The sequence below is a fragment of the Halosimplex amylolyticum genome (genome assembly GCF_051414035.1).
Classification (GTDB): Archaea; Halobacteriota; Halobacteria; order Halobacteriales; family Haloarculaceae; genus Halosimplex; species Halosimplex amylolyticum.
This window is the reverse complement of the sequence record NZ_JBLKNW010000002.1, coordinates 674,252-786,944: the sequence shown is the minus strand read 5'-3', so window position 1 is coordinate 786,944 and position 112,693 is coordinate 674,252. Positions and strand designations below refer to the sequence as shown.

Annotated in this window: 109 protein-coding genes (2 of these 109 cut by a window edge); 61 read left to right on the top strand and 48 right to left on the bottom strand. The window is 69.4% G+C overall.

The annotated features are described in order from the left end of the window. From ACMGFE_RS14255 to ACMGFE_RS14230, 6 genes are all read right to left on the bottom strand, one after another. Positions 1-371, bottom strand: partial view of a cupin domain-containing protein gene (locus ACMGFE_RS14255; RefSeq protein WP_436925881.1) — the 5' portion only. Its footprint begins 97 nt before the window's first position; only the first 371 of its 468 coding nucleotides appear in the window; the start codon lies at positions 369-371; the stop codon falls past the left edge of the window. A 65-nt stretch (positions 372-436) separates the two neighbouring features. Then, positions 437-601 carry a DUF6757 family protein gene (locus tag ACMGFE_RS14250; RefSeq protein ID WP_006882760.1) on the bottom strand — a complete coding sequence of 55 codons (165 nt, stop codon included), beginning with the start codon at positions 599-601 and terminating at the stop codon, positions 437-439. Between the two features lie 108 nt (positions 602-709). Continuing rightward, positions 710-1,522: a PHP domain-containing protein gene (locus ACMGFE_RS14245; RefSeq protein ID WP_436925880.1), complete on the bottom strand. Its 813-nt coding sequence runs from the start codon at positions 1,520-1,522 to the stop codon at positions 710-712. A gap of 132 nt (positions 1,523-1,654) precedes the next feature. Beyond that, entirely contained in the window at positions 1,655-2,065 is a 411-nt protein-coding gene (locus ACMGFE_RS14240) for a DUF8057 family protein (RefSeq protein ID WP_436925879.1), read from the bottom strand. 3 nt (positions 2,066-2,068) lie between these two features. Next, the gene (locus ACMGFE_RS14235; RefSeq protein WP_436925878.1) at positions 2,069-2,755 is read right to left on the bottom strand and encodes an RAD55 family ATPase; all 687 of its coding nucleotides are present in this window, start codon (positions 2,753-2,755) and stop codon (positions 2,069-2,071) included. Positions 2,756-2,883: 128 nt separating this feature from the next. Beyond that, entirely contained in the window at positions 2,884-3,189 is a 306-nt protein-coding gene (locus ACMGFE_RS14230; RefSeq protein ID WP_436925877.1) for a DUF7577 domain-containing protein, read from the bottom strand. A gap of 112 nt (positions 3,190-3,301) precedes the next feature. On the opposite strand from ACMGFE_RS14230, the gene ACMGFE_RS14225 reads away from it, so the two are divergent. Then, positions 3,302-4,186: a DUF4097 family beta strand repeat-containing protein gene (locus tag ACMGFE_RS14225; protein WP_436925876.1), complete on the top strand. Its 885-nt coding sequence runs from the start codon at positions 3,302-3,304 to the stop codon at positions 4,184-4,186. Between the two features lie 30 nt (positions 4,187-4,216). On the opposite strand, the gene ACMGFE_RS14220 is transcribed toward ACMGFE_RS14225, so the two are convergent. Then, complete coding sequence (locus ACMGFE_RS14220; RefSeq protein ID WP_436925875.1) at positions 4,217-5,128, bottom strand: acyltransferase; 912 nt, start codon at positions 5,126-5,128, stop codon at positions 4,217-4,219. A gap of 132 nt (positions 5,129-5,260) precedes the next feature. Between ACMGFE_RS14220 and ACMGFE_RS14215 the strand changes: the two genes are divergently transcribed. From ACMGFE_RS14215 to ACMGFE_RS14195, 5 genes are all read left to right on the top strand, one after another. Continuing rightward, positions 5,261-6,325 (top strand): CPBP family intramembrane glutamic endopeptidase, encoded by a 1,065-nt coding sequence (locus tag ACMGFE_RS14215; protein WP_436925874.1) that lies wholly within the window; start codon positions 5,261-5,263, stop codon positions 6,323-6,325. A 145-nt stretch (positions 6,326-6,470) separates the two neighbouring features. Further along, on the top strand, positions 6,471-8,768 hold the full coding sequence (locus tag ACMGFE_RS14210) for a CocE/NonD family hydrolase (RefSeq protein ID WP_436925873.1): 2,298 nt from the start codon (positions 6,471-6,473) through the stop codon (positions 8,766-8,768). Positions 8,769-8,862: 94 nt separating this feature from the next. Then, the gene (locus ACMGFE_RS14205) at positions 8,863-9,831 is read left to right on the top strand and encodes a phosphotransferase family protein (RefSeq protein ID WP_436925872.1); all 969 of its coding nucleotides are present in this window, start codon (positions 8,863-8,865) and stop codon (positions 9,829-9,831) included. 79 nt (positions 9,832-9,910) lie between these two features. Next, positions 9,911-10,165 (top strand): hypothetical protein, encoded by a 255-nt coding sequence (locus ACMGFE_RS14200; protein WP_436925871.1) that lies wholly within the window; start codon positions 9,911-9,913, stop codon positions 10,163-10,165. 110 nt (positions 10,166-10,275) lie between these two features. Beyond that, positions 10,276-11,340 (top strand): aldo/keto reductase, encoded by a 1,065-nt coding sequence (locus ACMGFE_RS14195; RefSeq protein WP_436925870.1) that lies wholly within the window; start codon positions 10,276-10,278, stop codon positions 11,338-11,340. Between the two features lie 377 nt (positions 11,341-11,717). Here the strand turns inward: ACMGFE_RS14195 and ACMGFE_RS14190 are convergent, their stop codons facing one another. After that, a complete protein-coding gene (locus ACMGFE_RS14190) occupies positions 11,718-12,551 on the bottom strand; it encodes a DUF7089 family protein (RefSeq protein WP_436925869.1) in 834 nt (277 codons plus the stop codon). Positions 12,552-12,936: 385 nt separating this feature from the next. Between ACMGFE_RS14190 and ACMGFE_RS14185 the strand changes: the two genes are divergently transcribed. Then, positions 12,937-14,463: a PGF-CTERM sorting domain-containing protein gene (locus ACMGFE_RS14185; protein ID WP_436925868.1), complete on the top strand. Its 1,527-nt coding sequence runs from the start codon at positions 12,937-12,939 to the stop codon at positions 14,461-14,463. A gap of 77 nt (positions 14,464-14,540) precedes the next feature. Beyond that, positions 14,541-16,091, top strand: coding sequence for a PGF-CTERM sorting domain-containing protein (locus ACMGFE_RS14180; RefSeq protein ID WP_436925867.1), 1,551 nt, complete (start codon positions 14,541-14,543; stop codon positions 16,089-16,091). 219 nt (positions 16,092-16,310) lie between these two features. Here the strand turns inward: ACMGFE_RS14180 and ACMGFE_RS14175 are convergent, their stop codons facing one another. The 5 genes from ACMGFE_RS14175 to ACMGFE_RS14155 all read right to left on the bottom strand — a co-directional run bounded on the left by ACMGFE_RS14175 (position 16,311) and on the right by ACMGFE_RS14155 (position 22,834). Beyond that, positions 16,311-18,539 carry a fibronectin type III domain-containing protein gene (locus ACMGFE_RS14175; protein ID WP_436925866.1) on the bottom strand — a complete coding sequence of 743 codons (2,229 nt, stop codon included), beginning with the start codon at positions 18,537-18,539 and terminating at the stop codon, positions 16,311-16,313. 159 nt (positions 18,540-18,698) lie between these two features. After that, the gene (locus tag ACMGFE_RS14170) at positions 18,699-20,324 is read right to left on the bottom strand and encodes an amidohydrolase (RefSeq protein WP_436925865.1); all 1,626 of its coding nucleotides are present in this window, start codon (positions 20,322-20,324) and stop codon (positions 18,699-18,701) included. An 81-nt stretch (positions 20,325-20,405) separates the two neighbouring features. Further along, a complete protein-coding gene (locus ACMGFE_RS14165; RefSeq protein WP_436925864.1) occupies positions 20,406-21,179 on the bottom strand; it encodes an ABC transporter permease in 774 nt (257 codons plus the stop codon). Beyond that, positions 21,176-21,982, bottom strand: coding sequence for an ABC transporter permease (locus tag ACMGFE_RS14160; protein ID WP_436925863.1), 807 nt, complete (start codon positions 21,980-21,982; stop codon positions 21,176-21,178). Before ACMGFE_RS14160 ends, ACMGFE_RS14165 begins: the two co-directional genes overlap by 4 nt. Next, positions 21,983-22,834, bottom strand: a complete 852-nt coding sequence (locus ACMGFE_RS14155) for an ABC transporter ATP-binding protein (protein ID WP_436925862.1) — start codon at positions 22,832-22,834, stop codon at positions 21,983-21,985. Positions 22,835-22,933: 99 nt separating this feature from the next. Between ACMGFE_RS14155 and ACMGFE_RS14150 the strand changes: the two genes are divergently transcribed. The 4 genes from ACMGFE_RS14150 to ACMGFE_RS14135 all read left to right on the top strand — a co-directional run bounded on the left by ACMGFE_RS14150 (position 22,934) and on the right by ACMGFE_RS14135 (position 25,618). Next, on the top strand, positions 22,934-23,479 hold the full coding sequence (locus tag ACMGFE_RS14150) for a GbsR/MarR family transcriptional regulator (RefSeq protein ID WP_436925861.1): 546 nt from the start codon (positions 22,934-22,936) through the stop codon (positions 23,477-23,479). Positions 23,480-23,559: 80 nt separating this feature from the next. After that, positions 23,560-24,819 (top strand): hydroxymethylglutaryl-CoA reductase (NADPH), encoded by a 1,260-nt coding sequence (hmgA, locus tag ACMGFE_RS14145; RefSeq protein ID WP_436925860.1) that lies wholly within the window; start codon positions 23,560-23,562, stop codon positions 24,817-24,819. Between the two features lie 155 nt (positions 24,820-24,974). Next, positions 24,975-25,142, top strand: a complete 168-nt coding sequence (locus tag ACMGFE_RS14140; protein WP_436925859.1) for a hypothetical protein — start codon at positions 24,975-24,977, stop codon at positions 25,140-25,142. Positions 25,143-25,234: 92 nt separating this feature from the next. Then, positions 25,235-25,618: a hypothetical protein gene (locus ACMGFE_RS14135; protein WP_436925858.1), complete on the top strand. Its 384-nt coding sequence runs from the start codon at positions 25,235-25,237 to the stop codon at positions 25,616-25,618. 29 nt (positions 25,619-25,647) lie between these two features. On the opposite strand, the gene ACMGFE_RS14130 is transcribed toward ACMGFE_RS14135, so the two are convergent. After that, positions 25,648-26,022 (bottom strand): hypothetical protein, encoded by a 375-nt coding sequence (locus tag ACMGFE_RS14130; protein ID WP_436925857.1) that lies wholly within the window; start codon positions 26,020-26,022, stop codon positions 25,648-25,650. A gap of 70 nt (positions 26,023-26,092) precedes the next feature. After that, positions 26,093-26,614, bottom strand: coding sequence for a DUF5817 domain-containing protein (locus tag ACMGFE_RS14125; protein ID WP_436925856.1), 522 nt, complete (start codon positions 26,612-26,614; stop codon positions 26,093-26,095). A gap of 117 nt (positions 26,615-26,731) precedes the next feature. Between ACMGFE_RS14125 and ACMGFE_RS14120 the strand changes: the two genes are divergently transcribed. Further along, positions 26,732-28,354: a sensor histidine kinase gene (locus ACMGFE_RS14120; RefSeq protein WP_436925855.1), complete on the top strand. Its 1,623-nt coding sequence runs from the start codon at positions 26,732-26,734 to the stop codon at positions 28,352-28,354. Here ACMGFE_RS14120 and ACMGFE_RS14115 read toward each other — a convergent pair. Together ACMGFE_RS14115 and ACMGFE_RS14110 are read right to left on the bottom strand one after the other, a co-directional pair. Further along, on the bottom strand, positions 28,334-29,008 hold the full coding sequence (locus ACMGFE_RS14115; protein WP_436925854.1) for a uracil-DNA glycosylase: 675 nt from the start codon (positions 29,006-29,008) through the stop codon (positions 28,334-28,336). The genes ACMGFE_RS14120 and ACMGFE_RS14115 overlap by 21 nt on opposite strands. A 6-nt stretch (positions 29,009-29,014) precedes the next feature. Continuing rightward, positions 29,015-29,584 (bottom strand): metal-dependent hydrolase, encoded by a 570-nt coding sequence (locus ACMGFE_RS14110; RefSeq protein ID WP_436925853.1) that lies wholly within the window; start codon positions 29,582-29,584, stop codon positions 29,015-29,017. A 160-nt stretch (positions 29,585-29,744) separates the two neighbouring features. Between ACMGFE_RS14110 and ACMGFE_RS14105 the strand changes: the two genes are divergently transcribed. The 9 genes from ACMGFE_RS14105 (at position 29,745) to ACMGFE_RS14065 (ending at position 37,871) form a co-directional block, all read left to right on the top strand. Next, positions 29,745-30,323 (top strand): DUF5810 domain-containing protein, encoded by a 579-nt coding sequence (locus ACMGFE_RS14105; RefSeq protein WP_436925852.1) that lies wholly within the window; start codon positions 29,745-29,747, stop codon positions 30,321-30,323. Positions 30,324-30,347: 24 nt separating this feature from the next. Next, positions 30,348-30,812, top strand: coding sequence for a DUF5809 family protein (locus tag ACMGFE_RS14100; RefSeq protein WP_436925851.1), 465 nt, complete (start codon positions 30,348-30,350; stop codon positions 30,810-30,812). An 87-nt stretch (positions 30,813-30,899) separates the two neighbouring features. After that, positions 30,900-31,355: a hypothetical protein gene (locus ACMGFE_RS14095; protein ID WP_436925850.1), complete on the top strand. Its 456-nt coding sequence runs from the start codon at positions 30,900-30,902 to the stop codon at positions 31,353-31,355. Next, a complete protein-coding gene (locus ACMGFE_RS14090) occupies positions 31,352-31,915 on the top strand; it encodes an NUDIX hydrolase (RefSeq protein WP_436925849.1) in 564 nt (187 codons plus the stop codon). Before ACMGFE_RS14095 ends, ACMGFE_RS14090 begins: the two co-directional genes overlap by 4 nt. Then, complete coding sequence (locus ACMGFE_RS14085; RefSeq protein WP_436925848.1) at positions 31,912-32,478, top strand: NUDIX hydrolase; 567 nt, start codon at positions 31,912-31,914, stop codon at positions 32,476-32,478. The genes ACMGFE_RS14090 and ACMGFE_RS14085 overlap by 4 nt, the downstream gene beginning before the upstream one ends. Continuing rightward, positions 32,475-33,008, top strand: coding sequence for an NUDIX hydrolase (locus ACMGFE_RS14080; protein ID WP_436925847.1), 534 nt, complete (start codon positions 32,475-32,477; stop codon positions 33,006-33,008). The genes ACMGFE_RS14085 and ACMGFE_RS14080 overlap by 4 nt, the downstream gene beginning before the upstream one ends. 61 nt (positions 33,009-33,069) lie before the next feature. Continuing rightward, positions 33,070-33,435 (top strand): rhodanese-like domain-containing protein, encoded by a 366-nt coding sequence (locus ACMGFE_RS14075; protein ID WP_436925846.1) that lies wholly within the window; start codon positions 33,070-33,072, stop codon positions 33,433-33,435. Between the two features lie 416 nt (positions 33,436-33,851). Beyond that, positions 33,852-36,989 carry a beta-galactosidase, LacZ type gene (lacZ, locus tag ACMGFE_RS14070; RefSeq protein WP_436925845.1) on the top strand — a complete coding sequence of 1,046 codons (3,138 nt, stop codon included), beginning with the start codon at positions 33,852-33,854 and terminating at the stop codon, positions 36,987-36,989. A gap of 135 nt (positions 36,990-37,124) precedes the next feature. Further along, positions 37,125-37,871, top strand: a complete 747-nt coding sequence (locus ACMGFE_RS14065; RefSeq protein ID WP_436925844.1) for an MBL fold metallo-hydrolase — start codon at positions 37,125-37,127, stop codon at positions 37,869-37,871. Positions 37,872-37,891: 20 nt separating this feature from the next. On the opposite strand, the gene ACMGFE_RS14060 is transcribed toward ACMGFE_RS14065, so the two are convergent. Beyond that, positions 37,892-38,236: a DUF7968 family protein gene (locus ACMGFE_RS14060; protein ID WP_436925843.1), complete on the bottom strand. Its 345-nt coding sequence runs from the start codon at positions 38,234-38,236 to the stop codon at positions 37,892-37,894. A 139-nt stretch (positions 38,237-38,375) separates the two neighbouring features. Next, positions 38,376-39,770 carry an eIF2B alpha/beta/delta subunit family protein gene (locus ACMGFE_RS14055; RefSeq protein WP_436925842.1) on the bottom strand — a complete coding sequence of 465 codons (1,395 nt, stop codon included), beginning with the start codon at positions 39,768-39,770 and terminating at the stop codon, positions 38,376-38,378. 131 nt (positions 39,771-39,901) lie between these two features. Between ACMGFE_RS14055 and ACMGFE_RS14050 the strand changes: the two genes are divergently transcribed. Further along, on the top strand, positions 39,902-40,390 hold the full coding sequence (locus ACMGFE_RS14050) for a metallophosphoesterase family protein (RefSeq protein WP_436925841.1): 489 nt from the start codon (positions 39,902-39,904) through the stop codon (positions 40,388-40,390). A 57-nt stretch (positions 40,391-40,447) separates the two neighbouring features. Here the strand turns inward: ACMGFE_RS14050 and ACMGFE_RS14045 are convergent, their stop codons facing one another. The 3 genes from ACMGFE_RS14045 to ACMGFE_RS14035 all read right to left on the bottom strand — a co-directional run bounded on the left by ACMGFE_RS14045 (position 40,448) and on the right by ACMGFE_RS14035 (position 42,509). After that, the gene (locus tag ACMGFE_RS14045) at positions 40,448-40,783 is read right to left on the bottom strand and encodes a DUF7344 domain-containing protein (RefSeq protein ID WP_436925840.1); all 336 of its coding nucleotides are present in this window, start codon (positions 40,781-40,783) and stop codon (positions 40,448-40,450) included. A 63-nt stretch (positions 40,784-40,846) separates the two neighbouring features. Then, positions 40,847-41,512, bottom strand: coding sequence for a helix-turn-helix domain-containing protein (locus tag ACMGFE_RS14040; protein WP_436925839.1), 666 nt, complete (start codon positions 41,510-41,512; stop codon positions 40,847-40,849). 169 nt (positions 41,513-41,681) lie between these two features. Further along, positions 41,682-42,509, bottom strand: coding sequence for an inositol monophosphatase family protein (locus ACMGFE_RS14035; RefSeq protein ID WP_436925838.1), 828 nt, complete (start codon positions 42,507-42,509; stop codon positions 41,682-41,684). A 158-nt stretch (positions 42,510-42,667) separates the two neighbouring features. Here ACMGFE_RS14035 and ACMGFE_RS14030 point away from each other — a divergent pair, with 158 nt between their 5' ends. Both ACMGFE_RS14030 and ACMGFE_RS14025 read left to right on the top strand, forming a co-directional pair. Then, positions 42,668-43,510 carry a coenzyme F420-0:L-glutamate ligase gene (locus tag ACMGFE_RS14030; protein ID WP_436925837.1) on the top strand — a complete coding sequence of 281 codons (843 nt, stop codon included), beginning with the start codon at positions 42,668-42,670 and terminating at the stop codon, positions 43,508-43,510. Next, positions 43,507-44,475 (top strand): 5,10-methylenetetrahydromethanopterin reductase, encoded by a 969-nt coding sequence (locus tag ACMGFE_RS14025; protein WP_436925836.1) that lies wholly within the window; start codon positions 43,507-43,509, stop codon positions 44,473-44,475. The genes ACMGFE_RS14030 and ACMGFE_RS14025 overlap by 4 nt, the downstream gene beginning before the upstream one ends. Here the strand turns inward: ACMGFE_RS14025 and ACMGFE_RS14020 are convergent. The 4 genes from ACMGFE_RS14020 to ACMGFE_RS14005 all read right to left on the bottom strand — a co-directional run bounded on the left by ACMGFE_RS14020 (position 44,472) and on the right by ACMGFE_RS14005 (position 47,225). Next, positions 44,472-44,693, bottom strand: a complete 222-nt coding sequence (locus ACMGFE_RS14020; RefSeq protein ID WP_436925835.1) for a DUF8024 family protein — start codon at positions 44,691-44,693, stop codon at positions 44,472-44,474. The two genes, ACMGFE_RS14025 and ACMGFE_RS14020, sit on opposite strands and share 4 nt — an antisense overlap. An 87-nt stretch (positions 44,694-44,780) precedes the next feature. Then, a complete protein-coding gene (locus ACMGFE_RS14015; RefSeq protein ID WP_436925834.1) occupies positions 44,781-45,350 on the bottom strand; it encodes a magnesium transporter in 570 nt (189 codons plus the stop codon). A gap of 43 nt (positions 45,351-45,393) precedes the next feature. Next, complete coding sequence (locus ACMGFE_RS14010) at positions 45,394-45,954, bottom strand: magnesium transporter (RefSeq protein ID WP_436925833.1); 561 nt, start codon at positions 45,952-45,954, stop codon at positions 45,394-45,396. A 2-nt stretch (positions 45,955-45,956) separates the two neighbouring features. Beyond that, positions 45,957-47,225, bottom strand: coding sequence for a potassium channel family protein (locus ACMGFE_RS14005; protein WP_436926098.1), 1,269 nt, complete (start codon positions 47,223-47,225; stop codon positions 45,957-45,959). Positions 47,226-47,505: 280 nt separating this feature from the next. Here ACMGFE_RS14005 and ACMGFE_RS14000 point away from each other — a divergent pair, with 280 nt between their 5' ends. Further along, positions 47,506-48,909: a signal recognition particle protein Srp54 gene (locus ACMGFE_RS14000; protein WP_436925832.1), complete on the top strand. Its 1,404-nt coding sequence runs from the start codon at positions 47,506-47,508 to the stop codon at positions 48,907-48,909. A gap of 114 nt (positions 48,910-49,023) precedes the next feature. After that, positions 49,024-51,144: a CheF family chemotaxis protein gene (locus ACMGFE_RS13995; RefSeq protein ID WP_436925831.1), complete on the top strand. Its 2,121-nt coding sequence runs from the start codon at positions 49,024-49,026 to the stop codon at positions 51,142-51,144. An 11-nt stretch (positions 51,145-51,155) separates the two neighbouring features. Here the strand turns inward: ACMGFE_RS13995 and ACMGFE_RS13990 are convergent, their stop codons facing one another. After that, on the bottom strand, positions 51,156-51,515 hold the full coding sequence (locus ACMGFE_RS13990) for an SdpI family protein (protein WP_436925830.1): 360 nt from the start codon (positions 51,513-51,515) through the stop codon (positions 51,156-51,158). A 202-nt stretch (positions 51,516-51,717) separates the two neighbouring features. On the opposite strand from ACMGFE_RS13990, the gene ACMGFE_RS13985 reads away from it, so the two are divergent. The 6 genes from ACMGFE_RS13985 to ACMGFE_RS13960 all read left to right on the top strand — a co-directional run bounded on the left by ACMGFE_RS13985 (position 51,718) and on the right by ACMGFE_RS13960 (position 56,923). Further along, positions 51,718-52,062: a helix-turn-helix domain-containing protein gene (locus ACMGFE_RS13985; RefSeq protein ID WP_436925829.1), complete on the top strand. Its 345-nt coding sequence runs from the start codon at positions 51,718-51,720 to the stop codon at positions 52,060-52,062. Between the two features lies 1 nt (position 52,063). Further along, a complete protein-coding gene (locus ACMGFE_RS13980) occupies positions 52,064-52,453 on the top strand; it encodes a DUF7521 family protein (RefSeq protein ID WP_436925828.1) in 390 nt (129 codons plus the stop codon). A gap of 106 nt (positions 52,454-52,559) precedes the next feature. Beyond that, positions 52,560-53,342 carry an MBL fold metallo-hydrolase gene (locus ACMGFE_RS13975; RefSeq protein ID WP_436925827.1) on the top strand — a complete coding sequence of 261 codons (783 nt, stop codon included), beginning with the start codon at positions 52,560-52,562 and terminating at the stop codon, positions 53,340-53,342. A gap of 123 nt (positions 53,343-53,465) precedes the next feature. Beyond that, complete coding sequence (gene sppA, locus ACMGFE_RS13970) at positions 53,466-54,455, top strand: signal peptide peptidase SppA (protein WP_436926097.1); 990 nt, start codon at positions 53,466-53,468, stop codon at positions 54,453-54,455. A 143-nt stretch (positions 54,456-54,598) separates the two neighbouring features. Beyond that, the gene (locus ACMGFE_RS13965; RefSeq protein ID WP_436925826.1) at positions 54,599-55,681 is read left to right on the top strand and encodes a mannonate dehydratase; all 1,083 of its coding nucleotides are present in this window, start codon (positions 54,599-54,601) and stop codon (positions 55,679-55,681) included. Positions 55,682-55,774: 93 nt separating this feature from the next. Continuing rightward, the gene (locus tag ACMGFE_RS13960) at positions 55,775-56,923 is read left to right on the top strand and encodes a DUF373 family protein (RefSeq protein ID WP_436925825.1); all 1,149 of its coding nucleotides are present in this window, start codon (positions 55,775-55,777) and stop codon (positions 56,921-56,923) included. Positions 56,924-57,099: 176 nt separating this feature from the next. On the opposite strand, the gene ACMGFE_RS13955 is transcribed toward ACMGFE_RS13960, so the two are convergent. Together ACMGFE_RS13955 and ACMGFE_RS13950 are read right to left on the bottom strand one after the other, a co-directional pair. Further along, complete coding sequence (locus tag ACMGFE_RS13955) at positions 57,100-57,366, bottom strand: hypothetical protein (RefSeq protein ID WP_436925824.1); 267 nt, start codon at positions 57,364-57,366, stop codon at positions 57,100-57,102. 12 nt (positions 57,367-57,378) lie between these two features. Beyond that, a complete protein-coding gene (locus ACMGFE_RS13950) occupies positions 57,379-57,912 on the bottom strand; it encodes a DoxX family protein (protein WP_436925823.1) in 534 nt (177 codons plus the stop codon). A gap of 278 nt (positions 57,913-58,190) precedes the next feature. On the opposite strand from ACMGFE_RS13950, the gene ACMGFE_RS13945 reads away from it, so the two are divergent. From ACMGFE_RS13945 to ACMGFE_RS13935, 3 genes are all read left to right on the top strand, one after another. Beyond that, positions 58,191-58,925, top strand: coding sequence for a diphthine--ammonia ligase (locus ACMGFE_RS13945; protein ID WP_436925822.1), 735 nt, complete (start codon positions 58,191-58,193; stop codon positions 58,923-58,925). 237 nt (positions 58,926-59,162) lie between these two features. Continuing rightward, positions 59,163-59,429 carry a WNWW family protein gene (locus ACMGFE_RS13940; RefSeq protein ID WP_436925821.1) on the top strand — a complete coding sequence of 89 codons (267 nt, stop codon included), beginning with the start codon at positions 59,163-59,165 and terminating at the stop codon, positions 59,427-59,429. Between the two features lie 332 nt (positions 59,430-59,761). Then, a complete protein-coding gene (locus tag ACMGFE_RS13935; protein WP_436925820.1) occupies positions 59,762-60,403 on the top strand; it encodes a ThuA domain-containing protein in 642 nt (213 codons plus the stop codon). Between the two features lie 74 nt (positions 60,404-60,477). Here the strand turns inward: ACMGFE_RS13935 and ACMGFE_RS13930 are convergent, their stop codons facing one another. Both ACMGFE_RS13930 and ACMGFE_RS13925 read right to left on the bottom strand, forming a co-directional pair. Next, positions 60,478-61,440, bottom strand: coding sequence for a hypothetical protein (locus ACMGFE_RS13930; protein WP_436925819.1), 963 nt, complete (start codon positions 61,438-61,440; stop codon positions 60,478-60,480). Between the two features lie 88 nt (positions 61,441-61,528). Continuing rightward, positions 61,529-62,971 carry an MATE family efflux transporter gene (locus ACMGFE_RS13925; RefSeq protein WP_436925818.1) on the bottom strand — a complete coding sequence of 481 codons (1,443 nt, stop codon included), beginning with the start codon at positions 62,969-62,971 and terminating at the stop codon, positions 61,529-61,531. A gap of 218 nt (positions 62,972-63,189) precedes the next feature. Here ACMGFE_RS13925 and ACMGFE_RS13920 point away from each other — a divergent pair, with 218 nt between their 5' ends. After that, positions 63,190-64,167 carry an AEC family transporter gene (locus tag ACMGFE_RS13920; protein ID WP_436925817.1) on the top strand — a complete coding sequence of 326 codons (978 nt, stop codon included), beginning with the start codon at positions 63,190-63,192 and terminating at the stop codon, positions 64,165-64,167. 13 nt (positions 64,168-64,180) lie between these two features. Here ACMGFE_RS13920 and ACMGFE_RS13915 read toward each other — a convergent pair whose 3' ends face one another. Continuing rightward, positions 64,181-65,413 carry an MBL fold metallo-hydrolase gene (locus tag ACMGFE_RS13915; RefSeq protein WP_436925816.1) on the bottom strand — a complete coding sequence of 411 codons (1,233 nt, stop codon included), beginning with the start codon at positions 65,411-65,413 and terminating at the stop codon, positions 64,181-64,183. Positions 65,414-65,536: 123 nt separating this feature from the next. Between ACMGFE_RS13915 and ACMGFE_RS13910 the strand changes: the two genes are divergently transcribed. Both ACMGFE_RS13910 and ACMGFE_RS13905 read left to right on the top strand, forming a co-directional pair. Continuing rightward, complete coding sequence (locus tag ACMGFE_RS13910; RefSeq protein WP_436925815.1) at positions 65,537-67,384, top strand: sensor histidine kinase; 1,848 nt, start codon at positions 65,537-65,539, stop codon at positions 67,382-67,384. A gap of 97 nt (positions 67,385-67,481) precedes the next feature. Further along, on the top strand, positions 67,482-67,877 hold the full coding sequence (locus ACMGFE_RS13905; RefSeq protein WP_436925814.1) for a hypothetical protein: 396 nt from the start codon (positions 67,482-67,484) through the stop codon (positions 67,875-67,877). A 29-nt stretch (positions 67,878-67,906) separates the two neighbouring features. Here the strand turns inward: ACMGFE_RS13905 and ACMGFE_RS13900 are convergent, their stop codons facing one another. The 3 genes from ACMGFE_RS13900 to ACMGFE_RS13890 all read right to left on the bottom strand — a co-directional run bounded on the left by ACMGFE_RS13900 (position 67,907) and on the right by ACMGFE_RS13890 (position 73,429). Next, the gene (locus ACMGFE_RS13900; RefSeq protein ID WP_436925813.1) at positions 67,907-69,856 is read right to left on the bottom strand and encodes an ABC transporter ATP-binding protein; all 1,950 of its coding nucleotides are present in this window, start codon (positions 69,854-69,856) and stop codon (positions 67,907-67,909) included. 98 nt (positions 69,857-69,954) lie between these two features. Further along, positions 69,955-71,124, bottom strand: a complete 1,170-nt coding sequence (locus ACMGFE_RS13895) for an MFS transporter (RefSeq protein ID WP_436925812.1) — start codon at positions 71,122-71,124, stop codon at positions 69,955-69,957. Positions 71,125-71,482: 358 nt separating this feature from the next. Continuing rightward, the gene (locus ACMGFE_RS13890) at positions 71,483-73,429 is read right to left on the bottom strand and encodes an ABC transporter ATP-binding protein (protein ID WP_436925811.1); all 1,947 of its coding nucleotides are present in this window, start codon (positions 73,427-73,429) and stop codon (positions 71,483-71,485) included. A gap of 143 nt (positions 73,430-73,572) precedes the next feature. Between ACMGFE_RS13890 and ACMGFE_RS13885 the strand changes: the two genes are divergently transcribed. Together ACMGFE_RS13885 and ACMGFE_RS13880 are read left to right on the top strand one after the other, a co-directional pair. Next, positions 73,573-74,214: a TetR/AcrR family transcriptional regulator gene (locus ACMGFE_RS13885; RefSeq protein ID WP_436925810.1), complete on the top strand. Its 642-nt coding sequence runs from the start codon at positions 73,573-73,575 to the stop codon at positions 74,212-74,214. A 29-nt stretch (positions 74,215-74,243) separates the two neighbouring features. After that, the gene (locus tag ACMGFE_RS13880) at positions 74,244-74,549 is read left to right on the top strand and encodes a cupin domain-containing protein (protein ID WP_436925809.1); all 306 of its coding nucleotides are present in this window, start codon (positions 74,244-74,246) and stop codon (positions 74,547-74,549) included. A gap of 434 nt (positions 74,550-74,983) precedes the next feature. On the opposite strand, the gene ACMGFE_RS13875 is transcribed toward ACMGFE_RS13880, so the two are convergent. Together ACMGFE_RS13875 and ACMGFE_RS13870 are read right to left on the bottom strand one after the other, a co-directional pair. Beyond that, positions 74,984-75,985, bottom strand: a complete 1,002-nt coding sequence (locus tag ACMGFE_RS13875; protein ID WP_436925808.1) for an ornithine cyclodeaminase family protein — start codon at positions 75,983-75,985, stop codon at positions 74,984-74,986. Positions 75,986-76,110: 125 nt separating this feature from the next. After that, positions 76,111-76,326, bottom strand: a complete 216-nt coding sequence (locus ACMGFE_RS13870) for a DUF8015 family protein (protein ID WP_436925807.1) — start codon at positions 76,324-76,326, stop codon at positions 76,111-76,113. A 518-nt stretch (positions 76,327-76,844) separates the two neighbouring features. Here ACMGFE_RS13870 and ACMGFE_RS13865 point away from each other — a divergent pair. Next, positions 76,845-77,015 (top strand): DUF7331 family protein, encoded by a 171-nt coding sequence (locus tag ACMGFE_RS13865; RefSeq protein ID WP_436925806.1) that lies wholly within the window; start codon positions 76,845-76,847, stop codon positions 77,013-77,015. Positions 77,016-77,308: 293 nt separating this feature from the next. Here ACMGFE_RS13865 and ACMGFE_RS13860 read toward each other — a convergent pair whose 3' ends face one another. Further along, on the bottom strand, positions 77,309-77,740 hold the full coding sequence (locus ACMGFE_RS13860) for a DUF3054 family protein (RefSeq protein WP_436925805.1): 432 nt from the start codon (positions 77,738-77,740) through the stop codon (positions 77,309-77,311). 136 nt (positions 77,741-77,876) lie between these two features. Beyond that, entirely contained in the window at positions 77,877-78,449 is a 573-nt protein-coding gene (locus tag ACMGFE_RS13855; RefSeq protein ID WP_436925804.1) for a class I SAM-dependent methyltransferase, read from the bottom strand. A 204-nt stretch (positions 78,450-78,653) separates the two neighbouring features. Here ACMGFE_RS13855 and ACMGFE_RS13850 point away from each other — a divergent pair, with 204 nt between their 5' ends. Beyond that, entirely contained in the window at positions 78,654-79,328 is a 675-nt protein-coding gene (locus ACMGFE_RS13850) for a GNAT family N-acetyltransferase (RefSeq protein WP_436925803.1), read from the top strand. 30 nt (positions 79,329-79,358) lie between these two features. On the opposite strand, the gene ACMGFE_RS13845 is transcribed toward ACMGFE_RS13850, so the two are convergent. Beyond that, positions 79,359-80,285 carry a DUF8054 domain-containing protein gene (locus ACMGFE_RS13845; RefSeq protein WP_436925802.1) on the bottom strand — a complete coding sequence of 309 codons (927 nt, stop codon included), beginning with the start codon at positions 80,283-80,285 and terminating at the stop codon, positions 79,359-79,361. Positions 80,286-80,400: 115 nt separating this feature from the next. Between ACMGFE_RS13845 and ACMGFE_RS13840 the strand changes: the two genes are divergently transcribed. Further along, positions 80,401-81,915 (top strand): glutamate-cysteine ligase family protein, encoded by a 1,515-nt coding sequence (locus tag ACMGFE_RS13840; RefSeq protein WP_436925801.1) that lies wholly within the window; start codon positions 80,401-80,403, stop codon positions 81,913-81,915. A 575-nt stretch (positions 81,916-82,490) separates the two neighbouring features. Here ACMGFE_RS13840 and ACMGFE_RS13835 read toward each other — a convergent pair. From ACMGFE_RS13835 to ACMGFE_RS13820, 4 genes are all read right to left on the bottom strand, one after another. After that, positions 82,491-82,772, bottom strand: a complete 282-nt coding sequence (locus tag ACMGFE_RS13835) for a hypothetical protein (RefSeq protein ID WP_436925800.1) — start codon at positions 82,770-82,772, stop codon at positions 82,491-82,493. A 90-nt stretch (positions 82,773-82,862) separates the two neighbouring features. Then, the gene (locus ACMGFE_RS13830; RefSeq protein WP_436925799.1) at positions 82,863-83,954 is read right to left on the bottom strand and encodes a class I SAM-dependent methyltransferase; all 1,092 of its coding nucleotides are present in this window, start codon (positions 83,952-83,954) and stop codon (positions 82,863-82,865) included. Further along, on the bottom strand, positions 83,947-85,089 hold the full coding sequence (locus ACMGFE_RS13825) for a 60S ribosomal export protein NMD3 (protein WP_436925798.1): 1,143 nt from the start codon (positions 85,087-85,089) through the stop codon (positions 83,947-83,949). The genes ACMGFE_RS13830 and ACMGFE_RS13825 overlap by 8 nt, the downstream gene beginning before the upstream one ends. 71 nt (positions 85,090-85,160) lie before the next feature. After that, positions 85,161-85,592: a DUF7979 domain-containing protein gene (locus ACMGFE_RS13820; RefSeq protein WP_436925797.1), complete on the bottom strand. Its 432-nt coding sequence runs from the start codon at positions 85,590-85,592 to the stop codon at positions 85,161-85,163. 154 nt (positions 85,593-85,746) lie between these two features. Here ACMGFE_RS13820 and htpX point away from each other — a divergent pair, with 154 nt between their 5' ends. From htpX to ACMGFE_RS13780, 8 genes are all read left to right on the top strand, one after another. Beyond that, positions 85,747-86,628, top strand: a complete 882-nt coding sequence (gene htpX, locus ACMGFE_RS13815; protein ID WP_436925796.1) for a zinc metalloprotease HtpX — start codon at positions 85,747-85,749, stop codon at positions 86,626-86,628. 67 nt (positions 86,629-86,695) lie between these two features. Next, positions 86,696-87,571 carry a M48 family metalloprotease gene (locus ACMGFE_RS13810; protein ID WP_436925795.1) on the top strand — a complete coding sequence of 292 codons (876 nt, stop codon included), beginning with the start codon at positions 86,696-86,698 and terminating at the stop codon, positions 87,569-87,571. A 61-nt stretch (positions 87,572-87,632) separates the two neighbouring features. Beyond that, entirely contained in the window at positions 87,633-88,439 is an 807-nt protein-coding gene (locus ACMGFE_RS13805; RefSeq protein ID WP_436925794.1) for an aldo/keto reductase, read from the top strand. Between the two features lie 61 nt (positions 88,440-88,500). Further along, positions 88,501-89,151, top strand: coding sequence for a PspA-associated protein PspAB (pspAB, locus tag ACMGFE_RS13800; protein ID WP_436925793.1), 651 nt, complete (start codon positions 88,501-88,503; stop codon positions 89,149-89,151). A 31-nt stretch (positions 89,152-89,182) separates the two neighbouring features. Then, complete coding sequence (locus ACMGFE_RS13795) at positions 89,183-89,635, top strand: hypothetical protein (RefSeq protein ID WP_436925792.1); 453 nt, start codon at positions 89,183-89,185, stop codon at positions 89,633-89,635. A gap of 294 nt (positions 89,636-89,929) precedes the next feature. Next, a complete protein-coding gene (gene radA, locus ACMGFE_RS13790; RefSeq protein ID WP_436925791.1) occupies positions 89,930-90,976 on the top strand; it encodes a DNA repair and recombination protein RadA in 1,047 nt (348 codons plus the stop codon). Positions 90,977-91,077: 101 nt separating this feature from the next. Then, on the top strand, positions 91,078-92,169 hold the full coding sequence (locus ACMGFE_RS13785; protein ID WP_436925790.1) for a PAS domain-containing sensor histidine kinase: 1,092 nt from the start codon (positions 91,078-91,080) through the stop codon (positions 92,167-92,169). Between the two features lie 42 nt (positions 92,170-92,211). Beyond that, positions 92,212-92,451 (top strand): glutaredoxin family protein, encoded by a 240-nt coding sequence (locus ACMGFE_RS13780; protein ID WP_436925789.1) that lies wholly within the window; start codon positions 92,212-92,214, stop codon positions 92,449-92,451. Positions 92,452-92,458: 7 nt separating this feature from the next. Here the strand turns inward: ACMGFE_RS13780 and ACMGFE_RS13775 are convergent, their stop codons facing one another. Together ACMGFE_RS13775 and msrB are read right to left on the bottom strand one after the other, a co-directional pair. Beyond that, positions 92,459-93,241, bottom strand: a complete 783-nt coding sequence (locus tag ACMGFE_RS13775) for a DUF7978 family protein (RefSeq protein ID WP_436925788.1) — start codon at positions 93,239-93,241, stop codon at positions 92,459-92,461. Between the two features lie 340 nt (positions 93,242-93,581). Further along, positions 93,582-93,989 (bottom strand): peptide-methionine (R)-S-oxide reductase MsrB, encoded by a 408-nt coding sequence (gene msrB, locus ACMGFE_RS13770; protein ID WP_436925787.1) that lies wholly within the window; start codon positions 93,987-93,989, stop codon positions 93,582-93,584. A gap of 120 nt (positions 93,990-94,109) precedes the next feature. Between msrB and ACMGFE_RS13765 the strand changes: the two genes are divergently transcribed. Then, entirely contained in the window at positions 94,110-94,664 is a 555-nt protein-coding gene (locus ACMGFE_RS13765; RefSeq protein ID WP_436925786.1) for a CBS domain-containing protein, read from the top strand. A gap of 90 nt (positions 94,665-94,754) precedes the next feature. Here ACMGFE_RS13765 and ACMGFE_RS13760 read toward each other — a convergent pair whose 3' ends face one another. Both ACMGFE_RS13760 and ACMGFE_RS13755 read right to left on the bottom strand, forming a co-directional pair. Then, the gene (locus ACMGFE_RS13760) at positions 94,755-95,417 is read right to left on the bottom strand and encodes a DUF502 domain-containing protein (RefSeq protein ID WP_436925785.1); all 663 of its coding nucleotides are present in this window, start codon (positions 95,415-95,417) and stop codon (positions 94,755-94,757) included. 275 nt (positions 95,418-95,692) lie between these two features. Continuing rightward, positions 95,693-96,661 carry a proline dehydrogenase family protein gene (locus ACMGFE_RS13755; RefSeq protein WP_436925784.1) on the bottom strand — a complete coding sequence of 323 codons (969 nt, stop codon included), beginning with the start codon at positions 96,659-96,661 and terminating at the stop codon, positions 95,693-95,695. Positions 96,662-96,839: 178 nt separating this feature from the next. On the opposite strand from ACMGFE_RS13755, the gene ACMGFE_RS13750 reads away from it, so the two are divergent. The 8 genes from ACMGFE_RS13750 to ACMGFE_RS13715 form a co-directional block, all read left to right on the top strand. Continuing rightward, positions 96,840-97,385 (top strand): CDP-2,3-bis-(O-geranylgeranyl)-sn-glycerol synthase, encoded by a 546-nt coding sequence (locus ACMGFE_RS13750; protein WP_436925783.1) that lies wholly within the window; start codon positions 96,840-96,842, stop codon positions 97,383-97,385. A gap of 604 nt (positions 97,386-97,989) precedes the next feature. Beyond that, on the top strand, positions 97,990-99,321 hold the full coding sequence (hemC, locus tag ACMGFE_RS13745; protein ID WP_436925782.1) for a hydroxymethylbilane synthase: 1,332 nt from the start codon (positions 97,990-97,992) through the stop codon (positions 99,319-99,321). Then, positions 99,318-100,112 carry a uroporphyrinogen-III C-methyltransferase gene (cobA, locus tag ACMGFE_RS13740; RefSeq protein WP_436925781.1) on the top strand — a complete coding sequence of 265 codons (795 nt, stop codon included), beginning with the start codon at positions 99,318-99,320 and terminating at the stop codon, positions 100,110-100,112. Before hemC ends, cobA begins: the two co-directional genes overlap by 4 nt. Then, positions 100,109-100,882 carry a uroporphyrinogen-III synthase gene (locus ACMGFE_RS13735; RefSeq protein WP_436925780.1) on the top strand — a complete coding sequence of 258 codons (774 nt, stop codon included), beginning with the start codon at positions 100,109-100,111 and terminating at the stop codon, positions 100,880-100,882. The genes cobA and ACMGFE_RS13735 overlap by 4 nt, the downstream gene beginning before the upstream one ends. 694 nt (positions 100,883-101,576) lie before the next feature. Next, positions 101,577-109,646, top strand: coding sequence for a PKD domain-containing protein (locus ACMGFE_RS13730; protein WP_436925779.1), 8,070 nt, complete (start codon positions 101,577-101,579; stop codon positions 109,644-109,646). A 4-nt stretch (positions 109,647-109,650) separates the two neighbouring features. Continuing rightward, complete coding sequence (locus ACMGFE_RS13725) at positions 109,651-110,688, top strand: hypothetical protein (RefSeq protein WP_436925778.1); 1,038 nt, start codon at positions 109,651-109,653, stop codon at positions 110,686-110,688. Positions 110,689-110,791: 103 nt separating this feature from the next. Continuing rightward, entirely contained in the window at positions 110,792-111,709 is a 918-nt protein-coding gene (locus ACMGFE_RS13720; protein ID WP_436925777.1) for a hypothetical protein, read from the top strand. A 4-nt stretch (positions 111,710-111,713) separates the two neighbouring features. Next, positions 111,714-112,693, top strand: the 5' portion of a protein-coding gene (locus ACMGFE_RS13715; protein WP_436925776.1) for a hypothetical protein. The gene runs 199 nt beyond the window's last position; only the first 980 of its 1,179 coding nucleotides appear in the window; the start codon lies at positions 111,714-111,716; the stop codon falls past the right edge of the window.

Here is a 112,693-nt window from a genome sequence, read left to right as displayed (position 1 = left end):
CCGCAGTCGGGACACTCCCGGAGCATCTCGGTCCGGCGGGCGTCCAGTGGCGCGCCCATCGCGAGCGCGACGCAGCGCTCGTCGCCGGCGTTGCGCCCGAGTTGCCACTCGCCGGGGGCGAAGCGGACGGCCTCGCCCGCCGAGACCTCCACGTCGCCGTCCTCGGTCTCGAACGTGGCGGTTCCCTCGACGACGTAGAAGACCTCCTCCTGCTCGGGGTGGCGGTGGTAGCCGAACCCGAAGCTATCGCCCGGTTCGAGTTCGTAGTAGTTGAGGGCCAGTTCCTCGGCGTCGAGGGCTGCCGAGAGGGCACGCTTGTCCGCGGCCGGTCCCATTCGCCGTTCGCAGTCCTCGCGGGAGACGCGTTTCATACGGAGAGGTAGCGCAGCGAGTCAGTAAAGTCTCGCGGGGACACTGGGCGGGCCGAACGAGGGCGTCACTCGGCGCGGTCGATGTCCAGATCCTCTTCGATGCCGTCGAGCCAGTCCGAGTCCGCGATCTCTTCCATCTGCTCGCGGAAGTGCGTCTTGCAGACCCCGACCTTGACGCCGTCTTTCTCGACCGCGATCTCGGCCTCGCGGTCGCAGTAGTGACACTGCATACCCGACCTTGGACCCGAGGGGCATTGAACCCTGCGACACCGGACGCCGCGCGTCTGACGCCGCGGTCCAGATCGTTGTTCCCACGAAGGCACGAACAGGACGGGTACTCACGGAGCGGCGTCCAGCGCGGCGGCGACGCGCTCGTACTCCGGGGCGGAGAGACCGGCCTCCCCGAGAGAACGGTCGTGGGCGTCGCTTCCGCCGGTGACCAGACAGTCGTGGCGCTCGGCGACCTCCCGGACGTGCGCCTCGTCGAGCGACCCGGTCGAACCGGTGTGGCCGCGGGCGCCGTAGGGGTAGACGGCCTCGAGCGCGTCGAGCCGCGGCGCCAGTTCGAGCGCCGCTTCGGGTTCGGGGTAGCGCAGGGGGTGAGCGAGTCCGACGAACTCGCAGGCCTCGGCGAGCAACTCGCGGCCGCGCTCGAACGAGGGGACGTCCCGGGCGACGTAACAGGGGTCGCCGTCGCCGATGAGGCCGTCGAAGACCTCCGGGATCGCGTCGTAGTCGGCGTCGCTGGCGACGACGGCGCGCGCGATGTCTGGCCGGCCGAGGCCCGGGCCGGGATCGATCCCGAGGTCGACGCCGAGGCGGTCCTCGACGCACTCGACGATGGCGCGGCCGCGCGTGACGCGGTCGCGCTGGAGGCGGTCGATCTCGGCGATGAGTGCGTCGGTCGGCCGGGCGCCGTAGCCCAGCAGGTCGACCCGCTGGTCGTCGGCTTCGACGCGGAGTTCGATCCCGTGGATCAGCGTGACGCCGTCGCAGTCGACGACGGGTGCGTCGATATCGGGATGGAGGCGGTCGTGGTCGGTGACCGCGACGGCGGCGAGGCCTGCGGCTCGCGCCGCCGGGGCGACCTCACGACAGCGGAAGGTTCCGTCGGAGTTCGTCGTGTGGACGTGGAGATCCGCGGCGACCATACCACCGTATGTCACCGAGACGGCAAGCCGGTTGCGGTCCGCGGGCACCTGGTCCCGAGGGACGCGGCATGGGAGCACCTCGTCCCGGGGGGCGCGACACGCGGGCCACGTCGCGCGGGCGCGCCCGCTTCCCTACTTGTCGAGGAAGTCGGGGCGGTCGGTGGCGTCGATATCGTCGGGGTTGGGCTTCTCGATGCCGCCGAACTTGTCGACGGCCTCGGGCAGGCCGTCGCGGCCGCCGGTCGGGACGTCGTCCTCGTCGACCGTGACGGGGTCGCCCTCGACGAGCTCCTCCCACACACGCTGGTCGTCGCCGTCGCCCGCGGGGGCGGCCTCCCGGCCTTCGTTTTTCCCCTCGCGGAAGGCCAGTTCGACGATGCTCTTGGCGTAGGCGGTGTCCATCTCGTCGTGGACGGCCTCGAACTCCTCGCGGTCGTACTCCCCGAGGGACTCGGCGACCCCCAGCGCGTAGGCCCGCTCGGTCGCCTCGTCCTGGTCGAGCGTCGACCACGACGTGCCGTACTTCTCGTCGTACAGTCCCATGGGTCAGGCCTCAACCTTCTTGTCCGGCATCACCCGCAGCCCTCTATCCGAGAAGTCGATCGCGCGAATGTCGCAGTCGATGGCGGTCCCGCGCATCTTGATCACCTGGACGCCCCGGGTCATCCCGCCGGACTCCAGGTAGTTGTGGAAGAAGATGACCCCGTGGGCGAGGTAGTGCTCGTCGGCGTACGAGGAGGGGTCGGTCATCTCCGAGATGAGGACGACCGTCGTCCCGGTCTGTTTCAGCGCCGAGAGGAAGCCGGTGATCTCGTCGGAGACGTCGTTGAAGAAGTGCTGGAGGAGCATCGTCGAGTCGATGACCGCCCGGTCGATGTCCTGCTGTTCGAGGAAGGCGACGATCCGGTTCGTCAGCCCGCCCTCCGTACCGAACTGGGTGATGGTCCGCTTGCCGCTGTCGGTCATCAGGTTGAGGAACTGGATCTTCCCCGAGGCCATCACCTGGTCGAACCCGAAGTCGTAGCCAGACATGTCCTGCATCAGTTCCTCCTTGGTCTCGTGCATCGTCACGTAGAGGCAGTTCTCCCCCGCTTTGGCGCCCTGCGTGATGAACTGCGAGGAGAAGGTCGTCTTCCCGCTGCCTGGAGGGCCGCTCACCACGTAGAGTCTGTCTTTCAGGAGGCCGCCCTGGACGATCTCGTCGAATCCAGGAACGCCGCTTGAGACGCGCATACAGAGCAATGCCCGTTCCGGGTATAGACCTTTATGCCCTATTTTTCAGGGCTGATAATCGTTCGAATATTGCCGCGTCGTCGGGGAGACCATCCCCACGAGTCCCCGCCGACGGTGACCGGCGCAGGTCAGCGGAGCTGTGCGAGGCACTTCCGGCAGTAGGTGAACGTCGGTTCGTCGGCGTTCGGCGCTCCGCAGTGCGGACAGTGGACGCCGTCGCCCCCGTCGTCCCCCTCGTCGGCGTCGTCGCCCGCCACCGGCCGGTTCGGATCCCCGACGGAGCGACCGGGCTCCCCCGACTGCGGCGGCGAGGCCTCGTTCGACTCCAGCGAGACGCCCCCCAGCGTCCGGTCGTCCGAGAAGTACCGCACCAGCAGCAGCTGGAAGAGGGTGAACCCGACGAGGTAGACGAGTATCCAGCCCCAGGGTTCCATGTCGTGGTATACGTTGTCACGACACTTGGGTGTTTGGCCGGCAAAGCGCCAACCGGCCGAACGACGGCCCGACCGCCACGTTTTTGCGCACCGATCGTGTCACCCCGTGTGAATGGGATCCCCTCCAACGCCCCAGACGTCTCGTCGCCGGCTCCTCCGCGCGGGCGGCGGCCTCGTGGCCGCGCTCGGACTGGCCGGCTGCGTCGTCTCGACCGAGCCGTACACGGAAACCACCGACCGCGACTTCGACCCCGAGGACGCGGAGGAACTGGTCGTCCGAACCGACTCCGGTGACGTCACCGTCGCGGCCGGCGACGGCGGCGCCGTCTCGGGGACGGTCCGCAAGGAGTCCCGATCCGGCGAGGACGCCCTCGACGACGTGACGGTCGCGGGCCGCGTCGAAGACGGAACGCTGACCATCGCACCGCAGTACCCCGATCGTCAGGTGAACGTCACCGTCTCGCTCGACCTCACCGTCCCCGATGGGCTGTCCGTCGTCGAGGTCGCCTCGGAGAACGGCGACGTGAGCGCCGACGACGTCACCGGCGACGGAACCTACCGGTCAGAGAACGGCGACGTAAGCGCCGACGGCGTCGACGGTTTCGTCACGGTCGGGTCGACGAACGGCGACGTGTCCGCGAGCGACGTCGCCGGCCTCGACGGCGCGCGAACCACCAACGGCGACGTGACGGTGGACGTGCCCGACATTCGCGGCGACGTGACCTGCCAGTCCAGCAACGGCGACGTGACGGCGGCCGTCGCCGACGACGTGCGCGCGGCCGTCATCCTGCGGACGAGCAACGGCGACGCCGAGGTGTCGGGCGTCTCGCTGACGGTCGAGCGGTCGAGCGACCGCCGGATCGAGGGGCGACTCGACGGCGCCGGTGACGAGAACGGCGGGAACGAGAACGGCGGTAGTGACGAAAACAGCGACGGGTCCGAGCACACTCTGGAGGTCCGGTCGACGAACGGCGACGTGACGCTGCTCGGTCTGTGACGGACGGTCCGTCCGGTCGGCGGCGGCCGTTCAGTGTCCCGGCGGCTGGCGGTCCCGTTCGAACTCGTCGAAGACGTTCAGGGTCTCCGGGAGCTCGTAGTCGAGTTTTCGCTGTCCGCGACGGTCGACGTTGGCGTCTTCGAGCGGGTCGGCGACGGGTTCCCAGCCGTCCTTGACGGCGATGCTCTTGGCGGGCGTCCCGGCGGCGATGTGGTGGGCGGGCACGTCCTTCCCGGCGATCGACTTGGCGGCGAGGACGCTGTTTTCCCCCAGACGGACGCCCGCGCGGACCATCGAGTCGTAGGTGACGCGGGCGTCGTCCTCGACGATCGTGTGGTAGTTGTCAACGGCCGTCTGGTCGTTGACGTCGTGGTCGTGGCTGTAGAGGTGGGCGTCGTCGGAGATGGAGACGCGGTCGCCGATGGTCAGCATGCCCCGGTCGTCGAGGTGGACGTCGTCGTGGACGACGACGTTGTCGCCGACGGAGATGTTGTGCCCGTAGGTGAACGTGATGCCCTTGAAGAAGCGACAGTCCGCTCCCACGTCGGCGAAGAGGTGGTCGGCGAGCATGCGGCGAAAGCGGAGCGCGAACTCGACGTTGTCGGCCATCGGCGTGGCGTCGAACTGGCGCCAGAGCCACTGGAGGTACTTCGTGTGCTCGAACTCGCCGTCGTCCATGGCTTCGACTTCGGCGTAGTACTCGCTCTCCAGCGTGACGTTGCACGGGTCGTACCCCTGGAGCCGCACCCGTTCGGCGGGCGAGACCGACTCGCCGGACTGCCAGCGCTCGTAGGCCTCGCGGTCGCCGAACAGGTCGACGAGCACGTCCTCGACCACGTCGCAGGTGTCCTCCTCGCCGCGGAGGCGCTCGTCGACCTCCTCGATGAACGCGTGGATGCCTTCCTCGCCGCCCGGAGGGAGCGAGACGTGGCGCTTTGTCATACCTGCCGATCGGTCCCGCCGACAATAGGGGTTTCCTTACCGGCGCGTTACGGGGTGACACGAACGTCACCACCCCCTATCGGGCCCGGCGGCGTCGGTTGATTTATCCCGCCCTGCGCCGACCTACCGTCGATGGCGCGACCCGAGCGGACGCTCCGCGGCCTCCTCTGGAACGACGACGAGGACCGACCGCGTGCGTTCTGGCGGCTCGGTCTCGCGACGCTGCTGGTGCTCGTCGGCGGGATCGGCGGGCTCGTCGCCGCGTCGGGACTGGCGGCGTTCGCCCCGAGCACGGCCCCGGCGACGCTCGCCGCGCTCGTCACCGTCGCGGCGCGGACGCTCCCGATCGCCGGATTCGTCGCCGGGATCCTCGCCGCCGCGTGGCTGATCGATCGCCGCCGCCTCGTCGATCTGGGACTGGGCCGTTCGCGGGCCTGGTGGGCGGATCTGGCGTTCGGCCTCGCGCTCGGCGTCGTCCTCCCGGGGCTCGTGTTCGCGCTCGAACTCGCCGCCGGCTTCCTGCGCGTGACCGGTGCGCTCGTCACCCGCGCCGACCCCTCGCTGGCGGTCGGCCCCGGGGTCCCCGTCGTGGTCGCGGTCGCGCTCACGTTCGCGTACTTCGTCGGCGTCGGCGTCTTCGAGGAACTCCTCTTTCGCGGCTACCTCCTGACGAACGTCGCCGAGGGGCTCGACGGCTGGTTCGGCGTCGGCCACCGCGGCGCGCTCGCCGGCGCGGCCGCGGTCTCCAGCCTCGCGTTCGCCGTCGGACACGGCTCGAACCCGAACGTGACGCCGCTGGCGATCGCGAACATCCTGCTGTTCGGCGGCTTCTTCGCCGCGAGCTACCTCCTGACCGAGCGGATCGCCGTCGCCATCGGGTTCCACGTCACGTGGAACTTCTCCCTCGCGTCGGTGTTCGGCTTCCCCGTCAGCGGCGTCAGGACCCCCGCGACGGTCCTCGCCGTCGAGCAATCAGGCCCCGAACTGGTGACCGGCGGCTCGTTCGGCCCCGAGGGCGGCCTCGTCGCGCTCGTCGCGTTCGCCGCCGGCGTCGCGGCGCTCGGCTGGTGGGTGCGACTGCGAGAGGGGACGCTCCGGTGGCGGGCCGCCGTCGCGCGACCGACGCTGCGCCGTTCTGCGAGCGCGGAGACCGCCGAGACCGCCGAATCAACGGCTGACGAGTCGCCCGACGGGTGACTTCAGTCGGCGGCGGACGAGCGCTCGACTCGCACGCCACGTCGGTGGATCGCGACGGCCGCGGTATCCGGATCATCGTCCGTTACGTTCAGGCGAATTTGACGTTTCGAAAGTCCGAACTGTTCCCCCTCGGTATCGCCGGACGATGTCGAACTCCGCGACCGATGGAGACGAGGGGGAACGCGCCGCAACGACGTCAACAGGCTCGCTGTCCAGGCGACGGCTGCTCGCGGCGGTGTCCGCGACGGGGATCGGCGGCGGTGCGCTTGCAAGCCGGGCGGTCGCCGGTTCGAGCGGGACGGAGCGCGGCGCCGACCGAGACGGGCCCGCGCCGATCCGGGAAGAAGCGTGGGTCGAGACCGAGGTCGACACGGACGGCGACGGCGACCTCGACCGGGTGTACGTCAGAGTGTCGCGACCGGAGTCGACCGACGGGGGCGAACCGGTGCCCGTCATCGCGCGGGCGAGCCCGTACTACGCCGAGCAGACGCACGGCGATACGACGCCGGAGATGCTCTACGACCGGGCGATCGAGCTCTCCGCGGACGGCGCATCGAATGCGGCGGCGACCGACAGCGGTGCGGCCGCTTCGAGCGACGGCGTCGGGTCGACCGGCGGAGGGCCGGGTGGGTCGCCGAGCCACAGGCCGCCCCTCGCCGGCCGAGCGGGCTCCAGTGGGGCGGCCGCCAGCGGGGCGGCTCCGCTCGCTGCCCTCGAGCGGCGCTACCTCCGGCAGGGGTACGCCGTCGCGCTGATATCCACGCTCGGGACCCACGAGTCGACGGGCTGTTACACGGCCGCCGGGCCCGAGACGGCGCGGGCGATCGCATCGGTCGTCGACTGGTTCAACGGCCGCGTGAGCGCCTACGACGCGAAGTCGGGTGGTGAGACCGTCACCGCCGACTGGGCGACCGGCAAGACGGGGATGATCGGGACGTCCGCGAACGGCGAACTCGCCAACGCCGCGGCGACGACCGGCGTCGACGGCCTCGAAGCGATCGTCCCCAACTCCGCGAACAACGGCCAGTACTCGCTCTTTCGGTCGAACGGGACGCCCATCTCGGTCGTGAAGAACCGGAGCGACCGGATCGCCGACCTGAGTTCCTGGGTCGCCGCCACGAACGTGAACCGTTCGGACTGCGAGGCGTGGGCCGAGCGCACCGAACGGAAGGAGGACCACGAGACCGGCGACTACAACGATTTCTGGCACGAGCGGGAGTTCCTCCCCGACGCCGAGGACGTCGAGGCGGCCGTCCTCGTGACCCACGGCGTCGACGACCCGATCGTCAAACCGAACAACGGCGCCGACTGGTACGAGATGCTCGACCGGGCGGACGTACCGCTGAAACTCTGGTTGCACGGCGGGCGCCATGCCCCACCCCGCGGGGACACCTGGGAGTCGCTCCTCGACCGGTGGTGGGCCCACTGGCTCAAGGGCGAGGACAACGGCGTCATGGACGAGGACCCGGTGACCGTCGTCCACGGCGCCCGCTCGGTCGAGGGCGGGTCCGCGGAGACCTACGAGACGTGGCCGGTGCCCGGAACCGAACCTGCCACGGTCCGATTGACACCGGGGGGCGCGTCAGCCGGTGGCGTCGGCGTCGAGGGGAACGAAACCGCCGCGGGCGAGGAGTCGTTCGTCGACGACTCGTCGACGCTCGCGAGCGACCTCGTCGCCGTCGAGGAATCGGCCCACCGACTGCGTTACGAGACGCCGCCGCTGACCGAGTCGGTCCACGTCAGCGGCAAGGTCGTCCCCTCGCTCGCCCTGTCGTTCGACGACCCGACGGTCGTGAGCGCCGCGCTCGTCGAGTTCGCGGACGAGGGGGCCGAGATCGTGACTCGCGGGTGGGCCGACCCGCTGAATCGCCCCTCCTACGGCGAGTACGACTCGCCGGTCGCCTACAAGCAGTCCCTGCGGGAGTCGAGCCCGGTCGAGTCGGGCGAGCGCGTCGAGGCGGAGTTCCCGCTGCAGGCGACCGACCACGTCTTCGAAGCGGGCTCGCGGATCGGGCTGGTCGTCTACGCCAGCGACCGCCTGTTTACCCTCCACCCGCCGGGGGATTCCGAGGTGCGGCTCTCGCTCGCCGAGACCACCGTCGACCTGCCGGTGGTCGGCGGCGCGTCCGCACTCGCCGGGGCGTTCGCGAGTGAAGCGACCGCGACCGGCACCGGATCCGCCGACGCGGCGACGGCGACCGACGGAGCCGCGACCGATCCCGGTGCCGGCGAGGCCGCGACCGGGACGGCACCGTCGGCCGTCGCCGACGGGGCCGCGACGGAGGATGGGACTGACGACGGTGCCACGACGGAGGACGGAACCGACGACGCCACGGACGCGCAGACCGTTGCGGACGGCCCAGGGTTCGGCGTCGCGAGCGCCGTCGCTGCCCTCGGCGGGGCCGGACGGCTGCTGCAAGGGCGACTCGACGGCGAGGAGTGACCGGCGGAGACGATCCGCTCCCGACCCCGTACGTCACGCCGTCCCACGCTACGGCAACGCTCAAACGGGGAGGGCGAAAACGGGGAGACAGACGATGGACGACGGAGACGAGCCGTTCGAGTCGGTCCTCGACGACGCGTTCCCGGGCCGCGCGGTCGAAGCGATATCGGAGTCGGGCCCCTCCTGGAACGACGCGAACCGGTCGGTGCGCGTCGCGTTCGCCGACGGCGACGCGGCCTTCGCGAAGGTCGCGACCGACGGGGACGGCGCCCGGATCGCGACGGAACTGGCGGCGATCGACTACGTCGACCGGCACTGCGGCGTGGCGGTCCCGACGGTGCTCGCGAGCGCGAGCGCCGGCTCGACGCCGTATCTCGTCACCGCGCCGATGGCCGGCGAGAACTTCCACCGGCCCTGGGCGGAATGGTCGACCGACGAGCGCGAACGCGAGATCGAACGCGTCGGCGCGGCGCTCGCCGAGATTCACGCTCGCGAGTTCGACCGCCACGGTCGGATCGTCGCCGGCGGTGCCGGCGGGCTCACCGTCGAGACCGACTCGTGGACCGAGACCCTGGTCGCCGATATCGAGCAGAAACGGACGCTCGGCTCGACCGACCGGTACGACCACTACTACGACGCGGTGATCGAGGCCGTCCGGGCGAACGCCCGGACGCTCGATCGCGCGCCGGCGACGCTCGTCCACGGCGACCCCGCGATGCCGAACGTCTTCCGCACCGATACGGAGGTCGGGTTCATCGACTGGGAGATCGCCCACGTCGGTGACCCCGCCCGTGAACTCCACCGAGTCGAGGATCGGTTGCGCGACTGGGGCGACGACGCCGTCGGTGACCGACTGGTCGGCGCGTTCCGCGAGGGGTACCGCGAACGGGCCGGATCGCTCCCCGGCGGTCGCGAGGAGCGCGAACCGGTGTACGACGCGGTCCAGTTGCTCGGGACGGCCGGCTTCTTCGACAAACACGTCGAGCACGTCGACGCGCCGCCAGCGCAAGCGGCCGAGCGATTCGAACGCGACATGGAGCGACGGCTCGACGCGATCCAGTGACGGGACGAGCGCGTTTCTATTCTTTACTCGAACCCGACTCAGAGGGGGCTTATATGCCCGACCGTCCACGTACCCGTCAATGGCACACCTCTACGCGATCCAGCGGGAGATCCTCGAGTTCCTCGACGATCGGCCCAGCGCGGACACGACAGTGATCCGTCGACAGCTCGCGTACACGGCCGACGTGACCGTCACGTACGACGCGCTGGAGCCACACCTCGACCGGCTCGAAGACGCCGGCCACATCGATTCGGCGGGCGCGGACGAGCCCGGTGCGACCTACTACCGGCGCGACGACTCGGCGGCCGTCCAGCCCCAGACCGCGAGCGACTGATCCGGCTCCGAGCGACAGGGCGCTGGCGCCACGGGCGGCCCGCAACCGCGGTCGGGCCCGACGGCGCGCAACCGCGGCGGCTAAGTGCGACCACCACCAAGCCTTCGGGCATGGACCACCGCGAACTCGGATCCTCCGGCGTCGAGGTCAGCGAAGTCGGCTTCGGCGCGTGGGTCGTCGGCACCGACTGGTGGGGCGACCGCACGCGCGAGCAGGCAGTCGACATGCTCCACCACGCGGTCGACCGCGGCATCACGTACTTCGACACGGGCGACGTGTACGGCCACGGCGACAGCGAGGAACTCGTCGGCGAGGCCCTCGGCGAGTACCGCGACGAGGTCACGATCTCGACGAAGGTCGGCTACGACTTCTACAACAACCCCCAGGCCGGCCACGGCGAACTCCCCAAGCGCGTCGACGCCGAGTGGATCGAGACGGCGCTCGACCGCTCGCTCGATCGGCTAGGGATGGAGTACGTCGACCACCTGATGCTCCACAACGCCAACGTCGACGAGGTCGACGAAGACGTGCTCGACGCGCTCGACGCGCTCCAGGAGTCGGGCCGCGTCGACTCGGTCGGCTGGGCGCTCGGCCCCTCGATCGGCTGGCTCGCCGAGGCCACCAAGGCCGTCGAGGAGGGCTTCGACGCCGTCCAGCTCGTCTTCAACGTCTTCGAGCAGACGCCCGGTCGCCACGCCATCGAGACGATCCGCGACCTCGACGCCGACACGAGCGTCGTCCCCCGAGTCCCCCACTCCTCCGGACTCCTGAACGAGCAGGTCACGCCCGACACCGAACTCGGCGAGGGCGACCACCGCGCCCACCGCCCCGACGAGTGGTACGAGACGGGCTGGGAGAAGGTCGAGGCGCTTCGGTTCCTCGAGGATCCGGACCACGCCGAAGGCACGCGAACGATGGGCCAGGCGTCGATCCAGTGGCTGCTTGGCCACGACGAGGTGGCGTCGGTCACGCCGACGTTCCGCACTACCGACGACATCGACGAGTGGGCCGCGGCCGCCGACACGCCCGCGCTCTCCGACACCGAGATGGAGCGGGTGGAGGAACTCTACCAGGACAACTTCGGCGTCGACCGCGACGACGGCATGGACGCCCTGCGCTCGTCGGTCGGCGGCGCGGACCTCGAAGACACCGGCATGAAGTCCGCCGGAGACTGAGGTCGCTCCCGCACTGCTCCCCCACCGCCGTCTCCGAACGGTCCGGTACTCGCCCCTGGGCTCTCCGGCCTATCGGCGCGTCGCGGCGAACCCCGTTCGCGGCCGGTACGTGCGACTCGACCTCCGTTTCGACACCAGTTCGGAACCCCTTGGTTTCCACTGAACGGGCCGCTACGGCCCGTTCTCGGACGAACCCCTCTGTTTCGACTCGAACCCCGCCCACGTCATGGAATTTCTGCTGTATTATTTCACTTTCACTCGCGGCGTCAGACGCTCGTCATACGCGCCGCGTACCGCGATCGGCCGCTCGCGGGAATCGGGCGGTCGTTCCAGTCGAAACGAGGGTCGTGTGAACGGTCCGCACGGGGGTCGGCCGGTCACTCGAGTCGGTCGAACGTCTTCTCGGCCCACTCGACGGCGTAGTCGGCGCCGTACTCGCGGTAGGCCTCGGTGCCGAGCGCGCCGAACGGCGTGGGTAGTTCGGGGCCGGCCTCGCGCGCTTGCGAGTGAGAGGTCTCGGAGCTTCGCTCCCCGGTGTGTTTGACGGCGGCGCAGGCCAACTCCGCCGCGTCGCCGAAGCCGGTCGCGCCCGTGGCGAGGTCCGTCGAGAGGGCCGAGAGCCTGGGTTCGAGCCGTTCGCCGGCGTCGACCCAGGCGTCGAACAGATCGGGGTGCTCGCCCGTCCAGTCGGCGAACACCTGGCGAGTGTGGATTCCCAGGTAGGCGTCGTAGAGCGCGGCGGCGAGCTGGTACGTGCCGGTGGGATCGAGGTGGCCCTCGGCGGCCGCCGCGAGGTCGCGGTAGCGCTCGCCGAAAAAGCCCAGGAAGTGTTCGGGCAGGTCGAGGCCGACCTGGACGAGCGCCTCGGCGACGAGGAAGTCGACGAACGGGTCGGGCGACCCCCCTAACCGCGGCTTGACGAGCACCACGGGCGGGTCGGTCTGGTGCGTCCAGGCGACGCCGCCGTCCCCGGGTGCGCCGATCGTCAGATCGTCGCTCGCGTACCGCCGGAGTATCTCCGGTGCGTCCGCCGGAAGCCACTCGTCCGGGTACGACCGGGGTTCGAACGAGTCGGTGAGCAGCGCGAGGTCCTCGGCCTGCGCGGCGGGGAGCGTCTCGAAATCCCTGGCGCAGTCGAGGACGACCGCGCCGGGGGCGTGCTCGTCTCGAACGGCCACGAGATCGGCCGACAGGTCGCGTTCGCTGAACATCAGTCGGCCCCTGCGAGCGTTGTGACCGCGCGTCCGTCGCGCTCGACCGCGGCGAGGTCGCTGTTCGGCGAGGTGTTCACGTCCGTCGACAGGGGCCGTCCGGAGTAAACGCCACCGGTCCGGACCGCGCAGACGCGCCGACTGTCGTCGACCGCCGCGTCTACGCCAGGAAGACGAGGACGAGCGCGATTGCGAGCAGTGCAGCGGTGCCGATCGTGCCGAGAGTGAACTTCGTCGCGTAGCTCATAGACGCCGATTCGGTGGCGGCCGACCTAAAGCCCCCGCTCCCGGGCGGACCCGAAACCAGGGGGCCGCCGCCGGGTAGACGGTCCGACCGGCCTCGAACAGCGCCGTTTATCTATCGTCCGCCGCAACTGGAGTTTATATGACACGAGAGCTATCGCGGCGCAGTCTGCTCGCATCGGGGGCCGCGCTGTTCGGAGGGGGTGCCGTCGCGTCCACAGTCGCGGCCGCCACCGGCGACGGGTCCGCCGCCGACCCGCCCCCGCTCCGCTGGTCGGAGACCTACGACGGCGCCACGACTGACACCGTCCAGGACGCCCTCCGGACGGCCGACGGGAACTACGTCGTCGTCGGCCAGTCGGGCGAGGACCCCGAGTCGGTCCGGCCGTGGGCGTTCTCGATCGACGAGCGCGGCGGCCGCCGGTGGCAGCGTTCGATCGACGCCGAGCAACGCGCCGGCGTCAACGCGGTCGTCGCGACCGACGACGGCGGCTTCCTCCTCGGGGGATACCGCGGTCAGCCGACGGAGGGCCAGGAACCGCTGTTTTTGAAGCTGAACGCCGACCGCGAGGTGCAGTGGCGACGGACCGTCGAATCGCCGCGACAGGGCGGTAACGTCGCCTCGCTCGTGTCCGCGGGCGAAGGACAGTACGTCGCCATCGGACTCGCTCGCGGCGAGACGGTCCTCGACGTCTCGGCGTGGGCGTTCGGGATCGACGGGGAGGCCGAGCGGCAGTGGAGTCAGACGTACGGGCCGCGCCACACCAACTACGTCGCGAGTCTCGCGGCGACGGGCGACGGGGGGTACGTCGTCGGCGGCGGGACGCGCGCGGAGTCGACCGAGGAGGATCAGGAACCGCCCTTCATCGGGTGGCTGTTCGAAGTCGACGACGAGGGCAACCAACAGTGGTCCGAGACCTACCGCGAGGCGACCGACGAGACCGACCACCAGCTCAACTTCTTCTACGACGTGTACGCCACCGATTCCGGCTACCTGGCCGCCGGCGCCACGTCGCCGGAGCTACTCGCTGGCCAGCGCGGGTGGGTCCTGTCGGTCGACGGGAGCGGCGAGCGGACCGGGCAGTTGCAGACGCGACCGGCCGACATGGAGATCGGGCAGTTCCAGGGGATCAGACCCTTCGAAGACGGGTACGCGCTGGTCGGCGTCGGACAGGCGACCACGACCGATCCCGCCAGCGTCTGGGCGACGGGCGTCGACAGCGACCTGTCCCGCCAGTGGTCGGCGACCCAGCAGTTCGCGAACGGCAGCCAGGCGATCACCGCGCTGGGGACCGAAGACGACGGGTTGCTCGTGTTCGGGAACGCCAACGTCGAGGGAGGGCAGACGGCGACCGACGCCCTCGCCGTGAAACTCGGGGGCGACCCCGCCCCGACGGCGACGCCGGGCGCGACGACGACGGAGACGCAGGCAGCGACGACCACGCCGTCCCCGACCCCCTCCCCGACACCCTCGCCGACGCCGTCGCCGACGTCGACACCGAGCGCCGTCGGGACCACGACCGACGCGTCGGGCCCGGAGACCGATGCGGGGACGACGGCGGACGACGGTCCCGGCTTCGGTGTCGGCGCCGCGCTGGCGGCGCTCGGCGGCAGCGCGCTCCGCAAACGATCCCGCCCGTCGTCCGGTGACGACCCGGACGACGCGTAGGGACGGCCAGGCGATGGATCGCGTTCTTGGCAGGAGATAGTGTCGTTTATCTGTTGCCTCTCCGAACTCGCCCTCGTATGGACAGCGATCTGACGCGACGCCGCCTGCTGGCGTCGGCCGGGCTCGCCGTCTCGGTCGGCGCAGCCTCCGTCGCCGGAGCGACCGGGACGGGCCCCGTCGAACAGCCCTCCAACCGCGCACTCGACCCGCCCGAGGTCCGCTGGAACCGGGCGTACGGTCCCCGCAGTTACAACAACGCCAGCGCCCTGCTGGAGAGCGAGGACGGCGACCTGATCGCGCTCGGGAGCGCACAGCAATCGCAGTACGGTTCAGGTTCAGACTGGCTGTTCTCCGTGGACGGCGCGAGCGGCACCGGCCGGTGGAGCCACCTCATCGAGCGAACGGAGGAGTCGTTCCCGCTCAAATCGATCGTCGAGGCCGACGACGGATTCGTCCTGCTGGGCGGACGCCTGGGGAACGAGCAGTTCTCCCTCCGGAAGGTCACGGCCGACGGCGAGCAGTCCTGGCGGGAGACGTACGGTCCGTCGATCGACGGCGAGAACGTGAGCATGGCCGCCCTGGCGCTGCAGGCGGTCGACGACGGCTACGTCGTCGGTGGGTACGTCCTGCAACAAGGGGAGGAGACGAACGCGGACACGGCGACCGCGGTCGCGATAAAAGTCGACGCCGAGGGGACCGAACAGTGGCGCCACCGGTTCCTGGAGGACCGGCTCTCCGGCGTCCAGTCGCTCCTCCGGGACGGCGACGGCTTCGTCGCGAGCGGGATACTCCAGGACCCGCCCGAGAGCGAGGGCGACCAGCCGCCGCTGAAGAGCGTCCTCTTCCGCTTCGACGAGCGCGGGTCGGTCGACTGGCGAACGCAGATCGCCGAGCGGACCGAGGGGGAACCGAACCAGGCGAATCAGATCGTCGACCACGCCGCGACGGAGGACGGCTACCTCCTCGTCGGCGTGACCGGATCGCAGTTCGAGACGTCGCCGTGGGTCGTCGCGGCGGACGGGTCGGGGTCGATCCGGACCTCGCGGACGCTCGAGACAGACGGGTCGAACCAGCGACACACGTTGACGAGCGTCGCCGGCGACGGCGACACCGCCTACGTCACCGGTTCGCTCACGAACCAGGAGACCAACGAGTCCAGCGCCTGGCTGGGTGCGTTCGACGCGAGCACCGAACTGGCGTGGTCGGTCGAACCGGCCCGCAAACAGACCAACGCGTTCCAGGACGTGGTCGTGACGAGCGACGGCGGGATCGCGGTGGCCGGCCGGGCCCTGACCGACGACGAGAACGCCGAGACGCCCGGCGAAGCCTGGCTCGTCAAACTCGGTGGCGACGCCGCCCCGAGGTCAGCGTCGACAGCGGACCCGACGGACACGTCGACGCCGACGGCGACGCCCACCCAGACGCCGACCGCCTCGCCGACCCCGACGGCCGAACCGACGGCGACTTCCACCCAGACGCCGACTGCGACCCCCGAGGACGACGGCGGCGAGACGACCTCCGACGGCGGCCCCGGCTTCGGCGTCGGCGCCGCGCTCGCGGCGCTCGGCGGCAGCGCGCTCCTCCAGAAGCGCGGACCGACGGCCGGAGCGGACGCCGACGAGGACTGACTCCGGAGTCACCGCACCCGGCTGTCGTCCAGCTGGCGACCGCTGATTCACTTCTTTCTGCGGGGCGATCGGTCCGCAAACCGAGTCGCGCGTTCTCCGTCGTCGGCTCCGACGACCGGGAGCGGGTCCGCGAGAGAACGAGGGCAGCGACGCGAACCAGTCCCGACCGCGACCGCCCGGTGGGGTCGCCGTACCCGACGGGTTCTCAGCCCGGTTTCGTCACTCGGAGACCGTCCGAGTGGTGGTCGTGGTCCGGCCGGTCTCGTCGGTGACGGTGACCCGGACCGTGAACTGCTCGTCGTCGACGTGTTTCAGTTTGAACGAGTTCGACCCGGACTCCCGACCGCCGCTGGCGTCCGTCGTGGCGCTATCGACGACGGCCCCGTCGCGGTCGACGACTTCGACGCGCACGCTGTCGAGGTCCCCGTCGTCGTCGGTCACCCGCCAGTGGGCCGTGAACTCCAGGTGAGGATTCGGCGAGTTCGCCTGGCTGATCGACGTCGAGTCGATCTCCGGTGCGTCGGCCGCGTTCTGTGTCGTCAGCGTGCGGACGGCGCCCTCGGCGCGCTCGCCGTCGCTCGTCTCGACGACGGCGCGGTACTCGTAGGTGGTCGACCCGTCGAGACCCGAGACGGCGCTATCGAACGAGCCGGTCACGTTGACGGCGGTAGCCGCCGTGGTCCGCCACTCGTCGGCCCCCTCGACGCGGTACTGGAAGGATACTCGCGCGCGCTCGGCACCGCCGAGGTCGGTCAGATCACCGGTGAGCGTCGCCGAGGAGTCGGTCACGTCGACGGCGTCGGCCGTCGCGACCGCCGGCGGGCTGTCCGTCCGCACGGCCAGCGTCTCGCCGGCGTCGTCGTCGCCGTCGCTGGCGACGCCGGTCACGCGAACCTCGTACGCCGTCCCGGGGTCGAGCCCGGTGACCGTGGCGGTCACAGTCCCCGGGCTCGCGAGTGTCGCCCGGTCGACGACCACCCACTCGGTCGCGCCGGCCCGGCGGAACTCGACGGTCGCGGTAGCGGCGTCGGCACCGCCCAGATCGGCGACTTCGCCCGTCACCGTCACGGCGCTGTCGTTGCGCGCGCTCGCCGACGCGGTGCGGACCGCGAACGCGGTGTCGGTGGTCAGCGTCTCGACGCCGCCGGTCGCGCGGTCGCCGTCACTCGCTTCGATAACGGTCCGGTACTCGTAGGTCGTGTTCGCCTGGAAGTCCAGGAACGTGGCGTTCACGTCCGCGGGCCCCGAGACGTTCCGTGTCTCGAACGTCCACCAGTCGTCGGTCCCGACCCGGCGGAGCTGGAAGTCGACCTCCGCGCTGTCGGCGCCCCCGAGGTCGGTCACGGTCGCCGCCAGCGTCGCCCGGTGCTGGGTGACGTCGGTCGCACCGGTGGTCTCCACCGCGGGCGCCGGTTCGGCGTCGGTCGCGATGGTCATCACCGAACCGGTGTCGGCGTCGCCGTCGCTTGCTTCGCCGGTGACGCGGACGTCGTACATCGTGCCCGCGTCGAGACCGGTGACCGTCGCGGCAACCTCGCCAGTGGACCGGAGTTTCGTCCGGTCGGCGACCGCCCACTCGGTCGTACCGGCGAGGCGATACTCGACGGTCGCGGTGGCCGCGTCGGCGCCGCCCAGGTCCGTGACGTTACCGGTCACCGACAGGCCGGTCTGGTTGACCGGGCCGGCCGACCCGGTGGACACGGCGAACTCGCTGTCGGTCGTGAACTGCACCCACGAACCGGTGGCGTTGTCGCCGTCGCTCGCGCGGACGTGCAGCGCGTACTCGTAGGTCGTGTTCGGCGCCAGCTGTCCGAACGTCCGGTTCACCGGTCCGACGTCGGTGATCGTCTGCGCCGAGGTGGGGATCACCTCGTCGGAGCCCGCCGGACTGACGAGGAAGACCGCCTCCGCCGAGTCGGCGCCGGCGAGCCATTCGACGTAGCCCGTCAGCGTCGCCCCCCGCTCGGTGACCCGCTCCGGCGAGCGGGTGGTAGCCGCCGGCGGCGCGTCCGCGACGGTGAACGTCCGGACCGCTCCCGTCGCCGTGTCGTTGCCAGCCTCCGCGCGGGCCCGGTACTCGTAGGTCTCACCCGCTGTGAGACCGGTGAGGTACTCGCTGAACGAGTCGGCGGACGCGAGGGTCTGGCGCGGCGTCGACTGCCACGAGTCCGCGCCCTCGGCCCGGTACTCGAACCAGACCGTCGCGTTCGCGCCGTCGGCGAGGGACGTGACGTTCCCGCCGACGTAGTACGACGAATCGGTGCCCGTGTCCGCCCACGTGGTCTCGACCGACACCGCGCTCGCGGCGTCGGTCGTCCCGTCGGCGGCGGCCACCCCCTGCGAAATCGGCACCTGTGCTGCCCCGGCCTGGACCGTCAGCCCGAGGAGAACCAGTACGACACCCGCTGTACGGAGCGCTGTGCGCCCCCCTGTTGCGTTCCCGTTCATAGCAGCCCAACCACACTTCGTTCTCCCGGATTCGCCCTCCTCAGAAAATACTTTCCGTTTGACCTATACTCGCTGTGGGTTTCTGCCGGTCCTCGCCCCGAACGCGGCCAAGCAGTCGTTCGCGGCGGCCGAGGGAACGACGCCGATCCGGACCGGCGTCTACGCGCGCCGGTCGAAGACGACTTCGCCGCCGACCAGCGTCGCCCGCACGTCGACGTCGGCGATGTCTCCGGGATCGACCGCCCACGGCGACCGGTCGAGGACGACCAGATCGGCGAGTTTTCCGCGTTCGATCGTCCCCAGTCGGTCCTCGTCGAAGCCGGCGTAGGCGGCGCCGCTGGTGTAGGCCCGCAGCGCGTCGGTGACGGAGAGCCGCTGCCGGTCGTCCGGCGCGGTCACGGCCTGCTGCACCCCGTAGAGGGGGTCGAGCGGCATGCAGTCGCTCCCGAACGCGAGGGCGGCGCCCGACGCCAGCAGGTCGGCGAAGCGGTTGGATGCCAGCCGCCGGTCGTCGCCGATCCGGTCGGCGTACAACCCGTCTTCGCGCGCCCACTTCAGGAAGTTCGGCTGCATCGAGGCGACGACGTCGCTCTCGCCGATGCGGGCGACGAGGTCGTCGGTCAGCACCTCGGCGTGTTCGATCCGGTGGCGCTCCCCGTCGGCCGACTCGAAGGCGTGCAGCGCGGCCCGGATCGCCTCGTCGCCGATGGCGTGGGCGGCGACCTGCAGGCCGGCGTCGTCAGCCCGGGCGACGATATCCCGGAGTTCCTCCGGATCGACGACCCACTGGCCACGGTGCTCGTCGCCGTCGGTCCCGGAGTCGGAGCCGTCGTTGTCGTCGGCATCGGCGCTGCCGCCGTCGGCATCATCGCTGCCGCCGTCGGCGTACGGTTCGGAGAGCTTCGCGGTGCGACCGCCGATGGAGCCGTCGGTGTATGTCTTGATCGCCCCCGTCCGCACGCGCTCGCTCCCGTGGTTCGTCCGGAGGCCCAGTTCCTCGACCGCGTCGAGGTGGTCGGCCCAGTAGTTGATCCGGATCCGCAGGGAGAGTTCGCCGACGCGGTCGAGTTCGCGGTAGACCGCCGGCGCTTCCGAGCGGCGGACCATGTCGTGGACGCCGACGACGCCGAGTTCGTTCGCCCGCTCTGTGGCGGCGTGGACGGCCCGGCGCATCGCCGCGCGGTCCGGCTCGATGGCCTCCCACAGGGGGTCGAGCGCGTCCTCCACGACGACGCCGGTCGGTTCGCCGCCGCGCGTTCGGACGTCTTCGTCCGGCATCTCCCCGCGCAGACGGTCGATCGCGACCGAGTTCAGCGAGGCGAGGTGCATGTCCTCGCGGACGGCCGCGACCGGCCGCTCGTCGCTGACCTCGTTCAGGTCCTCGACGGTCAGGTAGCGGGCGTCGTCCCACGCGCTCTCGTCGTAGCCGAAGCCGAGGACCCACTCGCGCTCGGGGCCCGACGTTTCGGGGTCGGTCTCGGCCGCGTGGGCCACCAGCAGGTCCACCGCGTCGGTCGGCGACGCCGCGGCGGCGAGGTCGGCGTTGACGAGGCGACGGCCGACCATCGGCAGGTGGGTGTGCGCGTCGACGAAGCCTGGAAGGACGACCCGGCCCCCGCAGTCACGGACCGTCGTCTCGACGCCGGCGAGGTGTTCCACGTCGAAAGCCGGCCCGACCGCGACGATACGGCCGTCCCTGACCGCCAGCGCCTCGCTCGTCTCGTCCGGGTCGGTCAGCGCGTGTATCTCCGCGTTCGTGAGGACCAGATCCGCGGCCGCTGTCATGGTGGCAACTGGGAGTCGGGCGGTTGGTAAGCGTTCGGGCGACGGAGCCGCCGGAGGACCGGTCCGGTGGCCGACTCGCCCTCAGGAGACGCGCATCGTCCGGTACAGCGCGAGAGCGGTCGCCACGCCGACCGCGAGGAGATACGCCGCGCCCTCGCCGGCGAGCGACAGCGCCACGTCGGTCGAGAAGCCGGCGTCGACGGCGAGTTCGGTCGGTGCGTGGCCGGGCAGCAGCCGCGCGTACTCGGGCGGGTCCGCCAGCGGGTTCTGGACGAGGAAGAGGTCGAGCATCGTCCCGAACAGGGCGAGGTAGACGCCGGCGAGGCGGTCGACGACCAGGCCGGCGAGCACACCGAGCAGGCCGTAGGTCAGGGCGGCGAGCAGCGCGGCGGCCCCGACGAACAGCGGCCGCTCGGGGACGTAGACGGTCGCCGCGGTGGCCACGGAGACCGCGGTGACCAGCGCGCCGACGACCGCCAGGAGGCCGAAGCGCGCGAGGAGGACCGAGACTGGGCGGGCGCCGGCGACGACGAGTCGAGCGTCGGACTGGCGGGCGGCCTGTATCAGGAACACGCCCGCCAGCGCGCCGACGAGCGCGCCGACGAGGGGAACCATGAGCACGGCGTAGAGGTTCGCCATCTCGACCGCCTGGGTCCCGCCGCCCGGCACGCCGAGCGGGGCCGTCGTCGACGGGACCAGCCGGGTGAACCCGCCGATCAGGTACGCGGGGAGGAAGACGAACAGCGCCAGGAGGACCGGAGTGCGAGCGTATTCGCGGAGGCCCGCGACGAACGCCGCGATCGCGGTCGAGCGCCCGCCGTCGCCGCGTCCCGGCACGGCGTCCCCGGTGCTCACGCGCGCTCACCCCCGCTGGCGAGGCGCACGTACGCCGCGAGGACGACGCCGAACAGGACTGCCAGGTACGCCAATCCCGCCAGGGCGTCCTCCGTCGGGACCGACCCATCGAGCACGGCCGCCCGGAAGAGGGCGTGCGGGTAGTGCAGCGGGAGGAGGTTCACGACGGGCGAATCCACGTCGACGATGCCGCTGGCGAGGAAGTCGTCGAAGTCCGCGACGAACACGAGGACGAGCGAACCCTCGAGTTCCCGCGGGACGAGCGTCCCGACGAGGACGCCGAGGAGGCCGTAGGTCAGCGCCGCGAGGACGAGCGCGCCGAACGCGGCCGCGGGCGCGGCGACGGAGACCCGCCACGAGAGGGCGGCGAAGGTGACGCCGGCGGAGGCGACGCTCACCGCGAGGACCGTCCCGAGTCGGGAGACGAACAGGTCTGCGCGTTCGAACCCGCAGACCGCGAGGCGGCCGTCGGCCTGGACGGCGCTGACGACCTGGAAGAGGCCGATCAGTCCCGCGAGGAAGGCCGCGGCGAAGACCGCGCCGTTGACCCGCCCGAGTGTCGCGGGGACGGCCGACAGGTACGGCAACTCCGGAAACGAGGCCATCGCGCGGCCGTACCCCTCGACGACGAGCGGCGGGAGCGCGAGGAGCAGGACGACGTGGACCGGTTCCCGCAGGAACTCGCGGACGTGCGCGACGACGCCCGTCAGGAGTCGGTCGCGGCGGGCCCGCCGGGCGGTCGGCGGGGTACCGTCCCCACCGGCTACGGGGTCGCCGCCGCTGGTACTCGCGCCGGTGTTCATCTACGCCACCTCCGTCGGATCGGTGGCCGCGCCCTCGTCGGCGTCCGTTCCGTCGGTCGACCGCTCGGCGCCCGTTCCGTCCGGCGGTGCCCCGGTGGCCGTCCCGTCCGGCGACGCCCCCGGACCAGCGCCCTCCCCGGCGGTACCGCTCTCCCCGTCGGACTCGACGAGGTCGCCGTCCCGGAGTTCGTAGATCCGGTCGAACCGCTCGCGCTCGCTGACGAAGTGGGAGATGATCGCGATGGCGGTCCCCCGCTCGGTGAGTTCCTCCGTCAGTTGCCAGAACGCGAGGTACGTCTCCCAGTCGAAGCCGGTGTACGGCTCGTCGAGCAGGAGCACGTCGGGGTCGTGCAGCAGGGCGACGGCGAGGTTGACCTTCTGGCGGTTGCCGCCGCTGAGGTGGCGGACCTGGTAGTCGAGGAACCGCTCGAAGTCGAGGCGGTCCGCGAGGCGGGCGCGCGCGTCGTCGATCACTTCCTCGGAGAGCCCGTAGGCGGCGCCGAACAGGTCGAACGTCTCGGCGACCGTCAGGCGGTCGTAGAGCAGGGTCTCCTGCGGGCACCAGCCCACGCGGCCCGACCGCGCGACCGACCCCGCGTCGGCGTCCCGGGCACCGACGAGGATCTGCATCAGCGTCGACTTGCCGCTGCCGTTCGCGCCGACGATCCCGACGATCTCGCCCGCGCAGACCTCCAGGTCGACGCCGTCGAGCACTTCGACGCCGCGGCGCCACGGGAGCCACGAGTCGTAGGTCTTCTCGATGCCGACCCCGCGCAGGACGACCGCGTCGTCTCCGCCGGTCTCGTCGCCCACGGCGATACTATCGTCACCACCAATCGGAATATTCGGCATATACAAAATATTCTGTAGAGAACGATTTAAACGTTGGGGGTACCGAGGGACAGATATGACGGGAGCGCTCGACGCGGACGGCGACCGTCCCGACGAACCATGAGCGACACAGACACCGAGGACGCGGTCGAATCGGCGCGCGCGGAGATCATCGACGCCCTGGAACGGAGCGCGGAGGTCTACGGCGCGAAGCGCAGCTACGGCCGGCTGTTCGGCATCCTCCTGTTCGAACCGGAGCCCGTCTCGCTGGACGAACTCGCGGCGGAGAGCGGCTACGCGAAGTCGACGGTGAGCACCGCGATGACCACGCTCGAACGGTTCCACCTCGTCCACCGCCGGTCGCTCCCGGGGGAGGGCAAGAAGGCCTTCTTCGAGGCCGAAACGGACCTCTGGTACGTCTTCCAGCAGTTCCTCCGCCAGGAGGTCACTCGCGAGATTCGGATCATGAGCCGCGCGCTCGACGAGGCGGCCGAGACGCTGGAGGCCGCCGACGGCGAGCGCGCCGAGTACCACCTCGAACAGGTCCGGAAGCTCCAGCGGATGTACGACCGGAGCGACCGGCTCGTCTCCCTGCTGACCGGCCAGCCGCTGGACCGGCTGACCGAACTGCTCGGCCGCGTCACCGGCGGCGACGACGGGACCTGAGTGCGCGGCCGAACGGCGACCGCCGCGGCCGCGCGACCGGGACAGCAACTGTTAGGGGCGTCGACCGCGAGCCTCCGGGCATGACCGACGACTCCGACGCCGTGGACGCGCCGGCGGGCGAGGGCGACGCCGCCGAACCCGAAACCCTCGCTACCCGCGTCACTGACGGTGACCTGCGCCTCTACGAACTCGAAGACCACGCCGACGCCGAGACGGCCGCGACCGCCCGCCGACTCGTCGTCGAACGCGACACAGGGGTCGACCTCTCGGCCACCGGCGACTACACCTTCGCCACCGAATCCGCCGACTCGAACGTCGAGAACATGATCGGCGGGGCCCAGCTCCCGGTGGGCGTCGCCGGCCCCGTCACCGTCCACGGCGAGGCCGCCGACGGCGAGTACTACCTCCCCATCGCCACCACCGAGGGCGCGCTCGTCGCGAGCGTCAACCGCGGCTGTTCGGCCATCTCCGCGGCCGGCGGCGCGACGGTCCGCGTGACCAAGCGCGGGATGACCCGCGCCCCCGTCTTCCGCGTCGCCGACGTCTCCGAGGGCGCCGCGGTCGCCGAGTGGGTCCAGGACAACGAGGACCACCTCGCCGAGGCAGCGGAGTCGACGACGAGCCACGGCCGACTCCAGTCGGTCACCCCCTACGTCGTCGGCGACGCCGTCTACCTGCGGTTCTCCTACGACACCGGCGACGCCAACGGGATGAACATGGCGACGATCGCCACCCGTGCAGCGGCCGAGGTCGTCGAGGAGGAGACCCCCGCCTCCCTGGTGGCGCTCTCGGGGAACCTCTGCGTCGACAAGAAACCGGCCGCCATCAACGCCGTCGAGGGCCGCGGCCACACCGTCACCGCCGACGTGACAATCCCCCGGGAGACCGTCGAGGAGCGCTTCGGCACGACGCCCGAGGCCATCGAGGAGGGCAACACGCGCAAGAACCTCGTCGGGAGCGCGAAGGCCGGGAGCCTCGGATTCAACGCCCAGGCCGCCAACGTCGTCGCGGGCGTGTTCATCGCCACCGGCCAGGACGAAGCCCACGTCGTCGAAGGGAGTAACTGCATCACGACCGTCGAGGCCCGCGAAGACGAGCTCTACGCCAGCGTGAACCTGGCCAGCCTCCAGGTGGGGACCGTCGGCGGTGGCACCGACCTGGCCACCCAGTCGGAGATGCTCGACGTGATGGGCTTCGCGGGCGGCGGCGACCCCGTGGGGTCGAACGCCGACGCGCTCGCGGAAGTCATCGCCGCCGGCGCGCTCGCCGGCGAACTCTCCCTCCTCGCCGCGCTCGCCTCCCGGAACCTCTCCAGCGCCCACGAGGAACTCGGTCGATAGCACCGGAATCGCAATTGATGTTATTATGATATCATTTCGGGGTAGAGTGTAGATTTCACTTTCACTTCCGCTCCGGTGACGGCTGGCGTTTACCTTCGGGGCGCCGGTAGTTCGAGTGCGTCCGACCGGGAGCCCCGGCGGGCGCGTCCACACCCATGCCCCGCAACACAGCCACGGACGCTCGCGTCCGCACGAACGAGAGCAGCGAGAGCGACGACGACCTCCCGGTTCGCCGGGCGACGCGGATCATGCGCCTCGCGAAGCTGACGGTGACGACGCTGGCCGCCCTCGTGGGCGTCGCGAAGGCGCTCGGACTGCTCTGAGCGGCCCGCCCCCGGGCGGGGATCGCGAACCGCTACCCGTCGAGTCGTCGCCGGAGAAAGCCCTTTACAGGTCGCTTCCGTCGTCTCCGACCATGGACGACAGGGCCCCGATCTACGCCGCGGCCGCGGGCGTCGTCGCACCGGTGGCGACCGTCCGCCTCGTCGGCGTGGCGATCGATTCCGGATTCCTGCACCCGATCGTCGCGCTCGTCGTCCTGTTTCTCGTCCCCGTCCTGGGGATCGCCTGGGTCGTCTCTGCGGCCTGGAAGCTCGGGCTGACGGGCTGGGACCCGCTGGACCGGTTCCGGGACCGCGCTACCGTCCGCGAGGACATCCCCGCGCAGTTCCACGACGCCATCGACTACGAGACGCTCGATCAGCCCAAACACGAGGGGAAGATCCCGACGAACCTGTTTCTCTACGGGATCGCGTACTTCGTCGGCGTCCCGATTTTCGCGCTCGTCTTCATCCTCTGATTCGGCCCGCTGTCGCCGCTTCGAGCCGATCAACTCCCGAGCGCAGAACGGACGCGCTGGCCGTGGTCGACCCAGAGCCCGATCGTCGACCCGACGAGGGCCAGTCCCAGTCCGCCCCAGAAGAACGCGTCCGAGTAGTCCCGGGCGACGCCGACGGCGACGACTGTGAGTCCGACTGCCGCGATCGCCTGTCCCGCCGCGTCGAGTCGCTCCTCCAGGACCAGCGAGACGACGCCGAACCCCGCGAACAGGACCGAAAGCAGCGCGTAGACCGCGACGAGCCACCCGTTGTCCGGGCCGACGATCGCGAGGCCCGCCGCGACGGCCCCGAGGCTGGCGAGGACCCCTGTCGCCCAGGCGTACCAGAACCGTCGATCGAGCGTTCGGAGCGCCTCAGGGTTCATGGAGTGCGTATTCGGCCGGCCGTCGCAAGTGCTTTTCCCTCCACTCGGGAGACAGGTTCCGGGAGCGAGTTCAGATCGGGCGGTAGACGCCGCGGTTCTCGGTCGCCTCGCCCGCCCGGACGAACTTCTCCAGGGCGTTCCGCGCGTACCCGGCGTCGACCCCGCGTTCGCCGGCGTACTCGACGACCGCGTCCTCGGTCGCCTCGTCGAGTTCGCGCAGGGCCTCGCGGACGATCTCCTTCCGGCTCTTGCTCGTTCGCGTCTCCGTCGCGCGTTCTCCGGCCTCGGTGACGGCGTCCGCGTCCAGCCCCGACCCTTCGAGGTACTCGGCGTCGGAGGGCCCGACCTCGTCGATCTGCGACTCCATCTCGGCGAAGGAGTCGAGTTCCGCGAACGCGTCGCCGTGGCCCTGCCGGTTGGCGAGCATCGACGCCCGAACCTCGCGAGCGTGGTCCCTGTCCTCGGTCGAGACGAACTTCTTGCGCTTGGCGTACTGGCGGGTCGTCCCGCAGCGCGGACACTGACTGGTCTCGGGGCGCCCCTCGACGACCCAGAGCATCGAACAATCGCTACACCCGACGACGGCGTACATCGGCGCTGGGTTCGCCCCGCTCGACAATGAACCCTCGGGCATCGAGACCGGCGGTCGGCTATCAGCCGTGAATCGCCGGGCGACAATATTTACCCGCCGATCGGCTTGGATAGACCAATGGACCGCGTCTCGAACGAGGCGGGAGGCGGCACGCTCGCGCTCGCGGGCGTTGCCCTCACCGTCTTCCACCTCGTGGAGCTCTACGGGTTGCGGGCGTCGCCCGGACAGTTCTCCGTCCAGTTCCTCCCCCCGGCGCTCTCGCTGGCGCTGACGGCGGTCGGCGTCGAACTGGCCCGCGGGCGGCTCGCCTCGGATGGCCTCGCTGGCCGGCTGCTGGCGTGGACCGCCGCCGGTTCGGTCGCGCTCGTCGCGCTCGGCGCCTGGGTGTTCGCCGGCGTCGTCGTCAGAGGCTTCCCGCTGATGGACCCGCTGGACGCGCTGCTCGGCCTCGCCACGTTCGGGGCGCTCGGCGGCGCCCTGGTCGGCGTCTACGACGTCAAGCGGCTGGAGCAGGCGCGGTTCCTCGAACGGCTCAACCGGATCAACGACACGCTCCGGATCGCCACCCAGGCGCTGGTCGACGAGACGGACCGGGAGCGGCTCGAACAGACCGTCTGCGAGCGGCTGACCGACTCGGACCCCTACGACGCAGCGTGGCTCGGTCGCTACGACGAGAGCGGCGCCGAAGTCCGCCCGGTGGCGTGGTCCGAGTTCGACGACGAGTACGTCCAGTCGATCGTCGTCACCGTCGACGACAGTCCGACCGGCAGCGGTCCGGGTGGCCGCGCGATCAAGACCGGCGAGATCCAGAGCGTCCCAGACGTGTTCGCCGACCCCACGATGGAGCCGTGGTGGGACCTCCTGGAGAGCCACGGGATCACGTCGCTCGCGGTCGTGCCGATCCGCCACGACGACACCGTCTACGGCTTCTTCAGCATCTACACCGAGCGGGACGACGTCTTCGACCAGCGCGAGCAGGGGGTGCTCTCTGAACTCGGCGAGACGATCGGCCACGCCATCGCCTCGATCGAGGCCCGCGAACGCCTCGCCAGGCGCGAGCGAGAACTCGCCCGCCAGAACGAGCGCCTGGAGGAGTTCGCCGGCGTCGTCTCCCACGACCTGCGCAACCCGCTGAACGTCGCGGCCGGGCGCGTCGAGATCGTCCGGAACGAAGACGCCAGCGAACACCTCGCCGCCGCGGCCGACGCGCTGGACCGGATGGACGAACTCATCACCGACCTCCTGTCGCTCGCCCGGCAGGGAGCGACCGTCGACGAGCGCGAGCAGGCGGATCTAGACGCCCTCGTCGACCAGGCGTGGGCGACAGTGAACGCTCCCGCAGCGACGCTCCGGACCGACCGGGTCCCCGAGAGCGACGCGACCGACGGTGCCCTCGGCGCCATCGAGTGCGACCCGTCGCGAGTGCGCCAGTTGCTCGAGAACCTCTTTCGCAACGCCGTCGAACACGGCGGCGCGGACGTGACCGTCACCGTCGGTCGGACGGCGGACGGGTTCTTCGTCGCCGACGACGGCCCCGGCGTCCCCGCGGACAGCCGCGAGGAGATATTCGACGTCGGGTTCTCGACCGACGACCGCGGGACGGGCTTCGGGCTGAACATCGTCGAACAGATCGCGCGAGCCCACGGCTGGGACGTCTCCGTCGGCGAGAGCGCCGACGGGGGCGCCCGCTTCGAGTTCACCGGCGTCGGGCCGAACCCGTCAGTCGCCGACCGCGTCTGAGTCCGCGTCCGCCTCCGAGCGCGCCCCAGCGCCGGCGAGCCGCTCCCGGATCGCCTCCACGTACTCCCCGTAGGAGTACCCGAGCCGGCCGATCCAGACCTCCTGATAGGAGGGGTGGACCAGCGGGAGGAGCGTCGTCCCGAGCACCTCGCAGTTGACCGGCTCCAGCACCGCGTCGAGGAAGCCGTCGAGGTCGCGGTCGTCGACCGCCAGCACGGACTCGGTCGCGTGTTTCCCGGTGGCGAGGACGGCTACGGGGTCGACCTGCCGGATCTCTTCGACGAGATAGGGGCGGCAGTTCGCCCGCTCTTCGGGGGTGGGCTCGCGGTTGTCGCCCGGGTCGTCGGGGTCCGGCGGGAAGCACTTCACCGCGTTCGTGTAGTACGCGTCGCCGCCGTATCCGGCGTCGGCGACGAGTTCGCGGATCTTCCGGCCGGAGCGACGCGAGGTGTAGGCCATCCCCGTCAGGTTGCCGCCCCGCCAGCGGTCGGCGTCGGGATCACCCGCCGCGGGCGCCTCGCCGACGACGACCAGGGTCGCGTCAGCGGGGCCGTTGCCCCACGAGATGCACGTCCGGTGCTCGACGAGTGCCGGACAGCGCCGGCAGTCCGCGGCGAGGACGTTCCGGTCGGCGGGGTCGGGAAACGAGGGCATGCGTTCTCAGTCGGCGCCGGTGACGCCGCGCCAGGCGCGGACCGGCCACGACGCGGCGGTCGCGAGACCGGGGTAGCCGTCGGCGCGCCAGACGACGACCGCCAGTCCGACGAGCAAGAGTTCGAAGTAGAACTCCGGCGAGGCCTCGATCAGCGCGAAGTGAGCGAGGAAGCTCTGTTCGACCTCGTACTCGACCGGCGGGATGGCCGGCCAGAGCAGGAAGCCGACGTGGCGGAACTCCAGGTCGACCAGCGAGTAGAGGGCGTCGCCGAACAGGTGAGTGAGCGCGCCGATCCCGAACGCCACCGCGAGCGGTTCCTCGCCTTCGTCCCTGACCCGGGCGAGACTGTAGACGAGGGCGACGACCGGGACGACGACCAGCAGCGAGTGCGCCAGCGACCGGCCGCTCGGGAGGACCGAGAACGTCCACGCGAACGGCTTGTCCACGAGGTCGGGCGCCTGCGAGGCGACCGCGACGACGAGGGCGGTCGCCGCGGTCGGTCGATGACCGCGTCGGAGTCGGGAGTACAGCGAGTAGAGGAGGTAGGCCATCGCGAGGTGTCCCCAGGGCCACATCACCGGGGGAGACGGCCGTGGCGTCCTTACGTGTGTCGACTCGGTAGGACGGTGCGGCGGCGTCCCACCGCCGTCGCCGGGTCAGTGCCGTCGACTGCGTCGCGACGGCGCCCCGACCGCTTCTGAAAGGCATATGCGCCTCGCGGCCGTCGGGGCGGGTATGGGCTACGCGTGTCCCGTCTGCGACGATCCACAGGCCGACGCCGAGCACCTCGCCAACCACCTCGCGTTCACGGCGATGCTCCGCGGGGCCGGCCACGAGACGTGGCTGGACGAGCACGTCGACGACTGGGCGAACCGCTCCCCGGAGGAGCTCGCCGGGCGAGTCAGCGACCACGCCGACGAGGAGGAGTTCCCCCAGGTCTTCGAGGACACGACCGGCGGTCACGAGTCCGGCCACGACCACGGCCCGGGCGGCCACGGACACGATCACGGCGGCAATGGACACGACCACGGCGGCCACGGACACGCCGGACAGTCGGTCGACGCCGTCGAGAACGCGGTACCTGGGGGCGTCGCCGACCTCGACGACGTCGGGGACGACCAGGAGGACATACTCACCGAGGCACGCGAGTTGACGCGCCAACGCCGCGAGAACGCGGCGGGCAACGGCGGTGAGGACGGCGAAGGCGGTGAGGACGGCGAAGGCGGTGAGGACGGCGAGGACGGCGACGGTGACGAGGCCAGTCGATCCGACGACGCCGCTCGCGACGGCGACGAGGAAACCGGGAGTTCCTAAGTCCCCGCGGGCGAACCGGGTGGCATGGACACCGAGGGGACGATCGCGCCGGCGACCGCCGACGAGGCACGTGAGCGCTACGAGGCGCTCGGGTCGACGGCGCAGGTGGTCGTCAAGGAAGTCGCGAAGGCGATGGCGATGGACGCCGACGAGTACCGCGAGCGCGTCACGAGCGACGTGGTCGAGACCGCCCGCGACGCGCTGTTCGCCTCGATGCTCGAAGTGTACGTCGGGACGCGCGAAGAGTTCGACGAGTGGACCGCCGAGAACGACGGCTTCGCGGTCACGGAGGTCGGGAGCGAACACGTCGACAACGTGGTCTGGCACGTCGCGCCGGCGGCGGAGACCGTGGTCGCCGCGACCTTCCAGGACGAGCGCGAAGCCGCCGTCGGGACGCTCCGCCGGCAGGCGTTCGGCCGCGTCTACCGCGAGCTGGTCGCGAGCGACGGCGCCGACGAGTCCGCGGAGACGCCCGACCCCGAGGAGTGAGCGACCGGTGGCTCCGGGGCGGCCGACCGCACCGGAACCGCCGGAGCGTATCCGTGTCGTTTTCACCCGGTCGGCCGTAACGCCGGTATGCGACGGGTCACTCGCAACGTCGTCCTCCTCATTCTGGCCGTCCTGGTCGCGCTCCTCGCGCTGGGTGCCCTCCCCGCGCTCCTCGGGAGCGGCGACCCCTACTACCTGACAGCGGAACCCGTCGACGACGGGAACGCGTCGGCGAACGGATCCGCCGCGGCCAACGGGTCCACAGTGGCGAACGGGTCCGTAGGGGTCGTCAACGCCAGCGCCGCGATCAACGGATCGGCGCTCTCTGAACGCCGGTTCCCGTACACGACCCAGGCGCTGCGCAACGGCACGTCCGATCCCTACCGGAAGGGGCCGTGGGGACTGAAGGAGGCGTTCACGCACTCGCCGTTCGACGAGCGCGACGCGCTGGCGGCGCGTAACGCGACCGCAGTCACCCCGGAGGGCGTGCTCGTCTCCTACAACGGCACGCTTTACCGGGTCGCGGTCGGACAGCGCGTATGAGCGACCCCGACGACGGACCCGCGCGCGAACCGCCGCACGAATGGCGAGTCGTCGACCGCGAGACCGAGTACGAGACCGGCTGGTACGACGGCGGCTACGACCGCGTCGAGCAGCCCGACGGCACCGAGAAGGAGTACTACTGGGCCGAACTACCGGCCGCGGTCGTCGTCGTCGCGCGCACCGGCGACGAACTCGTCCTCGTCGACCAGTACCGCCCCGTGATCCGCGAGCAGTGCCTCGAACTCCCCGCCGGCATCGTCGAGGACGGCGAGTCGTTCACGACCGCGGGCGCCCGCGAACTGCGCGAGGAGACCGGCTTCGACCCCGCCGGCGTCTCCCTGATCGAGGACTTCTGGTGTGCAACCGGCGTCCTCCGTCACCGCCGGGGCATCGTCTTCGCCGAGGGGCTCGAACCGGTCGAACGCGACCTCGACGGCAACGAGTTCCTCTCGGTGACGACCGTCCCCGTGGAGGACGCGCTGGACGTGGCGCGGCGCCAACCCGCCAACGACGCCACCATCGAAGGGGTGTTGCTCGCGAAGGAGGAGGGGCTGTTGTGACGCTGCCGACCCCTCCCTGGGAGGACGACGACCCCGCCTGGCCGGTCCGCGAGGAGGTCGTCGCGTGGGAGACGCCGTTCTGCGAGACCGGATACGACGTGGTCGAGCGACCTGACGGCACCGAGGGCGAGTACTACTGGCTCGCCTCGGCCGATGCCGCGGCCGTGATCGCCCTCACCGAGGCTGACGAACTCGTCCTCGTCGAGCAGTACCGACCCCGATACCGCCAGCGGTCGCTCGGGCTCCCGGGCGGGTTCGTCGAGGACGGGGAGGACCCCGCGGCCGCCGCCGCGCGCGAACTGCGCGAGGAGACCGGATACGTCGCGGAGGACCTCTCCCATCTCGAGACCCACACGCTGTCGCCGTGGACGCGCTACGTCCGCCACGTGTTCGTCGCCGACGGCCTGGACCGGGCCGAACGAGACCTCGACGACGGTGAGTTCGTCGACGTCGAGACCGTCCCGGCCGACGAGGCGATCGACCGCCTGCGGGAGCGCGAAGGCCCGGCAAACGGGATGACGCTCACCGCGCTGCTCCTCGCTCGCGAGGAGGGGGTGCTGTGAGCGGCGAGGACGGCGTGCCGACTCGGGCGAGTGCGGAAGCACTGGCCGATCCGCCGGCGGACGCGGGCGCCGACTGGACGCACCTCGACACCGAGGTCGTCTGGGAGAACCCCTACTTCACCGCCGGCTACGACGAGGTCGAACGGCCCGACGGCGAGGTCGTCCTGCTCGAACAGTACAGCGTCCGACTCGACCAGTCGCTGCTCACCTGTCCCGGCGGCGCGGTGGACGACGGCGAGTCCTTCGTCGACGCCAGCGTTCGGGAACTGCGCGAGGAGACCGGCTTTCGGGCCGGCGAGGCCGAACTCCTGGAGGCGTACCAGCCGACCGCGTGGACCCGGATGACGCAGGCCGTCGTCTACGCGACCGACCTCGAACCGGGAGCACCCGACCTGGAGAGCGGTGAGGACATCGCCGCGTTCGCCGTCCCCGCCGAGGAAGCGGTCGCGGCCGTTCGCGCCCGGGCGTTCCCCTTCGGCGGCGGCCTCGCGCCGCTGCTCGTCGCCCGCGACGAGGGGCTGCTGGACTGAGGGGCTCGTTCGCTCGACTCCGACGAACCTATAGCGTCCGGCCACCGACCGCGATCTAACGATGGACGGCGAGATCTCCGGCGAGGAACTGCAGGCGCTCCTGGACGACGGGGCCGAAGACGGCGACCTCCGGATCGTGGACATCCGCAACCCCGGGTCGTTCGAGCGCGGGCACATCCCCGGCAGCGAGAACATCCCGGCGAACGAACTGACCGACCGCGTCGAGGAACTCGACGGCGCCGGGCGCGTCGTGACGGTCTGCCCGATGGGCAAATCGAGCATCCAGGCCGCCCGTCTGCTCGGGTCCTACGAGGGTGTCGACGGCCCTGTCGAGAGCCTCGCGGACGGGCTGAACGCCTGGGACGGCCCACTAGAAACGCCCGAATCCTCCGGCGGGTCGACCGACGGATCGACCGCGCCGTTCTGAACCGCCCCGTCGTTCTCCGCGCGTGCCTGTTCCGGAGCCACCGCTACGCGGGTACAGAGACGGTGGCTCGGGAAAACTCCTCGTCACAAGGGGCTCAGTGGGGGTAACTGCTCGTCATCGCCACCGGTCCGGTGTAGACGTCCCCCAGTGAAAAGCGCACGTATGTGCGGTCGGCGGCAGCGGCCGAGACTGGCGGCTCCGACGCGGAGGGAGACAGCGACGGCGATACTCCGACAGTCTCTCCACCGGAAGAGACGGCCAGCCACTCGTCGAACGGGCCGTATCGACGGGTGATCGGCCATCCCGGAGCGCATCGAACGGGGGACGTGGGCGACGGGCGGGCGACGCGTCGGCGGCGGTCCCCGAAGCGGGCACCCGGAAGAATAAACCCCGCTCGTTCGCACACCACGCACGACATGGAAGACTGGATCGACCCCGAGACGGTGGGTCGGAACCGACTCGCGCCGCACACGGACGTGCTGCCGTACGCGGACGCCGAGAGCGCCCGAGACGACGATCTCGCGGCATCGCCGTGGACCACGCTGCTGAACGGCCAGTGGGAGTTCGACCTGGCACCGACGCCGTCCGACGCCCCCGAGGGGTTCGCCGACCCCTCGTTCGACGCCGCCGACTGGGACGACGTCGAAGTCCCGCTGAACTGGCAGGCGGCGGGCTACGGACGACCGCACTACACGAACGTCGACTATCCGTTCCCGGTCGACCCGCCGCGGGTCCCGACCGACAACCCGACCGGATCGTACCGGCGAACGTTCCACGTCGACGAGGAGTGGGACGGCCGCCGGGTCCGCCTCCACTTCGAGGGCGTCGACTCGGCGTTTCACCTCTGGGTGAACGGCGAGCGCGTCGGCTACAGCGAGGGCGCCCGCCTCCCGGCGGAGTTCGACGTGACCGAGCACGTCGAACCCGGCGAGAACACGATCGCGGTCCGGGTGTACAAGTGGACCAACGGGAGCTACATCGAAGACCAGGACATGTGGTGGCTGAGCGGTATCTTCCGGGAGGTCTACGCCTACGCCGTCTCCGAAGCTCACGTCGCCGACGTCGACGTGCGCACGGACCTCGACGAGGACTACGAGGACGCGAACCTGCGTGCCGACGTGGAAATCGCAAACGCCGGGGCGAGCGAAGCCACCCGCACCGTCGCAGCGACGCTCCGCGACGAAGACGGCTCGGCCGTCGCTGAACTCGGCGGAACCGCGGAGGTCCCCGCGGACGACACGGCGACCGTCACGCTGGAGACGACAGTGACCGACCCCGAGAAGTGGACGGCGGAGACGCCGACGTGTTACACGCTCGAACTCGCGCTGACCGACGGCGACGGCCGGGACGCGAGCGCTGGCGACTCGACCGAGGTCGTCACGGAGACGGTCGGCTTCCGCGAGGTCGAAATTGCGGACGGGCAGTTCCTCGTCAACGGCGAGGCGGTGACGATCCGCGGCGTCAATCGCCACGACTTCCACCCCGACCGCGGCCGCCACGTGCCGATGGACGCGATGCGCGAGGACGTCGAGCTGATGAAGCGGCACAATATCAACGCCGTTCGGACGGCCCACTACCCGAACGACTCCCGGTTCTACGACCTGTGCGACGAGTACGGGCTGTACGTCCTCGACGAGACGGACATCGAGTGCCACGGGATGGAGAACGCGCCGGAGACGCCCCACGTCAGCGACGCGCCCGAGTGGCGCGACACCTACGTCGACCGCATGGTCCGGATGGTCGAGCGGGACAAGAACCACCCCAGCGTCGTCGTCTGGTCGCTCGGCAACGAGTCGGACTTCGGCGAGAACCACGTCGCGATGGCCGAAGCGACCCGCGAGCGCGACCCGACGCGGCCGATCCACTACGAGCCCGACACCGAGCAGGAAGTCTCGGACATCGTCGGCCCGATGTACCCGCCGTGGGACCAGCTGGAGGAGTGGACCGCCGAAGACGACTACGACCACCCCGTCATCATGTGCGAGTACGCTCACGCGATGGGCAACGGGCCCGGCAGCCTCGGCGAGTACTGGGACATGATCGACGAGCGCGAGCGCCTGCAGGGCGGGTTCGTCTGGGACTGGCTCGACCAGGGACTGCGCCAGCGGACCGACGACGGCGAGGAGTGGTTCGCCTACGGCGGCGACTTCGGCGACGAGCCCAACGACGGGAACTTCAACATCAACGGTCTCGTGTTCCCCGACCGCGAGCCCTCGCCCGGCCTCGTCGAATACAAGAAGGTCATCGAGCCGGTGACGCTCGCCGCGGGGGAGCTCGACCGCGGCGAGGTCGTCGTCGAGAACCGCTACGACTTCCGCTCGCTGGACCACCTGACCGCCTCCTGGCGCGTCGAGGCCGACGGCGAGGTCGTCGAGAGCGGCGCGCTCGACCTCCCGGCGGTCGCTCCCGGCGAACGCGGATCCGCCGCGGTCCCTATCGAGGACGCCGAGCGCGGCGACGCCGAGCACTTGCTGACGATCGAGATCTCACTTGCGGGCGCGACTGCGTGGGCGGACGCCGGCCACACGGTCGCGACCGGGCAGTTCGAACTCCCCGACAGCGGCGAGCCGGCGACGCCGCGCGTCGACACCGGCCCGCTCACCTCCGAGCGGACCGACGACGGCATCGTCGTCTCCGGCCCGGAGTTCGAACTCGTGTTCGACGACACCCACGGGGTCGTCGACTCGCTGACCTACCGCGGGAGCGAACTCGTCGCCGACGGGCCACGGGTCGACCTCTGGCGGGCGCCGACCGACAACGACCGCGGACTGCCCCTCGACGGCCAGCTCCTCTCGCGGCTGACCGACCTGTCAGAGCGGGAAGCGACGCTGGAACCGGGGCAGTTCTGGACGATCGGGTTCGCGCAGATCTGGCGCGAGCACGGTCTCGACAGCCTCCAGTTCCGGACGGACGAGGTCACCCACGAACAGGGCGACGACGCGGTCGAGATCACGGTCGCGGGGCGGCTCGCGCCGCCGGTGTACGACCACGGCTTCGCGACGGAGCAGACGTACACCGTCTCCGGCGACGGGTCGGTCGCGATCGAGACGCGACTCGAACCGGAGGGGGACATGTCCGTGCTACCCTCGTTGCCGCGCGTCGGCCTCGACCTGACGCTGCCCGGCGACTTCGAGACGGTCACGTGGTACGGGCGCGGCCCCGGCGAGTCCTACGCCGACAGCAAGCGGTCGTCGCTGGTCGGCCGCTACGAGCGAGACGTGACCGACCTGCACACGCCCTACGTCAGGCCGCAGGCGAACGGCAACCGGACGGACGTGCGCTGGGCGACGTTCACCGACGGGCGCGGCGTCGGCCTCCGCGTGACCGGCGACTCTCCCCTCGACGTGACCGCCCACCGCTACACGACCGCCGACCTGGAAGCGGCCGACCACGTCCACGAACTGCCCGAGCGCGACGAGATCTCCGTCTCGCTCGACCACGCTCACTGCGGGCTCGGGACGGGGAGTTGCGGCCCGGAGACGCTCGAACAGTACCGCGTCGAACCCGACGCCGTCGCGTTCGCCGTCGAACTCCGGCCGTTCGTCGCGGACTGACCGGTCCTACGTCGGTGGCCGGCCACGGGCCGACCCGACACAGCGCCGGCGCGTATACGACGTAGTACATCGGATGCGCGACGGTTCGGTCGACAAGCACCCGACTTATGTGCGCTCGGACGCGTACACGGAGCAATGACCGTGCGCCACGACGGGATCACCGTCGAGTGGCTAGGGTACGCCACGCTGCGCTTCGCCGGCGACGAGACCGTCGTCTACACCGATCCGGGCCGGTACGGCGTCCTCACCGGCGAGTGGGAGCCCGACACCGACGGGGTCGGCCACCCGCCCGCGAAGGACTACCGGCCGGAGGACGCCGACGTGGTCTGTCTGACCCACGTCCACCACTACGACCCCGATGGCGTCGAACGGGTCGCCGGCGAGGACACGACCATCGTGGCGTTCGAGGGCATCGCGGAGGGCGTCGAAGACCGAGAGCTACCGCCGCTGTCGTCGCTCCCCTACGACGTGGTGACGGTAGGCGACCGCGACAGTATCACCGTCGGCGACGTGCCCGTCTGGACGGTGCCCGCCTACAACGAGCCCGACGGCCCCCACACGCGCCCAGACGGCACTCCCTTCCACCCCGAGGGGTTCGGCTGCGGCTTCCTCGTCGCCGTCGAGGGAAAACGGGTCCTCTACCCCGGCGACACCGACGCGCTCGGACCGCACCAGAACGTCGACGTCTCGGTGTTCTGTCCGCCCATCGGGCCGCGCTTCACGATGAACCGCCACGAGGCCGCCGCCCTCGCCGCCGTGATGGAACCGGAACTGGTCGTCCCAGTCCACTACAACACGTTCTCGACGCTCGAAACCGATTCCAGGGCGTTCGCCGCCGACGTCGCCGAGGCTGGGGTCCCCGTCGCGCTCGACGAGTCGTAACTGCGCCCGGCACAGCCGCCTCAGCCGCCGGCCCTGTCGTCGCGTCCCGCTTCTGAACCGGGACCTGCGCCGCCGTCCCGGCCGCTGGCTTCCTCGGCAGGGACGAACGTGAACTCTGTCCCCTCACCGATTCGCTCGCCGCCGTCGACCGTTTCGACGGTGAGCGTCACGTCCCGAGTCGTCCCGCAGCCGCGGCTGACGAAGTGCTCCCAGGCGTCGCCCGCGGCGACCGGTCCGGCCTCGGCGCTCCGGAGGTAGGCGCTGTACCGCGACTTCGAGAGCTCGTCGGCGACGCGGTCGGTCACGGGCGCGTAGCGGAGGACGACCCGCTCGGCGACCGCGTCGGCCGGCGCACTGGTTGTCACGACACGAACCGACGGGACTCCCGGTGAAAACGGTTGCGCGGACGGACGGTCGGGACGGGACAGCGCGAACAGGTGAAGTCGGGAGCGGAGCCGAAAGCAGGGTGCTGTCCCCGATCCGCCGCTGTCGCTCGACGCGGCGCTACCGGTCCCAGTCCGCCAGTTCGCGGTGTTCGGCGGCGATCTCCGCGATGGCGTCGACGTCGAGGACGCCGCGTTCGGTCGCGACAGCGTCGATCCGGTCCGCCGGCGTCACGTCGAAGGTCGGATTGGCGATCCGGAGGGGCGCGTCGCCGTCGTACACCTCGGCGGGGTCGCGTTCCTCGCGGTCGACGGTGACCGCGGCGTCGCGCGGGTCGCTCTCCGGTGCAATCTTGTCGCTCGCGGCGACGACCACGCAGTCGACCCCCTCGCTCGCGGCGGCGGTCGCCGCGGCCCGCGTTCCGACCTTGTTGACCACCCGTCCGTCCGGCAAGAGCGTGTCGGCGCCGACGACGAGCGCCTCGACGCCGGTCGCCGCCAGTCGGTCCGCCAGCGCGGCGTCGGTCGTCAGCGTCACCGTCGCCTCCGTCGCTTCGGCCAGCCCCTCGGCGGTCCCGACCCCCTCCCGGCCCGGCCGCGACTCCGCGACCAGTATCTCCTCCGGGTCGGCGCGTTCGACCGCCGCCGTCACCGTTCCCGACCGCGAGAGCGTGGCGATACGGTCCGGAAGCCGGTCTGCCGCGAGCGCCGCTGCGCCGTCGTCTGCGGCGCTCGTCCGTTCGATTCCTTCGTGGGCAGCACCTTCGAGGGCATCGGGGGAGCCGTCTTCGGCGGCGGCGTGGACTGCTCTGTTGACCCGGTTGGCGACGACGGCCATCGCCGGCCGGGCGTCGAGCAACTCCCGGGCGACGGAGGTGAGTTGCGACCACGCCCCTCCGGCACCGCCGTCGCGCTCGGCGGCGAGCGCTGTCTCGTCACGCAGGACTTCGAGGGCCCGGACCGAGATGTAGGCCGAGCCGTGCTCGGCGTCCGCGGCGACCGACCCCGGTGTGGGTCGCACCCGGTCGTAGGACGTCCAGAGGTCGGGAACCGTCTCGCGGCGGAGGATCTCGGTCGGCGGCACCCACTCGAAGTCGACCGTCTCCTCGTTGGTGTCGACGGCCCGCGACGCGCACTCGAAGAGGGACGGGTGAACCACCCAGTGCTTGCCGAGGTCCGCGTCGGTCACCTCGAACGGCTCGCCCCGCCGGACAAGCGTCACGTCGGTATCCGGATCCAGGCCCGTCTCCTCGCGGATCTCTTCCAGCGCGGCCGCGTCCGGGTCGCCCTCGGCGTGGCCCGCGACCGTTCCCCAGCGATCGCTGTAGGACCCCACGGCGTCGCTCCGTCGCAACAGGAGCACGTCGCTGTCGTTCCGCAGGAAGACCGTGACCACGTGCGTCTCCGCGAGCGCGTCGCCGACTGGCTCCTCGTCGCCCTCCTCCCCGCTACCCGCGGCTCCGTCCCCGTCGATGTCGCCATCAGTGTCGCGGTCGCCGTCGGTGTCGTCGGACATCGCTCGGTCGTGTCCGACTTCGTCGGCGACCGGTATGAGCCCCGGGGTCGCCACGTGGTCCGACACGGGGGGAAACCGACGGCGCTTCCGCGGGGCAAACCGACTTGGGCGTGCCCGTCGAACCCTCGCGCATGGAACTCGCCCTCGTCAGCGACACGCACATCCCTTCCCGAGCGCGGCGGATCCCCGACGCGTTCCGCGAGCGGATCCGCTCGGCCGACCACACGATCCACGCCGGCGACTTCGACTCCGAAGGCGCGCTCGCCGACGTCCAGGACCTCGCCCGCGAGTTGACCGCGGTCGCCGGAAACACCGACCCCCGCGTGGGACTGCCCCAGCGAGTCGCCGCCGAGTTCGGCGGCGTGACCGTCGTCGTGACTCACGGCACCGGTTCGAAACGCGGCTGGATCGATCGGGTCGCGCGGGCGGTGCGCGAGGAAGCAGACGAACCGCGCGTCGGCGTCGCCGGTCACACCCACCGGGTCGTCGACCGCGAGCACGGCGGGGTGCGGATCCTGAACCCCGGCAGCGCGACCGGCGCGGCCCCTGCCGACCGGCCGACGATGATGACCGCCGAGGTTTCCGACGGGGAGTTCGACGTCACCGTTCACGAGGCGTGAGACCCGGTGTGTGGCGGCAGCTCGGTCCCAGTCTGGACACCGAGCGTCCGCCCGCAGTTACTCCTCGGTAGCGGGCATCGCTCGGCCGAGTTCGGCGCGGTCGTCGGTTCGGTCGACCGTCTCGACGACGTTGGTCTCCGGGTCGTATTCGACCAGTCCGGCGTCGTCGAGCTTCGGGAGATGAACGTGGCGGAGCGTGACGGCGACGTTCTGGCGCTGCTCGCGCTCAGTGGATTCCTCCGCCGCGGCGAGCCGCTCGCTCAGGTCGGACAGGGTCGTGCGACGTCCCGGTTCGAGGTGTTCGAGCAGTTCGAGGAGGCGACGGCGACGAGGGTCGGCGAGCACCGCGAACAGCGCGTCTCGTTCGGCGGGAGTGCTCTGGGAATGTGCCATGAAGTTCTCGCCAGGGCTAGGCGATTTTCCCGGGTAAGCCGACGGGTGAGATAGCGAAGGCGTTTAAGTACCCTGTTCCGGGGTACCCGTGAGCAGTGCGTTTTCGACCAGTCGGGAGACTCCGCGGTCCAGCCGCTGGGAGAACGCCTGCTGGGAGATGTCGAACGCCGCCGCGAGTTCCGTCGCGGTCGCGCCCCGCGGCGTGTCGTAGTAGCCGGCTTCGTAGGCGGCCAGGAGCGCGTCGCGCTGCTTGGCCGTCAGCCCGAACGTGCCGCTGTGGGGCTCCATCGGCGAGAACAGCTGGTGAAGGGCGACCTCCCCGCTGTTCTTGAAGTGCGCGTGGAACTGCCCCAGTTTCTCGCGGTCCCCGAACCGGACTCGTAGCTGCCACTCGCCGGCCCGCCCGGTCGCGTCGAGGACGACCCCCTCGTGGTCGAGAACCAGGTCCAGCACGCGGGCGACCTCGCGGCTCCAGGTCATCTTGTACAGGCGCGCGTCTTCGAACGCGTCTGTCGTCTCGAACGCTTCGACGGACGGGTCCTCGGCCAGGGCCTCCTCGAACGCATCGAACGACTCCTCGGGCGCCGAGACCCAGAGAAACGGCATGATCCACTCGCGACTGTGGGCGACGAGTCGGTCGAACTCGACCGTGAGCCCGGGGGCGGCGTCCAGGGAATCGCCCAGCGCGAAGGCCGCTGCAGAAACGGTGAACTCTCCGACGACACTCATTGCGAGTGGTAATCCGAACGGCGAGATGAGGCTTTCGCCCCGAGCGGTCGCGGTGGAGAGCGAACCGCCCCCGAGCGGTCGCCGCTGAGGGCGGAACTGCCCCCGAACGGTCAGCTTCTCGCCTCGCTCACGAGGACACCGTGACCGCACGGCACCAGGGATCTCCCCCTCAGATCGCGTCCGTGGCCGCGTCCCAGAGCGCGTCGCAGAGCGCCTCGTCTGCGCCGAAGACGGTGAGGGGCCCGTCGGCGCGTTCGACGGCCCCGGCCTCGCGGGCGAGGAGTTCGCCGGCGACCTGCTCGCGCTCGGCCGGGTAGTAACAGACGAACCCGTCGAGTTCGCCGCGGGCGAGCAGTCCCCAGTACACGACCGGTGCCCACGTCTGGATGGCGCGCTTGCAGACCGACTCGACGGCGTCGCTGATCGCCTCCCACTCCCGCCGTTCGTCGCCGCCAGAGACCACGCGGGGGCCGATGATCATCCCGACCGTCGCCTTCTCGGGCGTGAGCGAGGTGCCGTCGGTGACCTCGACGCTCCGTCCGTCGTACCGGACGCCACCGCCGCGCTCGGCGACGTAGGTGTCGTCGAGGACCGGCACGTGGACGGCGGTCGCGACCGGGTCGTCCTCGGGTCCGGCGGGGTCCCGTCGGTCGCAAGCCGTCGCGGCGACGCCGAACGTGGGGATGCCGACGGTGAAGTTGTTGGTGCCGTCGAGGGCGTCGACGACCCAGCGGTACGCGCCGTCGCCGTCGTGCTCGCCCGACTCCTCGGCGGCGATCCGATGGTCGGGATAGGCGTCGGTGATGACGTCGAGCACGCGGCGTTCGGCCTCACGGTCGGCCTCGGCCTTCACGTCCGACGCGGTGTACTCCGCGGGCGTGCCGCCCGTCCGGAAGCTCTCGTGGAGGTACTCGCCGCCGGATTCGACCGCTCGGACCGCCACGTCGGCGAGCGCGGCGGCGCCGGTGGGGCCGGCGCCAGCGGGGTCGTCTGTCATGCTGAATCCTGTCCCGGCGGCGGCCTACCAGCGTTTCGGATCGGCGCGCCGCCAGCCCCATCAGGCGGGCGGGGACGAACCCCAACCCGCCCGTCACCGCTCCGGGCGAAGCCTGCTCGTAGCGGGGTGTTTTTGCCCGGGCGCACCGCAGGGCGGGTATGGAACTGTTCGCGGTCGAGGGCATCCCCGAAGTCCGCCCCGGCGACGACGTCGGCGACCTGATCGCCGAGCGCGCCGACCTCCGGGAGGGCGACGTCGTCTGTGTCTCGCACTCTATCGTCTCGAAGGCGGAAGGCCGCCAGGCCGACCTGCGCGAGTTCGACCCTGGTCCACAGGCCGAGCGCATCGCCGAGCGCATCGGCGACCTCGCCGGCGAGGCGAAAGACCCCCGCTTCGCCCAGGCGGTCATCGACGAGAGCCGGGAGTTGCTCACCGAGGAACCGCTCATGCTCGCGGTCACGCGCTTCGGCCACATCTCCGTCAACGCGGGCATCGACCGCTCGAACGTCCCCGACGCCGACCTGCTCTTGCTCCCCGAGGACCCCACCGCCAGCGCCGAGCGGATCCACGAGACGCTCGGCGTGCCGGTGATCGTCACCGACACCTCGGGCCGGCCCTTCCGGCAGGGCCAGCGCGGCGTCGCCATCGGCTGGGCGGGGATGCCGGCGGCCCGCGACTGGCGCGGTGAACACGACCGCGACGGCCGCGAACTCGGCGTCACCGTCGAGGCGGTCGTCGACGAACTCGCCGCGGCCGCCAACCTCCTCACGGGCGAGGGCGACGACGGCCTCCCCGTGACCGTCGTCCGCAGCTTCGAGTTCGGCGACCACGAGCCCCACGACGGCCTCTTCCGGTCGGCGAACGCCGACTACGTCCGCGACGCGCTCCGCGAGTGGGAGTACGACCGCGAGCGGCTCCGGGGCGAGGAAGGAGACGGCGACGGAGACGACGGGGGGGGAGACCGAGGCGAGTCCGACGCCGTGAGCGGGGGAGCGAAATGAGAGCCGTCGAACTCACGCCGGAGCATCCGGTCTCGACGCTGGCCGCGTTCGGCGCGACGGCGGAGGAGGCGGGCTTCGACGCCGCGTTCGTCAGCCACCACTACAACAACCGCGACCAGTTCGGCGCGCTGACGGCCGTCGCCGCCGCGACCGACGACATCCGCGTCGGGCCGGGCGTCGCCAACCCCTACGAGACCCACCCGGTGACGCTCGCCTCGCGGATGGCCACCCTCGACGAGTACAGCGACGGCCGCGGCGTCTTCGGGATCGGTCCCGGTGACGCCTCCACGCTCGCCAACCTCGGCATCGACCACGATCGCCCGCTCCGCAGAGTCCTGGAGTCGTTCAGGGTCGCCCAGCGGCTCTGGGACGGCGAGCGCGTCGACCACGACGGCACCTTCCGGGCCGACGACGCCGGCCTCAACTACGACGTCGGGTCGATCCCGGTCTACGTCGGCGCGCAGGGCCCGCACATGACCCGGATGGCGGCCAAACACGCCGACGGCGTGCTGTTCAACGGTGCCCATCCGCGCGACTACGAGTGGGCGAGCGAGCGCGTCGCGGAGGGGCTGGCCGAGCGACCCGACGAGCGCGGCGACTTCGACTTCGCCGCCTACGCGTCGGTCAGCGTCGCCGAAGACGGCGCGGCTGCCCGCGAGGCCGCCCGCTTCCCGGTCGCGTTCGTCGCCGGCGGCGCGCCCGATCCGGTGCTCGACCGCCACGACATCGACCGCGAGCGGGCGGCGGCCGTCGGCGAGGCCGTCTCGGCCGGCGAGTTCCGCGACGCCGCCGAGCGGGTCACGGACGCGATGCTCGACGCCTTCTGCATCGCGGGGACGCCGGAAGAAGTAGAGGCGTCGATCGACGCGGTGAGAGAGTACGCGGACAGTTTCGTCGCGGCCGCGCCGCTCGGCCCCGACGTCGAGCGGGCTATCGAACTGCTCGGCGAGGGCGTCTCGGCTTAACGGGCTTCCGGCGGCGGCGTGCTCTCGACGGTGAACAGCGAGAAGAACGCACCCAGCGAGAGGTACCCCAGCGCCGCGACCGGGAGCGTGACGAACAGGGCCCCGAACGCGATCAGCAGTACGTTCAGGGGGTCGTGTGCCGCGACGTCGAGAAAGTGGCCCGGCATCTCGATGATGCTCTCGACGAACTCCGTCGCCGAACTTGCGAGGTCTACCATGTCTGGGACTTTGGACCCCCCGTACTTCGAGGTTTCGTGTGCGATCCGACACTGTACTACGGTGGCCCGTGCCCGATCGCCTGGAGATCAGACGAGCGCGAGCGCGAAGCGGGTCGCGACGTACAGCGCGGCCATCCCGAAGATGTCGCCGGCCGTCGTCACCGCCGGGCCGACGAGGTTGTCGGGGTTCATCCCGCGGCGGTACCCGCCGAAGACGACGACGACGATCACCGCGATCAGCACCACGCCGGCGAGCGCCCCGCCGACCAGCGCGATCAGGGCGAGCGTCCACAGCGGCGCCACCCGCCGCCCGAGCGCGACGAGGATCGCGAACGCGAGCGTCGCGGCGACGAGACTGGCGGCGAGGCCGTTGAGCAGGGCGGCGACGGCCGCGCTGACGAGGCGGTCGGTGGGCGCGAAGCGAGGCTCGATCAGCCCCTGGTGGAGCGCGCTCGACAGCCGCGCCCCGAGCGACCCGTAGACGCTCCCGCGGATCGCCAGGAACGCCGGGACGACGACGAGCAGTCCCGGAACCGCCGCGAGTTCGGCCTCCATCCCGCCGAGGATCCCGCCGGCGAGCAGCCCGCCGAGCGCGCTCACAAGCAGTGTCGGCAGGGCGCCGCGGTACCCCTCGACGATCGTCGCTCTCACCGACACGGCGGCCAGTCACCTCCAGACGCGCTCTGCCGGTCCACCCGGATCACGCGACGATCACCTGGACGACGCCGAACAGGACGACCACGCCGAGCACGTCGCAGACGTTCGTCACCACGGGGATGACAACTTCGTCGGGGTCGGCCTCGAACCGGTAGGCGGTGTACGCCGCCGTGATCGTGACCGCGATGGCGAGGAGAGCGAGGACGAACCCGCTGACCAGCGCCACGATCACGACGGTTTCCACCTGCAGGCCGGCACCACCAGTCAGTTGGGCGATGGCCCACGCGCCGGCGCCGACCACCGGGAAGACCGTCACCGCCAGCAGGACGGTCGTTATCGTGTTCCCGAGGAGTTCTTCGTCGGTCGCGGCGAACGAGAGGACCCCGAGGTGGAAGGCGGTCGACAGCCGCGCCGAGAGGACGCTCCCGAGGTTCCCCGCGGTCCCGATGGTCACGGGGACGAGCACGAGCAGCGACGGGTATCGCCGCAGCGTCGCCTCGAAGGAGCCGAGCGTGAGCCCGCCGACCAGTTCGAGCAGCGTCAGCGCCACGATGATCGGGAACATGCGCCGGGTGATCCCCCCGACCGACCAGTCGTCGGCCATGGTCAGCCGGCCAGGTCCCGCAGCCGCTCGGCACCGGTTCGCGTCCCCTTCGCGATGAGCGTGTCACCGCCGCGGAGCGTCGTCCCCGGGTCGGGTGTGAGGAGCCACTCGGTCTCACCGCCCCCGCCGGGCTCGCCGTCCACGTCGGTCTCGTCGCTCCCGCCGGGCTCGCCGTCCTCGTCGGTCTCACCGCCCCCGCCGGGCTCGCCGTCCACGTCGGTCTCGTCGCTCCCGCCGGGCTCGCCGGCCTGGCCACTCTCCCGCCGGATCGCGATGACGAGCATCCCCGTCGTGGTGCGCAGCGCCTCCTCCCTGATGGTCGTCCCGTCGAGGTCGCTCCCCCGCTCGACTGAGACGCTGACGAGGATCTCGTCGGAGTCCTCGACGGCCGCCTGGACGACCGGGTGGCTGCCCAGCCCGCGGAGCACGCCCTCGCTGATCTCCAGGGCGGCGTCGCTGATCACCTCCGTGCTCGCGGCGATGTGGAGCAGGCCGCGGATCGTCACCGGGTCCGCGACCTCGGCGGCCGCCCGGAGCGCCCACGCCTCGAAGCGCGACTGCAGCGCGTCGACCTCGACTTCGAGTTCGCTCACCTCCCGGGCGAGTTCGGGGTCGTCGAAGAGGACGCTCCCGTACGCCAGGTCGACCGCCAGTTCGCTCATGTTCTTCATCAGCACGACCGTCTCGACGGCCCGGTCGAGGTCCTCGATGGTCGATTCCGGGACGTCGGGCCGTTCGAACGCCTCGCCGGTCGCCGTCTCGTAGACGCCCTGGATCCCGTCGTCGGGGCCGCGCAGGAGCAACGCGTCGCCGCCCCGCAGCGTCGTCTCCCGGTCGGGATTGAAGACCCACTCGTCGCCGCGGCGGATCGCCAGCACGCGGACGCCCGTCTCGGTCTCCAGGTTGATCGCGCCGAGCGTCTGACCGGCGTACGCCGAGTCGGCGGCGAGTTCCGCGCGGGCGAGCGTCTCGACCGGGTCGGGCAGCGAGGCACGGAGCGCCGCCGGCAGCCCCACGTCGTCGAGGACGACCTTCGCGACGTCCCCGGCCGCGTCGCTGATCTTCTCGGCCGCGCCGACGATGCCGAAGATGGGCGCCAGTCGCTCGGCCTCCTCCGGCGACCGACCGGCCATCACGAGGCTCATGCGCGCCCGCAACTGGAGCACGTCCATCTCCGACTCCAGTTCGAGGACCTCCTCGGCGAGCGCCCGGCTGTCGAACAGCACCGACGAGTACGACAGATCGATGAGCAGCTCCGCGATGTCTTTCATCTCGGCGAGCAGTTCCTTGACGCTGACCGGTTCGTACTCGACGCGCGCGTCCGCGCCCTCCCGGCCGTCGCGGCTCACGGCCGACCACGACTCCCGCGGTCCGCCCAGTTCATGTGACCAGATCCGGCCGGGCCCCTCTTAGTTCCACGCCGTCGGCGAGTCAGAGGAGCGGCCGGGCCGCCGCGCTCCCGCGCCCGGGCGGCCACGATCCACGTCCGGGCCGCCACGGCGACCGGGGAGTACAAAGCCTTTAACGGACCGGTCGCGTACTCGCCGGCAAATGGTACTCGACGATCTGGGCACGTCGCTCCGGAGCACCCTCAACGACCTCCGGGGACAGTCCCGCATCTCCGAGGAGGACGTCGAGGAGGTCGTCAAGGACATCCAGCGCTCCCTCCTGCAGGCCGACGTCGACGTCGACCTGGTGATGGAACTGTCGGACAGCATCAAGACCCGCGCCCTGGAAGAGGAGCCGCCCGCCGGCACCTCCGCCCACGACTGGGTCCTCCGCGTCGTCTACGACGAACTCGTCGGCCTCGTCGGCGAGTCGACGGAACTCCCGCTCGAATCGCAGACGATCATGCTCGCCGGCCTGTACGGGTCGGGGAAGACCACCACCGCCGCCAAGATGGCGTGGTGGTTCTCCAAGAAGGGCCTGCGCCCGGCGATCATCCAGACCGACACCGACCGCCCCGGCGCCTACGACCAGTCCAAGGAGATGGCCGAGCGCGCCGAGGTCGACTTCTACGGCGACCCCGACGCCGACGACCCCGTCACGATCGCCCGCGAGGGGCTCGAAGCGGTCTCGGACGCCGACGTCCGCATCGTCGACACCGCCGGCCGCGACGGGCTCAACGAGGAGCTCATCGACCAGATCGAGGACATCGAGGCCGAGGTCCAGCCCGACACCGACCTGCTCGTCCTCGACGCCGCGATGGGCCAGTCCGCCAAGGACCAGGCCCAGGAGTTCGAGGAGTCCATCGGTATCGACGGCGTCGTCATCACGAAGCTCGACGGGACGGCGAAGGGTGGGGGCGCCCTCGCCGCCGTCAACGAGACCGGCTCCTCGATCGCCTTCCTCGGGACCGGCGAGACCGTCCAGGACATCGAGCGCTTCGAGCCGTCGGGGTTCATCTCCCGGCTGCTCGGGATGGGCGACCTCAAGCAGCTGACCGAGCGCGTCGAGCGCGCGATGGAGGAGACGGGCGAGGAAGAGGACGACTGGGACCCCGAGGACATGATGGAGGGGAAGTTCACCCTCTACGACATGCGCAAGCAGATGGAGACGATGAACAAGATGGGGCCCCTGGACCAGGTGATGGACATGATCCCGGGGATGGGCGGCGGGCTCATGGACCAGCTCCCGGACGACGCCATGGACGTCACCCAGGAGCGCCTGCAGGACTTCGAGGTCGTCATGGACTCGATGACCGAGGAGGAACTGGAGAACCCCCGCACCGTCGGCAAGAGCCGCATCGAGCGCATCGCCCGCGGCTCGGGCAAACCCGAGGAACGCGTCCGCGAACTGCTCGAACAGTACAACGCGATGCGCCAGATGCTCGACCAGTTCCAGGGCATGGGCGACGCCGACATGGAGCGGATGATGAAACAGATGCAGGGCGGCGGCGGTGGCGGCATGGGCGGCATGGGTGGCATGGGCGGCGGTGGCGGTCCGTTCGGCTGATCTCGGTCGCCGCTCGACCGCCGGAATCCTCGCTCTCGCGGCGTCGCGTCCCGTTCTCACTCCTGAAACTGCGCCGGTAACAGCTATATGTCAGCGAGGGGCACGAAGGTGCGTATGTCCGACTGGCCGCCGCTCGACCGGACGCTCGATCCGGGCGCCTTCTACTCGCTCTACCGGGGCGCGCTCGCGGCCGAGAGCGTCCAGCGGCGGCTCGGCCGGTGTTACACGGCGTTGCTGGCCGGACGGCTGGGCCTGCGACCCGACGAGATCGTCCACTGCCACGAGGGGTGGATCGACTGGGGTCGCGGCGAACTCCGCGTGCCGGCGCTCGACCCCTGCGCCTGCCCGACGTGCTGGGCCTCGGCCAGGGCCCGCCAGGCGACCGGCGACGAGCGTCCGCTCGAAACCGTGCTCCGCACCGAGCAGTGGTCGCCCCACGCGGAGGCGGGCCCGCGGACGGTCGCGTTCGGCTGGTCCGAGCGGATCACCGCCGTGCTGGCCACCTTCTTCGACTACGTCGACCACCTCGACGGCGACGTGACGACGGTCCGGGAGCTGGTCAGCGAGACCGCCGCGGCCGCCGAGGGGATCGACCCCGACGGGCTGACGCCGCAGGTCCTGCGCGCGACCGGCGGCCGGTTCCTCGCGGAGGTCGGCTTCGACGCGACGACGGTCCGGCAGACGCTGGGCCTGGACGAGCGCGAACCGGCCGAGGCGTTCGTCCGCTACGCCGGCCAGCGGACGAGCGCGGCCGTCTACCGCGCGTTCGACCGGGGGGCCGTCGGCCCGGAGGTCCCGCCGGCGGACCCGGCGCGGACGTTCCCGGTCGTCTGCGACCCCGCGCCGTTCTCGCGGGAGCCGTTCGACGCCGCCGACTACGGCCCCGACGCCCGCTTCGAGCGGGCGAAAAACGAGGCCGGTCGCCGGGTGCGCAACCCGCGGCCGGACCACGTCCCCGACGGACTCTCCTACGACCCGGACGAGCACGTGATGGCCGAGCAGGCCGACCCCGAGGGCGGGCAGTACTCCCGGTCGGCGGGTGCGGACGCGAAGGACATGGCCGCGCTCCGCGACTGGGTCAGGCGGAAGGACGCGTCGCTGCGGCCCGAGAGCGAGGGCAGCGACAGCGACGCCCCCGTCGCACCCGGCGTCGACGGCGACTGGGACGACCCGGGCGACCCCGGCGAGGGCCCGCCCGCCGAGCCGGTACCGCTCGACGCCGCCGCCGACGGAGCGAGCGCCGAATCGGGCGCGCGCGGCGTCGCGAGCGGAGCCGGTACCGGCGAGGACGGCCCGCCGGCCGAGCCCGCGACCGTCGAGGAGGCGGTGACCCAGCCGCTGGTCGCCCGGGTCGGGACCCACTTCGTCACGCCGGGCGTGGCGGACGGCCACCCCGTCGAGGGCCAGGTCGTCCTCGGACAGAACGAACTCCTGCTCGTCTCGCCGGCGACCGGCGGCGATCTGACGCACGACAGCGTCGCCTTCGACCTGCTCTCGCTGGACCACGTCGTCGACGTGATCCCTGACATCGACGAGGCGACCGACGTGCCGTTCGACTCGGCGCTCGGCGTCGTCGTCCGCCGGGGCGACGACCACGAGGTGACGGTGGTCGAACTCGAGCGCGCGCGCAAGTGGGACTTCTGGCTCGCGCTCTTCCGCAACGCCCTGCACGTCTCCCGGATGGCCGTCACTCACCCCGCGCGGGTCGGCGGCCGCGTCACCGAGGAGTCGGCGACGCCCGGCATGCTGTACCTCGACCGCGACCGGGTGCGCTTTACCCCCCTCGGCTCCGACGCGACCATCCTCTCGGTCGACCTCGACGACGTGCTCCACGTCGAGCGCACCCAGCAGTCGGTCGGCGGCGAGCGCCGGCCAGCCCTCGCCGTCCAGCAGTTCGTGGACGGGGAGGCCGTCACGTCGCTGGTCGGCAGCGAGTCGACGCGGACCCTCGCGCTGTTCGAGCGGTTCGTCCGCCGGGACTACCAGGACCGCCTCGACGAGGCGCGCGCGCTGTCGATCCCCGACCGCGAGAAGGAGGTGCTCGTCGCCCTCTACTCCATCGGCGAGGGGGTCGACCTGTCGGCCGCCTTCGCCCGCGACGAGGCGGAACTGCGCTCGCAGCTCGCCTCGCTGCACGAGAAGGGCCTCGTCACCGGGACCGAGCCCGACGACACCGGGCTGACCGCCACGGGGCGGCTCGTCGTCGGCGACCGCCTCGAGGCCGTCAACGACTGAGTTGACAGCCTTCACCCCAGGTTCGCGGCGACGACGGCGACTTGACAGGCACAGAGCGACGCCAGGAGCAGGTGTACCAGCGAGTCGTAGAGTCGTCCGTCGCGGGCGCCGTCGAGTGGGACCAGCGCCCGAACCGTCCGGAGGACGGCGTAGCTGGCGACCGACAGCGTCGGGAGGAGCGTGACACCGAGCGCGCGCGGGCCGATCGTTCGCGAGAGGCGCCCGTCGAGGCCGACGTGCCAGCCGACGACCATCTCCACGGGGAGGCGCGGATACGCCGCCGCAGCGACCGCGACGGTCAGCGCCACGAGTGCCAGCGCGGTCACGTCGGTCCAGCGCGGCCCGGGCCCGCGAGCGACGGAGGCGCTCACGGGCAGCCCACCTCCGCGGCCGGGACGGCACCGCACCGGCGGCGGTCGACGTGTTCGACGGGCGCTGCGAGCGGTCGACGGCGAGCGGGGTTCGTCGTCACAATCGAACGGTCGGCGCGAGCCCACGTCGTTCCACACCCAGCGCTTCAGCGCGTGAAGTCCCGGGCAAGTTTATAAGCGGAGTGGTCGTGTAGCCGCCACCGTGAGTGAGGACCCCGACCTGGAGACCGTGGCCGGCCTCCTCGAAGACGAGACGGCGCGGGCCATCCTCACCGAGACGAGCCAGGAACCCATGTCAGCCAGCACACTCGCCGAGCGGTGCGACGCGTCGGGCCCGACGATCTACCGCCGCCTGGAGCGCCTCCGGGACAGCGGGCTGGTCGTCGAGCGAACCGAACCTGACCCCGCCGGCGGACACCACCGCAAGGTGTATGCGCCGAACCTCCGCCGCGTGACGGTCGAACTCCGCGACGGGTCGTTCGCCATCGACATCGACCGCCGCGAGGACATGGCCGACCGCTTCACCCGGCTCATCGAGGGGATGTAGCGTGTCCGCGCTCGCTTCCATCCCCCTGGTCGCCGCTGCGGTCGTCGTCGACGCAGTCGCCGCAGCGGCCGGGGAAGCGGTCCCGCCCGTCCTCCAGTTGGACCAGTTCGACTCCACCGCCGAGGTCCTCCTGCAGACGGCCGAGTTCTTCGGCGCGCTGCTCGGGTTGTACGTCGCCTACCAGGCCTACCGCGGCTACCGGCGCAACGACAGCCGGCCGATGCTGTTCATCGCCGTCGGGTTCGCCGTCATCATGGGCGTCCCCGCGCTGCTGTTCGTCCCCGTCCTGTTCGTCCCCGGGCTTCCGCTACTGGGCGTCCAGAGCGTGATCCAGGCGTTCGAGATCGTCGGTCTCCTCTGTATCATCTACGCGCTCCGGATGGAGCCGTGAGACCGCGGGACGGCACGGAAAGGTATCAGTTCGGTCGCGCGGGTGGCGAACAGGTTCGGATACTGATACACGAAACGGGTTTCGGGCGGTCGGCCCAAACGTGGGCATGCGCGTCACCCTCATGGGCTCTGGCGACGCTGTCGGTGTCCCCGCGCCCCTCTGTGACTGCGAGTACTGCGCCGAGAGCGACCGCCGCCGGCGCCCCGCCGTCCTCGTCGAGGCCGCGGGGCGGACGGTGGTCCTCGACATCGGCCCCGACATCGCGGAGCAACTCCACCGCGAGGAGATCTACGACGTCGACGGCTTCTTCGCGACGCACGCGCACTTCGACAACTACTGGGGCATCAACGAACTCAATCAGGCGGCCATGGACCGCCACGTCGCCAACGAGGACGACTTCGACCACCCCACGTTCGGCAAGGACATCTCCGTCTACGGCAGCCGCCCCGTCAGGACGTTCACCGAGGACACCTTCCCGCACATCCTCGACCACGTCGAGTACGAACCCATCGACCCCGGCAAGATGGTCCGGACCGCGGACTTCACGGTCCGCGCCTTCGAGATCGACCACGGCGCGCTCGCATTTCCGACCCAGGGGTACGCCCTCTCCGCAGAGGGGACGACAGTCGTCTACGCGCCCGACGTGGACAGCATCGAGTCGGTTCCCGACTACTGCACCGGCGCGGACCTGCTCTTTTTCGACGGGTCCGTGCTGGGCGCGGAGTTCCACGGCGACGCCGAGACGCTGCGCGAGAGCGCCGAGCGCTTCGACGCCGACCGGGTCGTCATGACGAACGTCTCCGAGCACATGCTGGAGCGCCACACCGACGACCTCGCCGACCTGACCGACTACGAGGTGTGGAGTGACTTCGACCACGCGGCGTTCTGAACGGGGCCGGACGCCGGTGGTGCGGACGACCCGCCGACAGACTTTCCACGCGACCGGGCGAGTGCGCCCACGGAGGCACTTTCAGTGAGTAGTACACCGAACGACAGCGAGGCCGTCGGCACGATCGAGGGGACCGTCGTCCCGCTCGTCGTCACCGGACTGGTCGGCGCCGTCGGCTTCGTCGGCGCGTGGTACGCGTTCGTCCGCTATCCCGGATCGATACTCGACCTCGCGGGCGTCCTGGTCGTCACGGCCGTCACCCTCGTCGCGCTGTGGGTCGGCCACCGGCTGTCGGGGTCGCTCGTCACGCCGTACACCGTCGCCGAGGTCGCCGTCGAAGGGCCGATCGCTCGCGAGAGCAAGCGCGGCGTCCCCGGGTCGCCCGTCGGTGCGAACGCCGACGACGTCGTCGAACAGATCGAGCGCGCCGACGCCGACCCGAACGCGCAGGCGCTGCTGGTGAAACTCAACACCCCGGGCGGGGAGATCGTCCCCAGCGAGGACATCCGGCTGGCCGCCGAGTCGTTCGACGGCCCGACCGTCGGCTACGCGACCGACGTGTGCGCCAGCGGCGGCTACGACATCGCCACGGGCTGCGACGAACTCTGGGTCCGCGAGGGGACGCTCGTCGGTTCCATCGGCGTCATCGGCTCGCGAGTCAACGCCAGCGACCTCGCCGACCGCCTCGGGCTCTCCTACGAGCAGTTCACCGCCGGCGAGTTCAAGGACGCCGGCGCGCCGCTGAAGGAACTGCCGCCCCACGAGCGCCGGTACCTCCAGGGCCTCGTCGACGACTACTACGACCAGTTCGTCGAGAGCGTCACCGACCGGCGCGGTCTCGACCGCGAGACCGTCGAGGACACCGAAGCCCGCGTCTTCCTCGGCCCCGACGCGCTCGACCGAAACCTCGTCGACCACCTCGGGACCAGAGACGACGTGGAGGCGAGTCTCGCCGACAGCCTCGACGAGCCCGTCGTCGTCCGCGAGTTCGAGCCCGTCCGCCCGCTGCGCGAGCGCATCCGGTTCGGCGCCGAGCGGGCGACCTACGCGTTCGGCGCCGGCCTCGCGAGCGCGCTCGACGGCGACGCCGAAGGACTGCGCTTTCGACGGTAGCGCCCCCGGCCTCTACCCGCGCAGACCGACGCCGCTCCGAGCGAGTTCGGTTGCGACCGCTCCGAGCGAGTTCGACCGCGACCGTTCCGAGCGAGTTCGACCGCGGCCGGTGGGTATTTTGGCGGGCCCGACCACCTCCGGCTATGAGCGAGACCCGCGAGCGAGCCGACGAGTCCGACGGGGACGCCGCGAACGTCCGCGTGGGCGTCCGCAGCCGGAACCTCTCGGACGAGCGGCTCCGCTATCTCCGCCAGCTCGGCGCCACGGACGTGTTCGTCGACCACGCCGACACCGACGAGGAGCCCGACGAGTTCAACGACCGCGAGGCGAGCCACACCGTGGCCGTCGGCCCCGACTCGATCCCGAGCGTCGACGAACTCGTCGCCGCCCGCGAGCAGGTCGAGTCCCACGGGCTCCGGCTCGCCGGCATCCAGTCGCTCCCCTACTCGCTGTACGGCGACATCATGTTCGACCGCGAGGGGAAGGAAGACGCCCTCGACCAGATCGAACGACTGGTCCGGAACCTCGGCGAGGCGGGCGTCCCCATCCTCGGCTACCAGTGGAACCCCAGGGGCGTGGTCCCGATGCGGACCGACCCGGTCGAGATCCGCGGCGGCGCCGTCGGCACCGCCTTCGACTTGTCGGAGATCGACGACCCCCACGAACTGGCCCCGGGCCTCGACCGCGAGTACACCGAGGCGGAGTTCTGGGACAACTACGAGGTGTTCCTGGAGCGGATCCTCCCCGTCGCCGAGGAAGCGGGCGTCGAACTGGCCCTGCACCCGGTCGACCCGCCCAGCCTCGAATCCCTCGGGGGGATCCCCCGCCTGTTCCGCAACGTCGAGAACTTCGAGAAGGCGATGGATCTGGTCCCGAGCGACAACCACGGCCTGAAACTCTGTCTCGGCTGTTTCTCCCAGATGGGCGAGGACGTGAACCAGGTCCTGCGCACGTTCGGCGAGCGCGACCAGATCGTCTTCGTCCACTTCCGGGACGTCGTCGGCACGGTGCCGCAGTTCCACGAGACGTTCGTCGACGAGGGGAACTTCGACACGGTCGAGGCGGTGCGGACGCTCCACGAGGTCGGCTTCGACGGCGTGGTCGTCCCCGACCACGTCCCGGCGATGGAGGGCGACACTGACTGGCGCCACCGCGCCCGCGGGTTCACCGTCGGCTACCTCCGCGGCGTCGTCGACACCGTCCGCGACGAGCGCGGCGGCGCGTAGCGGGTCGATCGCCCCGACTCGCCGGACTGCCGTCGGCGGATCGACCGCGAACGGTCGCGAGGATTTTTATCCCGTGGTCGCTTCCCTCGAACTGTGACAACGCTGGTCGTCTGTATCGATCGCGCGGGCGACCTCGTGCAGGGAACGGACCCCCCGGTGGTCGGCCGGGACGCCGTCGAGTCCCTCGTCGTCGACGTCGGCGTCGAGGATCCGGAAGACAGCCAGGTCAACTGTCTGCTCGAAGCCCTCCGCGTCGCGCGCGACCTCGATACCGGCGGTGACGAGACGATCGTGGCGGTGCTGGCCGGCACCGACGACACCATCAGTGCCGACAGGGCCATCGCCCGCCAGGTCGAGGACCTCATCGACGACCACGACCCCGACTCGGCGGTCGTCGTCGTCGACAGCGCCGAAGACGAACGCCTCGTCCCCATCGTCGAGTCGCGCCTGACCGTCGACGCCGTCGACCGCGTCGTCGTCCGCCAGGCCCGCGACATCGAGTCGACGTACTACCTCCTCAAGCAGTTCCTCGCCGACGAGGAACTGCGCAAGACCGTCCTCGTCCCGCTCGGCGTCGCCCTCATCGCCTACCCGGTCCTCTGGTCCGTGACCAGCCCGGGCGTCGCCACCGGCGCCATCGTCGCCGTCGTCGGTCTCTTCCTCCTCTACAAGGGCCTCGGCGTCGACGCCTACCTCGCCGCGCTCCCCGGCCAGATACAGGAGGCGCTGTACTCCGGCCAGGTCGCGCTGGTCACCTACGTCGTCGCCGCCGGCCTCTCGCTGGTCGGCATCTTCGCCGGCGCCATCGGCGTCTCCGCCACTGGTTCGGACAGCGCGCTCATCCTCGGGAGCCGCTTCGCCTTCGACGCCATCCCGTGGCTGACCGGCGCCGCCCTCGCGGCCAGTACCGGCCGCCTGCTCGACGAGCTCATCCGCCACGAGGGGGTCCGCAGCGCCTACCTCAACCTCCCATTCGGTGCCGTCGCCGTCGGCCTCGTCGTCCGCGGGTTCTCCGCGTACTTCCTCGAACTCGCGGACGTGTTCGCCCCCTTCGAGATGAGGGCCATCGAACTCGGCCCCCTCTACTTCGAGGGCGCGACGCTGGAACCGCCGGGCGCCAGGCTGGCCCTGTTCATCCTCGCCGGCGTCCTCGTGAGCCTCGCCGGCGTCCGCTTCGCCGCCTACTTCAGCGGCACCACCGTCGAACAGGAATTCGCTCGCCAGCAAGAGAAGAGCGACTGACCGTTTCGTTGCAGGGTCGAACGAGTCTTCCCGAGCGGGTGGTCCGTGAGATCGCGTCCCCGGACTCGACGGCCTCGGGTCCGCCAGCGCGCACGACCGCGACGAGCGGGACCGCCGCAGCGCCGAACCGGAGCGCAGGGACGAACCGTTGGCCGGAGCCGGGGTCCGCCGGGTCGCTACACGCTCCCCGCCGGTTCGGTGGCCGGCGTCGTCGCGACGACCTTGTAGACCGCGTACACGGCCCAGACGAGGAGTCCGAGGACGATGATGTACGACCGGACCTCCAGCGGGACCAGCGCCTCGTGGACGATCTGCCCCTCGCTCGAGACCGGGTGGGGACTGCCCGCGATCATCTCCAGGATGCCTATCACGACGACGCCGAGCACCACGAGCCCGCCGCCGACGTACGCTGCCACCTTGTCTGCCGTAGTGAATTCGCTCATCGTAGTCACCTCTCAGCCGATCAGCCACCGCAGTTTGGGGTGGTCTTCGAACAGGTCCATCCGCGCCAGGAGCGCGTCGACGCCGAGGACGCGTCCGGCCCCGAGCGTGGCGATCATCGCGAAGATGAGCAGACCGAGCAGTTCGCCCGTGACGACGCCGTGGGCCCAGCCGCCGGTCTCGCCGTTGATGAAGTAGAAAAACGACATCAACATCGCGCCGAAGAACGAGGCGAGCCGGGTCAACGCCCCGAGGATCAGGCCCAGTCCGATCAGCGTCTGTCCGAGCGGGACCATGACGTTGACGAACGCCAGCCCCGCGCCCTCCGAGAACAGCGTGACAATCGGGCCGAGGCTCGTCCCCGCGGCCGCGCCGCCGACGAACCAGCTCGCGTCGAACGGCCACGCCAGGAACTTGTCGAGCCCGGCGTGGAGCATCCACCACCCGACTGCGAGCCGCATGATCACGAGCCAGTACGCCAGCCAGGGCTCGGACACGCTGAACGAGACGTTCCGCCCGAGGAGACGCGTTTCTACGTTTGTCACCATCGTTCCAGTTGTCTACGTTATCATGTCACCATTAAAAGTGTATCCTCAAATATGATGAATTGGAGCCGGACAAATCTGGCCGGTATCACGAAGCAGGCGATCAGCGGCCAATGGGCACGTAGCGTGACCGACTGCGTCAGTTCGACCGGAGGCCCGATCGACCCAAGGAAATTTGACAGGAACGGACTGGTCGACGCTCGTGGACTATTTCCGAGCGAGTCCGGCGAAACAGACGGGATCCGGAGCGCGTTTATGCGCGAACGCACCTACCGGGGGGTATGACAGACGACGCCGGCGACGCGGGGAGCTGGGTCTCGCTCTTCTCGGGCGGGAAGGACTCCTCGTGGGCGCTCTACCAGGCGCTCGAACGCGGACTCCCCGTCGAGCGCCTCGTCACGGTTCATCCCGACGGCGACTCGTACATGTACCACGTCCCCGCGACGCGGCTGGCGGCGCTCGCCGCCGAGAGCGTGGGCATCCCGCTCGTCGAGGTCGAACCCGACGACTTCGCGGCGAGCGAGACGGTCGACTCGGGGGCGCAAGGCGACGCGGAACTGGAGCCGCTCGAAGCGGCGCTGGACGAACTCGCCGAGGAACTCCCCGGCGGCCTCGCGGGCGTCACCGCCGGTGCGGTCGAGAGCGAGTACCAGACCTCGCGCATCGAGGCGATGGCCGACCGGCTCGGCGCCGACGTGTTCGCGCCGCTCTGGCAGCAGGAACCCCGCGACCTCGCCGACGCGATGCTCGACGCGGGCTTCGAGATCCGGGTCATCCGCGTCGCCGCGGGCGGGCTCGACGAGTCCTGGCTGGGTCGCCGCCTCGACGCCGACGCGTTCGACGAACTGGAGGCGCTCAACGAGCAGTACGGCGTCCACATCCTCGGGGAAGGCGGCGAGTTCGAGACGCTGGTGACCGACGGGCCCCACATGGAGCGGGCGATCCGGCTGGACTACGAGACCGACTGGGACGGGACCCGTGGAACGTTGCGGATCGAAGACGCCTGGCTGGAGTGAGTGGCCCTTGCTGGAGTGAACATTCGCGCCGCAAAGCGGCGCGATTCACCGGACGCGAGGCGAAGCCGAGCGTCCGGCTTTTTCACCCATGTTTTTGGCTTAGCGAGGGACCGAAGGTCCCTCGGACCATGCGAACGGCGCCAGCGGCGCCGTGAGCAGACGGGGGTCGCCTGCGGCGACCCCCGAGCGAAAAAGATGGAGGGGGTATTAAAGGGAGTCGCCGTCGATCGGTCCAGTGTGAACCGGGATCGGCTGGAGCGTGAGCTCGAACGCTTCGAGAGCGACGCCGACGCGCGCCGCGTCGTCGCCAGGCAGGCCCGCGACCTGGCGGACTCGGGGTTCGTCGAGGAGGACCTCGGGTTCGAACTCGACGTAGAGGCGGTGCTCGACAACCTCGAAGACGCGCCAGCCGACCACAGCCTCGTCGAGCGGTGGAACTGGTGGGTCGGCTCGCTAGAACTCTCTCACGGCGGCTACGAACAGTTCCAGGTCCGAATCTACTGACGCGCCGGCCCAGCCCGAACCGGCGCGCCGATTCAGAATACGCTCAGTCCGTGCGTCTCTCGCGCGTGCTCGAGGAGTTCGTCTGTGGTTTCGAACTGTTTCCCACAGCTGCACGTGTGATATGTCGGAGTCGGGTCCGACGTGGACTGGCGTGTTGCCATACACGAGTGTTCGAGTGCTACCTTAATAATTGTTTATCCGGTATGTGTTGACGCGGCATACGATCAGTGCGAACGCGCCCCATCCGGGGCTATGGGGGCGGTTCGGCGGCGGAACCGTACGCCGCTTCCGGGACCGGTGGAGCTAACCCGGCGAGGGCCAACAGCCAGGATATGACACGCATCCTCGTGCTCGGGGAGAACACCTTCCCGTTCCACGCCATCGACGAGAAGCGCGACGCCTTCGCGGCCGCGCTGGAGGGCTACGACGTGACGATCACGACCGACCGCGACGCGCTCACCGGCGAGTACGACGTGCTCGTCGACTACCTGACCGACTCGTCGCTCACCGACGAACAGCTCGACGCCCTGCTCGGCCACGTCGAGGACGGCGGCGGCTACGTCGGCGTCCACTGCGCCTCGGACCTGACCTCGACGGCCGCCGACGACCCCGACGAACTGCTCGACCACGCGGACGAGCCGTTCCCCGAACTCCGCGAACTGATCGGCGGGCACTTCCTCACCCACCCCGAGGACTCCGAGTTCGGCGTCGACGTCGTCGCCGACCACCCGATCACCGAGGGCGTCGAGGACTTCACCGTCTTCGACGAGCCCTACCAGGTCGAGTGGGACGACGACCTGCAGGTGCTCGCGCGGATGGACCACCCCGACCTCGACGAGTATCCGGTCGTCTGGACCAACGAGTCGGAAGGCCGCGTCGCCTACATCTCGCTGGGTCACACCGACGAGACGCTCGAACACGACTCGTTCGTCGCGCTGCTGCGCAACGCCGTCGAGTGGGCCGACGCGAACTGACCAGAGAGCGAACGCTCGCGACGCGAATCGCCGGGGGCGCCTTCGAACCGCCACCGTTCCGCCCCCGATCGTTCTCAGTCTGCCGGGTTGACGTACAGGCCGTAGCGGTAGTACTCCTCCCCGAGCGCCAGCCGCAGGCCGTTCTCGGCCTCCGGCGCGTCCTCGGCCGGGGCGTCGAGGCGGTCGCCCAGGCCGAGGTCGGTGAGCAACGCCCGGTAGTCATCTGAGAGCGGCGTCGTCTCCTCGTACTGGTCGCGGTAGAGCATCAGTCGCTGGTCGTCCGACAGCGCCTCCGGCTCCAAGCGCGCGTCTACCGTGTCGCCGTCGAGCGCGCGTTCGAACTGCGCTTCGGAGTCGGCCACCGGGATCGCGACGCCCGTGTACGCGGGCTCGGCCAGTTCGCGTCCCTCGACCGAGACGGCGAGGACGGCGCCGCTGAACTCGACGTAGTCGTGGATGGGATCGGGTGCCAGCGCGCTATGGGGCCCCTCGTAGCCCCGACGGTAGACGTAGCCACCCTCCTCGACGACGTCTCCCGGCGCGGTCCCGCCCATCTGGCGGTGGCGGGCGGCGACGTACGCGATCTTCACGGCGCGGCGGTCGATGCGGGTGAGCGCCGGGAGGCGGACACGCTCGGGCGGGTCGTCGAGGTCGTCGAGTTTCCCGACCCACTCCAGCGTCAGCACCGGCCGCTCGATCCGCTTCAGGTCCGTGGTGACGACGGACAGCCGGTAGTACGTGCCGTCGCGCTCGACGTACTCGCCGTCGGGGACCGGCGGGTAGCCGTGCGTCGTCGGCCGCTCGCCCGCGACCGCCGCGTCGACCGTCTCGGCGTAGTCGGCGGTCCACGGTCGCGGCTCCTCTGGAGGTTCCCAGAGCGCGAGTTCGGCGAGCGAGGCGTCGAGCCGGTCGGCGTTCAGCGTGTAGGTGAGCTTCGCGTCGCCCGAGAGCGCGTCGACACCGGCACAGCCGGCGAGGGCGCCGGCGCCGGCGACACCGGCGGCTGCGAGGAAGGCGCGACGAGAGCGGGAGGGCATGTCCGTCAGTGTGCGAGTCTCCGACAAGTGCCTTGGGGTCGGAGCGGGACTGCGGCCGGACGGCCCCGACGTGCGAGCAGAGCCGCCTTCAGTCGGTCGGCGAGGCGTCGGGCCGGTAATCGCGGCTGACGATCTTCCAGGTGCCCGAGCGGTAGCGGTAGTAGGTGATGCAGGCCGGGATCGCCATCTCGGCGAGGACGGCAGCGTACAGCGCGGTCTGGCCGATCCCGGGGACCGCGACGCCGACGTACGCGATGGGGAGCGCGAACACGTACAGCCCCGTGAGCTGGGCGTACAGCGGCCAGCGAGTGTCGCCGCTGGCCCGCAGCGGACCGGTCGACCCGCCGTAGACGCCGCTGAAGAGGACGCCGAAACAGGCGACGCGGATGAACGTGACCACCGTCGGGAGGATGTCGGGTTCGTCGACGAACACGCGGCCGATGGGTCGCGCGAAGACGAACACGCCGACGGCGATGATGGCGTAGACGGCGACGGAGAAGCGGACGATGTCGTGGGCCCACGCGCCGGCGTCGTCCTCGTCGTCCTGTCCGAGCGCCTGGCCGACGAGCGACGACGACGCCATGCTGAAGCCCCAGTTGGGCGTGTCCATCAGCCCGCGGACCCGCATCGCGACGACGTAGGCGGCGACGACGTTCGGGCCGAACAGCCCGACGATGTACAGTTTCGGGAACTGCCCGCCGCTGCGGGCGAGGTTGGTCCCGATGAGCGGCGTCGCCATCTCCACGAGGTCACTCAGCAGCGAGCGGTCGATGTGGGGGCCCGACAGCGGTACCTGCACCGGGAACTCGCCGATGCCGGGGAGGCCGCCGCGGGCGAGGCCGACGGCGAACGCGGCCGTCACGAGCACGTTCGAGAGCGCGGTTCCGATGGCCGCGCCGGCGACCCCCCAGCCGAGACCGAAGATGAGCACCACGTTGAGGACGATGTTGACGACGGCGCCGCCGCCGCGGAGGATCATCGGCGTCCACGCGTCGTCGGCGCCGACGAGCGTGCGGCTGCCGATGAGGTTCAGCGCCGCGAAGGGGACGCCGACCGCGACCACCTGGAGGTACGCCGCGCCGAATCGGACCGCCTCGTCGCCCGAGCCGATGAGGTCGATCAGCGGTTCGGCGTAGAGGCCGTAGACGCCGACGAGCGGGATCGTTATCAGGACTGTGAGGACGGCGCTCGCCTTGACCGAGAGGGCGAGTTCCTCGTAGGCGTCCGCGCCGAACCGCTGGGAGACGAGGCCGATGGTCCCGCCGGCGACGCCGCCGCCCAGCGAGAACGCCAGGCCCCAGAAGGGGCTGGCGAAACCGACCCCCGCGATGGCCGCCGGGCCGAGGGCGATGCCGACCATCGCCACGTCGGCCGTCGAGCGGGACATCCGCGCGAGGCCGGTGACGATGCGCGGCCACGAGAGGTCCGTCGCCCGCTCGACGCGCTCGCGGTCGATGATGCCGAAGCGCGCGACGAGCGCCCCTACTGCGAGGAGGAGCGCTCGAACGGGGTTGTATCGGGACCAGGACACCACGGGCCGGGTTTCGTCCGGACGGTGAAAACGGTTTAGACTCCGGTCGGACGCGCCGCTTGCGGTGTGTCGTCCAGTGACGGGCGGATCGCGCCCGACCGGTGATCACCGCGAAGACGAGCGTCCGCTCGCCCGCGGCGGCGGCCCGCGCACGCAGCCGTCCGTCGACCCGAGTCGTCAGGACTTTCCGGAGCGATCGCGTCCCCGTAGCCGATACCGTGCAGGCACTCGACGCGATCGGCTCGCTCCCGTCGATATTTCTCTCCTCGGTCGCGCCGCCGCTCTCGATCGCGGTCGTCGGTTACCTGCTCGGCCGCGTCCGCGAAGTCGACACCGACGGGCTGAGCGCCGCCGCCATCTACGTGCTCCTGCCGGCGCTGGTCTTCGAGACGCTCGTTACGCTCACGGCCGACCTCGAAACGGTCACCGCCGCCGTCGCCGCGATGGTCGGGTTCACGTTCGCGATGGGCGTGCTCGCGCTCGGCGTGGGCCGGCTCCGGGGGCGAAACGGGCCCGTCGCCTACGGCGCGGCGATGGCGGCCGCCGTCCCGAACGCCGGGAACTTCGGCATCCCCGTCACCTCGTTCGCCTTCGGCGCCGTCGGCCGCTCTACGGCGGTGCTGTTCGTCCTCGTCCAGAACGTCCTCCTGCACACCCTCGGGATCTACCTCCTCTCGACCGGCGGTGACGGGGACGCGTACGTCGACGGACTCAGACGCGTCCTCACGCAACCGGTCGTCTGGGCGCTGGTCGCCGCCGGCCTGGCGACGGCTCTCGGCCTCGTCCCGCCCGAGGACGGGACCGCGATGGAGACGCTCCGACTGCTCGGCAACGCCTCGATCCCCGTCTTCCTCCTGATCCTCGGGCTGCAGGTCGAGTCGATGGACCTGGCGGCGACGGTTCGGGAGACGCTGCCGACGGTCGGGCTGAAACTGTTCGTCGCCCCGGTCGTCGCACTCGCCGTCGCCCTGCTGGTGAACGTCGGCGACCCGACGGTGACCGCCGCGTTCGTCGTCCTCGCGGCCGGTCCCGCCGCGGTGACGCCGCTCGTCCTCTCTGTCGAGTTCGCGGACGACGACGATGCGCCCGTCTCGACCGCCGACTACGTCGGTACCGTCGTGTTTCTCACGATCATCGGCAGCCTCCCGATCGTCACCGGGCTGATCCTGCTCGCCGAACTCGGCGTCCTCGGGTGAGCGACGCGGGCGGTCAGATCTCGACCGCCTCCCCGACCGTCGGGGCCGACGCCTCGAATCCGTCTCCGTCGAGTTCCCCGGCGAACGCCTCGCAGCGGTCGCCGTGGTTGACGAGGACATCGGCGTCGCGGTATGCGTCGAGGAAGTCGAGCAGGCCGTCGCGGTCGGCGTGGGCGGAGAAGTCGTAGGACTCGACCTGCGCGCTGACGGGCATCCGCCGGCCGTCGATCTCGGCGCTCCCCGTCTCCAGGAGGTCGCGGCCGGGCGTCCCCTCCACCTGGTAGCCCGTCATCGCGACCTTGTTGGTCGGACTCGACCGGATCGCGGGGATGTACGTCATCGCCGGCCCGCCCGAGAGCATCCCGCTCGTGGTCACGATCACGGTGTTCTGGTCGGCGATGCGCCGGCGCTGGCCGTCGCGGCCGTCGACGAACCGGGCCGACGAGGTCGCCCGCTGGAGCGCGTCGGCGTCGCGGACGAACTCGGGGTGGCGCCGGAGCATCCGCGTGACCTGCTTGCCCATCCCGTCGACGTAGCAGTCGATATCGTGGGCCTCGCAGACCAGCAGCATCTCCTGAGTGCGACCGATGGCGAACGCGGGGACGACGACGGTTCCCCCCTGCCAGATCGTCGTGCGGACGCTCTCGGCGAAGCGGTCCTCGATGGTCGCGCGGTCCTCGTGCTCGACGTCCGAGTAGGTCGACTCGCAGAGCACCACGTCGGCGTCGGGTCGCGCGGTGGTTCCGGACACCAATCGTTGGTCGTCGGTGTGGAAGTCGGAGGTGTACAGCAGGCGCGTCTCGCCGTCGTCCACGAGGACGTGCGCGCTCCCGGGGATGTGCCCGGCGTTGTAGAACGTGACCTCGTGGCCGGCCGCCTCGAACGACTCGCGGTAGCCGTGGGTCTCGGAGACCTGGGTGACCCGGCGGACCTCGGTCTCGGTGAACGGGCAGTCGTAGGTCCCGCCGTGCAGTTTGAGCGTGTCGCGGGCGAGCGTCAGCGCGAGTTCGCGCGTCGGCGGCGTCCAGTGGATCGGCGGTCGACGGTCGCCCGAGCACAGCGACGGGACGGCGCCGACGTGGTCGAGGTGGCCATGGGAGACCACGACGGCCTCCGGGTCGACGCGCTCGACCGGAAACCGGGGCGGGTTGCCCGTCAGCACCCCGTAGTCGAGGAGGAGCCGGTCGTTGACGAGGACGGCACTCCGGCCGACCTCCCGCGCCCCGCCCAGGAACCGGACGTTCATCGCCCGGGTCTCGGGGGCCCGGCCGCTTGGCTTCGTCGGTCCGTCGCGACGGCGAGCGACGGTCGCGCGTGCGTCGACACCAGCGGGAACGTTTTTATCACGGACTACCGTGTATGAGACATCGTGGTTTCTGAGAGCGTCTACCTCGGGCTCGTCGCCCTCTCGACGGTCGTCGCGGCGACGGTCGCGGTCTGGCTGTGGGACGACGAGGGGAGCGTCCCGGGGCGGCTGTTCGCGGGAATCGCCGCTCTCTACGCGCTGACGGGGGCGCTCGTGATGGGCGAACTGCTGGTGGCGACCCGCGACCTGGCGGTGGTTTTCTTCAGCGCCCACAGCGGGGTGGCGACGCTCGTCCCGCTCGGGTGGTTCCTGTTCACCCTCGCGTACACCGGGAACCTGCGGGAGCTGCCGCGGGCGGCGCTCGTCGGCGTCGTCGGCGTCTACGCCGTCTACGTCGGCCTGCAGGCCACCAACCCCTACCACTACCTCATCTGGAGCGGCTACGAGGTCACCGCCTCGCCGTTCCCGTACGTCGGGGCCGAGCCGACGACGCTCTCGCTCGTCTTCTTCCTGCCGCAGACGCTCGTCTACTACGGCGTCCTCGGGCTGCTCGGCGCGTACCTCCTCTTCGGTTCGGGCGTCCGCCGCACCCAGACCGCCGCGCTGTTCGTCGGCTACCTCTCGTCGTTCGTCGTCCTCAACGCGTGGTTCTTCGGCGTCCTCCCGGGTCCGCTGGACGGCGCACTGGTCGTCGGGTCGACCTGGTCGCTCGCGCTGGCCGCCTGGGCGGTCTTCCGCCACCAGCTGTTCGACCTCGCGCCGCTGGCGCGCGAGACCGCCCTGGAAATCCTCGACGACGCCGTCGTCGTCGTCGACAGCGACCGACGCCTGCTCGACTACAACCAGAGCGCCGCCGACACCTTCCCGGAACTGGCCGCCCACGAGGGCGAACCCGTCGACGCGGTGATCCCGGGACTCGTCGCCACCGGCGACCGGCGCGGTGTCGGCGAGAACGCGACGGCGACTGCCGGCGAGGGAGCGGGCGCGGTCGAGACGGCAAACGCTCCCGACGGGGAGAACGCGACCGAGGCGACAACCGCTCCCGACGGGGCGAACGCGACCGGCGGGGTCGCAGCGGGGACGGCGACCGGGCCGTTCGCCCCGTCGTTCACCCGGTTCGAAGCCGGCGGCGGCGTCCGCGAGTACGACGTCACCGCCTCGCCGCTGACGGTGCGGGAGACGGTCGAGGGGTACACGCTCGTCCTCCGGGACGTGACCGAACGCCGACAGCACGTCCGGGACCTCGAACAGCAGACGACCCAGCTGGAGCAGTTCGCCGGCACGCTCTCGCACGACCTCCGGAACCCGCTCAACGTCGCGCACGGCAGGGTCCAGATCGCGAACGAGACGCACGGCGGCGAGCACCTGGACAAAGCGACCGACGCGCTCGAACGGATGGACCAGATCATCCAGGACACGCTCACCCTGGCACGCGAGGGCGAGACGATCGAGGACCGCGAGCGGGTCGACCTCGCCGCCGTCGCCCGCGACGCCTGGGAGACGACCGAGACCGGCGACGCGACGCTGGAGGTGGCTCCCGGGGCCGAGATCCGGGTCTACGCCGACGCGACGCGCCTGCAGTCCGTCTTCGAGAACCTCTACCGGAACGCGGTGGAGCACGGCGGCCCGTCTGTGAGCGTCACCGTCGGCCGGACCGACGACGGCTTCTTCGTCGCCGACGACGGCCCCGGCGTCTCGCCCGACGAGCGCGAGTGGGTCTTCGAGTACGCGTACAGCACCACCGACGACGGCACCGGCCTCGGCCTCGCCATCGTGGACGCCATCGCCCGTGCACACGGCTGGGACGTGGCGTTGACCGAGAGCGAACCCAGCGGTGCGAAGGTCGTCTTCTCGGGCGTCGACCTGGTCGAAGACCTCGCCGAGGCCGAACGCGAGACCGCCAACGCGTGAGCGGGGCGGGCGCCCCTCCACCCCCGAGAGCCCGGACCGATGGCTGGCCGAGCGCTCCGGAGACAGACCTTTTGCCGTTCAGAACCCACGTCGGCACATGGCCCTCGCGAAAGTGCTGAAGGTCGCCGCCCTGGCGATCGGCGCGTTCATCCTGGTCAGCGTCGTCCTCTCGGTCGTCTCCGCGATCGTCGGCCTGGTGTGGGCGCTGGTGACGACCGCCGTGACGCTTCTGGCCGTCGCCGCCCTCCTCTACGGCGGGTTCAAACTGTTCACGTGGCTCTCGGACGACGGGGCGCCCGAACGCGACGCCGGCCGCGGACGGTCCCGCACGGCGAGGACCGACGGCACGGGCGAGGACGGGGTCGCCCGGATCCGCGAGCGATACGCGAACGGCGAGATATCGGAGGCGGAACTCGAACGGCGCCTGGAACTGGAACTCGACGGCCCGGAAACCGACAGCATCGACCGGGAACTGCGTCGCGAGCGGAGCTGACCGCTCGACGTGGTACGCCCGGAGCGGTGTCAGTCGTCAAGTCCGGCCCGCTCGCGTTCGGCGGTGCGCTCGACGAACTCCTCGGGGAGCGCGTCGACTTCGCCGACCTGGACGCTCCAGAGGTTGGCGTACAGGCCGTCCGCGGCGAGCAGCTCCTCGTGGGTGCCCTTCTCGACGACCCGCCCGTCGTCCATGACGAGGATGGTGTCGGCGTCCCGGACCGTCGACAGGCGGTGGGCGATGGCGAAGGTGGTCCGCTCGGCGGTCAGCCCCTCCAGCGAGCGCTGGATCAGCACCTCGGTCTCGTTGTCGACGTGGCTGGTCGCCTCGTCGAGGACGAGGATCTCGGGGTCTTCGAGGATGGCACGCGCGATCGCGATGCGCTGGCGCTGGCCGCCCGAGAGCTTCACGCCGCGCTCGCCGACGGTCGTCTCGATGCCGTCGGGCAGGTCGGAGACGAACTCCATCGCGCCGGACAGCCGCAGGGCCTCGACGATCTCGTCGTCGTCGGCTTCGAGCCCGTAGGCGACGTTCTCCTCGATCGTCCCGTGGAAGAGGTACGGCTCCTGGCTGACGTAGCCGACGTGGCCGCGCAGGCTCGACAGCGACACGTCGCGGACGTCGTGGCCGTCGACGCGGATGACTCCCTCCCGAGGGTCGTACAGCCGCATCAGGAGTTTGAGCAGCGTCGTCTTGCCCGCGCCCGTCGGGCCGACGAGGCCGACGAAGTCGCCGGGTTCGGCGGCGAAGGTCACGTCCTCGATGGAGCCCTCGTCGGCCTCGGGGTAGCGAAAGCTGACGTCCTCGTACTCGACGAGGCCCTCGACGCCGTCGAGGTCGACGGCGTCTTCATTCTCGCGGATGCGCTGGGGGTCGTCCATGAGGCCGACGACGCGCTCGGCGGCGGCGAAGGCGTAGCGGTAGTTGTTGACGACGTTGCCGAACTGGCGCATCGGCCAGAGGAACCTCCGGGAGTAGAGCAGCATCGGCGTGAGCGTCCCGAGCGTCATCCCGCCGGAGAAGCCGACGGTCGCCCCGGCGACGGCGACCCGCGGCGGGCCGAACAGGAGCCAGTAGCCGCCGACGAGGAAGGTGAACATGTAGCCGAAGCCGGTTATCACCCTGAGCGAGGGGAAGAACTTGATCCGCGTCGTGATCGCGTCCCAGTTGGCGTCGAGGTAGTCCTCGGAGGCGTCCTCGACGCGCTCGCGCTCGAAGGACTCCCGGCCGTAGGACTTGACGACCTCGATGCCGCCGATGTTGTTCTCCAGGCGCGAGTTGAGGGCGCCGACCGACCCGCGGACGCGACCGTACTTCGGCCCGATCTTCTGGACGAAGACGTAACTCGCGACCGCGAGCACGGGGATCGACAGGAGGGCGACGGCGGCCAGTTGCGCGTTGAGCCAGACCATCACGGCGCCGGTCCCGAGGACGAGCACGCCGATGCGGATGCCCGCGTTGAGGTCGTTCGTCAGGAAGCTCTCCAGCTGGTTCACGTCGTTGTTGAGGATGGACATGATCTCCCCCGTCTGTTTCGAGTCGAAGAAGCTCATGTCCAGGCGCTGGACCACGTCGTAGGTGTCGACGCGGACCTCGTGCTGGAGGCGCTGGGCGAAGCGGTTCCACGCCCAGGAGTTCACCCAGTTGAGCGACGCCGTGAGGAGGTAGACCACCGCGACGACGCCGACGGCGAACCAGAACTGCCCCTCCTGGGTGACGGGGACGACGCGCTGGGGGACCAGCGGCAGTGTGAACTGCTCGTCGCCGACGAACAGCGAATCGATGGCGACCCCGAGGACCAGCGCCGGCACCAGTTCGAGAAAGCGCGCGACGACGCTGGCGACCGCGCCGAGCGCGAACTCGGCCGTGTACCCGCGCCCGTAGTCGCTGAATAGCCGCCACATCGGCCGCTCAGCCCCCTCCCGGAGGTCCTCGAACGCGTCCGCGTCGTCGTTGCCACCCGAGAAGCCCCATGACATGCCATCCGGTACCGTGTGTCGTCACAAAAAACTAACTGTCGTGTTAGTCAGATCAGTGCGACCCGCGCCGCCCGAAGTCGGTCCGCCGGGCGGTGAACTCAGGCGTCGATCCCCAGCGCGTGGACAGCGACGAGGGCTGCGAGGAGAGTGGCGAGCACGGCGGCGACGAGGCCGTACGCGGCGGGCCATCCGACGGCGTCGGCGAGCGCACCGGTGACGCCGCTGCCGAGCGAACTGCCCAGGAGCAGGACGCTCCGGACGAGGCCGAACCCGGTGCCGCGCTCGTCGGGCGCGAGATGGTCCATGAAGCGGGAGTTGACGACGCCCGGCCAGAACAGGCCGCCGCCGACGAGGGTCGCGCCGGCGACCAGGGCCGCGGGACCGGTCGCGAACAGGAGGATGGCGTAGCCGGCGACGCCGGAGGCGAACGACCCGGCGATGGCGACGTCGCGGCCGGTCCTGTCGGAGGCCCACCCGAGCGCGGGCGCGCCCACGATGGTGAGCGCGAAGACGCCGCCGAACACCAGGCTCGCGCGCCCCTCTGTGAGGTTGGCGTACTCGACCAGGAACGTGGGGAAAAACGAGGAGAAGGACTGCCAGGTGAAAAAGCCGCCCATGCCGAGGACGGTCGTCAGGAGGACGGACGGGCGGGTGAGCAGCGCGGTCAGACGGGAGACGTTCAGCTGGTCGGCCAGCGACTGGTCGGGGTCGGTCGGCGGCGTCGCGGGCGTGCGCCACCAGAACAGGACGAGCACGACCGCGGCGACCCCCGCGGGGACGAGCATGCCGGCTCGCCAGTCGTACCGCGCGGCGACGGCGGCGCTCGCGACCGGTGCGACCAGCCCCGCGACCGACGCGCCGAGTTCGTGGACGCCGAGGGCGCGGCCGGTCTCGTCGAACTGCGCGGTGAGAAACGACGCCCCGGCGGTGAAGTACAGGCCGGCGCTGCTCCCCAGCGCGACTGCGCCGACGGCGAACAGCGGGAACGTCGGTGCGAACGCCAGGACGACGCTCGCGAGCCCCGTGGAGGCGATGGCCGCGAGGACGACCCGGCGCTCGCCGATCCGGTCGGCGACGACGCCGGCCGGGAACTGGAAGAGGGCGTAGGCGGCCCACATCCCCGTCAGCGCGAGGCCCACTGTGCTCTTCGTGACGCCGAACGTCCCCATCACGTCGGGCACGAGCGGGCTCGGCGCTAATCGAGCGACCATCGTCACGAAGAACGCGCCCGTCGTCACGGCGAGCAGGTCCCACCGGTCGTCGCTCATCGACTGAGAATTGTGTTTGTGGGATTTTTGCGTTGGGTTCTCGGCAAGGGCGGAAAGTGACCCACAGCAGTGAATTCCAACACCGCTTGGAACAGCGTGAAAACCCCTGACTTCTCGACTCCCGGGACTTGCTGTGCGCTTCGCTCCCTCCGTTCGTTCCAGTGTCTGCTCGCGGGCCGAGAGACCGAAGGTCCCTCGCGGCTTACTGCGTCCGGGTTCACCGAAAGACGATCGTAGCGAGTCGTTCGAGCATCCGTTCGCTCCGCTCACGGACACGTCGAGTCGGGACTTTCACGCTGTCCTCACTGAGTGCCGGGTCGAAACTCCGTCGACTGAACGGCGTAAATCCCGAGAGGACTCAGTCCAGGTCGCCGGGCTGTGCCTGCCCGCTCGCCGCGCGGTCGAGGAACTCCTGCGGGAGCGCGTCGATCTCGCCGACCTGCACCCGCCAGAGGGTCGCGTACAGGCCGTCCTCTGAGAGCAGATCCTCGTGTGTCCCCTCCTCGACGAGTTCACCGTCGTCCATGACGAGGATAGTGTCGGCGTGGCGGACCGTCGAGAGGCGGTGGGCGATAGCGAAGGCCGTCCGGTCCTCGATGAGGTCGTCGAGGCTATTCTGGATGACGGCCTCGGTCTCGTTGTCGACGTGGCTCGTCGCCTCGTCGAGGACGAGGATCTCGGGGTCCTTGAGGACCGCCCGCGCGATGGAGACGCGCTGGCGCTGTCCTCCAGAGAGCTTCACGCCGCGCTCGCCGACCTTCGTGTCGTAGCCGTCCTTCAGGTCGGCGACGAACTCGTGGGCGCCGGCGACCGTCGCCGCCGCCTCGATGTCCGCGTCGTCGGCGTCGGGGATGCCGTAGGCGATGTTCTCCCGCACCGTGCCGTAGAACAGATACGGCTCCTGGCTGACGTAGCCGATCGACTGGCGGAGACTGTGGAGCGTCACGTCGCGCACGTCCGTCCCGTCGACGCGGACGGCCCCGTCGTCCACCTCGTAGAGGCGCAGGAGGAGCTTCATCAGCGTCGTCTTGCCCGCGCCCGTCGGGCCGACGAGGCCGACCATCTCGCCGGGTTCGACGTCGAAGGAGACGCCGTCGAGCACCTGCTCCTCGCCCTCGTCGGTGTCGTAGGCGAAGTGGACGTCGTCGTACTCGACTGCGCCCTCCAGTTCGTCGAGTTCGACCGCGTCGGGCCGGTCGGTGATCCCCGAGGGGGTGTCCAGCAGGCCGACGATGCGCTCGCCGGCGGCCTCGGCGTACTGGTAGTCGTTGATGATCTGGCCGAACTGCCGCATCGGGTAGACGAACCGGCGGGAATAGGAGAGAAAGGTCACGAGGAGGCCGGCCGTCAGCGGGCCGTTGAAGAAGGGCAGCGGCTCGGCGACGAGGCCGTTGTTGGCCATCACCCAGTAGCCGCCGACGAGGAACGTCGCGGTGTAGCCGGCGGCGGTCACCAGCCGGAGCGTCGGCCAGAAGGCGATCCGCGTCGTGATGGCGTCCCACTGGGCGTCGAGGTACTCCTGTGAGGACTCCGCGACGCGGCCGGTCTCGAACCGTTCGGTGGTGTAGGACTTGACGACCTCGATGCCGCCGAGGTTGTTCTCCAGCTGGGAGTTGAGCTTCCCGACCGACGAGCGGACCTCCTGGTACTTCGGGTGGATGCGCCTGACGAAGACGAGGCTGGCGTAGCCCAGCGCCGGGATGATGATCGTCGGGACGATGCCGAGCCGCCAGTTCAACAGGAGCATCGCGGCGCCCATCCCGCCGACGCGGAAGACGATGCCGATGCCCTGGTTGAGGCTGTTGGTGAGAAAGCCCTCGAGCTGGTTGACGTCGTTGTTGAGGATCGACATCACCTCGCCGGTCTGCTTGTCGTCGAAGAAGGCCAGCTCCCGCCGTTGCATCGCGTCGTAGGCGTCGACGCGCATCTCGTGCTGGAAGTGCTGGGAGAAGCCGTTCCAGGCCCAGGAGTTGACCCACCCCAGCGCCGCGCCGAGGACGTGCGACGCCCCGAGCAGCCCGATCAGCAGGAGGAACTGGTCGAGCGCGTCGGTCGGGATCCAGGCGTCGGGGACGAACGGAAGCCGCATCGCGCCGAGCGACGGGCCGAAAAAGGAGTCGATGGCGACCCCGAGCAGGAACGCGGGGACGAGCTCCATCAGCGTCGAGAAGACGCTCGCCAGCCCGCCGACGGCGAAGCGCGCCCGCTGGCCGCGGCCGTATTCCCCGAACAGCCGGACCATCGCGTTCGACTCCTCGGCGCGCAACTCCTCGAACTCGTCGTCGTCGGGCCCACCCGGTGGCATGCCACACCATATCGGCCTGCCACACATAATACTGACTCTTCTGTTAGTCGCCGGAGAGCGATAGGGGTGTCCGCGGCCGCACCGGTTCGCGACGAGGTCCGACGGCGCGGAAGATTTTTGCCCCGGCCGGATAACTCGTGGATATGGCTTCGGAGGTGGACGTGCAGGAAGACACGCACGAGGCGATCATGGGCGCGACGTACCACGCGCTGTGTAAACACGGGTACGCCCACCTCACGATGCAGGACATCGCCGACGAGTTCGACAAGAGTCGCTCGCTGCTGCACTATCACTACGACACGAAAGAGGAACTGCTGCTCGCGTTCGTCGACAACATCGTCGGCTGGATCGGCGACCGACTGGCCGAGTCCGAGACCGAGGAACCGCTGGAGCGTCTGGAGGAGTACATCGACCGCTTCGTGATCGAGCCCGGCGAGGAGGACCGCGAGACGTTCGCGCTCGCCCTGCTCGAACTGCGCGTCCAGGCCGTCCACAACGACGAGTTCCGGGAGAAGCTGTCGGTCCACTACGAGAAGAACGTCGAGACGGTCGCCGACATCGTCGCCGACGGCATCGACGCGGGCGTCTTCCGCGAGGTCGACCCAGAGGCCACCGGCGAGGCCATCTACACCGCGCTCGTCGGCGCCCGGATGTACCAGGTGACTCTCGGGGCCGAGCACGCCAGCCGCCGGATGCGCGACCAGCTCGCCGCGTTCGTCGTCGACGACCTCCTCACCGACGGCCGCGAGCCCGCGGCGTACGCCGGCGACGACCCGGAGAACTAACGGGCAGGCCCGCGAATGGACGGGCGACCATGAAACGCACCAGCCTCGACTTCGAGGGATTCTTCGACGTCCGCCTGACGACCGACGACGCCCAGGCCGCCCAGATGACGCTCTCGCCCGGCCAGTCGACCGGCGGCCCGGACAACCTCCACGCCGAGAGCGACCAGTGGTGCTACGTGGTGTCCGGTTCGGGCCGCGCGACCGTCGACGGCGAGGACGTGCGGTTCGACGCCGGCGACCTCCTGGTGATCGAGGCCGGCGAGACCCACGAGATCGAAAACGACGGCGACGAGCCCCTGGAGACGCTTAATATCTACGTCCCACCGGACTACTGAGACGGTCGCTGGCTCGTCCCGAAAGGCACGAACTTGATTTTGGTCGAACAAGCTCGATAGAACTGAGCAGTACAGCCCCCAGCGTGAACGATAGCGGTGGCGCGCGCTGTCGCGGCCTCAGTGCCGCGACAACACCGTGCGAGGGGCGAGGAGCGCAACGCAGTGAGCACCGCAGTCGGTTGGGGAGGTGTGTGGCTGTCTGAGCGGTGTGTGGGTCCTGGCGGACTGAAGGGGCGAGGCGGGCTCGCGTTCAGTTTAGTCGTCTGAGCGACCTCTACCCGAGCGGAGCGAGGGTATGTCGCTCAGCGACCGCGAGCGCGTCGAGGGCTTTCAGCACATGTTATCATCTGCGGTCGTGTCCGTTCGACTTCAGTTCACGACTCCCGCAACAGAAACAGCCGATACATTCGCTGGCTCTCCTGATCGCTCTCGACCTACGAATCGAACGCCTCGCTCGCGGGGAGGAAGTCGATGTCCCGGCCGAGCCCCGCCTCGCGCGCTCGCTCGTAGCACATGTACGCGGCGGCGACCGTCTCGATGGCCGTCCCGCCGCTGTCGAACAGCGTCACCTCGTCGGCGGCCTCGCGGCCGGGTTCGACCCCGGCGACGACCTCGCCCAGTTCGGCGTGGACGTGGTCGTCGCCGATGGCGCCCTCCTCGCGGGCGAGCAGGTAGGCGCCGGCGTCGCGCTCGACGCGCTCGCGGAGGTCGGGGACGTACTTCGCCCGCGCGACGGTCGCCGCGTCGACCTCGCGCTTGTTCGGATCGTACTGGCCCATGCAGGTCACGTGCGCGCCGTCGGCGAGCGCGTCGCCGTCGAAGACCGGCTCCGAGGCGTTCGTCGCGGTGATCACCACGTCCGCTCCGTCGACCGCGCCGTCGCTCGACTCGACCGCGCGGACGGCGGGGTCGAGTTCCGCGTCCATCTCCTCGGCGAACGCCTCCCGGTGCTCGCGTGTGGGCGAGAAGACCCGCACAGTCTCGAAGTCGCGGACGGTGACGGTCGCGCGGAGCTGGCCGCGGGCCTGCGCGCCGCTCCCGACGACGGCGAGGTCGGTCACGTCCTCCCGAGCGAGCGCGTCGACGCCGACCGCGCCGGTCGCGCCGGTCTTGAAGGGGTTCAGGCTCGCGCCGTCGAAGACGGCCAGCGGCGCGCCGGTGTCCGCGTCGAACAGCGGGAGGACGAAGTGGGCGTCGCCGGAGCCGAAACCGCCGGTGTACATGTACCCGCCCATCGCGCCGGTCTCCGGGAGCATCGCGGTGTAGCCGGTGAGCATCCCCGGCGGGTCGCCACCCAGGAGTCGCGTGCGCGGGCGGGCGGGCGCGTCCTCGCCGCGCTGGCGGTATCCCTCGCGGACAGCGTCGACGTACTCCGCCGGCGTCGCGAGGCCCGTCACGTCGTCGCTCGATAGAAACAGCGCCGTTCCGTCTGTCATACCCACCGGTAGGGCGAGCGTGAGTAAAGGCGTGGGGGAATCCCCGAGAGGCGACCGAACGGAAACGAGGAAAGAAACGCACCGCAATATCGAGAAGCGAAGCGCCGCAGACGGATGCAGTCGGCTCAGTCGGCGGGCTGGAAGCCGCCATCGTCGGCCGCGGGGCGCGCGTCGTCGACGGGGCCGTTGACGAACATCGCGTGGCCGATGAGGCCGACGGCGACGACTGACGCGAGCGGGACGGCGGTCGTGAGCGCGAAGCCGAAGACCGTGAGGAGCGCCGCGATTCCACCGAGTGCGAGCGGGATGAGGCCGAGAACGAGGTCGTAGTATCGCGTCATAATCTATCATAAAATACAGGGCAGTAATACATAAGTGTTTCCCGAATCCTTCCCCTATCATTTCTCGTCACCCCTGTATATTTGCTCTGTCGCCACTATAAACTATTTCTATAACTTATGGCGATTATATTTTCCGATTTCTGGCGTGCGCACCCATCTAACGGGCCGAAATCGGCGATATCCGTGCGATAGATCGCGCTGAACGCCCGAGGACTTCGCGGTGCATGGTTCCCGCCGGTGGGGCCATCCCAGGGGGTTCGCTCACCGGGGCTCGCCCGGCGGACGCCGCAACGATCGTGACCGGCCGACGGCAACTGCCAGAATCATCGAGGAGAGGCCGACCGGTCCTGCGATCGGATCGGTCGCCCTCGGTCCGGTAGGATCGGCTGTCCCACCGTGGTAGAGGAGGCATACCATCCATTATACGAAGTGATATTCGAGGAGGTGCGCTTATGGTATCCGACTGGAAAGTGAGGGTCGGAGGGACAGCGAGCCGGCGCAGGTCGACTCGAGATATCATGACGCCAAACGCCACGGACGACAGAGACGGACGGCACGCAACGGACGAGGAGCGGCCGCGGTACGCCGAACTCAACATCGGCGACGAGGAGTTCGTCATCTACGACCGCGAGAACCACGAAGCGTGGATCCAGTCCACGGAAGCCGTCCCGGTAGAGGAGTCGTGTTGACGATGGACCGACGGACAGGCGACGCGAGCGAGTGGTCCCTCCGCTATCGTGGGACAGCCTGAGCGTTTTCCCCACCCCACCCACCCCCTCACCCCCCACTTACCCTCACCTACCCCCACCGCCTTCCCTACCCCAACCACCCACCGTACCCCGACCCACGCTGCGGTCTGACTTTCGGCGCGGCGGCTGCGGCCGTCGCGTCGGTGTTCTCGACCCCTCACAGCGGCGCGGCGGCTCCCACCGGCGCGCCGGTGTTCTCGATCCCCCACAGCGGCGCGCCGGTTCCGCGTCGTTCAGCCGTCCGAGGCCAGGACGCTCACCGCGACGCGCCACGGGACCAGTAGCGCCAGGACGACGCCGACGGAGACGAGGAAGAAGGTGAGCGCGACCCCGCCCGGGAAGACCGCCGTCGACCGGAGTCCCTGGGCGACGAGCGCCGCGCCGATCCAGGCGGGGACCGTCCGCACGATCGCAGCGCGGACCGACGCGCGCGCCGCGACCGTGTAGAGCCCGCCCGCGAGTGACGTGACCGCCCAGCCGACGGCGAACGACAGGAACGTGAGCGCGACGCGGCCCGGCTGTGCCAGCGGGTCGATGGCCTCGTGTCCGACGGTCACGCCGAGGAGGACGAACGCCGCGATGCAGACCAGATCGCCCAGTGCGACCAGCGCCGTGAACGGCGCCGGATCCACGCGGTGTCGGATCGCCCTCGCCACGGATGTCATTGGTCGAACCGAGGGCTCGCCGGCCCTTCACTGGTTCGGTGCCGAGCGTCGCCGAGCGTCGCCGGTCGTGGCCGTGCGATCGCCGCCCGCCGTGGACCGCCCCGACCGTGCGACCGCCTCCGCGTAGAGTGGTCGGTTACGAGGGTTTCACGCCCGCAACCGTGTACCCGAATCCACCGTCGGGGATCGACGCGGTGAACCCGCCCGCCGCCACGCGTCGGCGCAGGTCCCCGGGCGCGTAGAACTGCGAGTCGAACCCCACGACGCGCTCAGCCGCGACGATCCCCCGCCCGCGGAGCGTCGTCGGGTCGAACTCCCGGATCACGAGGACGCCACCGGGACGGAGCGCCCGGTGCGCCGCCGCGACGACGCCCTCGACGTCGGCCATGTGATGGAGCGCGTCGACCACGAGCACCGCGTCGACCGACTCGTCCCCGACCGGGAGCCGCGCGGCGTCCCCCTGGACGGCCTCCAGCCCGTGGCTCTGGGCCTCCCGGAGCATCCCGCGCGCGGCGTCGACGACCACCGGTCGCGGCACGTCCAGCGCGCGCGACGCTCGCCCGCTGCCGCCGCCCACGTCCAGCAGGACCTCGACCGGTCGCTCCGCCAGATCCAGGCCGGCGTGCAGCGTCGCTGGGTCGGCGGCATACATCAGTCGGTCGTACGCCCGCGCGAAGCGGTCGAAGGCGCTCACGTCGCCGAGTGGCATGACCGTCCGTACGGACGCGTTCGGCTTAACGGTGGGCCGCGGAACTGCTCGGGATCGGCCCGAAAACGGCCCGAAAACGATCTTCGGTCGGGAGCCGCTTTCGGCTGGGTCTACGGATCGGTCGGGGTGCGTCAGTCGCTCGAACCACTCGTGTGTCGGCACTCACCGCGTCGTACAAGGGGCCGCGTCCGGTAGGTCCCGGCAATGGAGTACGTGCTGCTGGGGTGGCCCGCGGACGGCCCGACGGTCACGCTGGACTATCGCGAGTTCAGCTACGCCGGCAAGTTCGTGATGTCGAGCACGGGGAAAGCGGTCGTCCGCGACCCCGCGGAGCGAGCGAGCGGCGCGGAGGGCGAGGGGAATCCGGACGAACCCACGGGACCACCCGTCACCGAGGACGGCGACGCCGCCGCCGACGTGGTCGCCGCCGCCGCGTTCAACGAGGACCGCACCGACAGCGGGACCTGCTGGATCCGCTACATCACCGTCAGGCAGGACCGCCGCGGCGAGGGGATCGGCCCCCGACTGGCCGCGTTCGTCGCCGACCGCGCCCGCGACCGCGGCTACGACCGCGCCCGCATCGCCGTCAACAACCCCTTCGCCTACCAGGCGCTGTACCGCGCCGGCTTCCGGTTCACCGGCGAGGAGACCGGCGTCGCCGAACTCGTCCTCGACCGACCGCTCGACGGAACAGACGGGGATAGTGACGCGACCGCCGCCCACCCGGACCGCTCGCGGGCGACCTACCAGGCGGGTCTCGACGTCTACCGCGAGCGCGACGACGACCCCGACGCCCCGGCCCTCTCGGAGGACGAACGGGCGTTTCTGGACGAGAAGCGGGGGACAGATCCGCCAGCGCCGATCGGCTCGCCGACGTGACCGACTCGGATTTCGGATAGCCGGCGCCGGTCAGGCCGCGGCCTGGTCCTCGTCGACGGGCGACTCGAAGACGCGAGCGTCGCAGTCGTCACAGGTGACCGCCGCGACGGTGCGGCTGGAGCAACAGGACTCGACGGTCTCGGTCCCGAACGAGACGGGACCGCCGCAGCCGGGGCAGGTCTCCAGGAAGATCCGCAGGCCGTTGCAGATCTGTCCGCGTGCGTGCGCGGGCAGCGACGCCCACTCCGCGACGCGGTCGGCCAACAGCGAGCCGGCGGCGAGGTCCGCCTCGAAGGCCGGGCGCGACGCCCAGGTGCCGACGCGCCGGCCGTCGACGGTCACGGCGAAGGCGCCGCCGTGGTCTGCCGTCGTCACGTCACCGCCCTCGAGACCGAGCCGCTCCAGCCACGGCGTCAGGTCCTCGGCCGCTCGGACGGCGTCGGTCTCGTCACCCCACGCCCGGGCGAACTCGTCGGTGAGACAGCGGTCGTCCCCCCGGCACGGCTCGATGGCGTCGATTCGTTCGAGCACCGACTCGACGTCCAGGGATTCGGGCGCCTCCCCGGCGGCCGTCGCGTCGGTCGAGTCCTCGCCGGCGGTCGCCGCCGGCCCGGCCGATCCCCCCTCGCCGGCGCCCGCGGCGATGCCGTCGGGCGAGTCCGGCGGCGCCTTCCCGAACGCGGCGAGGACGGACTCGGGCAGGTAGCGCTCGGTCAGCGTCGGCGTCCCGGGGACGAGATACCCGCGCAACCAGATGGCCGCGAGCGAGAGGACGAGGAGGGCCGTCCCGACCCACAGCCCGACCGCCGGATAACCGGCGGCGGTGAGCCACGCGACGAGCAGCGTCGTCGCGACGGAGGCGATGGCGACGTTGAGTATCGTACACGGGAGACAGCGGTTTGCCCCCGTGTACTCCGGTCGACGGAGGCGATCGATGGGCGAGCCAGTCCCGGACATACCCTCGCTTCGCGGAGCGGCGAGTTGAAGCTGACGGCGGGTCGGAGCAACGCGGCCCCGCCGGCGCTCGCGAGGCCCGCGCCTTTCAAGTATCGCGGCGGTCGAACGAGGTGATATGTCCGGCTCCGAACTCGCGGCGCGCGTCCGCAAGGTGCTGTCCGTCGACGCCGAGGACTTCGACCGGCGCGCCGCCGAGGAGGCCGAGCGACTCAAAGAAGAGGTGCGCGACGGCACCTTCGACAACACGGAGGCCATCGTCGGCCTCGAACTCGAACTGTACGCCGTCGACGCGCGCTCGGGGTCGCTCCGGCGCGTCCCCCGGAGCCTGCTCGGGCTCATCGGCTTCGAGAAGGAGCTGGGGCTGCACAACGCCGAGATGCAGACTAGCCCCCAGCCCCTCAACGAGCACGGCCTCGCCGCCCAGGAGGCCGAGCTGAAAGCCAACCTCGCGCCCGCGCTGAAGCGGACCGACCGGGACGACATCCGGCTGGTCAGCGACGGGCTCTGGACGGTGCCGCCGACGGGGGAGACGGCGACCGACTACCTCTGTGACTCGGTCGAACAGGGCGGCGTCCGGATCGCGACCAACATGTCCGACGCCGCCCGCTACCACGCGATGGCCAACACCGACTACCCGACGGGTATGCGCATCGAGGCGCCGCACGTCTCCCTGCGGGCCGACACCGTCATGCCCGAGAGCCTCATCACCTCCATCCAACCGCACTACCAGATCCCCCACGCTCCCGACCTCCCCGAGTACTTCCGCTACGCGTTGCGGGTCGCCGGCCCGCTGCTCGCGCTCGGCGTCAACGCCCCCTTCTTCCCGCCGGATCTGTACGACGACGCCGACGACGAGACCATCGTCGAAGACGCCTGGATGGAACACCGGATCGGTGTCTTCGAGGACGTGCTCAACCCCGCGGGCGACGAGGCGCCCGACAAGGTGCGCTTCCCGCCGGACTTCGAGAGCGTCGAGGAGGCCATCGACGACATCCTCGACGACGAGACCATCGTCCCGATGGAAGTGGAGGAAGGGGGCCGTTTCGACGACGCGTTCGGGCACCTGCGCCACAAACACGGCAGCTACTGGCGGTGGGTCCGCCCCGTCTTCGACGGCGCGAACCGATCGTCGGCGAACGCCCGCATCGAGTTCCGCCCGATCCCGGCCCAGCCCACGGTTCGAGACGCGGTCAGCTTCCAGGCGGTGTTCGCCGGCCTGCTGACCACGCTCACCAGCATCGAACACCCGGTCAGGGGCATGGAGTGGGAGACCGCCCGCGAGAACTTCTACGCCGCCAGTCGCGACGGCCTCGCGGCCGAGATGACCTGGATAACCAACGACGGCGCGGAGACGACCAACCTCGACCGGGTCTACGGCGAACTGTTCGAGGCCGCGCGACAGGGGCTCGAAACGCAGGGTCTCCCGACCGACGCGGCCCGGCGGTACGTCCGGCCGCTGCGCGAGCGCGCCGACCGCCGGCAGACGCCCGCCCGCTGGAAACACGACCACGTCGCCGCCGCCGTCGACGAGAACGTCCCGCTCGCGGAGGCCATCTGGGGGATGCAGTCGACCTACGTCGACAATCAGAAAGAGACGTTGCTGGAGGGGTCGTTCGTCGACTGGCTGTGAGCGGCCGCCCACCGCATCTCGCATCTGTTCTTCGCCTCCTGTATTCGCTCGGTATAGCCTGTAAACTGACCGATTCCGGTGGCGCGCGCTGTCGCGAGTTTCGTCTCGCGACAACACCGCGCGAGGGATGAGGAGCGCAGCGAAGCGAGCACCGCAATCGGTTGGGGAGGTCTGTGGCGCGGTGCTGTTGCGGGGTTCCCTGGTGGACTGAAAGGGCGAGGTGCGCTCGCGTTCAGTTCAGTCGCCTGAGCGGGCACTATCCGAGGGAGCGCAGCGACCGAGGATATCCCGCTCAGCGACCGCGAGCGTGCCGAGGGCTTTCAACGTACGTTGTCCGCTGCGGGCCAGAACACTGCCAGCGAGCGTGCCGAAAGCTTTCAGCGCTTGCAGCCGCCTGCGGCCACAGCCCGACTTCCTTCCACAATAGCCCAACTAGAAACAACTACTCAACAAGCACGACGAACTGAGTAGACGAACCGTCTCCAACGGTACCGAACTCGAACAGCTCGTGACCGTGTCAGCCCACCGGCTCTCGGAAAGTGCGAGTTTCTGGCCGCCCGATACGAGCGACCCGACTACTCCTCGTCGATCTGGGCCTCGACGCGGTCCCTGAGCGCGTCGGCGTGCTCCTTGGCCGTGGCGGCGTGCGTCGAGTCCTCGGTCTCGACGAGGCGATCGACCGCCTCGCGCAACGCGACGTAGTGGTCCGGATCGCTCTCGAAGAACTCCCCCAGTTTCGCGACGAGATCCTCGGCCGCAGTGGCGTTCGTCTCGTTGTAGCCGACCTCCAGCCCTGCCAGTCGGGCGTCCAGGTCTTCGAGCGTCTCCAGCACCCGTTCGTAGGGCCCCCGCGCCATGTTCGGACCTTTCCCGCCCATGGGATAAAAACTACCGTGGTGGCGGCGGCCGTCGGACCGGTCGCGTCGTGCCAATTGATACCGTATCAGTCACTCGACGCGGGCGTCGACGACCACGTGCGCGACGCCCTCGCTGTAGCCCTTGACGCGCCGGGTGTCGAGCACGTCGACCGACCGCCCGCACGCGGCGGCCGCGTCGCGCAGCCGCTCCACAGGGCGATCAGGGACCAGCCCCTCCGGCGTCGCCTCGTGCATGTGGACGATGCCGCCCGGTTCGAGCGCCCCGAGCGCGCTGTCGAGGTACTCGTGGGAAGCGTCGGAGGAGCTCCGACTGTCTTCCGAGCGTGGCTCGGAAGCCTCGTAGTAGCCCATCACGATGCGGTCGGCGGTCACGTCCGTCGCCGGATCGGTCTGGGCCACGACGTCCCGACAGTCCGCACGATACGGCTGGACGCGGTCGGTGACCTCGTTGCGCTGGACGTTCTCCAGCAGGTACCGGAACGAGTCCGGGTTGCGCTCGATGGCCGTCACCTCGGCGCCGCCGCGGGCCATCGGCAACGCGAAGTAGCCGATGCCGGCGAACATGTCGACGACCCGCTCGCCCTCGGTCACGACCTCGCCCATGCGCGCGCGCTCGGCCTTGTTCCCCGGCGAGAACATCACCTCGGCGAGGTCCATCGCGTAGACGGTGCCGTGCTCGCGGTGGACCGTCTCGGTGTCGCCTACACCGGCCAGGACGGTCACGTCGGGTTCGCGGTGGGCGCCCGAGATTCCGCCCCGCGAGAGCACGGTGTCCGCCGCGCCGTGGAGCGCCAGCAGCGCCTCGCCCACCTCGTCGGGTCGGGGCGCGTCGCCCACGTCGACCAGGACGACCGTCCCGAGGACCGCCCACGACGATGGCGCGCGGTCGATCTCGTCGTCGGACCAGCCGCGCTCGCGGAGGTGGTCGGCCAGGTCCCGCAGGCGCGGCTCGCCGACCTGCCGGACGACCTCGCTATACTCGACCGTCTCGGGAATCGCCGTCACCGGGACCGAGACGCTCCCCTCGTCGTACTCGCGGACCGACCGGTCAGCGTCGTAGACGCCTTCCACCTCCAGTTCGGCGATCACCGCCTCGGTCTGCGGCTTGTCCACGACGACCGCGAGTCGCTCTTCGTCCGGGAACTCACCGCCGTCAGCCATCCTGCTCGTCGCCCCCTTCGTCCGGTAACACGTGCAGTCCGGCGCGGCTCTTGATCACGGGCACCTCGTCGGCGGCGGGGTCGAAGTAGTCGGGCCGGGAGATAGTCTTGGCCTCGTAGGTCTCGGGGTCGAGCACCTGCACGGCGTTCTCGTCCTCGACGGCGACGACGGTCGTCCACTGGGCGTCCTCCCTGGTTCCCAGCCGCCGCGCGTCGGGCGCGTCGCCCGCCTCGAAACTCGCCTCGTAGCGCTCGCCGGTCGCGAGTCGGGTCCCCTTGAGGTTCCCGCGGACGCTCCGGACGAGCACCGGCCCGTCGCCGTCCTCGGGGTCGATGACCTCGCCGGGGCGATAGCGGGGGAGGCGCACGGCGAAGGTGACCCGGTAGACCTCGTTGCCGTCGCTGTCCTCGGTGACGAGCGTCTCGTAGTCCTCGAAGGTGCCGCCCTGCTGTTCGACGATGCGTTTCGCGATCCCCTGGCCCAGCTGGTTCGTGGAGATCTTCATGTCCAGCCCCTCGTCGACCTCCGAGACTTCCGTGACGAACGCGTTGCGGTCGCCGGTGGCTTCGCGCTCGGCGACGAACGCCTCCGCCGTCTCCTGGGCGCGCTCTTGCTCCTCCTCGGTCGGCGTCCGCTCCTCGGCGCGGATCTGGACGATCGCGGCGTAGGAGCCGCCGGCGATCCGGCCGCAGCGCTCGCAGGTCTGGCGGGCGATCTTGACGGGCACGACGACTTCCTCGGAGACGAGCGTCCCGCGGACGACGCCCGAGAACTGGCAGTGCATCCGGATGTTGTTCTCGTCGACCTGTTCGGGCGCGACCTCCCAGCTCACGTCGGTGGCGTCGAGGTGGACGCCCAGCGCCTCGGAGACCTCCTCGACGGCGACGTCGGTGTAGTCCTGGGCGCCGACGTCGACCCAGCGGTTGCCGCGGTGGACCGCGCCGCACTGCGAGCAGACGCGCACGTCGATCCGGTCGGGCGCCTCCACGAGGTCGAACTCCTCGAAGTAACAGCCGTCACAGAGCACGCTATCGGGGTTGCGGGTCCCCTCGGCCCCCGGCCGTGCCGGTCGGGCGTCGAGGTCCGCTTCGATGGCGTCCCCGCAGCGCGGGCAGAACTCGCCGGAGCGACTCATTGCCCCGTGGTACTGGCCTGCGGAGTATAAGCGCCGCGTTCCCGTCCGGCGGTCCACTCGGACCGGTCCGCTCAGTCGTAGACGTACGGGACGACCCCGAACAGGGCGGCGAAAAAGCCGACGACCGCGAGTAGCCCGCCGGCGTAGTAGAGCCACGTCTCCGGCTTCGGACACTCGGCGGTGCGGACCTCCGCGACGTAGCGGTCGCCCTCGTGGACGACCACCGCCTCGTCGAGACGCGCGAGCGACTCCCTCGGACCGAACGAGCGGTCTGAACCCGTCCGTCCGGCGTCGAAGGCGCGCTGCTGGTGGTCGGTGAGGTTCGCGTACTCGACGGCCGGTTCGGGCGGGTCCGCCACCTCGTCGGCCGATTCGACGTCGACGACGTAGCTCGTCCCGCAGGTCGAGCTCAGCGAGACGTAGAGCCCCAGTCCCATGAGCGACAGGCCGACCAGCAGGGCGAGGGCGCCGCCGCCGACGAACGCGACCGTTCGAGTCCCCATCGGCGGGAGCGTGAAGCGGTCAGGTAGTGAGCGTTTCGGAGGCCGACCGTTCCTGAGAGCGGTCGGTGAGCGCCGGCGGAACTCGCCGGGAGACGGACCGAGACGCGGCCGTGACGCGAGTCATTGATATGTCGCGCACTCCCTATCATCTGGTATGGAATGGAAAACGGACTGGGGACTCCGCGCGCGGATGTTCTTCACGATGTTCCTCCTCGCCGCGCTGTACATCGTGTTCCTCGGCGTCCTGCTGTGGTCGGGGCAGTCGTACGGAGTCATCGTCATCTTCATGAGCATCTTCCTGTTCGTCCAGTACTTCTTCAGCGACAAACTGGCGCTCAAGAGCATGGGTGCCCGGAAAGTCGACGAGGACGAGTTCCCCGAGTTGCACGGGATGGTGAGCCGGCTCTCCCAGCAGGCCGACCTGCCCAAGCCCACGATCGCCGTCGCCGACACGCGGACGCCAAACGCCTTCGCGACCGGGCGCTCGAAGAAGACGGCGACCGTCGCCGTGACGACCGGGCTGCTCCAGACGCTCGACCAGGAGGAACTGGAGGGCGTCCTCGCCCACGAGCTCGCCCACGTCAAGAACCGCGACGTGATGGTGATGACCATCGCGTCGTTCCTGTCGACCATCGCGATGCTCATCCTCCGCTGGGGCTTCCTCTTCGGCGGCGGCGGCCGCAACCGCCAGGGCGGCGGTGCGCAGGTCATGATCGCCATCGCCGCCTCGCTGGTCGTCTGGATCGTTTCGTTCTTCCTGATCCGGGCGCTCTCGCGGTACCGCGAGTACGCCGCCGACCGCGGCGCCGCCGCGATCACCGGCAAACCCGCCGCGCTCGCCTCGGCCCTGCTGACCATCGACAACCGCATGGACAAGGTCCCGAAAGAAGACATGCGCTCGCAGTCGGAGATGAACGCCTTCTTCATCATCCCCATCGACAAGGGCGTCATCGCGCAGCTGTTCAGCACGCACCCCTCGACCGAGAAACGCGTCGACCGCCTCCGGGACCTCGCCGGCCGCCAGGAGACCGCCTGAGAACGACGGTTTCGTCGCCACCCGCCCCGACCGAAGGCCTATTACTCGTCCGACAGGAACTGTGGCTATGGAGTGGCAGACCGACAGCCGCCTCGCCCGGCGGATGGCGCTCGCGCTGGCCCTCTCGGTCGTCGGGTACGCGGTCCTCCTCGGCCCGGTGTTCCTGCTGTTCCCCCTCTCCGTCGCGCTGGTGATCTGCGGTGTGCTGGTCGCCGTTCTCGGCGTGCTCGTCCTCCAGGCCGACCGGCTGGCGTACCTCGCGACGAAAGCCATCGCCATCGACCGCTCGGACCACCCCGACCTGTTCGACGCCGTCGACCGACTGGCCGCGCAGGCCGACGTCCCGCGGCCGCCGGTCGCCGTGATCCCCAGCGACGAACCGAACGCGCTGTCGGCCGGTACCGGCGATCGAACCGTGATCTGCGTGACGCTCGGTCTGCTGAAGACCCTCGACGACGAGCAGCTCGAAGCCGTGCTCGCGCACGAACTCGCCCACGTCAAGAACGGCGACTCGACGGTGTTGACAGTCGCCGGCTTCCCCGCGACCGTCGCGCTCGCCGCGCTCGGGAGCGCCCTCGACAGCATGACCGGGACGGCCCTCCTCCTCGGCTACTTCGGCGCTGCCGTGCTGGTCGCCGTCCTGAGTCTCCCCCTCTTGCTGGTGAGTCTCCCGGGGACGCTCGCCCTCTCCCGATACCGCGAGTACGCGGCCGATCGGGGGGCCGTCGCGATCACGGGAAACCCCGTCGCGCTCGCGGAAGCGCTGGCCGAACTGTACGGGCTCTCGGCGCCCCCGGACGAGGACCTGCGCTCGATGGCCGGCTTTAACGCCTTCTGCATCGTCCCGACGCGCTATTTCGGCCTGCCCTGGACGCATCCACCCACGCACGAGCGGATCCGGAAACTGCGCGAACTCGCCGCCGAGATGGAACGGCCCGGGTAGTGGGAGACTCTCACCGCTTTCCCAGCGGTTAGGGTCACACAGTCCAACGTCGAGAAGACTCATGAGCGAACTCGATCTGCACCGGCTCGGACTGGGCACGTGGCAGAACACCGACCCGGAGCAGTGCGCCGAGAGCGTCCGTACCGCGCTGGAACTGGGCTACCGAAACGTCGACACCGCACAGGGCTACGAGAACGAGGCGTTCGTCGGCCGCGGCATCGCGGAGTCGAGCGTTCCGCGCGAGGAAGTCTTCCTCGCGACCAAGATCAGCACCGCGAATCTCGCCCACGACGACGTGCTGGCGACCGCGGAGGAGAGCCTCGACAAGCTTGGTACCGAGTACGTCGACCTGCTGTACGTCCACTGGCCGACGAACGCCTACGACCCCGAGGGCACGCTCTCGGCGTTCCAGCAGCTCTACGACGAGGGGAAGATCCGCCACGTCGGCGTCTCCAACTTCGAACCGGAGCATCTGGACGAGGCCCGGGAGATCCTCGACGCCCCCATCTTCGCGAACCAGATAGAGATGCACCCGTACCTCCAGCAGACCGAGTTGCGCGAGTACGCCGCCGAACACGGCCACACCGTCGTCGCCTACTCGCCGCTCGCACGGACGGAAGTACTCGACGACCCCGTGCTCCAGAACATCGCCGAGAAACACGACGCGACCGTCCCGCAGGTGACGCTGGCGTGGTTCCTCGCGCTGGAGAACGTCGCCGCCATCCCGAAGGCCACCAGTGCCGACCACATCGAGGACAACTGGCGAGCGTACGACGTGGATCTGGACGACGACGACCTGGATCGGATCGCGGACCTCGACCGGGGTCAGCGGGAGATCGACCCCGACGGCGCGCCGTGGGATAGCTGAAACGGGCTGGCGGATTCACGGAGGGAAGCGTCTTTTACCCGCCTCGCCCAAACAGACAGACATGGGACTGCTGGACGGCCTGAAGTCCGCGCTGGGGATGAAAGCGGAGGCCGACGCGACCCGGGACGCCGACCCCGAGGATCTGTTCGGAATGAGCACGGCCTACATGACGATGGAGGCCGACCTGGGCTTCGCGCCGGCCGAGGCGGCCGCGCTGTGTTTCGCCGACGTCGACAGCACGGACTTCGAGGACGCCGTCGAGAACGTCGAGGCCATCCTCGAAGCGGGGGAGGTCGAGACGGGGACGAAAGCGAGGTTCACGACCGACGATCACGGTTACGAGTGGGTCGTCCTCGAAGACGACGACCCCGAGGATCTGGTGACGAGCATCCACTTCGCCGCCGACGAGTTCATCGAACGCGGCTACGGGTCGCGACTGCTCGCTGCGCTGTTCGCGTTCGAGAAGAGCGACGCCGGCAGGCATCGAAACAGAGGCGGCGAAGCCGCCGGCGGCGGACAGCGAGCCTACTGGATCTACTCCTTCCGCCGCGGCAAGTACTACCCGTTCGCTCCCGAGGGCGACCACGAGCGCCACAGCCAGACGGAGATCAAGCTCCAGAGCGTGCTCGACGGCGAGCTCACGGTCGAACCGGACAAGGAGTACTGGTACCCCCTCTGGCCGGACCGCCCCGGCGGCCACCCGTGGGAGTAGGTTTATTCCCCGGGGGGTCGACACGCAGCCAATGCCGCAACTGCGCTCCGAAATCGCGGTCTACGACCACGTTCGACCGGAAGACGACGAGTCGGTCGAGCGGGCCGTCTACCGCGTCGTCGGCACGGCCGACGAGAGCGCGACGCTGCTCCGGGTCGGTGACGCCGACGGGCGCCGGGTGAACACCGGGGAACTGGTGACAGTCGACCGCGACGCCCTCGACGGCTTCGAACGGGCGGACAACCCCGACGGGAACCGTCCGGCCGGCGAGACCGTGGCGGGCTTCCTCCGCGACTTCCGCTGGCAGATTCGGATGTTCGCCGCCGGGTTGCGGGCGCGCCCGGTGGCCTCGCTCGCCGCGATCGCGCTCGTCGTCGTCGGCCATCAGGGCCACCGCGTCCTCTCGGTCCCCGAGTCGTGGCTCACCGCCGTCTACTTCCTCGGCGTCTTCGGCGTCGTCTACCTCGGCGCCCGCGGCGGCTGAACGGCACTTCCGCTGCCCGCGCTCGCCGCGATCACGTTCGAGTTTCCACCTCGTTCCGCTCGATCGACACCCGATCTTCGTCTGGCCTCCACTCGGCCTCCACTCGGTATCCACTCGGAATCCACTCGGCCTCCACTCTGATTCCACTCGGATTCTATACGTCACGACCGCTCTCCCCGCTCTTCGCCTATCAATCTCCGGACCGGTCGGATCTGATGGCGTTCCAGTGCCGCGGTTTCACTTTCACTTTGGTGTTAACGAGGGTTTATATGATGGCCGGCGCAATCGATGTCCATGGCGACAGACGACCTCGAAGACCTGTCGGGCGTGGGCCCGGCCACCGCGGAAAAGCTGAAGGACAACGGTTTCGACTCCTACCAGGGCATCGCGGTCGCGAGCCCCGGGGAGCTCTCGAACTCCGCCGACGTCGGGGAATCGAGCGCCGCCGACATCATCAACGCCGCGCGCGAGGCCGCCGACATCGGCGGGTTCGAGTCCGGCGCCGCGGTGCTCGAACGCCGCGAACAGATCGGCAAGCTCACCTGGAACGTCGACGAAGTGGACGACCTCCTCGGCGGGGGCATCGAGACCCAGTCGATCACCGAAGTGTACGGCGAGTTCGGGGCCGGCAAGTCCCAGGTCACCCACCAGATCTCGGTGACCGTCCAGCTCCCCCGCGAACACGGCGGACTGGAGGGCAGCGCGATGTTCATCGACTCCGAGGACACCTTCCGCCCCGAGCGGATCGACCAGATGGTCAAGGGCCTCTCCGAGGGGGTCCTCGAGGACACGATGGTCCTCCACGGCGTCGTCGAAGACGCCGAACAGGCCGACGCCACCGACGAGGGGCTGCTCGACGACCTCGTCGAGACCATGCTCGACAACATCCACGTGGCGAAGGCGTTCAACTCCAACCACCAGATCCTGCTGGCCGAGCAGGCCCAGGAGCTCGCCAGCGAGACCCAGGACGAGGAGTTCCCTATCCGCCTGCTCTGCGTCGACTCGCTGACCGCGCACTTCCGCGCGGAGTACGTCGGCCGCGGCGAACTCGCCGACCGCCAGCAGAAGCTCAACAAACACCTCCACGACCTGATGCGCGTCGGCGACCTCCACAACACCGCCGTCGTCGTCACCAACCAGGTCGCCTCCAACCCCGATTCGTTCTTCGGTGACCCGACCCAGCCCATCGGTGGGAACATCCTCGGTCACACGTCCACGTTCCGTATCTACCTGCGGAAATCCAAGGGCGACAAACGCATCGTCAAGCTCGTCGACGCGCCGAACCTCCCCGACGGCGAAGCCGTCATGCGCGTCGAGGAAGACGGCCTGATGAACGAGTGAGGTGAACCGGGCGGTCCCGCCGCCGTGTGAGGGACCGGCCCAGAATCAACCGTGAGAGTCGAACGCATCGGTTTTATTCACGCGAGTCCTGGGTTCGCGCCATGGTGCCCGACCGGGACGGCGAACCGACTGAACGAGCCCCTCACGGGGTCGATTTCGTCGGGGCGGCGTTCGACGCGTTACCGGCACAGGTCGCGGTCGTCGACGCGGAGGGCGTGATCCGGGAGACGAACCGCGCGTGGCGGCAGTTCGGGACGGACAACGGCTTTCGTGGAGACGTCGAGATGGTCGGCGAGAACTACCTGTCGGTCTGTGACGGGTCCGAAGACGAGGCAGCCACCGAAGCGGCAGCGGGAATCCGATCCGTCCTCGCGGGCGAGCGCACGGAGTTTACCCTCGAATACCCGTGTCACTCGCCGAACGAGCGGCGCTGGTTTCTGATGCGCGCGATCGTACTCCCGGAGTGTGAGGAACCGCACGCGCTCGTCATGCACGTCGACATCACCGACCGGAAAGAGGCCGAACTCCGCGTCGAGGCCAACAACGAGACCCTGTCGACGGTCGCGAGCGTCCTCAGCCACGACCTCCGCAACCCGCTGAACGTCGCGATGGGGCGAGCGGAACAGCTCGCGAGGGACCCGACAGTCGATCCCGAGACCGTCGCCGAACAGACCGAGTCCATCCGTTCGTCGCTCGACCGGATGAACGCCATCGTCCACGACGCGCTCGTGCTCGCGAGCGGATCCGAAGGCATCGACGCCGAGCACGTCAAGCTCGGTGCCGTCACCCGCGACGCGTGGTCGAACGTCGAGACCGACGATCTGACCATCGAGATCAACGACGACGCGACGCTCGTGGCCGACGCCAGCCTCCTCAAACAGCTACTGGAGAACCTCTTCCGCAACGCGATCGAGCACGCCGACGGCGTCGAGACGGTGACCGTCGGCATCACCGACCGCGGATTCTACGTCGCCGACGACGGCCGGGGGGTCGCGCCCGAGGACCGCGAACGCGTCTTCGAGACCGGCTACTCGACCAACAAGGCCGACGGCAACACGGGGATGGGCCTCGCGATCGTCGAGAAGATCGCCGACGCTCACGACTGGAGCGTCCGCCTCGTCGACGCATCCGACCGGAGCGACTCCGACCGGCCGGGGACGCGATTCGAGTTCGACGGCGTCACGCTCGGGTAGCAGGGCACAACGCACTTGCCGGTCGGTTCCGAACGGTGGAGTATGGCGTTCACGCTCTACCAGCTCGACGGGTGCCCGTACTGCGAGAAAGTAGCCGACCGCATGGACGAACTCGATCTGGACTACGACACCGTCTGGGTCGACGCGCTCCACTCCCAGCGCAACGAGGTCAAGCGCGTCTCCGGCCAGCGCGGCGTCCCCGTCATCGTCGACGAGGACCGCGGCGTCACAATGGCCGAGTCCGACCGCATCGTGGAGTATCTCGAAACCAGCTACGCCTGACCCCGGCTCACTTCTCGTTTCGGTCCAGATACACCAGTCCCGCCCCCAGCGTCGCGAAGATCGTCGGGTACGCGAACCCGAAGACGACGAGCAGGTACCGGTCGGGCAGGATCGTGACCGCACCGGCGATGGAACTGTACAGTATCGCGGTGAACAACACCGACCCGACGAGCAGGACGACGAGGTACCCGGCCGCGATGGCGATGCCGAACCGGGCCACCTCCGCCAGCGTCTCCGTGGTCGTCTCCTCCCAGTAACTGTCGGCGAACTCGTAGCCCGCGCCGACCAGCGCGATCGGCGCCAACAGGTAGTAGACGAACGTCGGAACGTCCGTCTCGCCCTGTCCCTCGATGACACTCAGGTGCCCGATCTCCGCGGTCTGCCCCCCGAGAATGCCGCCGGCGTGCGAGAGCGGCGCGGCGTGACCGGTCCCGAACGTGAACAGGCCACGCAGCAGCGGACCGACCCCGGGCAGTCCGGCCACCGGTTCGGCCACCGGAACGAGCAGTTGCGGCACCGCGCCGACCGTCGCCGGAATGTTGTGCGCGTTGAAGACGACGATCCCCAGAAGCGAGACCCGGCGCTGGAGCGTCCCAGAGCCGAATCCCCCGATCGCCGCGACCAGCGCCGTCAGCACGAAGACCGCGACGAACGCGGCCGGCGCCCGCGCCATCCCCGCTCGCCACGGAAACGCCACGAACGCCTCTTCCAGCACCACGTCCGTCCCGAGCACCGAAACCGTCCGGTCGCCGGACTCGTCCGCCGATCCCTCCGCGTGTTCGGACGTCACACCCGTCCAACCGCTCACGAGTTCAAAAAGGCTTCCGGCCGGTTCGATCGATTTGATAGCCGGCCCGGAGTGGCTGGATTCCCGCAGTTTCGACCGACGGATACCGGTTCTCCCTGCGTCTGCTCGCGGGCGGCGTAGTCGCCCCCTCGCATGGTACGAGGGACCGAAGGTCCCTCGTTAGTCGAATCACGCCGCTCACTTCGTTCGGGCTCCGCTGCTCGCGGCTCCCTACGGTCGCCGCTCGCTATGCCGTGGCCCTCACTTCGTTCGGGCCACGCTACTCACGGCTTCCTACGGTCGCCGTTCGTTACGACGTGGTTCTCCCTTCTGTCGAACCACGCTACTCTCCGGCGTCGAAATCGAGCGCCGCCGAGTTGATACAGTAGCGCTTCCCCGTCGGCTCGGGCCCGTCGTCGAAGACGTGCCCCAGGTGGCCTCCGCAGGTCGCACAGACGACTTCCGTCCGGCGCATCCCGTGGCTGGTGTCCAGCCGCGTCTCCACGTTGCCCTCCTCGACGACGTCGAAGAAGCTCGGCCAGCCGTGTCCCGAGTCGAACTGGTTGTCCGTCGAGAACAGCTCCGCCCCGCAGCCCGCACAGGTGAACTCGCCTTCGTCGTCGACGTCGAGATAGTCGCCACTGAACTTCGGCTCCGTCCCCTGCTCGCGCAGGATCTTGTACTCCTCCTCGGTGAGGCGCTCTCGCCACTCCTCCTCGGAGTTCGGGAGCGTCTCCTCGCTGTCTGACATACCACCCGATAGCCACTCCAGGCGTTTATATCGACCGTTGGTGACCGCCGACCGCCCCGCTCTGCCCGACCGCGCGCGCTCGGCGGTGGTTTTTTATATTACCTCTGGTTATTCCGACGCATGGATTTACCGACGCCGGCGGATCTGCGGGAGCGGCGAAACGAACTGGGGTTGACCCAGAGCGACCTTGCCGACCGAGCGGACGTCTCACAGCCGTTGATCGCCCGGATCGAGGGCGGGGACGTCGATCCGCGGCTGTCGACGCTCCGGCGGATCGTCAACGCGCTCCAGGAAGCCGAGGGGGCGATCCTTCGCGCCGAGGACCTGATGAACTCGCCTATCGTGAGCGTCCAGCCCGACGACTCCGTTCACGAGACCCAGGAACTGATGGACGAGCGCGGGTTCTCGCAGGTGCCCGTCATCCGCGACGGGACCCCCCGGGGACTGATCGGGCACTCCGACATCCGCCAGCGCTCCGACGAGTCCGAGACCGAGAACGTCGGCGACTTCCCCGTCGACGAGGTCAAACGCGAGTCCATCGCGACCGTCGAACCCGGCGCGACCATCGACGAGATCAACGACTACCTCAACCACAACGACGCCGTGCTGGTCGTCGAGGGCGGCGAGACGGTCGGCATCATCACCGAGGCCGACATCGCTGCTCACATCAGTTGAACGGCGCGGCTCGCGAACCGTTCGCCCGGAATCCCGCTGACCCCCGACCGCCCGCGTCGGTCCGCGATCACTCGCTGTCCTCGCCCGCCGTCACGCGTCACCGCCGACCGGCGACTCCTCGCTCTCCTCGTCGTCGGTGTCCACTGCCATCGGGATCGACGTCTGTTCGGCCTCCCCGAAGCCGGCGCTGAGGACGCGCGTCAGCGCCTCCTCGACGCGTTCGTTCGTCTCCTCGTAGGAGTCGGGGTCGACCTCGACGACGAAGCCGGTGGTGATGTTCGGTGCGGTCGGGAGAAAGAGCACGTCGCGGCCGTCCTCGGTCGATTTGCCGGTCTTGAACGCCGTCATCCGCATGCCCTGCCAGGTCTCGATCTTGACGGGTTCCTGGAGTTCGTCCGCGCCGGAGACGACGGTTTCGACGGCCATCTTCGAGGCGTTGTAGACGACGCGGAGCCCCGGAAGCTGATTCATCGTGCGGTCGATGGTCCCCTCGATGATGTCGCCGAACGCCGTGCGCATCAGGTACCCGAGCGAGAACACGACGAGCACGAAGATGACGAGGGTCAGCAAGACCCGGAGCGGTTCCGCGACGTCGACCGCCTCGCCGAAGATCTCGATCGTCTGACTCTCGACCGGGAGTGGGACGGCCGTGAGTGCGAAGTACAGCCAGAGGATGATGTAGGTCGTCACGAGCAACGGCACCAGGATGATCAACCCGCTGGCGAAGTCACGCTTCCAGGATGCCGAGGTCATCTGCGCCTATCTGCCCCCCGGAGCGTACTAAGCGTGTTCCTTCCGGACGGAGAACACGAGCGCCTCGCCGTCCGCCGATGCATCTGACTCACACCGCCACCGCTCGCTCTGACGTGATTCTCACTTCGTTCGATTCGCGCCCCGCCCCACGCGGCTCGCGGCGTCGCCGCTCGCTCCGACGTGATTCTCACTTCGTTCGATTCGCGCCCCGCCCCACGCGGCTCGCGGCGTCGCCGCTCGCTCCGACGTGATTCTCACTTCGTTCGAATCACGCGTCACCCGCTCACGACGGCCCGGAGCGCGAACGTGAGGTTCTCCTTGCGTTCGAGCACGCGCCGGTAGAAGTACGACAGCCACTTCGACCCGTAGGGGGCGTACTGCCAGACCTCGCAGTCGTCGGCCAGGTCCGCCTGGGCGTCCTCGCGCACGCCCATCAGCATCTGTACCTCGTAGGGCGTCCCGTACCCGTCGTGCAAGTCCGCAGCCAGGTCGATCATCTCGGGGTCGTGGCTCCCCACCGCCACCCCGCCGTCGAACTCCCGGAACATGAGTTCCAGGAGGTCCCGATACTCCCGGTTCACGCGTGATTTCTCCCGGTAGGCGACCTCGGCGGGCGGGTCGTAGGCCCCCTTGACGAGCCGGACCTTCCCCGGCAGGTCGGCCAGCCGTTCGAGGTCCTCCCGCGTCCGCCGGAGGTTCGCCTGCACGCAGACGCCGACGTTACCGCCCGTCTCGCGGGTCGCTTGACTCCCCGCTCGCTCCGTCGGCGGTGCCTCCCGCTGGTCGGCACCGCCCGTCTCGCGGGTCGCTTGACTCCCCGCTCGCTCCGTCGGCGGTGCCTCCCGCTGGTCGGCACCGCCCGTCTCGCGGGCGTGGTACTCGAACGCGTCGAGCGTCGCGTCCGTCGTCGTGTGGTCTTCCATGTCGATCCAGACGAACTCGCCGTGGTCGTCGGCGCGCTCGACGATGCTGGCGAGGTTCTCCCGGAAGACGTCCTCCCCCACGTCGAGGCCGAGCTGGGACGGTTTGACCGAGACGCAGACCCGCAGATCCGTCTCGGCGATGTCGTCGATCAACTCGCGGTACGTCGCGGCGTCTTCGTCGGCCGGCCCGCGCTCGTGGTAGTGCTCGCCGAGCAAATTGAGGATCATCCCGATCCCGCGCTCGTTCGCCTCGCGAGCGTGTTCGAGCGCCTCCGGAGCCGTCTCGCCGGCGACGAACCGACTCGCGATCGGTGGAATCATACTCGCAAGTATTGCCGCCAGTGTGAAAGTGGTATCGACGGCGAACGGCGGAAACCGAGCTATCGACGGGTACCGGGCTGGAAACGGGGACCGGGCTGGCGGCGGGGACCTGGCCGACCCGCCGTCGCGGACGCGGCGAAACACCGTGATTAAGGGCCACGGGGCAGTCGGCGAGCATATGAGCCTGTTCTCGGCCATCGCGACGGCGCTGTGGGCGATGTTGCCCGCGTACGTCCCGAACAACGCCGCGGTGCTGGCCGGTGGCGGCCGTCCCATCGACGGCGGCCGGACCTGGGGCGGCCGGCGCCTCCTCGGCGACGGCAAGACCTGGCGCGGGACCGCCGCTGGGACCGCCGCCGGCGTCGCGGTCGCCCTGGTACTCAACGCCGGGTCGGACACCATCGCCGACCTGCTCGGCGTTGCCCCCGTGGAGTTCCCGCTCCCGGCCGCGGTCGGCCTCGCGCTCGGCGCGATGTGCGGCGACATCGCCGCCTCGTTCCTGAAACGGCGGACCGGCCGCGAGCGCGGCGCCCCCTTCCCCGGGCTCGATCAGCTCGACTTCGTCGTCGGCGCGCTCGCGCTCGCCGCCCTGCTCGATTTCGACTGGGTCGTCTCGACGTTCACGCCGCCGGTGCTCGCCGTCGTCCTCGTGGCGACCCCGCTGTTACACGTCGTCACCAACGGCATCGCCTACGCCATCGGCGCGAAAGACGAGCCCTGGTGAGACCATCTTTTTCCCGGCCGGGTTTCCTCGCTCGCTTCGCTCGCTCCGGGAACCCGACCGGCAAAAACATGGGTGAAAAAGGCCGAGCGCTCACTCCGTTCGCGCTCGGTTGAACCGCGCTCGCTTCGCTCGCGCGGATGCTCACTACAGCCCACAGAGTGAACGATCGCGGTGGCGCGCGCTGTCGCGGGTTTCATCCCGCGACGTAGCCGTGCGAGGGATGAGCGACCGAAGGGAGCGAATCGGTTGGGGAGGCGTGAGGCGCGGTGCTGTGCGGTGCTGTCCCTGGCGGACTGAAAGGGCGAGGCACGCTCGCGTTTATGTAGTCGTCTGAGCGACCCCTACCCGAGCGAAGCGAGGGTATGTCGCTCAGCGACCGCGAGCGGGCCGAGGGCTTTCAGCGCCTGTTGTCCGCTGCGGACCAGAACACTGCTAGCGAGCGTGCCGAGGGCTTTCGTCGCTTGCTGTCACCTGCGGTCGCTTCAGTCCAACTTCTCTTCACGACCCTTGAGCCTGCAACCACTGTTACACTCGCACGCCATCCAAACGCTAGCCGCGAACGGAAGTGGTGTGCTTTTCACGTCGGCGCGTCCACTGAGAGACAATGAGTACAACGTTGCGGCTGGGGACGCGCGGGTCGACGCTCGCGATGCGGCAGGCCGCCGCCGTCAAGGAGCGCCTGGAGAACCGACGGTTCGACGTGGAACTCGTCGAGGTGGAGACCACGGGCGACCAGATCACCGACGAAGCCATCCACGAACTCGGCAAGACCGGCGCGTTCGTCCGCGCGCTCGACGAGGAAGTCCTCGACGGCGACTGCGACGCCGCCGTCCACTCGATGAAGGACGTGCCGACGGAGATGCCCGAAGACCTGATCGTCGCGGGCGTCCCCGAGCGAGCGGCGCCCCGTGACGTGCTCGTCACCCGCGAGGGCACCTCCCTGATGGGACTCCCCGAGGGCGCGACCGTCGGCACGTCGAGCCTCCGCCGGGGCGCCCAGTTGCTCGCCGAGCGGCCAGATCTGGACGTCCAGCCGCTGCGCGGCAACGTCGACACGCGCGTGGAGAAACTGCTCGCGCCGCCGCTCGTCCGCGAACACGAGCGCCGCGTCGAGGCCGAAGTCGACGAGGAGGCCGAGTCGTTCGCCGTGTACGACGAGGCCGACGGCGGCGACGCGGACGACCAGAGCCGGACCACCGACTACGCCAAGTACAACAAACCCGACGACGCGGACGACGACGAGGCGGGGACCGGCGCGGACGGCAATGCGAACGACGACGGGGACAGCGACGAGGCCGACGACGACTCCGAGTACGACCGCACGGTCGAGGAGTGGTTCGAGGACCTCTCGGAGCTGGAACGGCGGGCGCTCGAACGCGACCCGGACGTCGAGTACGACGCCATCGTCCTCGCCGAAGCGGGATTAGAGCGTGCCGGCCTGCTCCACCACGTCGAACACACGCAGCTCCGCCCCGACCAGTTCGTTCCGGCGCCGGGCCAGGGGACGCTGGCGGTCACCGCTCGAGACGACGACCTGGCCGACGACATCCGGAGCGCGCTCGACCACGCACCGACGCGGGTCGAGGCGACCGCCGAGCGCACGGTACTGGAAGAACTCGGCGGCGGCTGCGTGGCGCCCATCGGCATCTACGCGGTCCTCCAGGGGTCGGTCGTCCGGACGAGCGTCCGCGTGCTCGACCGCGAGGGCGACGAGGAGGTCCGCGAGACGCGCGAACTCCCCGTCGACCGCCACCCGGGGGCCGCCCGCGCGTTCGCCGCGGATCTGGCGAGCGCCGGCGCCGCGGACATCATCGAACGGGCGCGGCGCCGCACCGACGAGGAGTCGGGTGCCGGCGGCGCCTCGCCCGACACGCCGGACGCCATCGAAGACGGTGACGACGGCGACGGAGGCGCCGCGGGAGGATCCGACGCGTGACCGGGACCGTCTCCCTCGTCGGCTCCGGCCCCGGCGACCCGGACCTGCTCACCGTCAAGGCCCGGCGCCTCCTCGACGAGGCCGACGTCGTCCTCCACGACAAGCTCCCGGGCCCGGCGATCATCGACCTGATCCCCGAGGAGCGTCGGGAGGACGTGGGCAAACGCGCCGGCGGCGAGCGGACCTCGCAGTCGACCATCAACGAGCGGCTCGTCGAACTCGCTCGCGAGGGGAAACACGTCGTCCGGCTGAAGGGCGGCGACCCGTTCGTCTTCGGCCGCGGCGGCGAGGAGGCCGCCTATCTGGCCGAGCACGACGTCCCCTTCGAGGTCGTCCCGGGCGTCACGTCGGCCATCGCCGGCCCGGCCGTCGCGGGCATCCCCGCGACCCACCGCGACCACGCCTCCTCGGTGTCGTTCGTCACCGGCCACGAGGACCCCACCAAGGACGAGTCCGCCGTCGACTGGGAGGCGCTGGCCGCCACCGGCGGCACCATCGTCGTCCTCATGGGCGTCGGCAAGCTCCCGGACTACACCGCCGCGCTCCGCGACGCCGGGATGGCCCCCGACACGCCCGTCGCGCTCGTCGAACGCGCGACCTGGCCGGACCAGCGGGTCGCGACCGGCACGCTGGAGACCATCGTCGACGCCCGCGACGAGGTCGGGATCGAACCGCCGGCGATCACTGTCATCGGCCAGGTGGCCGGCGAGCGCGAGCGCGTCGTCGAGTTCCTCCGCGGGTACGGCAGTGACGAATCCGCCGGTGCGGTCGACAGGGTGACCGAGCGATGAGCGCCGCCGACCGCCCGCGGATCGCCGTCTTCCGCCCGCCCGACGACCGCCTCGCTGGTGCGGTCGAGTTGCTCGAATCGCTCGGCGCCGACCCCCTCGCCGACCCGATGCTGACCGTCGACCCGACCGGCGCCGTCCCCCGGAGCGACGCCGACTACGTCGTGTTCACCAGCAAGACCGGCGTCGAACTCGTCGCCGGCGAACGCGCCGACGAGGGCGGGCCCGCCGAGCGGTGGGGCGCCGGCGACGCGACCGTCTGCGCCATCGGCGAGTCGACCGCCGACGCGCTACGCGAGCACGGCTACCCCGTCGATCGGGTGCCCGCGGAGTTCTCGTCGGCTGGCCTCGTCGCGGCGCTCGAAGACGAGGTGGCCGGCGCTCGGGTCGAGATCGCCCGCAGCGACCACGGCTCGGCCGTCCTGCTGACCGGCCTCGAAGACGCCGGCGCGTACCTCCACGAGACGGTCCTCTACCGGCTGGAGCGCCCCGCCGACGCGGGCGAGTCGGCGGAAGTCGCCGCCGCGGGCGGCCTCGACGGCGCCGTGTTCACCTCCTCGCTCACGGTCCGGCACTTCCTCGCCGCGGCCGACGAACGCGGCGTCCGCGAGGAGGCGCTGGACGGACTGGCCGACGCCGTCGTCGGCGTCATCGGCGATCCCACCGCCGAGACCGCCGCCGACGCCGGCGTCGCCGTCGACGTGGTGCCGGAGGCCGCCGACTTCGACGCGCTCGCCGAGGCCGTCGTCGAGGCGGCAGGCGACGCCCAGTGAGAGCGGCATCGCGACGAAGCCGGCCGAATCGGGCGGGACGATTCGAACCAGCGGATTCGGCCGGGGCAGTGTGCCGCTCGTCTGGATCGCACGCGAACCGGCCCTGTGTCGTCTCTCCGTTCGGTTCGACGAACGAGTAAGCCGGGAGCCGTCACATCGCTCCGCTCGACCCCACGTAAGCGAAAATCGACCTCGATCCGGGTGACTCGCTCGCAGGATCGGACGAGGTGACCTACTCCGGGATGCGTCGAGCCTCACCCCGACAGTGTCGTCTTCTCTCCGGAGTTCCCAGGCGTTCCGCCCCGATACCCCATCCCGCGAGAGGTGGCCAGGTTACTGCCGGACCGGTCTGCACTCGTCCGGCAGCCGCCGGCTCGTTCGATCTAGACCGTTGCGGATGCCGCCACGTCTGTATCGAAGCGAACGGCAGTCGATACGTAGCCGGTATACAAGACAATAGAAAATAATATGTGCATAATGTTATTTGGTAGCTATTATGCGCCAGATCAGTAATCGAATACTGGTCCTCGTATTTACGTTTGCGCTGATCACCACACCGGTCATCGGTGGGCTCACCGCGGCCTCTGTCCCCGCTCGCGTCGACGCACACCGTGGCACCGGGCCAGACATCGGCTCACAGTCGGCAGGGAACGGGTCGTTCTGGGGGAGCCAACCGACCGTAGTGGAGGGGCAGGTGGCACCCGACTTCGAACGGTCGGCCGCCGGTCTGGAACCACAGACGATCCAGGACAACGAAACCGGCGTATCGGTAACGTTCTCGCGGTCGGCCATCGACCGCGAGAACGTCTCGATCACGCCCTATCCGGAGCGCGGCGAGCACGATCTCTCCAACGCCGGCCCGGTCGTACGGATCACGTCGACCGAGCGACCGACCGGCACGACAACGGTTTCAGTCCCGCTCTCTGATTCGGTGGCCGCCGCGGAATTCGGAAACCTCTCGATCTACCACTGGGACGGCACCGCCCGGGGGTGGCGACCGGTCGCGACTTCGATCGACGAGAACGAGCGGCGGGCGTCCGCCACTGTTCCGTCGCTCGGTTACTTCGCCGTGTTGAACGAGACTGCCTGGAACGAATCGACCCGAGTTCGTCGGCCCGAACCGATCGCGCCGGCAGATCCGGGCGGCGTCTACGTCGGGACCGAGAACGGGACGCTCCGGAAGGTCGCCGTCGATAGCGGCCAGACCGTCTGGGTCCGTTCGCTCGGAGCCCCCGGGGACACCGCGGTCGCGGCAGATCCGGAGGGCGCGATCTACGCCGCGGTCAACCGCTCGCGGGCCGTCAGGCAACTGGACTGGGTAGACGGCTCGGTCACGTCGAGCGTCCCATTCGAGCGAGGCGCGGTCGAGCTCTCCACGACGCGAGCGGGAACGGTCTTCGCGGCGGCGAACGGCGCGATCGGTGGGAACCTGACCCGTATCGACGCCGAGCGCGGGTTCCGACCCTGGACGCTCATTCACTTCAGCCGGCACGCGTCGGATTACAACGTCGACGACTTCACGCACGGCAGCGACGGGGCGCTCTACGTCGGGCTGTACTTGGAGAGCCGGCGAGAGCCGGCGCGGCTCGTCCGTCTGAACCAGACCGCACTCGAGAACCCGTACGGTGCGAACGGTAGCCAACGGGACTTCACCGTCTGGGAGCGTGACATCGACGCCCGCTTCGTCAACGACGTCACGCAGCTGGGCGCCGGCGTGTACGCCGCCATCTCGAACGGCGTCCGGCGCGTCTCCGCCACGGACGGGAGCGCGGGCTGGACGACGGCCGTCGACGGCGGCGTCTCCGAACTCGCGGTCGGCCAGAACGGAACGATCTACGCCGCGGCGGACACAGACGACGACACAAAGCCGTTCGTCCTGCAACTCGACCCGACGACCGGCCAGGTTCGCGAGAACACGACGGTGCCGCTGCACGAGCGGGCGACGATCACGGATCTCACCGTCGGGCCCAACGGGACGGTCTACGTCGGCTCACGGACGGGCGCCGTGTACGACCCCGGCGCGACGGAACAGACAGCCACTTCCCGGAACAACACGGCGAGCGGCTCGAATACGACTGCACGGAGCGGTCCGAGCGAGCGAGCCGTCGGCGACTTGCGAGCCAGTGATGATCGGGGCGCCGCGACCGCGCTGGAGTCGGACGCGCCGCTGGGGATCGACGTCGACCCGCCGGCCGGATCGTCGACCGTGATCGACACGACGCGTCTGGTCCCGGGACTCGAACAGTTCGGAGGCGGGTCACCGTCCGCGCGGGCCGGGGCATCGCTGTCGATCACCGCCAACAGGACATCGATCACGGCCGGTGACGACCTGACGCTCCGGTTCTCCGCGAGCAGCCGGACGAACGCGACGCTGACGATCGAGACGGCTGACGGGGCGGTCGTGCTCCAGCGGCCGGTCACCGCCTATCCGCAGACGACGGCGCTGACGGTCTCGAACATGCAGTCGGGCTCCTACGTCGCCCGGATAGCGGCCGACTCCGGGCCGCTGAACGACTCCACGGAGCGGATCACCGTCACCGAGCCAGGGTCGGACGAGCCGGCGCCCCTGACGATCGAGGCGGTCAACCGTTCGATCGCGACGGACGAGTCGTTGCGGTTGCGATACGCCGCCGGCAACGAGACTGACGCAACGATCACGCTCGAGACGACGGACGGGACGGACGTGCTCCGGCAGTCGGTGACCGCGACCACGCGACCGGCTGAGCTGTCGGTCTCGAACCTCGACGCGGGAACGTACGTCGCGCGGATCGCGGCCGACTCCGACGGGCGGAGCAACGCCACGGCGACGATCACGGTCAGCGAGCCGTCGACGGGGTCCCGAAACCTCACGGTGCGAGCCGTCGACCGGAACCTGACGACCGAGGAGACGCTCGTTCTCGAGTTTTCGGCAGATCGGCGGACCAACGCGACGCTCTACGTGAACGCGACGGACGGGCGGGTACTGCTTGATCGGTCCGTGACAGCCGGCCAGCAGCCGACCCAACTATCAGTGCCGGACCTGCCGGCCGGCACGTACGTCGCCGCGATCGAATCGACCGACGGGAGCCACGGCGGTTCCACGCAGGTGATCACCGTCTCCGAACCCAGCGGGTCCGGGAGCGCGAACCTCTCGCTCGCGGCGGTCGACCGCACCCTCACGACCGGGGAGGACCTGGTGCTCCGGTACTCCGCGGACGAACAGACGAACGCGTGGATCACGCTGACCACGAGCAGCGGTCAGACGGTTCTCAACACCTCCGTCACCGCCACCGAGCGACAGTCGAAGCTGACGATCCCGAACCCGCCCGCCGGCACGTACGTCGCGGCGATCGAGTCCGAGACGGGCGACGGACGCGCGACGGCCGAGACGATCACCGTCAGCCGCCCCGACGACGGCGGACCGACGTCGCTCTCGCTGCGCGCGGTCCAGCGGAACCTCACGACCGAGCAGAACCTGACGCTGGCCTACAGCGCCGACGCGTCGACCAGCGGACAACTCCGTCTCGAAACCGCCAGCGGTCGAGTCCTCCTGAACACGTCCGTCGGCGTGAGCGAGCGGGAGTCACGCCTCACGATCCCGGGCCTCGGCGCGGGCGAGTACGTCGCCGTCCTGACGGCAGCGGGCGGAAACCTGACCGCTCGGACGGGAACGATCACTGTCGAGTCGGAGCGCGGGCCGACGTTGAACGTCACCGCCCCGCCGAACGAGTTCACGCGGAGCGAGCCCCTGCGGTTGCGACTCGAGTCGGACGCCGGGCGCAACGTCACGATCAGCGTCGCGACGCTGGACGGCGACGTCGTCTACCGATCGACAGCGTCGGTGCCAGGCGGGCAGATGACCTACCGGCTGCGAGGTATCCCCGCCGGCGAGTACGTCGTCACCGTCAGGGCTCCGGCCGCCAACCTGACTGCCACGACCGACCCAGTCACGGTCAGGGTCGTCGAACCGCAGATGTCGGCGTCGCCGTCGGCCTCCGGGCCGGGAGAGCCGATCACGTTCACCGCCGCGACGAACGACTCCGGGCACACCGGGACGATCGTCGAGACGGTCTGGGAGTTCGGCGACGGCACGACGGAGACGGTGCGCGGCGCGCAGGTCGCCCACAGCTACAGCGAGCCCGGCGAGTACGACGTCACGGTGACGATCGTCGACGCGTTCGGCGGGCGGACGAACCACACGGTCACGACGACGGTGACGGTCGCCGACCCGGCGAACCTCACGGATCCGAAGGGGACCGTCACGGCGCTCTCGCCGAACGGGTCGGTAGCGTGGCAGCGCGAGACCGACAGCGGCGTGACCGCGCTCGCGGAGACCGGCGGGGTCGAGCCGGCGAGAAACCCAGAGGGCGAGACGAGGCCGGTCTGGTCGATCGACGTCCCCGAGGAGAACTCGACGACGGTCTCCGCGGTGGTCCGGGCGACCGGCCCCGCCAACGCGACCGCGACGCTCGTCGCCCGCGCGAACGGCGTCACGGAGACGGAGTCGGTCGCGACCGGTGACCGGCGGGTCGTCGCCGTCCCGGTCGGTGCGTTCGCCGGCCAAGAGATCACGGTGACCGCCAGGAGCCCGGACAACGTGAGCGTCGCCGTCTCGGACGTCCGCCTGTACCGGGACGACGACGGAGACTACCTGCCGAACTACATCGAGGAGACGGAGTACACGCTCCCGATCGGCCGCGCTCCGACGGTCTCGACGGACCCGCAGCAGGCCGACACGGACGGCGACGGATTGGGAGACGGTCACGAAGTTCTATTCCGGCTCACGAACGGGTCAGTTCGCGACACGACCCTGACCCCCGCGCGGATAGACGGGCACCCGCTCCGCGCTGACGCAGACGGCGATTCGCTCAACGATACCATCGAGTCGACGTATCCGTGGTTAAACTCGTTCCAGGCGGATTCAGACGGTGACGGCGTTCCGGACGCGGCCGAGGACAGGGACGGGGACGGGTTGTCGATCGCCGACGAATACGCACACGGCACATCACCGCTGGTCGCGGACACGGACCGCGACGGTCTGTCCGACCGGGCAGAAGTTCGAAGCCACTCGACGGACCCGACACTGAAGGACACGGACGCCGACGGACTCGCGGACAGCGACGAAGTCGTCCTCCCCGCGGATCCCCGCGATCCGGATACAGACGGAGACGGGACGCTCGACGGCAACGAGACCTACACGACGACGACCGGCAACGAGTCGCTGGGAGCCACCGTCTCGATCACTGGTGAAGGCAACGTCGCCGCCCAGACGACGGTCGAAGAACCGAGACACGTTCGCTATCAGGACGAGTACACGCCGAACGCGTCGGTCGCGCCGTTCGTCGAGTTCGAGTCGCGGGCGAACTTCTCGCGGGCGAACATCACCATCGCCTACAACGAATCGCGCGTCGAGAGCAGCGAGGGCAACCTCTCGATCTATCGGTTCAACGAGAGCGCACAACGCTACGAGCACGTCAATTCGACCGTGGATCCCGAGTCGAACACGGTGACGGCGACGACCGAGCACTTCTCGACCTACACTGTCTTCGACAACCAGGAATGGACCGAGTTCCTCCACCACCGGAACGACATCCTCTCGTGGCGACCGAACGGGTCGACGGGCGAAGGAATCGCCAACTGGACGTTCCAGTCGATGCCGTCGTCGATCGACGAGAGTGACTGGTCCTGCAACGTCGAGGACCGCGGCAGTGGCTACCACGACCAGCCCGCCGACGGTGGCTGTGCGATCGACTCCGACGACGACGCCATTCGGGTGTGGGAAAACACCACCCGCGAGCGATTCCTCAATCGCACGACGACCCTCCCCGAAGAGGGTCCGTTGTTCGTGAAGATCAAAGCGACCGCCCACATCCAGAGTGTTTGGTCGCACGCGGCGGCGGTCCTCTCGCTCGACTCCGGGAACAACGAGACCGACATCTACCGGCTGGAGAGCGACTCCAGTATGGTGTCGGATACCCGAACGGTCGTCCGTCGGCTCAACGTCACCGAATACGCCGGCGAGAACGTGACGGTCTCGTTGCGCGCCGACGCGCGCCACACCACCGGTGACCACTCCTGGTTGCGCGCGCACTTCATCGACTTCGAAGCGCCCGCCGAGAGCGTCGTCGACCGCGATTCGGACGGCGACGGCATCCCCGACTTCCGCGAGGTGAAGGGCATCCCGCTCGCGAACGGGCCCGTCGTCAAACTCGACCCGTACGATGCGGACACCGACGGTGACGGGATCCCGGACGGTGAGGAAATCGACGTTACCTCTCGGATTACCCAGGAACCGCCGCGGAGCAAAGCGCTGGAAACGGGGTATCAGTGGTCGAGTAACCCAGCACCGGGGAACCGAGACTCTGATGGAGACGGCCTCACCGACGCGCAAGAAGCCGACGGCTGGACGATCAGCGTCCTCGACACCCACGACGACGCGCTCGCGTTCAGCGAGGCCATCGGAACGAAAGACGGCGAGCCCGGCCAGTACGTCACGGATCGGACGGTCACGTCGGATCCGCTCTACAAAGACACCGACGACGACGGGCTCGACGACGACAGGGAGGAACGACTCGGGACCGACCCCTGGTCCGAAGACACCGACAACGACGGCCAGGCCGACGACGAGGAACTGGAAGACGGGCACGACCCGACGCTGTTCGACATCAACGGTCCGACGCTCGACATCCATTCGGCCGGATACGGGTCCCGCTTGCCGTGGACGCCCGGGTATAAATCGTTCTACTACGTCGAGGGGTCCGCCGACGACCCGAGTGGTGTCGAATCCTCGACGATCATCGTCGACGGCAAGGAATACTCGAACAGTGATCCTGGGTACTTCAACCGCGAGATAGACGCCGGAGCGCTCGGCACGTTCGAGGAAGCGCTCGCGAAGACGAAACTGAAGGTCCGCGCGACCGACGAGCACGGAAACTCGCGGACGACGCTCGCTGCCGCCCGCCACAACGGGCTCGTCGAAGCGGTCAAGCAAAGCGGGACCCTCGGTAGCCTCTCGGAATCGCAAGCGTTCGCGCTGGGGACCGGGACGGGTATCTCCAGCGGCGCCGGGCGCCTCACCGGCACGGTACAGGACGTCGTCAACCGGCCCCAGCAGACGCTCAATCGCTACTCGAATCTCTCCCGGTACGAGCAGTTGATCGAGAACGTCGACGACATCCCGGGGCTGTTGGTCACACAGTACCAGCGCCAGCAGCGGACCGCGAACCCCTACTACCGCAAGGGCGAGATCGCGAACCAGGAGCTGTACGACGACTTCCGCCGGGGGTACTACGCCGGGTTGGTCGTCTTCGAGGTCGCCCAGTCCGCGGCGACCGGCCAGGTCAAGAAGATCGACAAAGTGCAGAAGTTGGCCGACAAGACGGGAGCGAACCGCGCGCTGAAGTACTACCGATCCACGCGGTCGAAGTACGTCACCGGCCCGGCCGTCATGGTGGGGTCGAAGGTCACCCGCCGCGTCGTCTCCAAAGTCGACGTGGGCGCGTCGGACACGATCCGAAAGACGCTGTCGGAGGTCGAGACCGTCGGCCGGACGTGGTCGCTGTCGCGCAGGTTGGGGAACACCCCCAGCGGCGTGTTGACCGGGCTGAGCGACACTGGACGGGCGCAACTGCGGACGTACTACCGCCGGATCCGCGGAAGCGGTAGCGACGGCGGCGACACCGGGCTAGAGGTGCTGACCGACGGCGGCCAGGAGCGGTTCGTCGACACGCTCGAAGACGTCGAAAAGGGTGGCCAGAGAGCCGCGATGCTGCAACGCAAACTCGACGAGTCCGACTTCGGCGCGGTGTTCAACGCCGACCTGCCCGACGAGACCCGCGGGACGCTGCTGCGAGCGTACGACGACGGCGACCTGTCGGCCTCGGAGACGGCGACGGTCGCGCGGAAGCTGGACGAACCGGGCAACAGCGACGTGGTGTCGACGATCCGGACGCTCGACGAGACCGACCAGCGGCGTGCGCTGAAACTGGTCGCCGACGCCGGTGACTCCGGTGTGACGCTGGTCAGAGACCTCGACAGTGCCAGTCTACAGCGGCTCTTCAGGCTCGAAGACCGCGGCGACTGGATCGGGCTCGATGGGCGGTTCGACGACTGGGACCTCTGGCGAGCGGACATCGCCGGGGCGCTCGGTGACAGCCGCGTCGATACCGACGACGTGGAAGCGTATCTCTCCGACCTCGACGAAATCGTCGATGCGACCCGCAACGGAGACGTCGACGTCGAAAACTACAGAGCCCTCGTCGACGAGACGAGTCCCAATGGCAACTCGTTCCTGAATCTGGCCAACGAGGCCGACAGAACGCGGGCGTACGTCAGGGGCGAGTCCGACTTCATTCCAGACGGTCGAGACGTCGACGAAGTCGTCGTCGAACCGCAGTTCACCACCACGAGCAAGGACGTGGATATGAAGGTGCAATACGGGGACGGCAGCGCGGACTACGTCGAATTCAAACGGGTAAGTGGGAAAGATTTCAGAGGTAATATCTTCGATAATGTGATAGATGATTCCAGAGATGCCGACTCGATGAATAGAAAGTTCATCGAGATTAGGAGTGAAACTAGCGATGGGTCTAATAGCGGAGAGATAACAGTGGATTACGACCAATACGGGATCGACAGTAATTCAGAATTTGAGCAGCGCCTCCTTGACGAGATAGACCGCAACCTCAAAAATAACATCGTGGACAAGATTGTAGTTGATCGTGTTCGTGTTAACCCGGATGATGCTGAGCCATTCACAGTAGACCTCTCTCAAGTAGGTGAATAACGCGATGGAGAAAAACCAAGATTACCTGACAATGATCAGGGGGTCGACGTCGTGGAAGTTTTATATCGATTCAGAGATCGAACTGTCGAACGAGGTCCCTGATCGAACAGCCGCGGTCATGGAACGCATCTTCGCTACCCTCGGGAGAGATATCGCCCCAATAGTGCTGAAACTCGGTGTTGCCTCGCTGCCTTCACAGACTCCGATCGACGAAGCGTTCAGCGAAGCGGAACCAGTGTTGGATTCTAACGGTACGATCAAAAACTGCCACGGAATCACGTATCAAGAGTATGCAGAGCGTGTGGCCGAAATTGCGACCGAGGATGACCGTGTCCTGCACGTTTCGAAAGTCGCAACTGAGTCTACATGCGTGAAGGTTTATCTACGGAGCGGAATGCAAACTATCGACGCTACTGAGTCAGAGTATTTCCGAAACGACCGATCAGACGTTGACCAAGTGCCAGATCACGCCCCACTTTCTTTTTCGGTCATTCATCAAAGTTCTAAATATAGGCCCGGGGGAAAACTCGCCGGTGATTCTGTTTACAGAATCACGATCGGCACTGATTCAGATATCTGGTTCGGCGACACAGAGATCGCGCAAATCAATCGCGCCAGATTGAGTAAGCTACTTCACGAGATCAACGATACGTTTCCGGTAGTCGCACGAGATTTCTCGGTCGGAGAGATGGATCGGTATACAGATGCCGACCCTAGCGTAGTCTTCGAGTACGACGGACCGCCGGCCGAGGAACTGATCAGGGAGTATCGTATCGACTGGGTCGAATCCGAACTCGTCGAAACGGCTGCACAATACGATGAAGCGGGGGAAACAGTCTTCGAGGTGACCAGTGACGCCCCGACAGTACAGACTGAAGAACTCCGCAAACGCATCGAAGCGTACGTCGACCACGAGCGCGAGCAAGGCAACGCACCACAGGCTGATCTGCTTCGGATTGTTCGTACCGATGGCACGCAACTGGAGGCGAAACTGACTGATGATACTCTCGAGTGGGTTGACGACGAGTCGGATAAAGTATAACTGACGGCAGTCTCAGTTCTTGACCGCAGTCTGAAGCCACTATTGGGGTCCCGGAACTTGGACGTGGTCGCTGTCGCGCAGGTTGGGGAACACCCCCAGCGACGTGTTGACCGGGCTAAGTGACGCTGGACGGACGCAACTGCGGACGTACTACCGACAGATCCGCGGGACGGAAGCCGAGAGTGGCACCGGGTTAGAGCCACTGACCGACGGTGGACGCGCGGAGTTCCAGGAAGCGCTGGAAGACCCGGCGATCAGCGGACAAACGCTGGCGCAGTTCCGCCGGCAGACCGACGACGAAACCTGGCGGGAACTGCTCGACCGCGACGTCTGTAACAGCCCGTGCGAGTCGACGATTCGGTCGGTCTACCAGTATACGAAAGACTCGGATGGACTGGACCCTGACGAGGCGAAGAAACTCCTGAACGCCTACGGGAAAGCCGACGAAGTGTCCCTGGGGCCGGGTTCGAGTAGTTCGTCAGCGGTCCAAGAACAGATTGACGAACTCGCGGAGAACGATGTTGAAGGTGTCACTGATGCGATGGCGGACGTTTCGGCGAGCAAAAGCGGATTCAAACAGATCGCTGGCGAAGTCGATGCCGCGAAACAGATCTTCAGCGAGGATAACGAGATCGGGAGCGCAGATATCGAAATGCAGAACGTCGTTAGAGACATTCAGAACGCCCCTAACTCGAAGACAGAGATCGACATAGACGTCGATGGAGATATCACGGTCAACGGGAAGAAACTCGAATCACCATCCATTGAATCGAAGAACTACAACCCCGAGGAATACAGTGGATTCTTGGTCAAGAAAGAATCCAGAGACCTGATCGATAAGTTCGTGACCCAGTCGAGATCGAGAGTGGGAAAAGATAGTTTTGTCGTAGTGACTACCGATGAGTATCTGGATAAATTGAAAGACTTAGGCCAGACCAACCAGATACGCAATACAGTACAGAGAAGAACCAGCTCTGATATCGAGATCGAATTCACGACCTACGGCGAGCTAGGAGACTAAAACAATGACGGGAGCAATAACGGTCGCACTATACTCGGGTACGGCGCTACCCACCGCTGTGGAGACAACACTCGAAGTGTCTGAAACCGCCGGGTTAAGCGTCAATAGTAAGGAGGGGACTGTAAATGAAGTTGGTGACAATCAATATTGCGAGTACACTGTCTCCAAAGACAGATCTTCGTTGCGATATGATTTTAATCAAAGTGACGAACGGTCACCGGACGAGCCACTCTTAAGTATCGATGGATTCGGCGACACGGTGCATCCAAAGTGGGCCCAACAGGATACGGACTACGACGAGTGGATGGACATCGTATTCGAACTCGTCTGTCGCCTCGCAACACAACTGGACGCCAACTACGTCGCGTGGCTCAACACCGCACGGGACCCGATGAGTGCAGTGCCGGAAGACCGGCCGATCGGTGAAGCTATCGAACGCGCACCGGTCTTCGGCGTCTACTCCGATGAAGTCCTCGATGATCTCGGCGGTACCGATGCCCTGTTTGATAGGGAACCGTGGTACGTCGCTGACATCGACGGCGAACGGACACTGATAATCGAGTCCGAGCAACCGTGGGTTGAAGGCGGGTGGCGACCGCCGACCGACGCCCCGTATCTCGACTCCGCGGAGTTCCAAGAGGATGTCAACTCGGACCAGTCAGTAGGTCTCTCCGACCCGTTTGCAGCGCTGGAAACCGGCGAGTACGGTGCAGACTTGGGGGTCGTACCCGACGATATCGCAGGCGAGTTCACGAACGACGCGCTCCGACTTCGCCGAGTTCGCGTCGACGACGATCGGAACCTCCGGCGGATCGATGATAACGCGTTCGTGCGGAATATCGTCGACGAAGAACCAGCCGATCAGATAGAACTGATCCAAGCGATGCTCTCGGAGATTCCACGGGAACCGAATACGGACGAACACGCGTCGGCGCTCCTGCACGACGCGATCCCACCGTCGTTCGTTCGTTTGGACGACCCGGA

Bases quoted from the DNA above. Each gene is read 5' to 3' on its own strand.
- ACMGFE_RS14150 (WP_436925861.1), top strand. From the start codon at position 22,934: ATGAGCGACACAGACACCGAGGACGCGGTCGAATCGGCGCGCGCGGAG.
- ACMGFE_RS14180 (WP_436925867.1), top strand. From the start codon at position 14,541: ATGGACAGCGATCTGACGCGACGCCGCCTGCTGGCGTCGGCCGGGCTC.
- ACMGFE_RS13765 (WP_436925786.1), top strand. From the start codon at position 94,110: ATGGATTTACCGACGCCGGCGGATCTGCGGGAGCGGCGAAACGAACTG.
- ACMGFE_RS14225 (WP_436925876.1), top strand. From the start codon at position 3,302: ATGGGATCCCCTCCAACGCCCCAGACGTCTCGTCGCCGGCTCCTCCGC.
- ACMGFE_RS14245 (WP_436925880.1), bottom strand. From the start codon at position 1,522: ATGGTCGCCGCGGATCTCCACGTCCACACGACGAACTCCGACGGAACC.
- ACMGFE_RS13950 (WP_436925823.1), bottom strand. From the start codon at position 57,912: ATGGTGACAAACGTAGAAACGCGTCTCCTCGGGCGGAACGTCTCGTTC.
- ACMGFE_RS13880 (WP_436925809.1), top strand. From the start codon at position 74,244: ATGAAACGCACCAGCCTCGACTTCGAGGGATTCTTCGACGTCCGCCTG.
- ACMGFE_RS13995 (WP_436925831.1), top strand. From the start codon at position 49,024: ATGTCCGACTGGCCGCCGCTCGACCGGACGCTCGATCCGGGCGCCTTC.
- ACMGFE_RS14065 (WP_436925844.1), top strand. From the start codon at position 37,125: ATGACCGTGCGCCACGACGGGATCACCGTCGAGTGGCTAGGGTACGCC.
- ACMGFE_RS14035 (WP_436925838.1), bottom strand. From the start codon at position 42,509: ATGACAGACGACCCCGCTGGCGCCGGCCCCACCGGCGCCGCCGCGCTC.
- ACMGFE_RS14215 (WP_436925874.1), top strand. From the start codon at position 5,261: ATGGCGCGACCCGAGCGGACGCTCCGCGGCCTCCTCTGGAACGACGAC.
- ACMGFE_RS14235 (WP_436925878.1), bottom strand. From the start codon at position 2,755: ATGCGCGTCTCAAGCGGCGTTCCTGGATTCGACGAGATCGTCCAGGGC.
- pspAB (WP_436925793.1), top strand. From the start codon at position 88,501: ATGGGACTGCTGGACGGCCTGAAGTCCGCGCTGGGGATGAAAGCGGAG.
- ACMGFE_RS13955 (WP_436925824.1), bottom strand. From the start codon at position 57,366: ATGAGCGAATTCACTACGGCAGACAAGGTGGCAGCGTACGTCGGCGGC.
- ACMGFE_RS14190 (WP_436925869.1), bottom strand. From the start codon at position 12,551: ATGTTCAGCGAACGCGACCTGTCGGCCGATCTCGTGGCCGTTCGAGAC.
- ACMGFE_RS14140 (WP_436925859.1), top strand. From the start codon at position 24,975: ATGCCCCGCAACACAGCCACGGACGCTCGCGTCCGCACGAACGAGAGC.
- hmgA (WP_436925860.1), top strand. From the start codon at position 23,560: ATGACCGACGACTCCGACGCCGTGGACGCGCCGGCGGGCGAGGGCGAC.
- ACMGFE_RS14170 (WP_436925865.1), bottom strand. From the start codon at position 20,324: ATGACAGCGGCCGCGGATCTGGTCCTCACGAACGCGGAGATACACGCG.
- ACMGFE_RS14195 (WP_436925870.1), top strand. From the start codon at position 10,276: ATGGACCACCGCGAACTCGGATCCTCCGGCGTCGAGGTCAGCGAAGTC.
- ACMGFE_RS14115 (WP_436925854.1), bottom strand. From the start codon at position 29,008: ATGCCCTCGTTTCCCGACCCCGCCGACCGGAACGTCCTCGCCGCGGAC.
- ACMGFE_RS14175 (WP_436925866.1), bottom strand. From the start codon at position 18,539: ATGAACGGGAACGCAACAGGGGGGCGCACAGCGCTCCGTACAGCGGGT.
- ACMGFE_RS14005 (WP_436926098.1), bottom strand. From the start codon at position 47,225: ATGAAAGACATCGCGGAGCTGCTCATCGATCTGTCGTACTCGTCGGTG.
- ACMGFE_RS13755 (WP_436925784.1), bottom strand. From the start codon at position 96,661: ATGATTCCACCGATCGCGAGTCGGTTCGTCGCCGGCGAGACGGCTCCG.
- ACMGFE_RS13855 (WP_436925804.1), bottom strand. From the start codon at position 78,449: ATGCCACTCGGCGACGTGAGCGCCTTCGACCGCTTCGCGCGGGCGTAC.
- ACMGFE_RS14050 (WP_436925841.1), top strand. From the start codon at position 39,902: ATGGAACTCGCCCTCGTCAGCGACACGCACATCCCTTCCCGAGCGCGG.
- ACMGFE_RS13785 (WP_436925790.1), top strand. From the start codon at position 91,078: ATGGTGCCCGACCGGGACGGCGAACCGACTGAACGAGCCCCTCACGGG.
- ACMGFE_RS13915 (WP_436925816.1), bottom strand. From the start codon at position 65,413: ATGAACGTCCGGTTCCTGGGCGGGGCGCGGGAGGTCGGCCGGAGTGCC.
- ACMGFE_RS14110 (WP_436925853.1), bottom strand. From the start codon at position 29,584: ATGTGGCCCTGGGGACACCTCGCGATGGCCTACCTCCTCTACTCGCTG.
- ACMGFE_RS13845 (WP_436925802.1), bottom strand. From the start codon at position 80,285: ATGTCCGGGACTGGCTCGCCCATCGATCGCCTCCGTCGACCGGAGTAC.
- ACMGFE_RS13820 (WP_436925797.1), bottom strand. From the start codon at position 85,592: ATGGGGACTCGAACGGTCGCGTTCGTCGGCGGCGGCGCCCTCGCCCTG.
- ACMGFE_RS14020 (WP_436925835.1), bottom strand. From the start codon at position 44,693: ATGGTAGACCTCGCAAGTTCGGCGACGGAGTTCGTCGAGAGCATCATC.
- ACMGFE_RS14105 (WP_436925852.1), top strand. From the start codon at position 29,745: ATGGGCTACGCGTGTCCCGTCTGCGACGATCCACAGGCCGACGCCGAG.
- ACMGFE_RS14010 (WP_436925833.1), bottom strand. From the start codon at position 45,954: ATGGCCGACGACTGGTCGGTCGGGGGGATCACCCGGCGCATGTTCCCG.
- radA (WP_436925791.1), top strand. From the start codon at position 89,930: ATGGCGACAGACGACCTCGAAGACCTGTCGGGCGTGGGCCCGGCCACC.
- htpX (WP_436925796.1), top strand. From the start codon at position 85,747: ATGGAATGGAAAACGGACTGGGGACTCCGCGCGCGGATGTTCTTCACG.
- ACMGFE_RS13895 (WP_436925812.1), bottom strand. From the start codon at position 71,124: ATGAGCGACGACCGGTGGGACCTGCTCGCCGTGACGACGGGCGCGTTC.
- ACMGFE_RS14100 (WP_436925851.1), top strand. From the start codon at position 30,348: ATGGACACCGAGGGGACGATCGCGCCGGCGACCGCCGACGAGGCACGT.
- ACMGFE_RS14025 (WP_436925836.1), top strand. From the start codon at position 43,507: ATGAGAGCCGTCGAACTCACGCCGGAGCATCCGGTCTCGACGCTGGCC.
- msrB (WP_436925787.1), bottom strand. From the start codon at position 93,989: ATGTCAGACAGCGAGGAGACGCTCCCGAACTCCGAGGAGGAGTGGCGA.
- ACMGFE_RS13850 (WP_436925803.1), top strand. From the start codon at position 78,654: ATGGAGTACGTGCTGCTGGGGTGGCCCGCGGACGGCCCGACGGTCACG.
- ACMGFE_RS14155 (WP_436925862.1), bottom strand. From the start codon at position 22,834: ATGCCGAATATTCCGATTGGTGGTGACGATAGTATCGCCGTGGGCGAC.
- lacZ (WP_436925845.1), top strand. From the start codon at position 33,852: ATGGAAGACTGGATCGACCCCGAGACGGTGGGTCGGAACCGACTCGCG.
- ACMGFE_RS13795 (WP_436925792.1), top strand. From the start codon at position 89,183: ATGCCGCAACTGCGCTCCGAAATCGCGGTCTACGACCACGTTCGACCG.
- ACMGFE_RS13890 (WP_436925811.1), bottom strand. From the start codon at position 73,429: ATGCCACCGGGTGGGCCCGACGACGACGAGTTCGAGGAGTTGCGCGCC.
- ACMGFE_RS13975 (WP_436925827.1), top strand. From the start codon at position 52,560: ATGCGCGTCACCCTCATGGGCTCTGGCGACGCTGTCGGTGTCCCCGCG.
- ACMGFE_RS14230 (WP_436925877.1), bottom strand. From the start codon at position 3,189: ATGGAACCCTGGGGCTGGATACTCGTCTACCTCGTCGGGTTCACCCTC.
- ACMGFE_RS14135 (WP_436925858.1), top strand. From the start codon at position 25,235: ATGGACGACAGGGCCCCGATCTACGCCGCGGCCGCGGGCGTCGTCGCA.
- ACMGFE_RS13865 (WP_436925806.1), top strand. From the start codon at position 76,845: ATGACGCCAAACGCCACGGACGACAGAGACGGACGGCACGCAACGGAC.
- ACMGFE_RS13810 (WP_436925795.1), top strand. From the start codon at position 86,696: ATGGAGTGGCAGACCGACAGCCGCCTCGCCCGGCGGATGGCGCTCGCG.
- ACMGFE_RS14090 (WP_436925849.1), top strand. From the start codon at position 31,352: ATGAGCGACCCCGACGACGGACCCGCGCGCGAACCGCCGCACGAATGG.
- ACMGFE_RS14160 (WP_436925863.1), bottom strand. From the start codon at position 21,982: ATGAACACCGGCGCGAGTACCAGCGGCGGCGACCCCGTAGCCGGTGGG.
- ACMGFE_RS14055 (WP_436925842.1), bottom strand. From the start codon at position 39,770: ATGTCCGACGACACCGACGGCGACCGCGACACTGATGGCGACATCGAC.
- ACMGFE_RS13905 (WP_436925814.1), top strand. From the start codon at position 67,482: ATGGCCCTCGCGAAAGTGCTGAAGGTCGCCGCCCTGGCGATCGGCGCG.
- ACMGFE_RS13935 (WP_436925820.1), top strand. From the start codon at position 59,762: ATGACACGCATCCTCGTGCTCGGGGAGAACACCTTCCCGTTCCACGCC.
- ACMGFE_RS13805 (WP_436925794.1), top strand. From the start codon at position 87,633: ATGAGCGAACTCGATCTGCACCGGCTCGGACTGGGCACGTGGCAGAAC.
- ACMGFE_RS13750 (WP_436925783.1), top strand. From the start codon at position 96,840: ATGAGCCTGTTCTCGGCCATCGCGACGGCGCTGTGGGCGATGTTGCCC.
- ACMGFE_RS13760 (WP_436925785.1), bottom strand. From the start codon at position 95,417: ATGACCTCGGCATCCTGGAAGCGTGACTTCGCCAGCGGGTTGATCATC.
- ACMGFE_RS14240 (WP_436925879.1), bottom strand. From the start codon at position 2,065: ATGGGACTGTACGACGAGAAGTACGGCACGTCGTGGTCGACGCTCGAC.
- ACMGFE_RS14120 (WP_436925855.1), top strand. From the start codon at position 26,732: ATGGACCGCGTCTCGAACGAGGCGGGAGGCGGCACGCTCGCGCTCGCG.
- ACMGFE_RS13885 (WP_436925810.1), top strand. From the start codon at position 73,573: ATGGCTTCGGAGGTGGACGTGCAGGAAGACACGCACGAGGCGATCATG.
- ACMGFE_RS14095 (WP_436925850.1), top strand. From the start codon at position 30,900: ATGCGACGGGTCACTCGCAACGTCGTCCTCCTCATTCTGGCCGTCCTG.
- ACMGFE_RS13900 (WP_436925813.1), bottom strand. From the start codon at position 69,856: ATGTCATGGGGCTTCTCGGGTGGCAACGACGACGCGGACGCGTTCGAG.
- ACMGFE_RS13870 (WP_436925807.1), bottom strand. From the start codon at position 76,326: ATGACGCGATACTACGACCTCGTTCTCGGCCTCATCCCGCTCGCACTC.
- ACMGFE_RS14075 (WP_436925846.1), top strand. From the start codon at position 33,070: ATGGACGGCGAGATCTCCGGCGAGGAACTGCAGGCGCTCCTGGACGAC.
- ACMGFE_RS14125 (WP_436925856.1), bottom strand. From the start codon at position 26,614: ATGTACGCCGTCGTCGGGTGTAGCGATTGTTCGATGCTCTGGGTCGTC.
- ACMGFE_RS13860 (WP_436925805.1), bottom strand. From the start codon at position 77,740: ATGACATCCGTGGCGAGGGCGATCCGACACCGCGTGGATCCGGCGCCG.
- ACMGFE_RS13875 (WP_436925808.1), bottom strand. From the start codon at position 75,985: ATGACAGACGGAACGGCGCTGTTTCTATCGAGCGACGACGTGACGGGC.
- ACMGFE_RS14130 (WP_436925857.1), bottom strand. From the start codon at position 26,022: ATGAACCCTGAGGCGCTCCGAACGCTCGATCGACGGTTCTGGTACGCC.
- ACMGFE_RS14045 (WP_436925840.1), bottom strand. From the start codon at position 40,783: ATGGCACATTCCCAGAGCACTCCCGCCGAACGAGACGCGCTGTTCGCG.
- hemC (WP_436925782.1), top strand. From the start codon at position 97,990: ATGAGTACAACGTTGCGGCTGGGGACGCGCGGGTCGACGCTCGCGATG.
- ACMGFE_RS14220 (WP_436925875.1), bottom strand. From the start codon at position 5,128: ATGACAAAGCGCCACGTCTCGCTCCCTCCGGGCGGCGAGGAAGGCATC.
- ACMGFE_RS13930 (WP_436925819.1), bottom strand. From the start codon at position 61,440: ATGCCCTCCCGCTCTCGTCGCGCCTTCCTCGCAGCCGCCGGTGTCGCC.
- ACMGFE_RS14200 (WP_436925871.1), top strand. From the start codon at position 9,911: ATGGCACACCTCTACGCGATCCAGCGGGAGATCCTCGAGTTCCTCGAC.
- ACMGFE_RS14040 (WP_436925839.1), bottom strand. From the start codon at position 41,512: ATGAGTGTCGTCGGAGAGTTCACCGTTTCTGCAGCGGCCTTCGCGCTG.
- ACMGFE_RS14205 (WP_436925872.1), top strand. From the start codon at position 8,863: ATGGACGACGGAGACGAGCCGTTCGAGTCGGTCCTCGACGACGCGTTC.
- ACMGFE_RS13840 (WP_436925801.1), top strand. From the start codon at position 80,401: ATGTCCGGCTCCGAACTCGCGGCGCGCGTCCGCAAGGTGCTGTCCGTC.
- ACMGFE_RS14185 (WP_436925868.1), top strand. From the start codon at position 12,937: ATGACACGAGAGCTATCGCGGCGCAGTCTGCTCGCATCGGGGGCCGCG.
- ACMGFE_RS14250 (WP_006882760.1), bottom strand. From the start codon at position 601: ATGCAGTGTCACTACTGCGACCGCGAGGCCGAGATCGCGGTCGAGAAA.
- ACMGFE_RS13965 (WP_436925826.1), top strand. From the start codon at position 54,599: ATGAGCGAGACCCGCGAGCGAGCCGACGAGTCCGACGGGGACGCCGCG.
- ACMGFE_RS13735 (WP_436925780.1), top strand. From the start codon at position 100,109: ATGAGCGCCGCCGACCGCCCGCGGATCGCCGTCTTCCGCCCGCCCGAC.
- ACMGFE_RS13830 (WP_436925799.1), bottom strand. From the start codon at position 83,954: ATGGCTGACGGCGGTGAGTTCCCGGACGAAGAGCGACTCGCGGTCGTC.
- ACMGFE_RS13780 (WP_436925789.1), top strand. From the start codon at position 92,212: ATGGCGTTCACGCTCTACCAGCTCGACGGGTGCCCGTACTGCGAGAAA.
- ACMGFE_RS14000 (WP_436925832.1), top strand. From the start codon at position 47,506: ATGGTACTCGACGATCTGGGCACGTCGCTCCGGAGCACCCTCAACGAC.
- ACMGFE_RS13945 (WP_436925822.1), top strand. From the start codon at position 58,191: ATGACAGACGACGCCGGCGACGCGGGGAGCTGGGTCTCGCTCTTCTCG.
- ACMGFE_RS14030 (WP_436925837.1), top strand. From the start codon at position 42,668: ATGGAACTGTTCGCGGTCGAGGGCATCCCCGAAGTCCGCCCCGGCGAC.
- ACMGFE_RS13725 (WP_436925778.1), top strand. From the start codon at position 109,651: ATGGAGAAAAACCAAGATTACCTGACAATGATCAGGGGGTCGACGTCG.
- ACMGFE_RS14210 (WP_436925873.1), top strand. From the start codon at position 6,471: ATGTCGAACTCCGCGACCGATGGAGACGAGGGGGAACGCGCCGCAACG.
- ACMGFE_RS13825 (WP_436925798.1), bottom strand. From the start codon at position 85,089: ATGAGTCGCTCCGGCGAGTTCTGCCCGCGCTGCGGGGACGCCATCGAA.
- ACMGFE_RS13835 (WP_436925800.1), bottom strand. From the start codon at position 82,772: ATGGCGCGGGGGCCCTACGAACGGGTGCTGGAGACGCTCGAAGACCTG.